Annotated in this window: 125 protein-coding genes, 1 tRNA gene, 2 other RNA genes and 3 pseudogenes (2 of these 131 cut by a window edge); 25 read left to right on the forward strand and 106 right to left on the reverse strand. The window is 26.1% G+C overall.

Features of this window, described 5'->3' with window-relative positions:
• From EMELA_RS01165 to EMELA_RS01260, 21 genes are all read right to left on the reverse strand, one after another.
• A protein-coding gene (locus EMELA_RS01165) for an ATP-dependent nuclease (RefSeq protein ID WP_028124580.1) crosses the window boundary here: on the reverse strand, positions 1 to 1,426 show its 5' portion. Its footprint begins 8 nt before the window's first position; 1,426 of the gene's 1,434 nt are visible here — the first part of the coding sequence; the start codon lies at positions 1,424 to 1,426; its stop codon lies off the left edge, out of view.
• A gap of 45 nt (positions 1,427 to 1,471) precedes the next feature.
• A complete protein-coding gene (locus EMELA_RS01170; RefSeq protein WP_028124581.1) occupies positions 1,472 to 2,365 on the reverse strand; it encodes a hypothetical protein in 894 nt (297 codons plus the stop codon).
• Positions 2,366 to 2,409: 44 nt separating this feature from the next.
• A complete protein-coding gene (locus tag EMELA_RS01175; protein ID WP_028124582.1) occupies positions 2,410 to 4,161 on the reverse strand; it encodes an Mbov_0396 family ICE element transmembrane protein in 1,752 nt (583 codons plus the stop codon).
• Positions 4,162 to 4,208: 47 nt separating this feature from the next.
• The gene (locus EMELA_RS01180; RefSeq protein WP_028124583.1) at positions 4,209 to 4,529 is read right to left on the reverse strand and encodes a hypothetical protein; all 321 of its coding nucleotides are present in this window, start codon (positions 4,527 to 4,529) and stop codon (positions 4,209 to 4,211) included.
• A 156-nt stretch (positions 4,530 to 4,685) separates the two neighbouring features.
• Positions 4,686 to 4,949 (reverse strand): HNH endonuclease, encoded by a 264-nt coding sequence (locus tag EMELA_RS01185; protein WP_028124584.1) that lies wholly within the window; start codon positions 4,947 to 4,949, stop codon positions 4,686 to 4,688.
• Entirely contained in the window at positions 4,931 to 7,399 is a 2,469-nt protein-coding gene (locus EMELA_RS01190) for a type IV secretory system conjugative DNA transfer family protein (RefSeq protein WP_028124585.1), read from the reverse strand. Before EMELA_RS01190 ends, EMELA_RS01185 begins: the two co-directional genes overlap by 19 nt.
• Positions 7,381 to 7,629 carry a hypothetical protein gene (locus EMELA_RS04440; RefSeq protein WP_156932146.1) on the reverse strand — a complete coding sequence of 83 codons (249 nt, stop codon included), beginning with the start codon at positions 7,627 to 7,629 and terminating at the stop codon, positions 7,381 to 7,383. The genes EMELA_RS01190 and EMELA_RS04440 overlap by 19 nt, the downstream gene beginning before the upstream one ends.
• Positions 7,630 to 7,784: 155 nt before the next feature.
• Entirely contained in the window at positions 7,785 to 10,526 is a 2,742-nt protein-coding gene (locus EMELA_RS01200; protein WP_028124587.1) for an Mbov_0397 family ICE element conjugal transfer ATPase, read from the reverse strand.
• A 259-nt stretch (positions 10,527 to 10,785) separates the two neighbouring features.
• Positions 10,786 to 11,259, reverse strand: coding sequence for a hypothetical protein (locus EMELA_RS01205; protein ID WP_028124588.1), 474 nt, complete (start codon positions 11,257 to 11,259; stop codon positions 10,786 to 10,788).
• A 100-nt stretch (positions 11,260 to 11,359) separates the two neighbouring features.
• A complete protein-coding gene (locus EMELA_RS01210; RefSeq protein WP_028124589.1) occupies positions 11,360 to 13,693 on the reverse strand; it encodes a restriction endonuclease subunit M in 2,334 nt (777 codons plus the stop codon).
• A 92-nt stretch (positions 13,694 to 13,785) separates the two neighbouring features.
• Positions 13,786 to 14,295 carry a DNA methyltransferase family protein gene (locus tag EMELA_RS01215; protein WP_051584627.1) on the reverse strand — a complete coding sequence of 170 codons (510 nt, stop codon included), beginning with the start codon at positions 14,293 to 14,295 and terminating at the stop codon, positions 13,786 to 13,788.
• A 1-nt stretch (position 14,296) separates the two neighbouring features.
• Positions 14,297 to 15,109, reverse strand: a complete 813-nt coding sequence (locus EMELA_RS01220) for a DNA adenine methylase (RefSeq protein ID WP_028124590.1) — start codon at positions 15,107 to 15,109, stop codon at positions 14,297 to 14,299.
• Positions 15,102 to 15,326 carry a hypothetical protein gene (locus tag EMELA_RS01225; RefSeq protein ID WP_028124591.1) on the reverse strand — a complete coding sequence of 75 codons (225 nt, stop codon included), beginning with the start codon at positions 15,324 to 15,326 and terminating at the stop codon, positions 15,102 to 15,104. Before EMELA_RS01225 ends, EMELA_RS01220 begins: the two co-directional genes overlap by 8 nt.
• Complete coding sequence (locus EMELA_RS01230; protein ID WP_028124592.1) at positions 15,326 to 15,520, reverse strand: hypothetical protein; 195 nt, start codon at positions 15,518 to 15,520, stop codon at positions 15,326 to 15,328. The genes EMELA_RS01225 and EMELA_RS01230 overlap by 1 nt, the downstream gene beginning before the upstream one ends.
• A 38-nt stretch (positions 15,521 to 15,558) precedes the next feature.
• Positions 15,559 to 15,975, reverse strand: coding sequence for a hypothetical protein (locus tag EMELA_RS01235; protein ID WP_028124593.1), 417 nt, complete (start codon positions 15,973 to 15,975; stop codon positions 15,559 to 15,561).
• Positions 15,975 to 16,115, reverse strand: coding sequence for a hypothetical protein (locus EMELA_RS04445; protein WP_156932149.1), 141 nt, complete (start codon positions 16,113 to 16,115; stop codon positions 15,975 to 15,977). The genes EMELA_RS01235 and EMELA_RS04445 overlap by 1 nt, the downstream gene beginning before the upstream one ends.
• A gap of 14 nt (positions 16,116 to 16,129) precedes the next feature.
• Positions 16,130 to 16,357 (reverse strand): hypothetical protein, encoded by a 228-nt coding sequence (locus EMELA_RS01240; RefSeq protein ID WP_028124594.1) that lies wholly within the window; start codon positions 16,355 to 16,357, stop codon positions 16,130 to 16,132.
• Position 16,358: 1 nt separating this feature from the next.
• On the reverse strand, positions 16,359 to 16,820 hold the full coding sequence (locus tag EMELA_RS01245; protein ID WP_100608943.1) for an ASCH domain-containing protein: 462 nt from the start codon (positions 16,818 to 16,820) through the stop codon (positions 16,359 to 16,361).
• Positions 16,821 to 16,849: 29 nt separating this feature from the next.
• Positions 16,850 to 17,422 (reverse strand): ATP-binding protein, encoded by a 573-nt coding sequence (locus tag EMELA_RS01250; RefSeq protein WP_100608944.1) that lies wholly within the window; start codon positions 17,420 to 17,422, stop codon positions 16,850 to 16,852.
• A 1-nt stretch (position 17,423) separates the two neighbouring features.
• Positions 17,424 to 17,612: a hypothetical protein gene (locus EMELA_RS01255; protein WP_100608945.1), complete on the reverse strand. Its 189-nt coding sequence runs from the start codon at positions 17,610 to 17,612 to the stop codon at positions 17,424 to 17,426.
• Positions 17,587 to 17,859, reverse strand: coding sequence for a hypothetical protein (locus EMELA_RS01260; protein WP_100608946.1), 273 nt, complete (start codon positions 17,857 to 17,859; stop codon positions 17,587 to 17,589). The genes EMELA_RS01255 and EMELA_RS01260 overlap by 26 nt, the downstream gene beginning before the upstream one ends.
• A 49-nt stretch (positions 17,860 to 17,908) precedes the next feature.
• Between EMELA_RS01260 and EMELA_RS01265 the strand changes: the two genes are divergently transcribed.
• On the forward strand, positions 17,909 to 18,313 hold the full coding sequence (locus EMELA_RS01265) for a hypothetical protein (protein ID WP_100608947.1): 405 nt from the start codon (positions 17,909 to 17,911) through the stop codon (positions 18,311 to 18,313).
• Here EMELA_RS01265 and EMELA_RS01270 read toward each other — a convergent pair.
• From EMELA_RS01270 to EMELA_RS01340, 14 genes are all read right to left on the reverse strand, one after another.
• Positions 18,285 to 18,551, reverse strand: a complete 267-nt coding sequence (locus tag EMELA_RS01270; RefSeq protein WP_100608948.1) for a hypothetical protein — start codon at positions 18,549 to 18,551, stop codon at positions 18,285 to 18,287. The genes EMELA_RS01265 and EMELA_RS01270 overlap by 29 nt on opposite strands.
• 15 nt (positions 18,552 to 18,566) lie before the next feature.
• A complete protein-coding gene (locus EMELA_RS01275; protein ID WP_100608949.1) occupies positions 18,567 to 18,980 on the reverse strand; it encodes a hypothetical protein in 414 nt (137 codons plus the stop codon).
• 8 nt (positions 18,981 to 18,988) lie between these two features.
• On the reverse strand, positions 18,989 to 20,533 hold the full coding sequence (gene mobL / locus EMELA_RS01280) for a relaxase MobL (protein ID WP_100608950.1): 1,545 nt from the start codon (positions 20,531 to 20,533) through the stop codon (positions 18,989 to 18,991).
• Between the two features lie 344 nt (positions 20,534 to 20,877).
• Positions 20,878 to 21,213, reverse strand: a complete 336-nt coding sequence (locus EMELA_RS01290; RefSeq protein WP_100608952.1) for a hypothetical protein — start codon at positions 21,211 to 21,213, stop codon at positions 20,878 to 20,880.
• A complete protein-coding gene (locus tag EMELA_RS01295) occupies positions 21,206 to 21,526 on the reverse strand; it encodes a hypothetical protein (protein WP_100608953.1) in 321 nt (106 codons plus the stop codon). Before EMELA_RS01295 ends, EMELA_RS01290 begins: the two co-directional genes overlap by 8 nt.
• Before the next feature lie 337 nt (positions 21,527 to 21,863).
• A complete protein-coding gene (locus EMELA_RS01300) occupies positions 21,864 to 26,969 on the reverse strand; it encodes an ABC transporter permease (RefSeq protein WP_028124395.1) in 5,106 nt (1,701 codons plus the stop codon).
• Between the two features lie 18 nt (positions 26,970 to 26,987).
• Positions 26,988 to 29,465: an MOLPALP family lipoprotein gene (locus EMELA_RS01305; protein ID WP_028124396.1), complete on the reverse strand. Its 2,478-nt coding sequence runs from the start codon at positions 29,463 to 29,465 to the stop codon at positions 26,988 to 26,990.
• Between the two features lie 144 nt (positions 29,466 to 29,609).
• Positions 29,610 to 31,028 carry an NADP-dependent glyceraldehyde-3-phosphate dehydrogenase gene (locus tag EMELA_RS01310; RefSeq protein ID WP_028124397.1) on the reverse strand — a complete coding sequence of 473 codons (1,419 nt, stop codon included), beginning with the start codon at positions 31,026 to 31,028 and terminating at the stop codon, positions 29,610 to 29,612.
• A gap of 80 nt (positions 31,029 to 31,108) precedes the next feature.
• Entirely contained in the window at positions 31,109 to 31,858 is a 750-nt protein-coding gene (locus tag EMELA_RS01315; protein ID WP_028124398.1) for a TrmH family RNA methyltransferase, read from the reverse strand.
• A gap of 1 nt (position 31,859) precedes the next feature.
• On the reverse strand, positions 31,860 to 32,363 hold the full coding sequence (locus tag EMELA_RS01320; RefSeq protein WP_028124399.1) for a dUTP diphosphatase: 504 nt from the start codon (positions 32,361 to 32,363) through the stop codon (positions 31,860 to 31,862).
• A gap of 140 nt (positions 32,364 to 32,503) precedes the next feature.
• A complete protein-coding gene (locus EMELA_RS01325) occupies positions 32,504 to 33,784 on the reverse strand; it encodes a glucose-6-phosphate isomerase (protein WP_028124400.1) in 1,281 nt (426 codons plus the stop codon).
• Positions 33,785 to 33,960: 176 nt separating this feature from the next.
• On the reverse strand, positions 33,961 to 34,545 hold the full coding sequence (locus tag EMELA_RS01330) for a 5-formyltetrahydrofolate cyclo-ligase (RefSeq protein WP_034971209.1): 585 nt from the start codon (positions 34,543 to 34,545) through the stop codon (positions 33,961 to 33,963).
• Between the two features lie 54 nt (positions 34,546 to 34,599).
• On the reverse strand, positions 34,600 to 35,028 hold the full coding sequence (locus EMELA_RS01335; RefSeq protein ID WP_028124402.1) for an iron-sulfur cluster assembly scaffold protein: 429 nt from the start codon (positions 35,026 to 35,028) through the stop codon (positions 34,600 to 34,602).
• A gap of 9 nt (positions 35,029 to 35,037) precedes the next feature.
• Positions 35,038 to 36,264, reverse strand: coding sequence for an aminotransferase class V-fold PLP-dependent enzyme (locus tag EMELA_RS01340; protein ID WP_028124403.1), 1,227 nt, complete (start codon positions 36,262 to 36,264; stop codon positions 35,038 to 35,040).
• Between the two features lie 156 nt (positions 36,265 to 36,420).
• On the opposite strand from EMELA_RS01340, the gene EMELA_RS01345 reads away from it, so the two are divergent.
• From EMELA_RS01345 to EMELA_RS01355, 3 genes are read left to right on the forward strand one after another with little or no spacing between them, the layout of a single operon-like run.
• Positions 36,421 to 39,261: a lipoprotein gene (locus tag EMELA_RS01345; RefSeq protein WP_028124404.1), complete on the forward strand. Its 2,841-nt coding sequence runs from the start codon at positions 36,421 to 36,423 to the stop codon at positions 39,259 to 39,261.
• A complete protein-coding gene (locus EMELA_RS01350; protein WP_028124405.1) occupies positions 39,261 to 41,318 on the forward strand; it encodes a lipoprotein in 2,058 nt (685 codons plus the stop codon). Before EMELA_RS01345 ends, EMELA_RS01350 begins: the two co-directional genes overlap by 1 nt.
• Entirely contained in the window at positions 41,318 to 41,725 is a 408-nt protein-coding gene (locus EMELA_RS01355; RefSeq protein WP_028124406.1) for an HIT family protein, read from the forward strand. The genes EMELA_RS01350 and EMELA_RS01355 overlap by 1 nt, the downstream gene beginning before the upstream one ends.
• Before the next feature lie 71 nt (positions 41,726 to 41,796).
• On the opposite strand, the gene EMELA_RS01360 is transcribed toward EMELA_RS01355, so the two are convergent.
• The 17 genes from EMELA_RS01360 to EMELA_RS01440 all read right to left on the reverse strand — a co-directional run bounded on the left by EMELA_RS01360 (position 41,797) and on the right by EMELA_RS01440 (position 62,173).
• On the reverse strand, positions 41,797 to 42,777 hold the full coding sequence (locus EMELA_RS01360) for a 3'-5' exoribonuclease YhaM family protein (RefSeq protein ID WP_028124407.1): 981 nt from the start codon (positions 42,775 to 42,777) through the stop codon (positions 41,797 to 41,799).
• Between the two features lie 27 nt (positions 42,778 to 42,804).
• Positions 42,805 to 43,455, reverse strand: a complete 651-nt coding sequence (locus EMELA_RS01365) for a uracil-DNA glycosylase (RefSeq protein WP_034971212.1) — start codon at positions 43,453 to 43,455, stop codon at positions 42,805 to 42,807.
• Positions 43,448 to 44,776, reverse strand: coding sequence for a methylenetetrahydrofolate--tRNA-(uracil(54)-C(5))-methyltransferase (FADH(2)-oxidizing) TrmFO (gene trmFO, locus EMELA_RS01370; RefSeq protein WP_028124409.1), 1,329 nt, complete (start codon positions 44,774 to 44,776; stop codon positions 43,448 to 43,450). Before trmFO ends, EMELA_RS01365 begins: the two co-directional genes overlap by 8 nt.
• Before the next feature lie 80 nt (positions 44,777 to 44,856).
• Positions 44,857 to 46,755 carry a M13 family metallopeptidase gene (locus EMELA_RS01375; protein ID WP_028124410.1) on the reverse strand — a complete coding sequence of 633 codons (1,899 nt, stop codon included), beginning with the start codon at positions 46,753 to 46,755 and terminating at the stop codon, positions 44,857 to 44,859.
• 71 nt (positions 46,756 to 46,826) lie between these two features.
• A complete protein-coding gene (gene metK / locus EMELA_RS01380; protein WP_028124411.1) occupies positions 46,827 to 47,960 on the reverse strand; it encodes a methionine adenosyltransferase in 1,134 nt (377 codons plus the stop codon).
• Positions 47,961 to 48,045: 85 nt separating this feature from the next.
• Entirely contained in the window at positions 48,046 to 48,810 is a 765-nt protein-coding gene (locus EMELA_RS01385) for a TIGR00282 family metallophosphoesterase (protein WP_028124412.1), read from the reverse strand.
• Entirely contained in the window at positions 48,810 to 49,136 is a 327-nt protein-coding gene (ylxM, locus tag EMELA_RS01390; protein ID WP_028124413.1) for a YlxM family DNA-binding protein, read from the reverse strand. Before ylxM ends, EMELA_RS01385 begins: the two co-directional genes overlap by 1 nt.
• The gene (ftsY, locus tag EMELA_RS01395) at positions 49,129 to 50,232 is read right to left on the reverse strand and encodes a signal recognition particle-docking protein FtsY (protein ID WP_028124414.1); all 1,104 of its coding nucleotides are present in this window, start codon (positions 50,230 to 50,232) and stop codon (positions 49,129 to 49,131) included. Before ftsY ends, ylxM begins: the two co-directional genes overlap by 8 nt.
• 78 nt (positions 50,233 to 50,310) lie before the next feature.
• A complete protein-coding gene (gene phoU, locus EMELA_RS01400; RefSeq protein ID WP_028124415.1) occupies positions 50,311 to 50,997 on the reverse strand; it encodes a phosphate signaling complex protein PhoU in 687 nt (228 codons plus the stop codon).
• Positions 50,998 to 51,000: 3 nt separating this feature from the next.
• Complete coding sequence (pstB, locus tag EMELA_RS01405; protein WP_100608954.1) at positions 51,001 to 51,861, reverse strand: phosphate ABC transporter ATP-binding protein PstB; 861 nt, start codon at positions 51,859 to 51,861, stop codon at positions 51,001 to 51,003.
• Entirely contained in the window at positions 51,854 to 54,007 is a 2,154-nt protein-coding gene (gene pstA, locus EMELA_RS01410) for a phosphate ABC transporter permease PstA (protein ID WP_028124417.1), read from the reverse strand. The genes pstB and pstA overlap by 8 nt, the downstream gene beginning before the upstream one ends.
• Positions 54,008 to 54,049: 42 nt before the next feature.
• Entirely contained in the window at positions 54,050 to 55,177 is a 1,128-nt protein-coding gene (gene ptsS / locus EMELA_RS01415) for a phosphate ABC transporter substrate-binding protein (RefSeq protein ID WP_028124418.1), read from the reverse strand.
• A gap of 99 nt (positions 55,178 to 55,276) precedes the next feature.
• On the reverse strand, positions 55,277 to 58,264 hold the full coding sequence (locus EMELA_RS01420; protein WP_028124419.1) for an AAA family ATPase: 2,988 nt from the start codon (positions 58,262 to 58,264) through the stop codon (positions 55,277 to 55,279).
• Positions 58,265 to 58,409: 145 nt separating this feature from the next.
• On the reverse strand, positions 58,410 to 59,111 hold the full coding sequence (gene rnc / locus EMELA_RS01425; RefSeq protein ID WP_028124420.1) for a ribonuclease III: 702 nt from the start codon (positions 59,109 to 59,111) through the stop codon (positions 58,410 to 58,412).
• A gap of 11 nt (positions 59,112 to 59,122) precedes the next feature.
• Entirely contained in the window at positions 59,123 to 60,118 is a 996-nt protein-coding gene (gene plsX / locus EMELA_RS01430; RefSeq protein ID WP_028124421.1) for a phosphate acyltransferase PlsX, read from the reverse strand.
• A 63-nt stretch (positions 60,119 to 60,181) separates the two neighbouring features.
• Positions 60,182 to 61,828, reverse strand: a complete 1,647-nt coding sequence (locus EMELA_RS01435) for a DAK2 domain-containing protein (protein WP_028124422.1) — start codon at positions 61,826 to 61,828, stop codon at positions 60,182 to 60,184.
• A 33-nt stretch (positions 61,829 to 61,861) separates the two neighbouring features.
• Positions 61,862 to 62,173 carry an Asp23/Gls24 family envelope stress response protein gene (locus EMELA_RS01440; protein WP_028124423.1) on the reverse strand — a complete coding sequence of 104 codons (312 nt, stop codon included), beginning with the start codon at positions 62,171 to 62,173 and terminating at the stop codon, positions 61,862 to 61,864.
• Between the two features lie 156 nt (positions 62,174 to 62,329).
• Here EMELA_RS01440 and rpmB point away from each other — a divergent pair, with 156 nt between their 5' ends.
• Positions 62,330 to 62,530 (forward strand): 50S ribosomal protein L28, encoded by a 201-nt coding sequence (gene rpmB, locus EMELA_RS01445; protein WP_011183124.1) that lies wholly within the window; start codon positions 62,330 to 62,332, stop codon positions 62,528 to 62,530.
• 37 nt (positions 62,531 to 62,567) lie between these two features.
• Here rpmB and EMELA_RS01450 read toward each other — a convergent pair whose 3' ends face one another.
• Positions 62,568 to 63,314 (reverse strand): hypothetical protein, encoded by a 747-nt coding sequence (locus EMELA_RS01450; RefSeq protein WP_028124424.1) that lies wholly within the window; start codon positions 63,312 to 63,314, stop codon positions 62,568 to 62,570.
• A gap of 54 nt (positions 63,315 to 63,368) precedes the next feature.
• On the opposite strand from EMELA_RS01450, the gene EMELA_RS01455 reads away from it, so the two are divergent.
• A tRNA-Leu gene (locus EMELA_RS01455) sits at positions 63,369 to 63,453 on the forward strand.
• Between the two features lie 107 nt (positions 63,454 to 63,560).
• Entirely contained in the window at positions 63,561 to 63,998 is a 438-nt protein-coding gene (locus EMELA_RS01460; RefSeq protein WP_028124425.1) for a hypothetical protein, read from the forward strand.
• Between the two features lie 12 nt (positions 63,999 to 64,010).
• Here the strand turns inward: EMELA_RS01460 and EMELA_RS01465 are convergent, their stop codons facing one another.
• The 9 genes from EMELA_RS01465 to mgtE all read right to left on the reverse strand — a co-directional run bounded on the left by EMELA_RS01465 (position 64,011) and on the right by mgtE (position 71,672).
• On the reverse strand, positions 64,011 to 64,634 hold the full coding sequence (locus tag EMELA_RS01465) for a thiamine diphosphokinase (RefSeq protein WP_028124426.1): 624 nt from the start codon (positions 64,632 to 64,634) through the stop codon (positions 64,011 to 64,013).
• Entirely contained in the window at positions 64,627 to 65,298 is a 672-nt protein-coding gene (gene rpe / locus EMELA_RS01470; protein ID WP_028124427.1) for a ribulose-phosphate 3-epimerase, read from the reverse strand. The genes EMELA_RS01465 and rpe overlap by 8 nt, the downstream gene beginning before the upstream one ends.
• Complete coding sequence (rsgA, locus tag EMELA_RS01475; protein ID WP_028124428.1) at positions 65,298 to 66,194, reverse strand: ribosome small subunit-dependent GTPase A; 897 nt, start codon at positions 66,192 to 66,194, stop codon at positions 65,298 to 65,300. The genes rpe and rsgA overlap by 1 nt, the downstream gene beginning before the upstream one ends.
• Before the next feature lie 14 nt (positions 66,195 to 66,208).
• A complete protein-coding gene (locus tag EMELA_RS01480) occupies positions 66,209 to 67,372 on the reverse strand; it encodes a serine/threonine-protein kinase (protein WP_028124429.1) in 1,164 nt (387 codons plus the stop codon).
• A 2-nt stretch (positions 67,373 to 67,374) separates the two neighbouring features.
• Complete coding sequence (locus tag EMELA_RS01485; protein ID WP_028124430.1) at positions 67,375 to 68,139, reverse strand: PP2C family protein-serine/threonine phosphatase; 765 nt, start codon at positions 68,137 to 68,139, stop codon at positions 67,375 to 67,377.
• A gap of 492 nt (positions 68,140 to 68,631) precedes the next feature.
• Positions 68,632 to 69,195, reverse strand: coding sequence for a hypothetical protein (locus EMELA_RS01490; RefSeq protein ID WP_028124431.1), 564 nt, complete (start codon positions 69,193 to 69,195; stop codon positions 68,632 to 68,634).
• A 13-nt stretch (positions 69,196 to 69,208) separates the two neighbouring features.
• Positions 69,209 to 69,532: a hypothetical protein gene (locus EMELA_RS01495; RefSeq protein WP_028124432.1), complete on the reverse strand. Its 324-nt coding sequence runs from the start codon at positions 69,530 to 69,532 to the stop codon at positions 69,209 to 69,211.
• A gap of 53 nt (positions 69,533 to 69,585) precedes the next feature.
• A complete protein-coding gene (gene trmB / locus EMELA_RS01500; protein ID WP_028124433.1) occupies positions 69,586 to 70,257 on the reverse strand; it encodes a tRNA (guanosine(46)-N7)-methyltransferase TrmB in 672 nt (223 codons plus the stop codon).
• An 8-nt stretch (positions 70,258 to 70,265) separates the two neighbouring features.
• A complete protein-coding gene (gene mgtE / locus EMELA_RS01505) occupies positions 70,266 to 71,672 on the reverse strand; it encodes a magnesium transporter (RefSeq protein WP_028124434.1) in 1,407 nt (468 codons plus the stop codon).
• 50 nt (positions 71,673 to 71,722) lie between these two features.
• Between mgtE and ssrA the strand changes: the two genes are divergently transcribed.
• Positions 71,723 to 72,132: a transfer-messenger RNA gene (gene ssrA, locus EMELA_RS01510) on the forward strand.
• A 41-nt stretch (positions 72,133 to 72,173) separates the two neighbouring features.
• On the opposite strand, the gene EMELA_RS01515 is transcribed toward ssrA, so the two are convergent.
• From EMELA_RS01515 to EMELA_RS01570, 11 genes are all read right to left on the reverse strand, one after another.
• Entirely contained in the window at positions 72,174 to 73,292 is a 1,119-nt protein-coding gene (locus EMELA_RS01515; RefSeq protein ID WP_028124435.1) for a serine hydrolase domain-containing protein, read from the reverse strand.
• A gap of 138 nt (positions 73,293 to 73,430) precedes the next feature.
• A complete protein-coding gene (locus EMELA_RS01520; RefSeq protein WP_100608956.1) occupies positions 73,431 to 75,533 on the reverse strand; it encodes a PTS transporter subunit EIIC in 2,103 nt (700 codons plus the stop codon).
• 357 nt (positions 75,534 to 75,890) lie between these two features.
• Entirely contained in the window at positions 75,891 to 76,388 is a 498-nt protein-coding gene (locus tag EMELA_RS01530; RefSeq protein ID WP_028124438.1) for a hypothetical protein, read from the reverse strand.
• 8 nt (positions 76,389 to 76,396) lie between these two features.
• A complete protein-coding gene (gene smpB, locus EMELA_RS01535; protein ID WP_028124439.1) occupies positions 76,397 to 76,846 on the reverse strand; it encodes an SsrA-binding protein SmpB in 450 nt (149 codons plus the stop codon).
• A gap of 20 nt (positions 76,847 to 76,866) precedes the next feature.
• Positions 76,867 to 78,981 (reverse strand): ribonuclease R, encoded by a 2,115-nt coding sequence (gene rnr / locus EMELA_RS01540; RefSeq protein ID WP_028124440.1) that lies wholly within the window; start codon positions 78,979 to 78,981, stop codon positions 76,867 to 76,869.
• Between the two features lie 55 nt (positions 78,982 to 79,036).
• Positions 79,037 to 79,999 carry a Gfo/Idh/MocA family protein gene (locus EMELA_RS01545; protein ID WP_051584613.1) on the reverse strand — a complete coding sequence of 321 codons (963 nt, stop codon included), beginning with the start codon at positions 79,997 to 79,999 and terminating at the stop codon, positions 79,037 to 79,039.
• Between the two features lie 74 nt (positions 80,000 to 80,073).
• Complete coding sequence (gene rny / locus EMELA_RS01550; RefSeq protein ID WP_028124442.1) at positions 80,074 to 81,585, reverse strand: ribonuclease Y; 1,512 nt, start codon at positions 81,583 to 81,585, stop codon at positions 80,074 to 80,076.
• Between the two features lie 89 nt (positions 81,586 to 81,674).
• The gene (gene recA / locus EMELA_RS01555) at positions 81,675 to 82,721 is read right to left on the reverse strand and encodes a recombinase RecA (RefSeq protein ID WP_028124443.1); all 1,047 of its coding nucleotides are present in this window, start codon (positions 82,719 to 82,721) and stop codon (positions 81,675 to 81,677) included.
• A 35-nt stretch (positions 82,722 to 82,756) separates the two neighbouring features.
• Positions 82,757 to 83,224: a CinA family protein gene (locus EMELA_RS01560; protein ID WP_169733551.1), complete on the reverse strand. Its 468-nt coding sequence runs from the start codon at positions 83,222 to 83,224 to the stop codon at positions 82,757 to 82,759.
• A 34-nt stretch (positions 83,225 to 83,258) separates the two neighbouring features.
• Positions 83,259 to 83,591, reverse strand: an RNA gene (gene rnpB / locus EMELA_RS01565) — RNase P RNA component class B.
• Positions 83,592 to 83,635: 44 nt separating this feature from the next.
• Positions 83,636 to 84,001, reverse strand: a complete 366-nt coding sequence (locus tag EMELA_RS01570) for a DivIVA domain-containing protein (RefSeq protein ID WP_028124445.1) — start codon at positions 83,999 to 84,001, stop codon at positions 83,636 to 83,638.
• Positions 84,002 to 84,084: 83 nt separating this feature from the next.
• Between EMELA_RS01570 and EMELA_RS04730 the strand changes: the two genes are divergently transcribed.
• Both EMELA_RS04730 and EMELA_RS05295 read left to right on the forward strand, forming a co-directional pair.
• Positions 84,085 to 84,252: a hypothetical protein gene (locus tag EMELA_RS04730; protein WP_198407633.1), complete on the forward strand. Its 168-nt coding sequence runs from the start codon at positions 84,085 to 84,087 to the stop codon at positions 84,250 to 84,252.
• 17 nt (positions 84,253 to 84,269) lie between these two features.
• Positions 84,270 to 84,506 (forward strand): Holliday junction resolvase RecU, encoded by a 237-nt coding sequence (locus tag EMELA_RS05295; protein WP_408630941.1) that lies wholly within the window; start codon positions 84,270 to 84,272, stop codon positions 84,504 to 84,506.
• A gap of 57 nt (positions 84,507 to 84,563) precedes the next feature.
• On the opposite strand, the gene EMELA_RS01580 is transcribed toward EMELA_RS05295, so the two are convergent.
• The 10 genes from EMELA_RS01580 to EMELA_RS01625 form a co-directional block, all read right to left on the reverse strand.
• Positions 84,564 to 85,103, reverse strand: a complete 540-nt coding sequence (locus EMELA_RS01580; protein WP_028124446.1) for a DnaD family protein — start codon at positions 85,101 to 85,103, stop codon at positions 84,564 to 84,566.
• A 73-nt stretch (positions 85,104 to 85,176) separates the two neighbouring features.
• Positions 85,177 to 85,449, reverse strand: a complete 273-nt coding sequence (locus tag EMELA_RS01585; RefSeq protein ID WP_028124447.1) for an HU family DNA-binding protein — start codon at positions 85,447 to 85,449, stop codon at positions 85,177 to 85,179.
• Positions 85,450 to 85,467: 18 nt separating this feature from the next.
• Complete coding sequence (locus tag EMELA_RS01590; RefSeq protein WP_028124448.1) at positions 85,468 to 86,472, reverse strand: NAD(P)H-dependent glycerol-3-phosphate dehydrogenase; 1,005 nt, start codon at positions 86,470 to 86,472, stop codon at positions 85,468 to 85,470.
• Between the two features lie 4 nt (positions 86,473 to 86,476).
• Positions 86,477 to 87,784, reverse strand: a complete 1,308-nt coding sequence (der, locus tag EMELA_RS01595; RefSeq protein WP_028124449.1) for a ribosome biogenesis GTPase Der — start codon at positions 87,782 to 87,784, stop codon at positions 86,477 to 86,479.
• A gap of 1 nt (position 87,785) precedes the next feature.
• Positions 87,786 to 88,445 (reverse strand): (d)CMP kinase, encoded by a 660-nt coding sequence (gene cmk, locus EMELA_RS01600; protein ID WP_028124450.1) that lies wholly within the window; start codon positions 88,443 to 88,445, stop codon positions 87,786 to 87,788.
• Between the two features lie 12 nt (positions 88,446 to 88,457).
• Positions 88,458 to 89,165, reverse strand: a complete 708-nt coding sequence (locus EMELA_RS01605; protein WP_028124451.1) for a hypothetical protein — start codon at positions 89,163 to 89,165, stop codon at positions 88,458 to 88,460.
• A gap of 82 nt (positions 89,166 to 89,247) precedes the next feature.
• Positions 89,248 to 90,525, reverse strand: a complete 1,278-nt coding sequence (gene rsmB, locus EMELA_RS01610) for a 16S rRNA (cytosine(967)-C(5))-methyltransferase RsmB (RefSeq protein ID WP_028124452.1) — start codon at positions 90,523 to 90,525, stop codon at positions 89,248 to 89,250.
• Entirely contained in the window at positions 90,506 to 91,399 is an 894-nt protein-coding gene (gene gmk, locus EMELA_RS01615; RefSeq protein WP_028124453.1) for a guanylate kinase, read from the reverse strand. Before gmk ends, rsmB begins: the two co-directional genes overlap by 20 nt.
• Positions 91,389 to 91,958, reverse strand: coding sequence for a 16S rRNA (guanine(966)-N(2))-methyltransferase RsmD (gene rsmD / locus EMELA_RS01620; RefSeq protein WP_028124454.1), 570 nt, complete (start codon positions 91,956 to 91,958; stop codon positions 91,389 to 91,391). Before rsmD ends, gmk begins: the two co-directional genes overlap by 11 nt.
• A gap of 60 nt (positions 91,959 to 92,018) precedes the next feature.
• Positions 92,019 to 92,798, reverse strand: a complete 780-nt coding sequence (locus tag EMELA_RS01625) for an NAD(+)/NADH kinase (protein ID WP_028124455.1) — start codon at positions 92,796 to 92,798, stop codon at positions 92,019 to 92,021.
• Between the two features lie 92 nt (positions 92,799 to 92,890).
• Between EMELA_RS01625 and trpS the strand changes: the two genes are divergently transcribed.
• On the forward strand, positions 92,891 to 93,901 hold the full coding sequence (trpS, locus tag EMELA_RS01630; RefSeq protein ID WP_028124456.1) for a tryptophan--tRNA ligase: 1,011 nt from the start codon (positions 92,891 to 92,893) through the stop codon (positions 93,899 to 93,901).
• Positions 93,902 to 93,958: 57 nt separating this feature from the next.
• Here trpS and EMELA_RS01635 read toward each other — a convergent pair whose 3' ends face one another.
• From EMELA_RS01635 to EMELA_RS01655, 5 genes are all read right to left on the reverse strand, one after another.
• Entirely contained in the window at positions 93,959 to 94,291 is a 333-nt protein-coding gene (locus EMELA_RS01635) for a hypothetical protein (protein ID WP_028124457.1), read from the reverse strand.
• Positions 94,292 to 94,298: 7 nt separating this feature from the next.
• A complete protein-coding gene (gene rplT, locus EMELA_RS01640; RefSeq protein WP_028124458.1) occupies positions 94,299 to 94,661 on the reverse strand; it encodes a 50S ribosomal protein L20 in 363 nt (120 codons plus the stop codon).
• Between the two features lie 23 nt (positions 94,662 to 94,684).
• A complete protein-coding gene (rpmI, locus tag EMELA_RS01645) occupies positions 94,685 to 94,879 on the reverse strand; it encodes a 50S ribosomal protein L35 (RefSeq protein ID WP_028124459.1) in 195 nt (64 codons plus the stop codon).
• 31 nt (positions 94,880 to 94,910) lie between these two features.
• Complete coding sequence (infC, locus tag EMELA_RS01650; protein WP_028124460.1) at positions 94,911 to 95,453, reverse strand: translation initiation factor IF-3; 543 nt, start codon at positions 95,451 to 95,453, stop codon at positions 94,911 to 94,913.
• 172 nt (positions 95,454 to 95,625) lie between these two features.
• Positions 95,626 to 96,099, reverse strand: a complete 474-nt coding sequence (locus tag EMELA_RS01655; protein ID WP_028124461.1) for a PTS sugar transporter subunit IIA — start codon at positions 96,097 to 96,099, stop codon at positions 95,626 to 95,628.
• Between the two features lie 182 nt (positions 96,100 to 96,281).
• On the opposite strand from EMELA_RS01655, the gene EMELA_RS04740 reads away from it, so the two are divergent.
• The 3 genes from EMELA_RS04740 to EMELA_RS04750 all read left to right on the forward strand — a co-directional run bounded on the left by EMELA_RS04740 (position 96,282) and on the right by EMELA_RS04750 (position 97,336).
• Positions 96,282 to 96,563 (forward strand): hypothetical protein, encoded by a 282-nt coding sequence (locus EMELA_RS04740; protein ID WP_028124462.1) that lies wholly within the window; start codon positions 96,282 to 96,284, stop codon positions 96,561 to 96,563.
• A gap of 45 nt (positions 96,564 to 96,608) precedes the next feature.
• Complete coding sequence (locus tag EMELA_RS04745) at positions 96,609 to 96,767, forward strand: hypothetical protein (RefSeq protein ID WP_169733552.1); 159 nt, start codon at positions 96,609 to 96,611, stop codon at positions 96,765 to 96,767.
• A 227-nt stretch (positions 96,768 to 96,994) separates the two neighbouring features.
• Positions 96,995 to 97,336, forward strand: a complete 342-nt coding sequence (locus EMELA_RS04750; RefSeq protein ID WP_169733553.1) for a formate/nitrite transporter family protein — start codon at positions 96,995 to 96,997, stop codon at positions 97,334 to 97,336.
• A gap of 168 nt (positions 97,337 to 97,504) precedes the next feature.
• Here EMELA_RS04750 and EMELA_RS01670 read toward each other — a convergent pair whose 3' ends face one another.
• Positions 97,505 to 98,452 carry an ABC transporter permease gene (locus EMELA_RS01670; RefSeq protein WP_028124464.1) on the reverse strand — a complete coding sequence of 316 codons (948 nt, stop codon included), beginning with the start codon at positions 98,450 to 98,452 and terminating at the stop codon, positions 97,505 to 97,507.
• The gene (locus tag EMELA_RS05300; protein WP_157844543.1) at positions 98,439 to 99,014 is read right to left on the reverse strand and encodes a hypothetical protein; all 576 of its coding nucleotides are present in this window, start codon (positions 99,012 to 99,014) and stop codon (positions 98,439 to 98,441) included. Before EMELA_RS05300 ends, EMELA_RS01670 begins: the two co-directional genes overlap by 14 nt.
• Between EMELA_RS05300 and EMELA_RS05305 the strand changes: the two genes are divergently transcribed.
• Positions 98,980 to 99,426 carry a KGK domain-containing protein gene (locus EMELA_RS05305; protein ID WP_157844544.1) on the forward strand — a complete coding sequence of 149 codons (447 nt, stop codon included), beginning with the start codon at positions 98,980 to 98,982 and terminating at the stop codon, positions 99,424 to 99,426. The two genes, EMELA_RS05300 and EMELA_RS05305, sit on opposite strands and share 35 nt — an antisense overlap.
• Positions 99,427 to 99,474: 48 nt before the next feature.
• Here EMELA_RS05305 and EMELA_RS01680 read toward each other — a convergent pair whose 3' ends face one another.
• From EMELA_RS01680 to EMELA_RS01715, 11 genes and pseudogenes are all read right to left on the reverse strand, one after another.
• On the reverse strand, positions 99,475 to 100,767 hold the full coding sequence (locus EMELA_RS01680) for an ATP-binding cassette domain-containing protein (protein ID WP_028124466.1): 1,293 nt from the start codon (positions 100,765 to 100,767) through the stop codon (positions 99,475 to 99,477).
• Positions 100,768 to 100,895: 128 nt separating this feature from the next.
• Complete coding sequence (locus EMELA_RS01685) at positions 100,896 to 102,953, reverse strand: PTS fructose transporter subunit IIABC (protein ID WP_028124467.1); 2,058 nt, start codon at positions 102,951 to 102,953, stop codon at positions 100,896 to 100,898.
• Positions 102,944 to 103,897 carry a 1-phosphofructokinase gene (pfkB, locus tag EMELA_RS01690; RefSeq protein ID WP_028124468.1) on the reverse strand — a complete coding sequence of 318 codons (954 nt, stop codon included), beginning with the start codon at positions 103,895 to 103,897 and terminating at the stop codon, positions 102,944 to 102,946. Before pfkB ends, EMELA_RS01685 begins: the two co-directional genes overlap by 10 nt.
• Positions 103,898 to 104,051: 154 nt before the next feature.
• A complete protein-coding gene (locus EMELA_RS04755) occupies positions 104,052 to 104,261 on the reverse strand; it encodes a sugar phosphate isomerase family (protein ID WP_028124469.1) in 210 nt (69 codons plus the stop codon).
• The gene (locus EMELA_RS04760; RefSeq protein ID WP_198407634.1) at positions 104,236 to 104,394 is read right to left on the reverse strand and encodes a hypothetical protein; all 159 of its coding nucleotides are present in this window, start codon (positions 104,392 to 104,394) and stop codon (positions 104,236 to 104,238) included. The genes EMELA_RS04755 and EMELA_RS04760 overlap by 26 nt, the downstream gene beginning before the upstream one ends.
• Positions 104,366 to 104,620, reverse strand: a complete 255-nt coding sequence (locus EMELA_RS04765) for a DeoR family transcriptional regulator (RefSeq protein WP_028124470.1) — start codon at positions 104,618 to 104,620, stop codon at positions 104,366 to 104,368. Before EMELA_RS04765 ends, EMELA_RS04760 begins: the two co-directional genes overlap by 29 nt.
• Before the next feature lie 130 nt (positions 104,621 to 104,750).
• The gene (gene trxA / locus EMELA_RS01700; RefSeq protein ID WP_028124471.1) at positions 104,751 to 105,059 is read right to left on the reverse strand and encodes a thioredoxin; all 309 of its coding nucleotides are present in this window, start codon (positions 105,057 to 105,059) and stop codon (positions 104,751 to 104,753) included.
• Positions 105,060 to 105,096: 37 nt separating this feature from the next.
• Positions 105,097 to 107,031 (reverse strand): threonine--tRNA ligase, encoded by a 1,935-nt coding sequence (thrS, locus tag EMELA_RS01705; RefSeq protein ID WP_028124472.1) that lies wholly within the window; start codon positions 107,029 to 107,031, stop codon positions 105,097 to 105,099.
• Between the two features lie 299 nt (positions 107,032 to 107,330).
• A complete protein-coding gene (locus EMELA_RS05105) occupies positions 107,331 to 107,600 on the reverse strand; it encodes a hypothetical protein (protein ID WP_028124473.1) in 270 nt (89 codons plus the stop codon).
• 171 nt (positions 107,601 to 107,771) lie between these two features.
• A pseudogene (locus tag EMELA_RS05310) lies at positions 107,772 to 107,888 on the reverse strand (ATP-binding cassette domain-containing protein); the annotation flags it as partial.
• A 10-nt stretch (positions 107,889 to 107,898) separates the two neighbouring features.
• Entirely contained in the window at positions 107,899 to 108,108 is a 210-nt protein-coding gene (locus EMELA_RS01715; RefSeq protein ID WP_028124474.1) for a hypothetical protein, read from the reverse strand.
• Here EMELA_RS01715 and EMELA_RS01720 point away from each other — a divergent pair, their 5' ends adjacent.
• Positions 108,109 to 108,441 carry a hypothetical protein gene (locus tag EMELA_RS01720; protein WP_028124475.1) on the forward strand — a complete coding sequence of 111 codons (333 nt, stop codon included), beginning with the start codon at positions 108,109 to 108,111 and terminating at the stop codon, positions 108,439 to 108,441.
• A 1-nt stretch (position 108,442) separates the two neighbouring features.
• Here EMELA_RS01720 and EMELA_RS04460 read toward each other — a convergent pair whose 3' ends face one another.
• The 4 genes and pseudogenes from EMELA_RS04460 to EMELA_RS05315 form a co-directional block, all read right to left on the reverse strand.
• The gene (locus EMELA_RS04460) at positions 108,443 to 108,592 is read right to left on the reverse strand and encodes a hypothetical protein (protein ID WP_156932130.1); all 150 of its coding nucleotides are present in this window, start codon (positions 108,590 to 108,592) and stop codon (positions 108,443 to 108,445) included.
• 498 nt (positions 108,593 to 109,090) lie between these two features.
• Entirely contained in the window at positions 109,091 to 109,306 is a 216-nt protein-coding gene (locus tag EMELA_RS01725; protein ID WP_034971218.1) for a hypothetical protein, read from the reverse strand.
• 3 nt (positions 109,307 to 109,309) lie between these two features.
• Positions 109,310 to 110,053: pseudogene (locus EMELA_RS01730) on the reverse strand (ABC transporter ATP-binding protein); the annotation flags it as partial.
• A gap of 772 nt (positions 110,054 to 110,825) precedes the next feature.
• Positions 110,826 to 111,017, reverse strand: a pseudogene (locus EMELA_RS05315) (ATP-binding cassette domain-containing protein); the annotation flags it as partial.
• A 352-nt stretch (positions 111,018 to 111,369) separates the two neighbouring features.
• Between EMELA_RS05315 and EMELA_RS01740 the strand changes: the two are divergent.
• The 7 genes from EMELA_RS01740 (at position 111,370) to EMELA_RS01775 (ending at position 114,610) form a co-directional block, all read left to right on the forward strand.
• On the forward strand, positions 111,370 to 111,690 hold the full coding sequence (locus EMELA_RS01740) for a hypothetical protein (protein WP_100608958.1): 321 nt from the start codon (positions 111,370 to 111,372) through the stop codon (positions 111,688 to 111,690).
• Positions 111,683 to 112,018, forward strand: a complete 336-nt coding sequence (locus EMELA_RS01745) for a hypothetical protein (RefSeq protein WP_100608952.1) — start codon at positions 111,683 to 111,685, stop codon at positions 112,016 to 112,018. Before EMELA_RS01740 ends, EMELA_RS01745 begins: the two co-directional genes overlap by 8 nt.
• 344 nt (positions 112,019 to 112,362) lie before the next feature.
• Positions 112,363 to 112,917, forward strand: coding sequence for a relaxase MobL (mobL, locus tag EMELA_RS01755; protein ID WP_100608960.1), 555 nt, complete (start codon positions 112,363 to 112,365; stop codon positions 112,915 to 112,917).
• Between the two features lie 38 nt (positions 112,918 to 112,955).
• Positions 112,956 to 113,612: a hypothetical protein gene (locus EMELA_RS01760; RefSeq protein WP_100608961.1), complete on the forward strand. Its 657-nt coding sequence runs from the start codon at positions 112,956 to 112,958 to the stop codon at positions 113,610 to 113,612.
• Positions 113,613 to 113,915: 303 nt separating this feature from the next.
• Positions 113,916 to 114,065 (forward strand): hypothetical protein, encoded by a 150-nt coding sequence (locus EMELA_RS04465; RefSeq protein WP_157844545.1) that lies wholly within the window; start codon positions 113,916 to 113,918, stop codon positions 114,063 to 114,065.
• A 5-nt stretch (positions 114,066 to 114,070) separates the two neighbouring features.
• Positions 114,071 to 114,328, forward strand: a complete 258-nt coding sequence (locus tag EMELA_RS01770; protein ID WP_157844546.1) for a hypothetical protein — start codon at positions 114,071 to 114,073, stop codon at positions 114,326 to 114,328.
• 15 nt (positions 114,329 to 114,343) lie between these two features.
• A complete protein-coding gene (locus EMELA_RS01775; protein ID WP_100608964.1) occupies positions 114,344 to 114,610 on the forward strand; it encodes a hypothetical protein in 267 nt (88 codons plus the stop codon).
• Here the strand turns inward: EMELA_RS01775 and EMELA_RS01780 are convergent.
• Positions 114,582 to 114,986, reverse strand: coding sequence for a hypothetical protein (locus EMELA_RS01780; protein WP_157844547.1), 405 nt, complete (start codon positions 114,984 to 114,986; stop codon positions 114,582 to 114,584). The two genes, EMELA_RS01775 and EMELA_RS01780, sit on opposite strands and share 29 nt — an antisense overlap.
• 49 nt (positions 114,987 to 115,035) lie before the next feature.
• Here EMELA_RS01780 and EMELA_RS01785 point away from each other — a divergent pair, with 49 nt between their 5' ends.
• Both EMELA_RS01785 and EMELA_RS01790 read left to right on the forward strand, forming a co-directional pair.
• Complete coding sequence (locus EMELA_RS01785) at positions 115,036 to 115,308, forward strand: hypothetical protein (protein ID WP_100608966.1); 273 nt, start codon at positions 115,036 to 115,038, stop codon at positions 115,306 to 115,308.
• A protein-coding gene (locus EMELA_RS01790; protein ID WP_100608967.1) for a hypothetical protein crosses the window boundary here: on the forward strand, positions 115,283 to 115,343 show its start. The gene runs 128 nt beyond the window's last position; only the first 61 of its 189 coding nucleotides appear in the window; it begins with the start codon at positions 115,283 to 115,285; its stop codon lies off the right edge, out of view. The genes EMELA_RS01785 and EMELA_RS01790 overlap by 26 nt, the downstream gene beginning before the upstream one ends.

The following is a 115,343-nucleotide window of genomic DNA, read 5'->3' on the forward strand; positions in this document are numbered from 1 at the left end:
AAAAATTAAAAAATATTTCTTCTATTTCATTTACTAATTGGTTATTTCTATCGTTTAGAATTTCATCCAATAATATATTAGAACATGCTTTTTTATCAATTATAGAATTTGTGGCTTCTTGTGTTTGATTTAATATTGCTTTTTGTAATTTTAATTTATTTTTTATAAGTTTTTCAATTTCAGGTTTAGAAAAATCTAAATAGAATTCAATACATTTTCTTTTTAAACAATAAACTGTTTCGTTTATTTCAGGTTTAGTATATTTTTTATGACTTTTATCTCCATCTAAAATCTTTAAAATTGGTATTTTTGATGTTAGTAATTCTTGATTTCTTTTTAATACACGTTCAAAATTATCCGCACCATTTAATGGAATGAAAAAAACTTTTTTCTTTTTATTTTCATCAATGTTTTCACAAAAAATATTAAGTATATGTTTATAAATATTCATGTCTTCATTACCTTCTACAAAAACAAAATATTTGGGTCCAAAACTTGAAGCTAAACTAAACGAATCTAAAAGTATCGAATTTATTAATTCTTGATTTTTTGAGTCTGATTTATCATTTAAAAATATAAGTTCAGTTTCATCAAACTTTAAATTTATAATTATATTCATTACTATTGGAGAATGAGAAGAAATGAATATTTGTTCGTACTTACTTGCAAAAATTTTTGTAATTATACTTTCAACTTTATTTAAAGATAGATTATTTTCAATTTCATCAACTATTAATGTTGTTTTATGCAAATTTTCTTGCATACATAAAAGTGAATAAACAATACTTTTTTTTGTTCCTGAACCCATTTGGTCAATAGATTCATGATCTGGAATTTTTGGTTTAACTACTTTATAAGATTTTGAAATATCAGATGATGAGCTTAAATTTAAATTCTTTAAAATAACATCTTTATTGTCAAATAAAAAAATATCTTCTTTTAAAAAATTAGTTGAAACATCAAAAATACTATTTTGATATGCCTTATTAAGTTTTTCATAGGCTTCATTTAGTTCTTTATCTTCATCAATTTTTTTATAAAAATAACTACCAACAATTTTGCTAACAACGTTGGTATAATCAATATTTTCTGAATCAATAAAAATAACGTTATTAGATTCCAAAATCTTTTTAATTTTTAAATATTCTAAATCACTTTCGTAATTAATTAAAACACCTTTCTCATTAAATTCTAAATTTAGTTCTTCTTGTTCTTTAAATTTAACTTTGAATCTTGTTTTTTTCTCTTTGTCTTTAGAAAAGTAATTTAATTTTCCATTTTCGAAATAATTAAACATATCATTAATTAATTGCAGTAAAGTTGATTTACCTGAATTATTTTCACCTATAAGTAAATTTGTTCTTTTAAAATTAAAATTTTTTTCTTGTATTTTCTTATAGTTATAAACTGTTATGCTTTCTATCATTATTAATTGCCTCTTTATTCTTATATAAAATTATACAAGAAAAAACTAGATTAATTCATCTAGTAATTTTTTTGTATTTTGAGTTTCATCTTGTCGTTTTTTCATTTCTGGAAGAATTTTATGAATTGCTTCATCCATTGGAGCAAATTTTAAATTTAATCAAACATCTTTTAATGAAGCATTATATAAAGGATGTTTTTCCTTATAGTTACTTAAATTAATATTGTTATTTTTACATCAAACTTGTTCTCTAGCAATTCATTGCGGTGTTCAAGTTTCTTTTTCTCAACCAAATTGCTCAGGATTCTCAACAAGTTCTTGTATCAATGGATCTTCAAGATTACCAGTTATTAATGCTTTAACCAAAGCGTCAGCTCTTTTAACAATTAATTCAGACTCAATTTGAGCCATTAAAGCAGCTTTGTCATAAAGTTCTGGGTTTGCATCTAAATAGTCTACAATAGGCTTAATATTTGCTTTTCATCATTTATCTTCAGTTCTAGGCAAATCATTAACTAATATCTGGTGTCCAAAAGAAAGTAATTCTAAAGGTCAAATATAAGGATCTTTTCTTGGTTCTTTTCATCGCTTTTCATCAGGATAACCTCTATTGTAATCATACGCATAACTTTCTCATATTGGGGTTTTTGTATACTCACATAATCAATGCTTTTCACATTTTTTATCATATTCATTTTTCCCTGTACAATATTTCTTAAACGCTTTTAAATAAATGTCCAAATTTATATCTTCAGTTCAGAGATTTTCATTTTTAGCAAGTGCTAAATAAACAATCCAAGTTTTTGTTCTATTGTATCGTCATAAAGTACCATAACCATATTTTTCTTCATTTAATCAAAATTTCTTTTCGTTCTCTTTAAAAGATTGATGAAATGCTTTATCTTCCCTCTTGTTTTCCAATCACTTACCTAGTCCCATATTTTTCACATCCTTTTATATAAATATCATATCATACAAGAGTTTTAATAACCTTTTTTAGCTTGTTTAGATTCTTGTTTAGCAACTTTTTCTTTTTCCTTTTTATTTTTTGATCTTTGAACATTTCTTTCATGAAGTTCCATTCTTCTTTGACGATATTTATCAGTTTCAATAATTTTTTTAAGTTTTGGTTGATCGTTTAATCTTTGTTCTGCAACTTGTTTTTGCTGTTTAAGTTGTCTATTTTCTTTCAACCTCATATCAATATTTTGAGTTTTAGGATTTTTATCATATTTTCTTTCTAAAGTGGCATTCAAGTTCATTGCTGCTTGTCGCTTTGTTTCAAACAATGGTTTAGCATTAATTATGTTACCATCAGCATCAATTTGTCTAACACCAGATAGAACGTTACTTGCTTTTTGAATAGCACCAGTTTTAAGATTTTCTCAACCTTTTCTAATTTTTCCTCTAGCAGCAACAGATTTATAAGATTTGTTTTTAAATTTACTTGCTGCGTATAAAGTACCAGCACCAATTCCAACTCCAGCAGCTATTTTAGCACCAATTTTAAATCTATTTTTTCAGTGTCCCAATGCATTTGTTGAAATACTTCCTTCACCAGTTGATACATCGCTTAATCCTTTACCACCCATGCCTGGAACATTTCTACTAAGATTGCTTTTTCTTTTTATTCTATTTGCTGTATTATACATTCCTGCAGCTTTTAAACCAATGTTTGTTGCTGCCATCATTCCAACTCCTGATGCTGTTACAACTCCTTTTGCAGCTGACATTACATCTTTATCAATTGAACGCTCACCACCTGCAAATTGTGATGCTAAACTTGGGCCAATAATTAAGAAACTTGCACCAGCTCAAATTATAACTAATAAGAATGCAATATCTACCATTGCACCAGCTCCGCTTATAACATCACTTGGGCGAATTTTAATTAGTGTATTTAATAAAATACCAAATACTAAAAATATTGAAACTCCAATTGCCATAGATACAAATTTGTTAATAATTTGTTCTTTTCATAATTTTAAGCGTGCACCGTCATCATTTACCATTGTAGCAGCAGCTAATGGTCCTTTAATGAATAATCAAAAGATTTCAAATGATTTAACAGCCATTGAAATAATCGAAATAGACATCCCATAAAATAATCCACACACAGCAGCAATTTCAATAAAAATATTATAATCTCCACTTAACATTTTTGATGGTGGTGCTCATAATGCAGACCCAGATCCAACTGTTACAACACCATCTCAATCCATATCTCCGATATGATATAAAATTCTAGCTATAGATGTTACTTCATTACCACCAGACAAGATAACAAACAATGCTTGAATCATTATCATTGTAAATCCTGCAGCAATAAATATTCCAACAGGCATTAATAATGAAACAACTACACCAGTTAATGAAGCTTTTATAGCTTTAATAAGTCTTGCTTTTACTTCTAAATCATCACTTACAGAAATTGTACAATAATTTATCATAAAAAATATTACTGTAAGAGTTATTGATAAAATTCAGAAGCCAATAAATGCTGGAGGGATATTTTGCAATGAAAAGAAATTAATTTCTTTTCCATTAGCATCAACACCAAATCCAAATAATAATTGTAAAACTAAGTTTCCTGCTAAATATACAAATAATTGTTCGAATGCTTCAATGATCATCAAAGCAGGACCAATTAAAATTAATCAGATAGCAGAATATATAAATCCAAATAAACCAGATTGTAGTGCTGAGTTTATGAGATCAAATAATCAATCTAACATCTTCTTGTTTCCTTTCTATACTTTCTAACTAAAGCATTTTATTTATTTTAGGGTATTGGAATTTCTGGTGGTTGGAATAATTGCATTCCTGTAGCCACAATAACTGTTCCAAAAAGGCCTGCTCCAAGTGATATTATTAACCCAAATACAATTCAACCCAATTGAACAAGCATTTTCTTTTTAGCGCTTGAATCAGCATCTTCATCATTTGACAGTGCAATTATTTTTGCTCCAACACGCACAATAGCTCAAATTGAAAATGCAGCAACAGCAAAACCAACAATCATTAAGAATGATCCAAATAAATTATTAATTAGACCCATAAGTTGTGTTCAGTCAATAGTACCATCACTAGCGTATAATGTCATAATTAGTTTCTCCCTTCTTTCAAGGAAAAAAGTCTTGTCAAACACAACACTTATATACAATTATGAATTAACGCAAAAAAGAGCATGTGTTTAACATGCTCTCTTCTCTTGTTAATCTAATTATATAACATAATAGTAATAATTGTTAATAATTTTTTATTTGTTACACATTTTGTGTACTGCTATTAAATTTTTTGATTTATTTGTTCCACCTTGTGATTTTGGATTAATATGTTCTACGTTTCATGAACTAGGATTATTTGGTTGTCATCCTTCATAAGCTCCATATTCCAGAATCCCGTTACATCTAAAACATTCTTTGTGGCCTCAATTACTTTCATCTTGTTGTGCTCCACAATTACATTTAGGTGCATTATTTCATGCTTGTTTAGGATTTGAATTTAAATCTTTTTTTGCCATAAATTACCTCCTAATTCATCATATCATCCTACTATTCCTTTTGCAATTTGTTCTTCTTCTAAAACTTTATATTTCTTAATTTCTTTTTTAATTTCATTAATTTTTTTAGCATCTGGTTCATCTGCTTTTCTTAAAATGTTTAATTCTTTTTCTAATTTATTTATTGTAGATTTTAATTTACTAATTGAAAGTATTTTATTAACTTCATTTTCGTTTTCAAATTTAAGCTTTAAACCATTATAAATTTGTTTATCAACTTTGTCTAATTTATCATTGTATTTTAATTCAGTTTTAAAACTGTCACTAAATTCTACATTTTGTTTAGTTATTGTATTTTTTTGTTTCTTAAATACATAGTTTGCTAGATTAAAAAAATATGTTTCATCATAAATTATTGGATCAGGAATAGAACTATAACTTAATCCAGATTTAAAATTCATTAAGTTTTCTTTTTTTAATTTGTAATAATGTTTTAATCTAGAAATTGAAGGTTGATCACCAACAAGAAGTATTACAGCTAACTCATCATCATTGCTTGTTAATTTAAACAAGTCTGAAGCTGATATTAAATCTTTTCCGGTCATTGAAGTTGCTGCCTTTTCTAAGACTTCTTTATTCTTTGAAATCGATTGCGTTAAGATAGTTTCTTTACCACATTTTTTGGCAATCATTTCATTAATTTCTTCATTATCAGACTTTAAATAAACAGTTAATAAACAGTTAGATTTAATTGTTGTTGATGAATTGCTATATTCTTTATTAATTTGATCCAAATCTTGAACTATTAAAGTAAAGAATATTCTTCTTGATCTAGAAACACTTAAAATATTATCAAAATTAGGTATAGCAGGCATATTACCAAATTCTTCTAATAAGAATAATAAATCCCTATCTAATTCTTCTTTTCCACGTTCAATTCTATTTTTATCTGCCACAAAAGAACAAGCTAAATATAATTGACTAACAAATAATGAAGCTAAGGGATGTTTATCTTTTCTTTGGTCAGGAATAATTAAGAACAAAGCTGTTGGTTTTTCTTTGCTACAGATATTAAATAAATCAATATCGTTCTTGCATAAAACGTCTTGTAAAGAATCATCTGCAAATATTCTTGTCCCATTAGAAACTGCACTAAAAAATGAAGAATTTGTTGCTTCTGAACAATCTATTTGTGATGAGCAAGTTGTTCATGCTGAACTTGTAGGAAACTCTTTTCCATACTTTTTGAATCACTCGTTTAAACTTGCTCTATTAGCCAAGATTTTTTGTACTGTAACCATATTAAAGTTTTTTTCATTTACTGCATTAAAATCTTTTTCTTTAATTTCAAGCATAGCCAATAAAACTCCTTTAATCAAATTTTTAGCACCATTAGGTCATGTTATTTCTTTAACATCATTAGACTTAATTAAAATTTCAGTTAAATCAGTAATTTCTTGATTTGACAATGATTTAAACTTTTTTATTTGAGAAATTAAATGTTTTTTAAAAATATCAGCATCATAAATAATATATTTTTCAAATTTGTCTATTCAAAATCATTTATTTTTTGATTTATTAAAATTTTCTAAACATACTAAACAGTTTTTCTTTGTGTGATTTAAACATGAATTATTTTTAATGTAATTTTTTGTTTCTTCACTAGAACTGTTTTTAATTTTAACTTTATGAATATTTTCCTTTTCATAGGTTATAGCAATTTCAAAATATTTTAAAGCTTGAGTTAGTGGATTTCAGCCCATAGATTGAGAAGGGTCTTTAAAATTTAATACTTTAACATCATATCCTTGTTTTTCCAAATCCATTTTTGTTGTTGCAAAAATTTCACCTTTAGGATCTGTAATTACAAAACTAGGCTTATTATTTTCATATTCTCCATTATCAAGTTTTTTGTCTTTTAATCGCGAATTCAACCAAATTGTTGGTAATATAATTTTTTGTGTTTTACCTGAACCTGTAGATCCTATAATAATTTGATGCACAACCTTTATAACACTAATCCCATGATAAACTAACTTTTTTCCCATTATTGAAATTCTAGTTAAATAACTAGGTGTTTTAAAATCTTTGCAATAATATTTTTCAAATTCTTTTAAATCAACATTATTTGGCTTTCTTTCATCGATTATTCATTTCCCACAACCATATTCACTACTGTCTGTTTTAATAACATGCTTGTTCTTATTTTTGCTTGTTTTTAAAAAGAAGCAGATAAATGAATAAAGTTCAAAAGCCAGTGAAATGACTAAAGACATATAAAATGAAAATGAAATTTTAATTTTATATATTACACTAAAATTTAAAGTAAAGTTATTTGTAAATAAGTAAATAATTGAAGATATAATTATGTAACAAAAGTAATTTAAAATAATCAAAATTATTAATGAAACAAAAATAAATAGTATTCATTTCTTTTTATTTTTTAAGTTTTCTAAAATATTTTTGAACATAAAAATGTACTTAATTCTTTCTGTGGACCTGATTGATCATTAATACTTGAAAAGAAGCCTGAAGATATTCCTAAAATTATCATAATTGTTCAACATAAAATTGTGATTCCAAAAAATACTCAAAATTCAATTTTCAATTTTCTGTGCAATATTTTGTAATTGTTATCCAGTGAAATATTCTCTTCAATTTCAGTACTTAAACCATTATTAATATTTTTTTGTTTTTTCAAATAATTTCTTAAATTTATTTTAGTTTTTTTCATACTTCTTGTACTTTTTTTAAGTCTGCATCTTTGATATAGAAAGTATAATGTGATACATAGTGAGCCCATGCTTATAAAAGCAACAATTTGCATAATTTCTGTCATATCATTTTTCTCCTTTTTTAAAATTCTACTTTTGCATCAATAACTGATTCTAAATCTTTTGTTACTACAAAATTAATATTGTGTGTTTCATCTGAACCAATTCTTAAAATAAATTGACCACTTTCAGCTTTTAATAAAAATTCACGTTGACTTATTGTTAATCCACCAATTGATTTATACATTTCTTCAACTGTTTCAATATTTTGTGGCGGAGTTTTACCAACAAATACGTAAAGTGAGTTTGTTACAATTGCCATTGTTTTTTTACTATTTTCTTTTGTTGAAAAAAAGTCTTCAAGATTTTGAGTAGCTAGCACAACTCCACCATTTCTTTTTCTAATTCTTTTAACTAATTGGAAAATAAAATCTAAAGCTGCAGTATTTCTTTCATCAATAAGTAAATGCGCCTCATCAATTAATACCATGATTCTTTTATCGCTTAATAAAGAATTAATTTTAACTTCATTTTGGATAACAGCAGTAATTAAAGTCATTTGAGCTTGTTGTAGATTCTTACTTTTCTCTAATAATGATTGAATGTTATATACAATTAAGTCATTTTTATTTTTAATACTTATTACAGAAGGTCCATTATATAATTCTGAATATTTTCCAAAATCTACAAATGAATTTTCTAGCAAGTTTACTGATTCTTCATATCCATCAGTTTGATATTTTTTATTTGCTTTTTGCTCAGTTCGAATAAATTTTATTAGATCTGTAAAAGTTGGGTATCATTCAGCTTTTTGGTCTAAAATATTTTCTACTTTTTTATATTTTGGTTGTTGATATAAATCACCTAAAGCAAAAGAAATTAAAGGTGCCATTTCATTGATGTTTCTTCTATCTCCAAATAAAATTTTTAATCAAGTTTCAAAAAATTCGATATGATACTGAATTATTTGATTTGAAGTCAAGTTATGATTTTCATCATCTATCAATTGAATTAAAGGTTGTAAAGGATTGATTCTTCCTTCTCTTCCTGTTCCTGCATCAATTACTATGCCGCCATATTTTCTTGCCATGCTTGAGTATTCATTTTCAGGATCAATAGCTCTAACTATTCCCCCTTTAGCTAAATGACCGTTCATTAAAACCTTAAGTGCTGTAGTTTTACCTGCACCTGAAAATCCGGTTAAAAATGCATTATGATTCATTCTACTTCTTGTTTTAACAAAAGTATCTAAAACTACAACATCTTGTAATTCATTATTACCTAATGGTGTTCCTTCTTCATCTCTTAAATCTGATGATAAAAATGGAAAAGATTCAGCAAGGGCAAGCGTTGGTGTATAAGTTGCATATTTAGCCCCATATTCATCAGTTGGCTTGATAATAGCACCTGAAAATCCTTCTAGTTGATTAAAAGTCATATCATCAATAAGTATTCTTTCATTCTTTAATGTTTTTCTTAACATTTGATTATATTCTTGGAGTTGTTTTAAATTATTAGAATAAGAAATGATGTATGTATTAATTTTTTTTATCTTTTCATTTCCGCTTGCTAAATCATCGATTAATTCTCAAATAAGTTCTGCATCTTTTTCTTGAGAAGACTTACCAATCAAGTCTTTTTTAGAATGAGTTACAATGTTTGAATTTAAAACTTGCAATTGATTAGATAATTTCTTTGAAATATCTTCTTTGAATATGTCATTGATATTTATAACAAAATTTGAATTTGAATATACTAGACTTGCTAGTCAACTTCTTGTTGGAAAATTTGGATATTGCTTAATATTTGAAATATTCAAATAAAGTTTGTTTAAATCTTTATCATTATTTGCACATAAATATTTTCCATTAACTTTTAAATCATTAAATGCTAAAAGTTTATCTAGGTCATTTCTATGATCCATTATTTCTTGATCAGTTAATTTTGGGTGCATTGGATTTACTAAGCCAAGATATACATTTACAAGTTCACATGCATTTATGTGCTCTGCTTTTAACTTAACAGTTGAAGCTGCTTGCATAAGTTCATAAATGTTTTTCATCAATTTCTTTTTGATAGTTGAATAAATAACAAAATAAAATTCTTTATCTAAGTTATCACTTGATAAGTAACTTCCTTCTTTTTCATGTAAATTTATAAATCCCTGAATTTGTTCTTTACGAGTTTGGTATTGAATATCAGTGTATTCTTTTTTGTTTTTTTCTAATAACTCAAGTTTTCTTTTTCAAAACTTTTTATTAGCTTGTAAATCTAATGGTCTATCAACTTTAATTAATGACATATTGCTTTCAATATTCATAAATAAGTTTTGCATGTTATTTATCAATAAATTTTGTTCTTCTTCTGAAAATCTAAATAAATCATACCCAACTATTTTTACAGCTGATGCCATAAATGGTTTTCCACCAACACTAGATTTTGTTAAAACAAATTTAGAAATGTCATTTCCATCATCGATAATTTTTTTAAATGAAACTAAATTTTTTGTGTCATTACTAGTATTAATTTTAAACTTCTTAATTTCAGAACTGAATTTAAATGTCTTTCAAATAACTTGATAAACTCTTAAATTTCTTCCAACTTTAGTTGGTAACAACATACTAAATAATCCAAAAAATACAATTATTCCAACAAATATTTGTCCTATTATTCCTAAAATAGATAATGTAAATACAAATATTAAAGCAACTATTAAAAATACAAAGCAAAATAATAGATCGTACATTGTAAATCAATTATTATTTTTACTCATTTTAATAACGTTATTTAATGTTTTTGGTATATAAGCTCTTTTTCTACTCATGTTTTCTCTCCTTTTCTTAAAATCAAGCAGAAAAACATTGTTAAACTTTAAACACATTCAAAACAAAATAAAAAGAACATGTGTTTAACATGCTCTTCTCTTGTTAATATTATTATAACACTCTTTTTACAGTTACATATAATTTATTGTTTATTCATTTCATTATAAATTCCTTGAACAACTTCAGTTCTTGAAGTTTCATTATTTAAATCAATAAAACTTTTTTGATTTTTAAAATCTTTTAATGCCATGATTTCTCCTATTCTAATCCAAGTGGATTACTTGGATTTATATATTTTTTTTCTTTTTTACCGCCAAAATCTTGTTCATCAACTATTTCGACTTGTTTGCCAATTAATTCTTTTACAGATTTAACAATTTCTTCAGTATTTGCAAATGTAAAATTTTGAACCATTTGTTTAATAAATTCTAATTGTGTATCTGTAATATCTAAATTTTGTGATAATAATTCTTTTTGAATTAATTGATTATTTAAAGATTGAATTTGAAAATCTTTATCTTTTAACGAATCTTGTAATGCTAAAATTTCTGTATTTTTATTATTAATATTTTCTTTAATAATTTCATTAATTTTAGACTTTTGTTCATCACTAAATTGTACTTCTTCAGTTTTAATTTCTTCTTCGTTAGAAGGTTCTGATTTATCTAATTCATCAGAAGTTTCAGGCGCAGTTTCCTGATTAATTTCATCTACTTTTGTTTCTTCTGTCATATTTGTTTCTCCTTTGACATTTGGCGAGTACCAATAAGTTAAGTATAAAAAAACCTCTTTATTTTTAAAGAGGTTTGGTTTTTTAGAAGAGATTAGTTTATTAATCTAAAATAGTTGAATATATTTGTTTATATTTTTTATGAATTTCTATCATTTCTTTAACTTTAGATATTTCATCTTTTTCTAATAATTTAAATCTAAATTCTCATACTTTATTTAATGAAATATTTGTTTGAATATGTCCGGTTGATAATGCATTGAATTGAAGTGAAAATGAATTAGTGAATAAAAAATTATAAAATGATAGTCTAACAATTTCATCACTTATTATTATTCTGTACATTCCATTTGTGACAACTATATTATCTGTATTTTTTTCTAACATCAAAAAGAATTTATCTTTACTTCCTAATAAATAACTTAAAAATATATCGTTTGTTTCTGCAGCTTGAGATGCTCTACCAATGTTTTTTATTTCTCAATGATGTAATTTATTGTCTAATGAATAATCACCTTTTTTAGCCTCAGAAATATCAATATAGCTATACATTTTTCCTTCTACTAGTTTAATTGTTTCATTCTTTTGAATTTCAATATCGCAATAACCAGAATCTTTTAATTCTCGTAAAGAAACTGTATTCTTTCCAATTTCCGTCATATGATTTCTATAAGAATTCAAATATAATTCCGGCTTTAAAGTTAGCATTGGATCATTAACTAATTCTGATTTTAAAAGAAAATTGTATTTTATATTAATATTTTCTTGTTCAAATTCTGTTAAATTACTATCATATGCAAATTTTTTAAATTCTGATATAACATTTTCTAAATCAGAATCTAATATTTCCTTATTATATTCATCTAAAATATATTTTCCAGTTTTTATATCACGTTTATATATTGAAGGTAATTTTTTTGATTTAAAATCAAATCCTAATTTTTGAGGAGCTGAAACAAAAATTCTATAATCATCTTTTATTTTTTGCTTTTTAATTATTAAAATATCTGTTTTAACCCCTGTTTCAGCTCCTTTGAATGAACCTTCGGGAAGAGAAATATCAGCAACAATTCTATAATTAATACAAAATTCTCTAATATATTTTAAAGAAGAATTATTTAAATAACCTGAAGGTAATATAATAACCAATATTCCATTTGCCTTTAATAAATTTATTGATCTTTCTAAAAATAAAATACCTAATTGTTGATTTTCTTTTTCAGAAGCAAGTTCATAATGCTTCATGATTTTGGGGTCTTTCTCTCATTTGGTTTTTGAACCAAATGGCGGATTAGTTATTACAAAGTCAAATTGCTCATTTTTATAATTTCATTTCTCAATTGAGTCCAGTTGTTCTATATTTGTTCTTCCATCACCATGCAAAACCATATTTATAAATGCGACTTTAAGTGCATCTTCACTAATGTCTCAATAATGGAGATTTTCCTTGATTAAATTTTTTATCTTACTATTCTTATATTTTTCCAATATTCCTACCAAAAAGTCAGCACTACCACCAGCGGGGTCAATAATTCTATCACTATTTGTAACCTTTAAAAGAGAAGATATAAACTTAACTATTGGTATAGGGGTATAATATTGTGCAAGATCTTTTTTTAAAAAAATAGCACCAAATTTCATAAAAAACGATTGAATTATCCCCATGTCAGATTTAATAAAAGAATATTCCTCTAAAAACGCAATAATAGCAATAACTATATTTTCTGGTAAAACAATTTCTTTTTTTAACTTTATCTGAGAGTTAATATTATAGTATTTTAAAGATTGATCATAAAGCTTTTTAAATTCTGAGAATGTATTATTATTAATTAAAAACTTTAAATTAGATTCATTATACTTTTCATCATAATATTTAGATAATAAAATTTGAAATATTCCTTCATATCTTTTTTCCTTACTTATTCCGTTATTATGAGTTAATTGGTCTAATTTATTATAAATATAATCAATATTTGTAATTGTTCTTAAGTCATTAATGGAAATGCTTTTAGCATTAAATTCAAAACCATAAGTAGGTAATTTATTTAAAGAGTACTTATTGTTACTATAAATTAAGTAATTATCAGCATTATCAAAATAAATTCCATATTTTGAATTAGTTAATTTTATTGCTGGTTCTAATTGGTAATCATAGGCATCAATTTTATGTTTACTGTCTCTTTTTACTTCACATACAATATTAATATTTTGTTTTGATTCATTTTCTCAAATTATTAAATCAGCTCTTAAATATTTTTTAGATGAACCAAATTTAATGTTATATTCAAATTCAAAAAGTTCTTTTGTATAACCTTTAGTTAATAAAAATCTAACCAATTCTATTCTCTGTCTCTCTTCAGTAAAAGATAATCCATCTTTGGATTTTTCATTAATATTTAATGGTCCTCTAATAGGACAAATCAATTTTATGTTCATTAAGATTGCCTCTTTTCTACTTTAAATATACTTAAAAATACTTTTTAATTATACCATTGACAAATAAATATTTATTTTTTTGCAATAAAAAATTAAGTATACTTCAATTCTTTAAAAATAATCTGTTTAGGTAGAATATTTTTACATATATACGCAGTTTCACTTGGTGGATTTTTACAAATCATTCCTTCTTCAGATTTAAATTTAATTCTTTTATCAAAAAGTAATAATTGTTTATCTTGTAATTTTTCCCTTATTGGTTTTAAAGCAATTGAAACTAAAGGAACCAACATCGCAAATGGTTTATTCAATTCTTCTAATTTATTAAAAACCTGCTTTCTCAAGCTATATGGTGGATTTGAAATAATATAATCAAATAATAAAACATCCTTATCTTCTAAATCAAAAAAATCAGACCCTTCTTTAATGTGTCTATAAGTTACATTATGTCCTGCGTTCATTAATACATTTACATACTCACTATCTTTAGTATCAAAAGGACATAATATATTTGAATTTGGCTTTAAAAATTCTAAAATAGGTTCAACTGCATAAGGCAATGTATATCATTCATCATTTTTATTAGGAAAATAAATTGTCATTTTAAAACTCCTTTTTATAATTTGTGATTATAAGTTCTTTTCCCATTCTTACTTTGCTTTTTTTAGTATTAGATGAGGTATATTTTCATTCCGCTTCATATATGTAATAATCTTTAAACATGTATCTAGTTTCAGGACAATCATTTATACTGATTAAAAATCTTACTCCTCTTTCATTTAGTTCACCAATAACTCTTATTAAGTCTTTTCAATCTTGTTCTACAAAATTATATTTATAGACGTTTTTTTGGTAATAAGGAGGATCTAAATAAACAAACATTTTTTTATATTTGTCACTTCATCTATATGAGCATAAAAGTCCAAAATCATTTATTGAAAAATGAATTTTATTATTATTTTCTTCAAGAAGTTTTTTACAAACTATAATTCTTTTATATTTGTTTAAATTTCAATTTTGTTGTAATCGTTGTTGAGTTCAAGTTCCTTTACTTTGTCCATTAAAATTTAAGTTATTCTTTAACAAGAAGATTAATCCGTCAAAGGCATCATTCTTATTATTTTTTAATCATTCTAGAGATGAATTAGGATAAAATCATTTTTCTAAATTTAGATTATTTCATTGTTCAGAGTTAGATAAAGATTTTCAAAAAAATATTAAATTTTCATCCAAATCACTAAAATAATATTTATTAAACATATCCTCTCTTAAAGCATTAAGACCAACAGATCCTCCGCCAAAAAATGGTTCTATGTAGATAAGGTTTTTAGTTTCTTTTGGAAAATAAGATTTTATTAAGTTTCATTGTTTAGATTTGCCTCCAGGTCAAGTTAATGGACTTATAAATTTATTCATTTTGTATACCTGCACAAGTTAAACATTTTAATTCTTTGTGAGCTCTATGATCACTATGCTCAACTCATTCTTCTTTTTCTAGAAGTGTTATGTTACCAACAAGATTAGTTTTAAAAAATTTCTTTTTAGTTTTTTCAGATAAGCAATATTGAATGCATACTCATTTGCTATTTTCTCTTGCTAAAGGTAATACTTTTTTACATATTTCACATTGCATTATTCTATTCTCCTTTTTTCATTTAAAATATATGGTAAATAAATTGCTACTTTATAAAATTCACAATGTTTAGCATTTGCTGTTGTTATATATCCAGGACAACAATGTTCAGCTCATTCACATAATGCACATTTATTCATTTTTAATTCAATAATTTCTTTACACTCTAAACATTTCATAAATAATAAAGGCATATTACCTTTTCAAATAATTTCTTAAGTTGGCATTCTCATTATTCTAAAGCCTCCAAAACATATATAACAATATAATCTTCATTTTTATAGTAATCTTCTGCTCATTGAATAAAATCCACATCTAATTTACTATCTTGATCATAAACTCACCCCATGAACTCAGAAGCAAAAGTTCAATTACATCTTTTTTTAATTGAAGTTCTGCAATAGTAATCTTCCATTGTTGTTTCAAAATTGTATCTTTTTGGTAATAACACAACCTTTGTAATATCAACTTCAATATAATGTCTGTCATCATCAATATTTGTTAATATCATTTTACTAATTTCATTGTCTTTAAGTTCTTGTAATATTTTTAATGTTTTTTCATCAAACTTTCTAAGTTCAATAGTTTTTATTCCATTTTCTATTTTTTCTAAGTATTTTGGTAATACTTTATATTTAACTAATTCCATTATTCTTCATCCTCATCATCAATACAAATGCAGTCTTCTGCTGGTTCATCACATTCAGAACATAAATCTACATCTTCGTTGTCATAAATACTAATGTTTAGTTGCTTATCCATGTTAAATTCTTTAATTTGTTCTTTCATTTCTTTTTCTTTCTTTAGCTATAATCTTTTGAATCATGTTCACATTGTTTTGAACAATATTCTTCATTTTTATCTGCATCATTTTCGCATTGTGGACATATCTGATTACCACATAATTTACAAGTGTCAATATGAGTTGTATCTATCTGTTCTCATCCTTCACTTTTACCTAAACCATACTCGCTTCATAAAGTTGTATGTCCGCTGTCACATTCAGTTATAATTGCTTCAAATTCTTTCATATTACTCCTTTATAATTTCAACATCATATCAATAAAAAGGTTTATTATCTTTTGTATATTCTATTAAAAACTTATCAACATTAATTAACATTAACATTTCTTTATTTTCTTCAATAGAAAGTTTAGCATAACCTACAAGATTTAAAATTCAATTTAATCTTTGGTTTATTTTTCTTACTATCTCATAAACACTTAAATCTTTTTTAGTCATTTTAACTGTTAATCTATCACTTATGCAGTCATCAGTGATTATAGGACAATTTGCATAATCACAATTATCTCTATTTGTAATATCATTTGAGCATATATGCTCTATAACTACTAATTCATTTATTCCTTCAAGATTTGGGTCTTTTCTTAATTCAAAAGTTTTAATTCCACTTCTTATTTGGTCTAAAAAATCTTGTTTGATTTTAATTAAGTTTGCTTGTGCTAAACACAATTCTTTATATTCTTTTTCCATTATTCTATTCTTCTTTTCTTTATTTTTTATTAGACTCTTAAACTTTCATTGTCAAAATTAACATGTGTAAAGGTTTTTAGCCTATCAGCAATTCTTTGATTTTGAGTTAAATCAATTTTTTTCATTTTATTTTGTAAATCATTTAATGATAAATTTGTAGTTATAATTGTTTTTAATTTTTTATCCATTCGCATATCAATTATTTCCAACAATATTTCTAATTGAATTGGAGTTAGAGCACTTGAACCTATATCATCAATAATCAAAAGTGGAGTTAAAATTGTTTTACTTTTTTCAAACATAAAAGTTTGTTCATTAAATTGTCTTCAAAAATATGATCATTTAACAAACATTCCTAGTTCTTCAAGTTTTCTTGAATTAAATGTTTTTCCAGCACCAACATTTCCATAAACATAAAAGTTTGGCATTGTTTTTAAGTTTTTATAACCATTTTGTATAGCTACTTCGTACTCTCTGCCGTTTTTAACAATTTTTGTAAAGTCTGGATTTGTTTTATCCTTTTTAAGTTGTTTTACTAAATTATCAATATGACTTATGTATTTTTCTTTAGATAAGACATACAGTGGTTTTATATTTTCCATTTTATTTCACCATTAAAGTTATTTCAGCACTCTTATAAGATTTACAAGGAACTATTTTAATAACTTCTTTTTCTAATAATTTTTTATCTATTTTATTTGTATGATTTAAAATTGATTCTTGTTTTTTAACATCGAAAAAATCAATTTTTACATTATCTATTGTTTTATCTTTTTTGATTTCTTTTGACATCAACTTTCTCCTTTTGTTCGATCATTTTGATTTCTATTTTTGTAATGTTCTGATACGTTGAGCATTCTTCTTTTTTAACCACCATAGTTTTACCTAGTGGTGTAAATACACAATCATATTCATTCATGGATTTTAATAAGTGTGCGTACACTGTATTTATTAAGCCTTTAGCTTTGCGTTGGCTTATATTGTGTTTAGTTGCAAAGTCTTTTATATATTCTGTTTTGGTTAATTTTGTGATAAACATCATCTCCTATTTGTATTGGTATAATGATTATGGAAAGGAGAATATTATTATGTATTGAATTTTTTTAGAGAAAATACTTTCAATGATGTACATACCAATTCTTATATCTATTGGTTTCATTATTTTAATAGGATTGATTTACTGGCTAAGTAATAAATATGATTGACCAATAGAGATCTGATCTTTGGAATTATTTAAAAAACAAATTATAGTATTTTTCACTGTTTGAGGAATAAATATTTTCATTATTTTAGCAATCGGTTTCTTAGGTTTATATACCCTTGCTTGAAATGATGATTTCCTTGTTAAGCTTTATAATTTTTCATTAAAACTTTTAACCGAAGTTATGACCACAATAATAATTGCAATTGGATATATTCAACTAACTGTTTTTGGTGGTTGAAATATGTATTTATCTTTCAAAATTAAATCTGAGTTAAAAAACCAATCATAACTAAGACATTAACCAGAAGAACGTTTGCAGAAAATATAATTAAATATATTTCGAAGAGTTTTTTAAACTCTTTTTTATTTTTAGTTTTGATGTCATTCCTATCTGTTGAAAAATCTTTTTCTTTTGACTCTTTCTTAAAAAATCTATATTTATTGATAGCTAATATTCCAAGAATTATTGAAAACACAAACGAAAGAACAATTAAACAAATTATTGATATCGTCATTGATCCGCTCATTCTTTTCTCCTTTCATTAATCATTTTTTATATAAAATTTTGACGTATAAATTTTTCTTTCTTGTTCTTGTTCAATAAAATATTTAATGATTGATTCGCCACTTAACTGATATATTTCCTTAACATCGCCTTGAATATTTTTATATACACTATATTTTTTAAGTGGATCAATAGTTAATTTTCATGATTTATTATTTGTCTTAGCTTCTCATTCAAGTTCTTGCATTTGACAATAATACTCACTAACATTTATTCAACAAAAATTTTCAGACATGGGTATTAATGATGAAGGGATTTTAACTAAAAAAACTTTAATTTCTTTTTCCTTACCTGTTTCATTATCAAATGTTTTTGTAATTTTAAAAGTGTTTTTTAAATGCACTGTTTTGATGTTTAATATCACTTGACCGTTAGTTTTAATAAATGCCATAGATCTCCTTAATTAAAAAGTTTGTTATTTGTTGATTTATTGTAATCAATTGTTCTTTGTAATAAATTTGCGTTTCTTTTTGCCTGTAAATAATATTTATTAATCACATTATTAACTTGAAAATTTATTTTGTTTTGCTTTCACTTTTCCTCAGAATAATCTTTTTTAGTAAAATCAAGTTTATTTTTTTTATTATTGAAATTCCTTTGTTTTGCTTTTGCATTATCGTATTCTTTCAATTCTTGAATTAATATGTTTGCTAAATTAGGTATTATTCCTTGAAAATTATTATTTTCATCTTTGCTTAAAATATTTTTATTAAAAAACTGATTTTTTTTAAATTTTAAAAATTCCTTTTCGTCATCTAAATTGAAATTATAATCTCAACCTTTTTCTTCATTTGTTAAATCAAAATTCTTAATATTATCAATTTCACTATACTCATTTTTATAAGTTTTCAAAAAACGCTTAAACTCTTGTTCAGCATAAACTGTATTTTCTTTTTGAAATTCATCAAACGATGATTTTAATTCTGGTACTGAATCAATAAATGTATAAGTTAAATTAACTATTTCTTTTCTTGTTTTATGACTAAGTTTTTTAGAACCAAAAGTTAAATTAAAATTCTCTGAAGAAATTTTTTTAATTTTATTACTCAGTTTATTAATCACTTTATTAGGTAATTGAGTAGAATTTACTAAATCATCAAAAACTTTTTTGTAATCAAGTAAATTTAAATTATATTGTTCTCTGACATTGTCTTTACTTTTAAATAAATCATCAAATGTTTGTTTTCTTGTTTTTATAGAATGAGTTATATTTAGTTCTAAATCTCTTATTGAATTTTTGTCCAGTTTTCCCATTTTTCTAAATTCCTTTTTATTTCCATTTCATTTTGTTGGAACTTTTTCAAAGAAAGAAAAATGAAAATGTGTATTGTCTGTATTTTTATGAAAAGCCAAAACAGTTTCCATTTGTTTAATGTTAAAATCATTAAATTTTAAAAATTCTTTTAAGTTATTTGAAACAATTTTATGAAATTCATGTCCATTGTAAATTTGTTGCTTCTCCATAAAATCATTAGAAAAAGAAATAACACCTGATCAAACAATTTGATTTTCAGCGTCAATTTTTTTAAACGCCTGTTTTTTTCAATATAAAGCTTTCTTACTTATTTCACCATTTAGATCATAAAGACCAGTTTTATATTCCTTTTGTGCAGTAATTTCACTTAATGCTAAATAATAATCTTTAAAACTTTTTTTCCTTGTTGTTTTAATTAAATCTTTTTTATCATCTAAATCTAGAGTACCCAATAAACTGTTTAATTCATTAATTTGTTCTTTGAATTTAATTTCAGCTTGTTTCTTTTTTTCACTTAACAAAGCAATTTCTTCTTTTGTGAAATCAATTTTCATTACAGCTTCGTCTCTGGAAATATAATTTAAATATTCACCTGACTTATATCAATTTGCTTTTTTACTTATTTTTGGTATTCCATTTGAAACATATTTTATATCAACTAACGTAGGATAATTTTTAATAATGATCACCTCACGTGATTTGGGAAATATCCTTAATACCTTTAACTTTATATACAAACTTATTATTTTCTAATATATTTCCACTTGTTAAATTTTTGTAAAATGTATTTGACTTGAAATAAATATGTTTAAAAGTTTTGGGAAAGAATAAATTTTTTGTAAATGAGCATTCAATAAATCTTATCTTTCTTCATTCAGAATCAAACTCAAATATGCAACTTTGAAATTTACAATTTTTAAATTTGACTTTTGAAAATTCAGCAGAAAAAGTAATATTTCTAAATACACAATTTATAAAAATAGAATTATATATTTTCTTGTCGTGTAAATAAGCATTTTTAAATAGTTTATTTTTAACTATCAAATTGCCTTTTATTGATTTCATTACTTTTCCTTTCTTTAGTTTTGACATTTTTATTTTTAATATAACGAAGAACAAATTTAGTTTCATCGTTACCATTTGCAGAAATAATTTGTTTTAAAATTCAGTAGTGATCATGTTCAAGAACAGTTAAATTTTTTATGGGTTTTTCAATATTATATTTTTTATAGTAAATACTTGAACTAATAATTTCCTTATTCAATTGATCACAAATTCTATAAATAGTTTCAAAAGTATATTTTCTAATTAAAGTTTCTAGGCTATGATAATCTTTTGTACTTAAAGGATATAAATATTTTTTACTCATCAGCATCCTTTATATCAACCAAGTAAAATTTATAGGATATATCCGATTCTTGTAAATATTTGTTTTTTTTATTTGGTCAAAAATTTATTGAAATAGATATATCATCTCTTTTTCCATCATTTCATAGCTTTCAAGCCTTATCTATTGTTTCTTTATCTTTTGTAAAACTTCAGAAGTAGTCCATTTTTATATTTACTTCTTTCTTTCTAAATTTAATTTTTATTCACTTACTATTTTTATTAAATGTAGAATCTGAAAATATTATTTCTTCAATCTTAATATTTGTAAGAAATATTGTTGAATCTATATTCATAAATTATTTAAATATCCTTTCTTAAACTTAATTTAGTTAACATAGATAATAAATTTATATAAATATATAAGATATAGAGAGAGAGATATATAGATATATAGATATATATAGTAAAAACCTAATTTAACAGAAATATTAAATCAGGCTCTCAAGAGTATTTTGCATGTATACAAAAATAGAAAACACTAATTATCTATGTCAATTAACAAATAAAAAAGTGGGGAATGCCCACTTTTTATAGACCCCCCAACTTTGTTTTACTCCCAAAAAAAAAAAAAAAAACTGTATAATTATCTTCGAACTTTTTCAAAAATAATTAATAAGTTTTTTTAACGTTTTATTCGTTTGTTTCCATTAATAAACTAGCTGGATCACCTTTTCTTAATTTTTTAGAAATTAAGATTAAACTTCCAAAATAAGAAATAGCTACAACTGCTAAACTTGCTACAAACGGTCACCATGAAATTATAAATGGCACAGCCAATCCTGCAAATTTTAGTAATACAATTATCAATCCAAGAATACCACAAGCTAGTAGAGTCGCTAATATTCATCCTAGTACTGATAATATTGTTACAGTTCCAAATGAGTATTTTTGAACTTTTCAGTTTGAGTATCCAAATGATTTCATTAAAATCATAAATCTTTGATAATGGGTTATATAAATATCACCAATTAAAATAATCAATAATGATGAGGTTATAATAACACTTACAATAATTAACATTGCAATTGAAATAGCTAATTGAGATATTTGTGCAATTAAGTCTTTTTCAATACTTAATAATTTTTGATTAGCTACTCCCATTACTATTTCATTAAATGATATATTACCAATTGGTTCATGTGCTAGAAGTAATAATCCATTATTTTCATATGTTGTTTGTAAGAATCCAGTTGTTAAATCAACAGGTTCACTAATATTTGAGAACTTCGCATTGTTTCACATCATTTGTGTGTAATTCAATGAATTAGCTCCGTTATTTAACATTTTTGTATAATCAGAGACATATAAATCATTCTGATCATTATGCATTAGATATTTATCATAATTAGAGACAATTGAACCATTAGGAGTTTTAATTTTTTCTCCAGCTTTATATTCAACTTCTGGTTCAAAGAAATTATAGTTTACATCATATTTTTTAGCCACTGCATAATTAGCAATTAAGTTTGCTAATCCTTGATCAACAAGAGTAGTAGTTCCATTGTATGAATCTAAGTTTCCAACTGCTTCTAAATTAATTTTTAAAACTCTGTTTGCATACTTAACTTGTGTTGTTTCTTGTTTTAATAATCCAGCTCTAACTGAGTCTAAATATCATGAGCCTGTTGAAGAATCAACAATATTTCCTAATCCATAATTTTTTGCTTGTTCTTTTGTAATACTGTACTCATATGAATAAGGTTTTATTCTGATATATCCACTTTCACTAACATTAGCACCGTACATTGTCTCTCATGCTTTTTTAGCTGTTTCAGGAATATCTGTAGCACTAACATTATTGTTATAATAACCATCAGGGTTTTTATTTTTATTATCTTTACTATAGTTTGCTCATTTATCATAACCATTAATTTGATCTTGACTTAATAAAGCTTTTGGTAAATATAATTCAATATTTGAGTATTGATAGTATGGTCTAATATATGAAGAACCCTGATTATCTTTTACTGCAAAATCATTAAATAAATATGCATCATTAACAAGTGAATTGTCATCATTGTAAAGGTATTTGTAAGTGAATTTGTTATTGTCTAAATTATATAAGTTTAAATAATTTGAATCTGTATTATAAATTCCTGTTCGAGATTCTTTAATTTGATTTTTTTGTTGTTGATCTTTTCATGAATTAGCAAAGTAATCAGAATTTATAAAATCATTATCATTATAAACTCAAGCATCTTTTGGTAAAACATCATAACTTGTTTGGCCTTTTTGTTTCGCCTCAAACAATAGTTGTTGTTGAGCTGTTGTTATATCTGAAATTGTTTTTTCTTTACTTAATTTATATGTGTTTAATGATTGTTTATTAGGTAAGATCGGCACATTTAAAGTATTTGTTGCTTTATCATAATATTTAAAATCATTATATTCAATATCATGGTCAATTTCTTGACCATTAAATACCTTGTTTATTTCTTCTAATAAATCACTTGAAACAAACAATTTATCAGATATTTTATCTTCTAGATTAAATGCTTTTTGATTTTGTTGTAAACCAGTTAACTTAATTTTGTATTTATCATTTGAAACTGCGATATTAGTTGCAAAAGTTTCACTGTCTTTAAAGATTTTTTTAACTCCAAATCCAAATGAATATTGTTGAATTCTTGAAGGGTCTTGAATATAACTTTGAACAAATGCAGGAGCTGAGTTAACAATAACAGATAGTATCTGTGCTTTTCAATCTCCATTACTTGAACCGCTTGAACCTAAAATACTTGATAAAATTAATGGAATTGCTTGAGTAAGGTTTTTAGTAATAACATCATATTTTTGTTGTGATTGTGCATCAGTTAAATATGTTTTAGACATTTCTCCTGTTAAAGGATCTAAACTAGTTGCATCATATAAAGAGTTTGAGATTAAACCAAGAACTTGTTCAATTGTTCCAATTGAAAATTGAGATCCAATTCCGTTAGCAAAGTTATTACCAAATTGTTCTACAATTAATTGGAATAGTCCAGTTTTGCCTTCTTCACTTCCTAATGAACTTTTATTGTTAGCAGAATCTGATACAAGATATTTAAATGTGTTTGTGTAAAGTGGTTTATCATCTCTAATACCTTTATAAATGTATTTTGAAATCGGTGATGTATCATAAGTTGATTCAAAATAATTTGAAGCATTTGAATATGAAAGTGTATTACCATGCAATACATAATCTTTATCAATTTCACTTGGGCTTTTTGAATAACTAATTGCACCTTTTGATAATGGTGAGTTTGAAACAGGTTCTAAATAATTATAACTATTTGAATAATCGACATTTTTATAATATGCATTTCCACCTGTTCTTACAATTGCTGGAATTGAGAATCCAATTGAAACTAAGAATGAAGTTATGAAAATAATAACAGTCATTAAATAAATATTTCTTCTGTTAGCAGAAGCTAAAGTAATACTGAATTTTAATGTAAATTTAGATTTATTAAATACTGTGTTTTTAAGTTTATTTAATAATCAAGAATGTTTTTTTCTTGATTCTTCAACTCATAAAATTTCCATTACAGGTTTGTTAGTTAATCTTCAAGCTGTAAAGAATGAAATTAAGATTGATAAAACTCCAAACAATACAAATCCTAAAATTAATGGTAAGACAGAAACTTGAATTTGATATAGTTGAATACTGAAATAAGGAATAAATAAGTGAATAAATCCTGATTGAACCAATAGTCCAATAAATCAACTTAAAGGAATAATAAATATAGCAATAATAACTGATTGTGCTATATATGAAAGAGCAATATTATGAGGTTCTACTCCTAATGCTTTTAAAATCCCAATTTGTTTTGTGTTCGCTTTAATTGATTTTTTCAATGAAATAATTAATCCAACCAGTGCAATAATACCTATGATCATTGACACAATAATAGTAAATAAACTATAAACTAATACAACTTGTGGTTGTAAGATTCATGAATATCTATAAACTGACTCATCAAAACCTTTAGCTTTTTGTGATGGTGTAAATAATATATTAAATTTATCAAAATTTGAATCTTTATTTAGTCAAATGAATCTTCTTGAAAAAGTTTTTGTAATTGATCCAGCTTGTCCAGATGGTGCGTTATCTTTTATAACACTTAAACTATCTCTAGAACCATAAACAATCACTGAGTTTTTTGGTTGTGGTACAGGAAGATCATCATTAACTACTGGATAATATGAAAATGTATCTGTTGCATAACCTGTTACAATAAAGTTTTGTGATTTAATCTTGATTTCAGAAAATAATTTAATGTTTCTTGCTCTTGCAAATTGTTCAGAAATTAAAACTTCTCCTTTATTTAAAGGTAATCTTCCTCCTTTATCAGGATTTAGAATTTTTAAATTAGATTGTTTCATATCATCTAGCATTACTAATTTATATTCAATTTGTGAAACATTATCAAAAACTGAAAGATCTTTTCTTAACTCATATTTAACATTAGATGCACTGGCAGCTATTTCTAATTGCATTTGATATGAAAATATTAAAACTTGAGATATTCTGACGTATTCATCCCAATAAGCTGAATGATTTTTCCCTTCTAAAATTCAATTTAATGAAGAATTATTATAAATATTGTCAAAATCTCAAGAAGGCATGCTTGGATTATCAAATACTGTCATTCTTGAAGATCAATCATCATTTGTAGCATTTGATTCTAAACTAAAATTTGAAATGCTAATCATTTTATTAGATAAAGTATCTATATCTTTTATTTTAAAAGTAGGTGTGGAAATCCCTTTTAGACCATTTTCTTTAATTGCTGCAATAATACTATTTGCATCACTTGAAGGAATTTCAATAATATTGTTTGGTTCATTACTAATAACATTTAATGAGTATTTATTTTTTTCATTAACGATATATTTACCTTCATTTGTAGATTGGTGGCCTTGTTGGTTTCCTGTTATAATTTCATATAACTCTGGGGTAACTGCACTTTTAATAGCAGTTTCAGTAATAGATGAGTTTTCATTTTGTGCTTGGTTAAGTAGAATGTTTACATTAGCAATATAAGCTACTACCCCTGTAAATGCTGTATAACTAAAAGTAAATAAGTTTTTACTATTTATTTTTGTGATATCCAGACCTTTATCAATAGTTGTTGATTCAGCTTGAATATACTCATTATCTTTAAATATTTCTTCAGTATTTAAAGTTTTAGCATATGCATAAATTGGAGTATTTAATAAATTCTTAATTGATTCTGAATTAGTATCTTCACCTTTTAGTGCTTTTATTAATGCTTCATAAAAGTGTCCCATCAATATGTTTCTAACATTGATTGTGAATTCTTTAGATTGAGGTTCAACGTTTGAATCAGCTTTAAATAAATCTTTGATTCTTTGATCTTCAAATGCTTTTGTAATAAATGTTTCTCCACTATAAACTTTATTAAAAGCTAAGTTAAATCTTTGTTCTTTATTGTTAATCAATGAGTAAGAATTATCATTTGTATACATCAACATTAAATTTTGTGATACTTTATTAGCATTTGATTCTGGGTTATTAGTAAAAAGTTCATCATCATACTGATAATCAAATTTATCTACATTTTTAACAACCTGATTATATGTATTATTCAGTCTGTCTCTTAAAGAAATAGATGTAGTTAAAATAAAAATTGATAAAAAAGAAAGTATTAAAATAATGATAAACTGAATTTTAAATTTAAAGATACCTTTTAAACCTTGTTTAAAAAGCAATCAATTGCTTGGTTTTTTCATAATTCCCTCCTTCTATTTTTATTTTCTGATTATACTTGAAACAGCAAAATATTTGTTTCCTAGTCATTCGTTTTCTGGTGTTTTTTCTCTAATTAAAGTTACTTGATATACTTCTTTAATTTTGTATTTTTTATTTTGATAAATTAAATTATATTTAATATTTGCTTCTTCATGAATTTTATCAAAATTGGTATAACTTAAAATATTTGATGTTCAATTATTTTGATCCACAAAATGCCCAAATTGATCGTCATAATATTTTTTTTCTGATACGTTTGTCATTCATAAAATTCCTTTAAACAACAATGATATTAATCTAATTGTATTTTCACCTTTTTCAGGCATTTCAACTCTTGTTTCATTTTTTTCAGCATCTTTAAGAATAACACCATGACCATATGCCTGTGCAATTGCATCAAAAATACTTCCATCAATAAATTTACTTGAGTTTTTAGGATCTAGTCCTAAAACATTAACTATTGACTTTGAATCTTTAACTTCAACATCATTAAATTTAACAGTTTTATTACGCACTGCTGCAGCGACAACTTTTAACGTTGCAAATAAGTTATTAGGTTCTTCTAAAACTTCTTCTTTATTTTCTTCATCAATAATAGTTATTTGTTCAAAACTTTTATTTAATAGCGATAATAAAATTGTTCTAACTGCTCCTAAATCAAAGAAGTATTCATTACTTTCATATTTGGCTTCATTAAATTGATTTCCAATTGCTTTAAAAATACTTGCAATTGTTCAATCTTTTAATCCATATAAGAATTGTAAGTTATTATCATAATCAACATTTAACATTTGTGTAAATATAATATCCATTTTAGTATTAAATATTGAGCTTAAATCTTTAAAGTTTTGAATTACAGCTTCTCCAATAATGTCTTTTTTTGTAAAGTAATTAACTGATTGGAATATACTTTTTAATAATCCACCATTATTTAACGCCCCAAAAGGATTTGGAACTGATGCTATACTTCCAATTAATTTAAATGGTTCAGCATCAATCACTACTTTCCCAGCTTTTTTATTGATTGAATCAGCTACAAAATATAAAACATCTCCAATTAATAAAATTGATTTGCCATCTTCTGTTAATGGTTTAAACAATACTTCATTTAATAATACTTTAAGTATTGTATAAATACTTTTATCTTCATCTGCTAGTATTTCTTTTAAAACATCAATTAATCTATAAATTTCTTTAATGACTTCTTTTGGTAATGTGTTATTTGAATTTATTAAGCCCATTAAGAATTTAATGATTTGTTCAATATTAAGACCAAAAATGTTAGTTGATCTTGAACTTGCCGATAATGTGTTTCCTGTAGTTTCTTTGCCAGCTAAAACATTAAATAATGAATCAAAAATAATGTTAGTTTTTGGTTTAAAATCTCCTCTTTCAGCAGGAATTCCTAAAAGAATAATAACAAAGTTTTTAGCTTTTTGAATATCTCTTCCTGGATCTAAGAAGTTGTTTAAAACTTTAAATAACTTATTAATATTAATTTGATCATAATTTTTAACATCATCTGTTGTTACTTTTTCTGTTAATACATCTGTTAAATCTTCACTTGTTATTGTTTTATCAGTTAAATCAGCAAATTCTTGTACATATCACACAAGTGTAAATACATATTGAAGCGCAGAACCTACTGTTGAAATAGTTTTACCTACTTCACCGTCTGCTTTAGTTTCAGTTCCATTTTTGTTTAAAATAGCTTTTCAGAATGTATCACTAATCTTAGTAAATGCTTCATAACGTGTGCTTCCAACATATGCATTTAATGGATTAACTAAAACACGACTTAAATCAGGTAAAGTTTTAATTTTATCAGCAATACCATCAATAGTTGTAGCAATACTTTCTTTTGTTGCATCTGGAACTTGGTTTAATAATGTAGCAATATTATCATTTAAGAATCCAGCTTCAGCAGTACTAAAGTCACTACCAAAAACCATTCCTAATAATGACGAAGCTATACCAGCTGTTTTAGTTATACTACTTGAACCTGTTTTAGTTCCTTTATAAATTTCATCATTTTTAATAGCTGAAGAAGTTATGTTGTTAACTCAATTTTTTCCATAATTTTTAAATAAGTAACGATCCATTTTAACATTATCATCAATACCTTCATTTACTGTTGAGTTGACTAAATCACTTTTTGGTAAAAATGCACTAGCTTTTAAACCACTAAAATTATTGATTAAATAAGAATAATCTACATTTGCATTTGATGAAGAATATTCAACACCATTAATTTTTCTACTATTATTTTTGTAGTCTTGAACAACTATTTTATCTTGTTCTGCTTTATTACTAGAAGTTAATATTTGAGCTTCTGCTGAAACATTAGCAACATTAATAATTTTTTGAATACTTTTAGCAAATTCACTTCTTGCTTTTGCAGTATATGTACATCCTAGTGTTACAGTTGTTGAAGCAATCATACTAACTGCAGTAAGACTTAAAAGCATTTTTTTCATATTAACTCCCTTTCCGTTTATTGATTTAATATAATTAAAAATATTTATTTAATTATACCATTTTTAGAGTTTCAAAATTAAAAATTAAGAAAAAATAATTGTTTTAAAAATAAAAAATAAGGGCTAATAAAACCTTATAGTTTGTTATTTTTTAATTATGATTCCACGATATCTTGTTGTTGATAAAATAGTTTCTTTAATTCCTTGAACTCCAAATCCAGAATCCTTAACTCCTAAAAATGGTAAGACATCAGGACCTCTTTGAGTACGACGGTTAATATTAACTGTTCCTACTTCAAGTTGTTCAGCAATTTTATAAGCTAAATCAACATCTTTTGAATAAATTGATGTTTGCAATCCAAAATTAGATTTGTTTGCTACTCTAATCATTTCATCGATTTCTTCAATTCTAATAATTGGTAAAACAGGTCCAAATGGTTCTTCTCAAGCTACATTCATATCAACTGTTACATAATCTAGTAAAGTTGGTTCTAATAAGTTTTGTTTTCTTGTACCACCATGTAACACTTTAGCACCTTTACTTGTTGCATCATTAATTAAATCCATTACAAAATCAGCACTTTTTATATCAATCATTGGTGTAATAACTGGATTATCAATTGGTAAACCAACAGATAATTTAATTACTTCATTTTTAATTAATCCAACAATTTTATCAGCGATTGCATTTTTTGTAATAACTCTTTTAATTGCAGTACATCTTTGTCCAGAATAACTATAAGCTCCAGCAACAATATCTTTTGCAATATGCTCTAAGTTATGATCATCTAACAAGATAGCAGCATCTTTCCCACCAAGTTCTAATACTAAATCTTTTGAACTTGAAATTTGCATTAATCTTTTTCCAACTTGCACACTTCCTGTAAATGAAATGAAATTGATTAATGGGTTAGTCACAATCACATCTCCAATATCTCTTCCACGTCCAGTTACTACGTTTAAAACACCAGCTGGTATTCCTGCTTTAACTGCTAATTGAATGATTTTTATTCCCACAACACTACCTTGAGTAGCTGGTTTATAAACAAATGTATTTCCAGTTAATAATCCTGGTGCTAATTTTGAAACACTTAAATTAATAGGGTAGTTAAATGGTGAAATAGCGACACCAACACCTTTTGCAATACGTTTGTATTTAGCAATAATATCTTCTGTAATTCCTTTTGAATCTTTATTGTAAGTTAAAACATCCATATCTTTGTATTCTGAAATTGTTAAATAAATGTATTCAGCAGTTCTGCGAACTTCAGTTAAACAATCATTATAAGATTTTGCAATTTCATGCATCATTGTTGTAGCTAAATCTTGTTCATTAGCTAATAACAATTCTTTTCATTTTATTAAAAATTCAATTCTTTTTTCTACACCTAATGCTTCTCATTTTTTTTGAGCTGCTTTAGCTGCTTTGAAAGCCTCATCAATTTCTTCTGCTACTAAAGCGCTTACTTGAGCATAAACTTCTCCAGTTGCTGGATCCATAATGTCTAAATAAGTTTTTGTTTCGATTTCTTTGTTATTAATTATTGCTTTAAATTTTTTCATATTGTCCTCCTTTGGACTTAATTAAATTGTAAAACATTAAACCTACTATAAAGCAACATAAAAATTAAATTCATTTAATTTTAGATATTATACATAATAATAGAACCAGCAATTGCTGCGTTTAATGATTTAACATCATTATTCATTTCAATGTTTAAATTAATATCAATTAGGTCATGTAACTCAAGACTAATTCCATTTGCTTCGTTTCCTATTATTAATGCATATTTTTGTTTTTTATCAAAAGTTATGCTACTTAATGATTTACAATTTGTGTTTAAAACAGTCCCAATGATTATGTAATCATTTTCTTTTAGTTCATTAATTGTTGTTAATAAATCAGCATTGACTAAGTTAACTGAAAATAAATTTCCTTGTGTTGATCTTAATACTTTAGGATTATAAAAACTTACTGAATGGTTAGATGCAACCACTGTTTGAAAGTTAAATGAAGCTGCACTTCTAATTAATGTTCCCATATTACCAGGATCTTGTATTTGATCAAGTAATAAAATATTTTGATCTAAATTAAGCTTTTGTGTTGCTAATTCACAAACTGCAAAAATTCCTTGGTTTGTTTTTGTTGAAGCAATTTTATTAGATACATTATCTGTGATTAACACGCATTCATAATTCATTGATGCATCAATCTTATCTAACATTCTTTCTTCTAAAAAGATGCTTCTAACAAGGTTTCTTTTAATTGCTTCATCAACCATATGAAGTCCTTCAATAAAAAATGCTTGTTCTTCAATTTGAAATTTCTTTTCATCTCTTAACTTAACAATATCTTTAATTCTATTATTTGTTACTGATGTTATCTTTTCCATATTAGTAATTATCCACTTGTCTTTGTTGATTCTTTTCATGCTTTGCTTTGTATGTTTCGATTAGCTCAGCTTCTGAGTAATTTTGCACTTTAGCAATTTGTAAAAATGCATTGAACACATTTGCAAATGTTTGATTATTTGGTGTATTAACTAAACTTGTTAAATCTTTAATCAATTCAAAGTAACAATGAATATTATTTTTGTAACCTAAATCATTAAAATCAAATTGCTCAAAATCGAAGTTAATTTGATTACCAATACTAATAATAAAATGTAACCCATCAATATATTCTTCTAATTGAACATTGCGAGCACCAGGCGCACCTTGTTTTCAATATTTAAAACTTTTTTCTTCATTGGCATATTCACCTAATTCAACTCAGAACGCAATTATCTTTTTTCTAAACATATCATGGTCTAATGCTAACTTATGCTTTTCTAATATTTTATTATCTAAAAACTCTTGTTGCTCGCTTAATCACTTAAGTGTTGCTTTTTTAATCATAATGACTCCTTTAACCTTTTTAATATTCTATATTACTGATTTTAACTTAATATTTTTTTTAATTTTAAAATAAAGTATTGAAAATAAAAAAAAACAGAGTTTAAATTATTGACTAATTTAACTTCTGTATAGTTTTTTTATTATTTAACTCCTGGTTTACCAAGTAATTTAAACATATTGTATTTATAAACTTCAACTCCTGGTTGATCAAATGGATTAACTTCTAATAAGTATCCACTCATTGCAACTGCAATTTCAAAGAAGTAAACTAAGTAACCAAATTGAATATCATCCATTTTATCAAATTCCAATACAATGTTTGGCATTTTACCTGTGTTAACGTGTGCATCAATTACACCTTCAATAGCAGTTGAATTAATTTCATGGAATGTTTTTCCTGCTAAGTAGTTTAACCCATCATAGTTATCAGCATTAGCTTCAACTAACATGTTTGCAACTGGTTCTTTAATTTTAATAATTGTTTCAAATAAAACATTTTTTGCACCTTCTTGAACTCATTGTCCTAATGAGTGTAAGTCAGTTGAGAAGATCATTGAAGTTGGATACAAACCTTTATTATCTTTTCCTTCTGATTCTCCAAATAATTGTTTTCATCATTCTGCTGTATATTGCATTTGTAATTCATAAGCAACTAAAGCTTCTGCTTTGTATCCTTGATTGTACAATGCATTACGTGCTGCAGCATATTTATATGCTTCGTTTGTTAAATCGCCTTGAATTAATTCATCCATTGCTTTATTTGCACCAGCAAAAATATTATCTGTATTTATTCCAGCAACTAATAATGGGAAGATTCCTACAGGTGTTAAAACTGAGAAACGTCCACCAATGTCATCTGGAATTACAAATGTAGGATAACCTTTGTTATTAGCAAGAGTTTTTAATGCTCCTTTTGCTTTGTCAGTTACAGCAACAATTAATTCTTTTGAAGCTTCAACCCCAACTTGTTCAATTAATTGTTTTTCTAATGTTCTAAATGCAATTCCTGGTTCTGTTGTTGTTCCTGATTTAGAAATAACACAAATTCCAAATTTTTTACCTTTTAAGTATTCTGATAATTGAGCAACATATGTTGAACTCATTGTGTGTCCTGCATAAATTACTTGAACTTTATCTGAATGATTAATTCCTCTAATCATTTCATCAGCAGCTCTAATTCCTAAATATGAACCACCAATTCCAACAGTTACTAAAACATCAATTTTATTTCTTAACGAAGCAGCAATTTTTTTCATTTCTTCATATTCTTTTTTGTCAAATGTTTTTGGTCATTCAATTCAACCTAAAAAATCATTACCTTTTCCAGATTTATTAACGATCATCTCATGAACTTTTTTAACTTTTGCTTCATTTAAATTAGCAACGTTTAGTCCTGAATGTTGTAAATCAACTTTAATCATACATTTTCTCCTTAAATTTTTTACTTTACAAAACTAATTATACTCTTATGAATATAAAAAAATAGCAATTTGATCGGCAAAGAAAAATAAAAAAATAGGCTTAAACCCATTTATTACCCAACTATTGTTTTGTCATTAAATACTGAGTATGTTACATCATAATCAAAGTCTTTGTCTTATTCAAAAAATGGTACATATATTTCTTTTTCAGTAATAACATTATCTAATCTAACATCAAATTCTTCAGCATCAATTGTTTCATTTGATAATTGCGAAGATGCTGATAATCCAATTTTATATCCTAAATAATCATTTTCATTTATTCAACGATCATAAAAACCTCTACCCATACCAATTCTGTTTAATCTTAGATCAAAAGCCACTAATGGAATAAACATTGTATTAATGTAGTTATTTTCTGGTAATAATTCACAAGTTTTTTTAGGTTGTAAAATATTTAATATTTTATTTTTTTCTAAATCAGTTTCTAAATTAGTAATTCTTCTGAATTCCATTGTATTATTTTCAAGAATTAAAGGAACATAAACTTCAATACCCTTTTTTAAACTTGTTTGAATAATGTTTAGAGTGTTTGGTTCGTTTTCTGTTGCAAGATAAATAGCTATTTTATTTAAATTATATCTTTCAATATAATGATTAACTTTTCGTTCAATTATTTTATTAACTTCTTCTTTGTATGCTTTTGATAAAAAAGATCTAGTTTTTAAAAATTTGTCTCTGATTTGACTCTTGTTACTCATAGTTTTTTCCTTTCAAATAATTATTTATTGCATATATAATTATAAATAAACAAATTATTCAATAATCTCATTTATAACATCAATAGCTAAATTGGCGCATAATATACGATTTTTTTGCTTATTTATGTTTTTAAATACAACTAAATCGCCTAAAATTGCCAAATTATTTGAGATTCCTGTATTTAAAAACGCTTGATATTCACTAATTATTGTTTTTATTTCGTCTAGTTTTTTATCTTTAATTAAATTAAAGAATATATCAGCACTTGAGGTTGCTACAGAACATGCTGTTCCTTCAAAATTAATTGCTTTAAAAGTCTGATTTTCAATTAAAATTTCAATTTGCATTTCATCAGCACAAGTTTGTGATTTTGCATCTTTTAAAATAGCATTTTCAAGCTGTTTAATTCCTTTATTATCAGGGTTTGTAAAATGTTCCATTAATATTTTTCTTAATAAAATATCATCATTTATATCTATCATTTTATCTCCTTAAAATAAGACATCTAAAAAATTATTTACAGTCTTTAATGCTTCAACTAATTTGTCTATTTCTACTTTATTATTATGAATTCCAAAACTTGCTCTAACTGCAATTTTTGTATTAATTACACCTTCAATTCTTCTAGCACAACTTGCTCCACCACGTACTGAAATATTGAATTTATCATCTAAGTAATTAGTAATATCTTGTGGATTTACACCATTAACATTAAATAAAATAATTGGTGATTTAACGTCTAAATTATAAAAAGTTATAAAGTCTTCGAGATTAGTTTCTTTAACTCTTTTTACAAAGTATTCTTTTAGTTCTAATTCATGTTTTTCAATTTCATGTAAATCAATTTTATTAATAAAATTTAACGCTGCTATGTAACCAACAATTCCACTAATATTTGGTGTACCAGCTTCTAATTTTTCAGGTATACTTGCAAGTGTATAATCAACTAAGTTTTCTTCAATTTTTAAACTCATTCTACCACCATAAAAGATTGGTTCTAGAGTATTAAGTAAGTCATATTTTCCATATAAACACCCAACCCCAAATGGGCCATACATTTTATGTGCTGATCATGACATAAAATCAATGTTTCAAGCTTGAACATCTGTTTTAATATGGCCAATTGCTTGAGCAGCATCTACATGAACAATAATATCATTATTAAACTCTTTAATTACTTCAGTAATTAATTTAATATCATTTAATGCTCCAATAGTGTTAGAAACACTAGCAAAGGTTACAATTTTTGTTTTATTGTTTAACATTTGTTTTAATGATTCAATATTAATTGTGAAATCATGATTTAATGCTATTTTTTTAATTTTAGCTCCCGTTTTATTAGCTATTGCAATTCATGGTAATAAGTTAGCTGAATGTTCTAATTCAGTTAATAATATTTCATCATTTTTTTTAAGATTATTTCTTAATCCGTTTGCTAATAAATTAATTGAATGTGTCGCACCACTAGTAAATACAATTTCTTCGATTTTATTTGCGTTAATAAATGTTTTTGATAAGCTTCTTGCTTGTTTGATTAATTCAAATGCTTCAAAACCTTTTTTATAGTCAATGGCATATGGATTTGATCCATTTTCGCTTAAAAATTTCATTTCAGCATCAATAACTTCTTGAACTTTAAGACTAGTTGCTGAACTGTCAAAATATATTAAATTACTTGCTTTATTACTAAATGGAAAAAAATGCTTTAAGTCCTTCATTTCACAAACCTACGTTTCTATCTAAATAATTATACTATTTAAGAAACAAAAGTTTGGCAATTTTAATGCCTTTTGGGTTATAATATTACCAATGCTTATATAAAAATATAAATAATAAGTGTTAAATAAACAATTTTTAAACAGGAGGAAAGAAAAATGAAGAAACTACTATCACTAATTGGTGCTCTTTCATTAACAGCAAGTGCAACAAGTGTTTTAATATCTTGTTCAAACAATAATGATGATAAATATGGAGATACGTTTATTAATGATAGCGGTGGTTTAACAATCACCACTAAAGACTTATTGAATTGATACAACGATACTTATGGACGTTTAGGTAAGGATCCACACAAGACCTTAGTTGAATTCTATAATATTTTTGCTGTGGCAATTTATGAAGAAGCAAGCAAGGACAACAACATATTTAAAGGTATCGCAGCAGATTCAAGTGAATATTTAAATGAAAGTGGAGAAAAACTAGCTGAAACTCTTAAAACAGATTATGGGAAAGATTCAAAAGCACCTAACACAATTTATGGACGTGCAAATAATGCAATGATCAGTGCTAGAAAAACTTATTTAGATGGTAAAAAACAAAGCACAAAAGCTTGAATTAAATATTTAAGAGGGCAATATCCTTGAGTTAATAATGATCAAAAATTATTAGAAAATGCTTGAATTTCAAACTACATCTTAACTAATTCATCTAATTCAGCATATGCAAACCTTTCAAAAACACTTGGTTTTGGTACAACAGATTCAACTTGAGCAAAAGGTTATTTATCAATAAAAGTTAATGATACTGAAATCTCAAGATTACTATCAGAATTCTTAACAGCTAATGCTGATACAGTAATAAATGGAAAATTAGATGAAAAAGTTACAGCGCAAGCAACAGTAGATAATAAAAAAATTACTTCAATCATTAATTTAATAAATGCACTAGGTGGTAAAAATGCTTTTGGTCAAACTACAAGTAAATTTACAATCGAATTTATTGAAAATACAAATGATGCTTTTTTAGATACTTTAACTTGAAGAACTTTCTTATCAGGAATTAGTGCAACTTTTGCTAATAACCCAGAATCAAATGCAGCTAAAGGGACAGTTTCACAAATTAGTGTAGCTAATAACAACATTTTTAAAATTACTGATGTTCAAGGTATTAAATTATCAAGTGAAATATACAAAGACTTTTATAACTATAATGCTAGACCAGCAAGTGAATTAAATAAAACACAACTTGTTTCTATTGCTCCAACTTTAAATGAAAACAAAGAAACTCAAAAAACTAATATTCTTTCAAATTATCAAAGATTTTTAGTTGATAAATACTTTGATACTAAAAAACCAGTTGCTACTTCTGAAATTGTTTTAGAGTTTTCAAAAATTAATGCAAATGCAACTCCTGATATTAATAAAGAAATAAGTCCTGCACAATTTGTAGATACTTCTAAAGTTACAAATGATCTAATTAGATATTTTGAAGGTTTCTCACAATTCTATAATTTATACGTATTAAATAACGATAATGCGAGTGGTGGAGGAAGTACAAAAGCTAAAGCTGAAACAAGTACTACAACTGGACTTACTGATTTTGAAACTTTTTATCGTGGATCAAATGCTCCAAATGGAACAAATGGAATTTCATCTGATGGAAGACTATGAAAAATGGGAGCAAACTCAAGTTATATTACTCCTTACTTAACAGCTAAAAAGAATGATAAATTATTGACATTAGATTATGACACAGCAAGTGGAACATATTCAAACTTAGCTAAATACTCAGTTTATGACTTTTTAACAACAACTCCTGAAGAATATAAACCTTCAACAGAATCAACTTGAACTTCAGAAAACACAAACATTGTTTCTGGATGACATAACTTTGATCAAACAGTTCAAAGATTCACTGTTGAAGCTAAAATAGGTATGAATGAATTATTTAACCTTGTAACTGATTTAGGAAGACTTGCAGAAGCAGAACAAAAAAATGGAGAAGCTGCTGCAGTTAAAAAACCTTATAAAGTATTAAACGCTAAAGATGGAATTATTGCTTTCATTGATACTGATGGTTTACACTTTATGAAAATTGATGGATACAGTTTATTACAAAGTCAATCAACTGAAAAAGCAACAGTTCAAACAGCTGAACAAGATAAACAACAATCAATTGCTTATGATCTACTTTCAAATACTAATAAAGAATTAATTCCTTATTTATTAAATCCTAAACTTACAGTTGAAAGTGGTGGAAAAACAAGTAATTATTTAGCAGAAGGAGAAAGTACTCCATCAACACCAGAAGAATCAATTAATAATGATATTTCTAAATCAAATATTATTAATAATCTTGGAACAACATTTGGAAACGATTACAGTAAAATATTAAACTACTCAGTTACAAATGATTATGAAAGATTTTTAGTTAACAATACAATTGCTAAAGGATTATTAACATCTGATACAGATAAATCTTACTTATTCTATAACTATGATATTTTAGCTGACGCTAAAGCTGCTGTTTCAACAACTGAAAGCTTTGGAATGTTAGGACAATGATTATGAACTTACCTAGATGAAATTTTTGGTACAAATGGTAACTACACTCAACTATTTGAAAAATTCTTTGCAACAGATAATTCAGTAGATGCTAAAGCAACAGCTGAATTAATAAGTGTTATTAAAAACCAACAACAAAAAATTACTGACCTTAGAACTAACTATGAAATCAAAAACAATGATTGAGTTACTTCAACTGAACGTAATTATAAAAAACAAATGAAAGATCTTGAAAAAACACCAAATGCGCAAAAATTCATTCCAAATTATGCTTTAAAAGCTGACATTGACAGTTTAGACAAAAGTGCAATTTGAAAAACATTAGTTTCTAAAGCTAAAGAAACAATATTTGTTTACAACCTGCCAAGTTCATATTTAACTTATGAAATCATCGTTAACAACTTAAATAAACATGAAGGAGGAGTAAAATAATGAAAAAAATATTAGCTATATTAGCTGCTGTTGGTTTAACAGCTACAACTTCTTCTTTAGTAGTTTCTTGTTCAAAACCTGTTGACAGATTTAACAAATTAAACTTTAAAGATAAAGCAGTATATGAAACATTTATTATAAAAATGAAAGATCAAGGCTTAATTAGTGTTTCAGAAGCAGAAAAATTCTTAAGAATTAGTGATACAGAAATTATTGCTGATGTACTTAAAATTTTAGATAAAAGAATATCAGAAGAAGAATATAAAGCAACTAATGCTTCACTTGCTTCAACACTTAAACTAAAAGAAAAATCATCTGATGAAAATATTACTTCTAACTTATTAGATAGTTTAGCAACTAATAAATTCTATAGTGAATATACATCAAAAATTATTACAAATAATGGTATTGTTAATGATTGAGATTACATGAACGAACATTCATTAAATGCATTTAACTTATTTGAAGATGATGCAAAAGTTAATTATTCAATTTATTATAAAGCTGATGGTTCAGATACATTAACTAGATGACAAGCTAGAAATGAATTTAATCAAACTATTAGAAATACACCAACTTTAGAAATATTAAATAGTAATACTAATAATTTCTTCTTAGTAGGTGCATTCAATGATACAGCAGTAACTGCATTACCAACAACAACTAAAATTATTAATAAAGATACATCTATTGGTGGCATAAGTGCTCCATTCTTAATTAAAAAATCTGAAACTGTTGAAGGATTCAATGGAAATGAAATCATGAAATATAGATTCCAAAGTTATATTAATGCTAAAATTATTCCTGATTTATACACACAATTAATCAGTTTAGCTTACTTAGATAGTAATTTATATTCAACAAACTATACTTCAAAAAATTATACAAATGCGTTTGCTAGATTAAATACTTCAAACAAATTAGTATCTTCATTCCAAAACTCATTAATCTCAGATACAAAAACTTCAAATGTAAAATTAATTTGATCATTTAAATCAGATGTATCAACAGACACTACTGAATGAGTTAAAGCATATAAAAAAGCTTTAGGAATTCCTGATGCTAGTGGTAACATTATTTTAAACTCAGGAAACATTGCAACTTTAATTGAAAAATTTAAAGAAGGCAGTGTTGATAAATTAGAAAATGTTACAAAACTAGGAACAGACCCATTCTTAGGATTAATTGGATACAATGGTATTGTTAAAAATAGTGAAAGTGGTATTGAAGCAATCAGTGGATCATTAAGTATTTCAACTGATGCACAAACAGCCGCTAAAGCAATTAATGCTCCAACTATATTAACTGGTGCTAATGACCAAGGATTCTCAGTTGGTGATGCTGGTGAACATGAAATAGTACTTGTTTTACCATTATACTTAAATGATATTTTTGATAGTTCAAATGTAACATTATTATCAAGCAATGGACAAGCAGAATTTACTATTCCTGAAAATACTTGAATTCCACTTGGAGATAAATATAGTCCTTACATTGACAATGTAAATGCATATAAAGATGAAACAGGATTAGATGTTATTAAAGACAAAACAAGAAACATTTACATTAAAGCACAAAGCGATGCTGGTGGATCAATTACTTTAGGTGATACTTCTACATTAAAAGTAACTGTTAAAGTTGAAAAAGAAACTTCAACAATGTTAGGTATTCATGAAGTAATTAACAAAGAAGATTCTACTTTTAAAAATGCATTTAGCGCTGATGATCAAGCTAAAGTTAAAGATACTGATAAAATCTTACACTCAGTATTATTATCAAGAAACGCTGATCCAAAAGGTGTTTATGAATTAACTCAAAGATGAGAAATGTCTTCTCAAACTAGTCAAGATGTTAAAAACTTGAGTTCAACTAAAAAAGAATTATTATTATCTGAAATCGAAAATGGTTTAGTAACAGGTGATACTGACTATACTACAGAAGCTAAAGAAGAACTTTATACTAAATACATTATGGATGGAGATAATGTTCTATACCAAGCATTATACGATGAGATTTCTAAATATATTAAAGAAGACGATTCAGGAAGTTCAGATTAATGCAAGATTGTTTATTTTGTAAAATCATCAAACAAGAAATCCCTTCATATAAAATATATGAAAATGAATATGTATATGCTTTCTTAGATATTCACCCTGTTACTGATGGACATGCTTTAGTAATTCCAAAAGTACATGCTGAAAATCTTACTAAAACTCCAGATATCTATTTAGCTGAAGTAGGTAAAGCAAAAAAAATAGTTGCTGAAATACTACAAGAAAAGTTAGACGGTGTTAAAGGATTTAACTATGTGTCTAATCAAGAAGCAATTGCCAGACAAGTAGTTTTTCATTATCATGAACACATCTTACCTAAATTTAAAGAAGATGAAGGATTCTTACATGCTAAAAATGTTAATCTAAAATATGCAAGTTTAGAAGATGTATTTAATGAAATATCAAAATAAAAGATGACATATGTCATCTTTTATTTATTATTAATTTAAATATAAAAAAATGTAACCTAAGTTACATTACATTACTTTTTATGTTTATAAAACATTTTTCCATCAACACTAATAATTCTTGGTGTTCATGATTTATGTTCAACTTTATTTAGTTCATGATTGATTTTAAATACTTTTGCATCTAAGTCATCAAAGATTGATAACATAATTGCTTCGATAATTACAGGCTCTGTTGGTGAACCATATTCTTTTTTACCATGACTAGCAATAATCATATGTTGTAATAAAGTTAATGATTCATTAATATTTCCTTGATCATCTTTGTAGATATTTAATTCTTCAGCTAATTTATTTAGTTCTGTGTTTCCAATACTAATGTGCCCAATAATTTTACCTTGTAAACTATAATCAGTTCCTGTTGGACCAATAATTTCAATTACTTTTCCAATATCGTGTAGAATCGCTCCACAAATTAATAGTTCTCAATCAATTGATGCATATGCATAACTTGGTTTTAATGCTAATGCGTTTTTAACTAATGTAAAACTATGTCAGAATAAACCACCTTTAACATTATGATGAATTGTCATTGCAGCTGGATATGATAAAAATTCTTTTTCATATTTTTTAATCAATCCAATTGTTAATGTTCGATAAGTGTCATTTGTGACACCTTCAAGAATACTCATTAATTTTGCATAATTCTTTTCAACGTTAATTGGTGCTTCAATAATAAAGTCTTTTGCTTCTAATCCAAGGTTATTTAATTCAGTTTCGCTAAGAATACTATAATCATTAACTTTAAGCTGTAATACACCTCTAAATTCGTTTACAGCAGCATTCTTAAATAAAACAAAACTATTTGGTTGTAACATTTGTTTATCTTCTTCAGTTACTGTTCATTTTCTAGCTTCAACTCTACCAGTTTTATCTGATAAATTTAAAATTAAATATGATGAACCATTTGTTGCTGTTGAAACAATCACTTTTTCAAGTCTAACCACTAAATCAGTTGATGAAAATGTGCTATTTAATTCATTAATTTTTTTCATTTGTAACTCCTTATTTAATATTTTACATTATTTAGACCAATCAATTGGTGATAATTTATTATTAAGCAAAATTGCATTTATTTTTGAAAAAGGTTTTGTATCTTTAAAACTTTTTAAATAGCTAAAAGGTGATGGATGAGCTGAACTAATTACATTATTAGTTTTATACTCTAAGTTTTCATAAATACCTTTTGCATAGTTTCCTCATAAACAGTAAACAATATTTGGATTAGATTTATTTAAAGTATTTAGAATGTCACTCACAATTGCTTGTCATCCTAATTTGGCATGACTACCTGGGTTGTTTTCAATTACTGTTCAACAAGTATTGATTAATAGTACACCTTGTTTTACTCAACCACTTAAATCATTATTTTGATAATGATTAATATTTAAATCACTATCTAATTCTTTAAAAATATTAATTAAGCTTTTAGGTGTTTTAATTTCATTACTTGCACTAAATGCAATTCCATTTGCTTGTTTTGGATTATGATAAGGATCTTGACCAATAATAACTACTTTTACATCCTGTGGATTAATCAAATCAAATAAACGCAAACAATCTTCTTTTTTTGGATATACTACATCAGTTTGTGTATAAGCTAAATTAATTGTTTGATCAATTTTTTCGTTTAAAGCGTTATTGCTTAAAAATTCTTTTCATTGTTTATTCATTAATTTCACCTAATTTCACAAAGTTATTAATTCTTTTAATAAATGCTTGCATTTCTTTTGCTGATTCTTCAAATGAATAAAATTCAGATTTAGCATTTTTATTTTGTTGATCTAAAATTCCTAAATTGCATTTCATTGGTTTTAATGTTTCATGTTTGGGATTTGTTATATAAAAGTTTAAAGCTCCTAACATTGTTTTTCTTGATGGTTGTTCTATTTTTATATTATTTAAATAAGCCAAAAGATTTATCCCTGCCAGAATTCCACTACTTGCTGATTCAATATATCCTTCAACACCAGTGATTTGACCTGCAAAAAAGATATTTTTATTTCTCTTTACTTGCTGTGCTCTATTTAATAATTTTGGTGAATTAATATAATAGTTTTTATGCATAACTCCATATCTAACAATATTTAAATTTACTAAACCTGGTAAAGTTTGTAGAATTCTTTTTTGTTCTGGTCATTTAATATTTGTTTGAAAACCAACAAAATTATAAAGTGAATCAATTGCATCATCTTGGCGTAGTTGCACCACAGCATATGGTGTTTGATTATTTTCATTGATTAAATTATTTGGTGATAACGGACCATTTAGTAAAACCTTTTTACTTGTTTTAGCAATTTGTTCGATTGGTTGGCAACCTCTAAAATAAATTTCCTTTTCAAATGATTTTAATTTAACAGTTTCTGCATTTCTTAATTCTTCAACAAATGTATTAAATTGCTCTTCATTAAGCGGAATGCAAATATATTTACCATCTTTACCATCATTATGTCTACTTGCTCAATAAACATGCTTAAAATCAATACTATCCTTAGTAATTATTGGGGCAGATGCATCTAAAAAGAATAATTTTTCATTTCCTGTAATATATTCAATGTTTTGTCCAAGCTTTTCGGTTGTTAAAGGACCAGAAGCTATGATTGTAACTTTTGTGTAATCAATTTCTGTTACTTCTTTATCAACCAAAGTAATGTTTTTATGTTGTTTAATTTTTTCAGTAATAGATTTACTAAATCCAAAGCGATCAACACTTAATGCATCATCTCCTGGAATTTGATTTTCATATGCTGCTTGAATGACTAATGAATTCAACATTTGCATTTCATTTTTTAAAATACCAGCGGCATTCTTTTTTGATTTACTTCTTAATGTATTTGAACAAACTAATTCAGCTAAATCGTTTGTTTTTTGAATATCGTTTTTAATTAAACTTTTAACTTCATATAAATTAACTTTTACTCCATTGTTTGCTAATAAATAAGCTGCTTCACATCCAGCAAGTCCAGCTCCAATAATATTTACTTCTTTTTGCATGTTCTCACCTTTTACTACTATATAAAATTATAAGTTAAAACAATAAAAAAACCATCTTTAAGGATGGTTTAAGTAATTTATTATCAAACTTTAGTTCTTTCTTCTTTTGGTTTATACATTCCATCACCAGGTTTAGTTTCATAAACTTCATGGAATTCATTTATGTTAACTAAAACTCCATTACATCTAAATTCTTCAGGTGAATGTGGATCAATTAATAATCTTGTATTTTTTTGTTCATCAGTTGCTTTTCTTCTTCAAACTAAAGCATAGTTAGTAAAGAAGTCTTTTAATCCTTCAGGGCTTTGTGCTTTACATATATCTAATGCAGCAGCAACTCCACTTAAGTCTCCAATGTTTTCTCCAAGTGTTAATTTACCATTAACATGTGAACCATTAATTTGATATTCATTATATTGATCAACAACTTTTTGAGTTCTTAGTTTATATTGTTCATTATCTTTTTCAGTTCATCAATTTTCAAAGTTTCCGTTTTTATCAAACTTACTTCCTTCATCATCAAACCCGTGACTTACTTCATGACCAATAACAGCTCCAATTCCACCAAGGTTTGCAGCATGTGATTGATTTACATCATAGAATGGTTTTTGTAAAATCCCTGCAGGGAAACAAATTTCATTTGATGTTGGATTATAATATGCATTAACTGTTTGCGCATCCATGTATCATTTTGATTTATCAACTGGTAAGTTAATTTCTTTTAATTCTTTATTAATGTAGTGTTTTGATAAACTTAACATATTATCAAATAGACTTCCGTCTTCTTCATAACTTAAGATTTCAACATCATCTAAATTTTCTCATTTATCTGGATAACCAATTTTGATTGTAAATGAATTTAATTTTTCAATTGCTTTTGTTTTAGTTGTTTCTGACATTCAATCTAATGCTTTAATTCTTGTTTCATAAACTTTTAATAAATCATGCACCATTTTAAGTACATCTTCTTTTGCATTAGGTGAGAAATGACGTTTAACATACTCTTTTGAAATTAGTTCACCAAGTGTTCCATCAACAAATTCAACAACTCTATCTTCGATAGGTTTCATTTTTTTAACACCGCTAAATACTGATGCGTATTTAAATCCATTTTCATATAAAGAAATTGAAAGAATTTTTGAATAAGAACTTGCAACCTTAAATAACATAATGTCTTTTAAGTCTTCAAGACTAATTTCATTAAGCATTTCATTTAATTTTTCAAAGAATTTTGGTTCAGTTAAAATAATTTTAGCTGCTTTATCATAACCAGTTTTGTTTAAATATATTTTTCAATCAATGATTGGGCAAATTTTATTTAATTCTTCAATTGTTACAATGTTGTAAATGTTTTCTGGTTCACGTAATTCTTCTTTTTTTAACATTGATTTTGAAATCTTTTCTTCAAAATCATAAATTAAGGCAAATACTTCACTTGTTGATAATGCTAATTCTGAAAGTTTAATAACATTTTCAATATATTCTTTATATGCTTTTTTGATTTCTTCATGTCTTGGATGAGATGTTTCATAAAAATCTCTATCTGACATTCCTAAACTCATTGAATCAATCACCAATGCTCTTAAATTACTCTCTTTAAAATCTGAATCAACACCTTTTGAGTGGAAGAATGAAATACCTCATTCTTTGTATAATTCAACAAATAAGTTTGTTAAGTCTGCTTTACTGTTTAAGCCTTTGATTTTAGCTAAAATTGGTAAGATTGGTTTAATACCTTGTTCATTTCTTGCATTGTCATTTAAATAGTTTGCACGTAAGTTAACAATCATTTTACTATATTTATCTAAATCACTTGATGCAACAACATCATTAATAATTGCTTTAATATCATCTGTTGATTTTTTTTGTAGCATTTCAAAATTGCCTCATGATGCATATCCATCAGGCAATTCATTTGTGTTTATTCATTCTTTATTAACTGATTCATAGAAATTATCTTGTGGTTTAATTTTTGTCATAGTATTTCTCCTTTTTAAATTATTAGTTATTATTTTACAATAAAAAAACACTTCAATGAAAGTGTTTGATTTTATTTTTTAATTATTTCAGCTTTGTCTAATTGTTCTCAAGTGAATTCATCTTTTCCAAAGTGTCCATAAGTTGCTGTTTTTAAAAAGACTGGTTTTCTTAAATCTAGTTTTTTAATGATTTTATTTACTGAGAAATCAAAATTATCATTTAAAGCTTTTTCAATAACTTGTTTATCAACTTTTTCAGTTCCAAATGTTTCAATAAATATTGAAACTGGTTCTGGTTTAGCTATGGCATATGATACTTGAATTTCAATTTTATCAGCTAAACCAGCTGCTACTAAATTTTTAGCAGCATATCTAGCCATGTAAGCAGCACTTCGATCAACTTTTGTTGCATCTTTACCTGAAAAGGCTCCTCCACCATGACGTGAGTATCCTCCATATGTATCAACAATAATTTTTCTTCCTGTTAATCCAGTATCACCTTGTGGTCCACCAATAACAAATCTGCCTGTTGGATTAATTAATACTTTGAAATCAGTATTAAGTCCAAACTCTTTAGCTACAACATCCATAATTTCAATTTTAATGAATTTTTTAAATTCTGCTTCAACCATTTCATCATCGTGTTGAATTGACATCAATATTGTGTCAATTTTTGGATTAGCTTCATCTGTGTAATCAATTGTTACTTGAGATTTCATATCAGGTCTTGCTCATTTGAATTTTCCTTCTTTTTTTAACTTTGAAGCTAAATAAACTAATTCATGTGAAACAGTAATAGCTAAAGGCAAGAAAGTTTTTGATTCGTTTGTAGCATAACCAAACATAATTCCTTGATCACCAGCACCAATTACTTCAGTATCTAAATCAATTCCTAAAGCAATATCAGCTGATTGTTGTTCAATTTTAATATCAATTTGACATGTATCAGCATTGATACCATATGCATCATTGTTATATCCAATTTTTCTTAATATATCACGTGCAATTTTTTCATAATCAACAGTAGCAGTTGTAGTTATCTGCCCTCCGATTAGCAAATAGTTTGTGGTAACAAATGTTTCGCAGGCTACCTTAGCGTTTGAGTCTTGTTTCAAAACTTCATCCAATATCGCATCAGATATCTGATCACATATTTTGTCTGGATGACCTTCTGAAACACTTTCGCTAGTAAATAATTTTCTCATTTTTGTATTTCTCCTTCTGCTATATCAATATAAATTATACAAAATCTATTGTGAAATCTGAATTAAAAAAACAAATAATTTGCTTTTAAATACTTATTCTTTTAATGCTTATTGCTTTATTAGTTTTTTCATCAATTTCAATAATAACAGCGTTTAATTGCGCTTTACCAGTTGCTGGTTGAAAACGTCTTACTAATCCTGTTTTTTGTTTATAAATTGCATCTGCTGGTTCAATTCCAATTACAGAACTAATTACTCCAGTCATACCTAAATCAGTGATAAATGCTGTCCCATTAGGTAAAAGTCTTTCATCAGCTGTTGGTACATGAGTATGAGTTCCAACAAAACCTGTAATGATTCCATCGTAGTTTAAAGCAAATGCTATTTTTTCAGCTGTTGTTTCAGCATGAAAATCAATTAATAGAATGTCATATTTCAGTTTTAATGATAAAAAATCATCCATTGTTTCATAAACACTATTTGATGGATCCATAAAAGTATTTCCGATCAAGTTTAAAACACATATTTTTTTATTATTCTTTTCAGTAATTACATATCCATTTCCAGGTGACTTGTACATATTTAAAGGTTTTAACAAATCAGGTGTTTTATCAATATATTGAAGTACTTCAGGATTTTTAAAAATATGATTACCACTAGTAATTACATCAACATAATTATCTTTATAAAAATCATAATGATCTTTTGAAATAGATTTTCCATGTGTTGTATTTTCACCATTAACCACAACAAAATCAATTTCATTATCTTTAATTAAATATTCAATATTTTTTTTAAATATTTCTCTACCTGGTTTGGCAAAGATATCACCAATCATAAGTACTTTCATTAGATAACCTCTTTCAATTGTTCTATAAGTTCTAAAACCTCTTCATTTTTTGAGTCAGCATGTGATTCCACAACTTTTGTTATTTGTGCTTTATGTTTATTCAAACCTAATTTTTCTTCTAAATGATTTAATAATTTAATAATTTTATTAATTGCATCATGCGCAGCAGCTTTTGAAATTTCTAATTGATCAGCAATTTCTTGAAAGCTTAAATCTTCTTCAAAATATAATTCAAAATATTCTACTTGTTTTTGTGTTAATAAATTTTTGTATAAATAAAATAATGAAGATAATTCTAATGTTTTTTCTAATGTTATTTTACTCATTATCTTGATCCTGATCTTCCATGAAACCAACAACTAAACTATAAACATATTGATCAACATCAAATTTTTCAATGTCATCAACCTTTTCTCCAACCCCAACTAATTTAACAGGGATATTTAATTGATCTTTAATTGATAAAGCAATTCCACCTTTGCTAGTTCCATCCATTTTAGTTAAAACAATTCCAGTTACATTTGCTACTTCATTAAATTCTTGCGCTTGCATAACTCCATTTTGACCAGTTGTTGCATCAATAACTAATAAAAGTTCATGTGGTGCTTTTTTATCAAATTTATGAACTATTTGATGCATTTTTTCTAACTCTTTCATTAAGTTAACTTTATTTTGAAGTCTTCCTGCTGTATCAATTAATAATAAATCATAGTTTTCTGCTTTTGCTTTTTCTAAAGCATCAAAAACAACACTTGCAGGATCTTGATTTTGTTTTTTACCTTTAACTAAATCAACTTTGTTATCAAGTCTTTTATCAACCCATTCTTCTAATTGTTCAATTGCTCCTGCTCTAAAAGTATCAGCTGCTGCAATTAAAACTTTTTTATTTTGTTCAGCATAGTAATTTGCTATTTTTGATAAAGATGTCGTTTTACCAGTTCCATTAACACCAATAACCATAAAAACGTTTAATCTTCCATCTTCAAAATTTAATTCTTCAACTTTTTTAGAACCATCTGTGTAGATGTCATAAATTTCTTCTGCAAGAATTTCTCTAAATTCAGTAGCGTCAGTAGTATTTTTAACTTTTCTTCTAATGTTATTTGAAATTTTTAAAACCATTTTCATTCCCATGTCAGTTTTAATTAATACTTCTTCTAATTCATCAAAAAAGTCATCATCCATTTTTTTATATTTTTTTGAAAGTTTTTTAATATCTTTTGAAAAATCTAAAGCTGATTTAGCAATTGCTTTTTCAGCTTTTTCTTTTTTAACTTTTTGCTTTTGTTTTTTAGCAATTTCTTTATCAGATAATTGTTTTTTTTCTTGAACAGCTTCTGATTTAATATCTTGTTGTACATTTGTTTCTTTTACTCATGTATTTCCTGATATTTTTTCTTTTAACTTATTTCAAAAACCCATGATGTACCTCTTATCTACAATTATTATTTTATCAAATTATACAAATAAAAAAATTCCGCATGAGCAGAATTTAATTTATTACATTAATGTTTTTAAATTTTCGTAAATTTCAGAAGTTTCTTCAAATCTACCAGTTCTAATAAATGAAACAATTTCTTGAACTGTTAATAAATGATCTCCAGCTCTTTCAAGATTTTTTGCTTGTTTCATTGCTTCTGATATTTCTATCATTTCTTCATTTGTTTCAGACTTTTTTAATGCTTTAACTAAGTATGCATATAAATCTTCAAATTCTTTATTAATTTGTGATTCAAGTTCTATAACTTTAACTACTAAGTTAGTATCAAAGTTTAAGAATAATTCTGAGAAACTATCTAACATATCAATTACTAATTGAAATAAATTTAAGATTGATGTTGTATATTTTTTTGTTGGTTTAAACTTTGAGAAAAAGATACATAATCTTTTAGAATAATCAGCAATAATCTCAATTTCTCTTGCTAACAAGATTCCACCAACAGCAAGTCTTAAATCGCGTGACACTAATTGTTGTTTTGCAATTTTTCAGAGTGCTGTTGAGGTAAATTCATTTAACTTATCGTTAATGATTTTGTCATGTTCAACAATCATTGCTGCACCTTCAACATTATTATTAGTAATAACTTCAAATGCTTCAGCAAATTGAACTTTGGTTTCAGAAATCATATTTTCAAGCATGTTTCTTAGCTGTCTAATATCGTTATCTAAAATTTTATTTACTGCCATATTCTAATCACCATACCTTCCTGAAATGTAATCCTCTGTTCTTGAATCTTTTGGATTAATAAATATTTTCTTAGTTGTATTATACTCTATTAATTCACCTTTTAAAAAATAAGCAGTCATATCACTAATTCTTGTTGCTTGTTGTAGTGAATGAGTAACCATAATAATTGTATATTCTTTTTTAAGTTCTAAAACTAATTCTTCAACTTTTAATGTAGCAATTGGGTCTAATGCAGATGTTGGTTCATCCATCAATAAAATTTTTGGATGCATTGCAATTGCTCTTGCGATACATAATCTTTGTTGTTGACCACCAGAAAGCCCAAGTGCTGCAGTTTCTAATTTGTCTTTAACTTCATCTCATAATGCAGCTTTTCTTAATGAATCCTCACAAATTTGATTTAAGATTTTTTTATTTCTGACACCTTGAGTTTTTGGACCATATACAACATTATCATAAATTGATAATGGGAATGGGTTAGCTTTTTGGAATACCATTCCAACTTCTGTTCTTAATTTTGAAACATCTGTTCCTGACTTGTATATCTCTTCATCAAATACTTTAATTGATCCTTCAATACTTGAACCACTAATTAAATCATTCATTCTATTAATTGATTTCAATAATGTTGATTTACCACAACCTGATGGTCCAATAAATGTTGTAATAGAATTTTCTTTAATATCTATGTTGATATCAAATAATACTTGTTTTTTGCCTTTATAAAAGAAGTTAAAATCAGATATTTTAATTACATCAGCTCTTTTTGATAACGCTGGTAATTTATTTGGTTTATCTTCTTTAATATTTTTATTTAAATCTAAACCTTTAATGGTTTCATCTTTTTTGATTGTGTTACTCATGATCTACCACTCCTTTTTTTAACTTTCTATATTCTTTTTTACGTTTTTTTCAAGCTACATAAGATACTTTTGTATTTTTAAAATAAGTTATTTCATTATTTCTCATTTTACTCTTTAATTTCATAATTCTAAATCTAAATGAAGGTTTAAGTTTTTTAACTCTCGCTTTATATTTTTCTTTTGCTGTTTTAGCTTTAAATTTTGTTCTTGCTTTAATTTCTTTTGCTTTTGTTACCAATAATGAAGATATGGTACCTGATGTGAAGTTCAACACAATAATTAAAATAATAGTAATTAAAGCCATTAAATATATTGTATTTTCACCAAGACCAGGAATTCCTTCAGCAACCATCATATAAATTCCTGTTGTTAATGTTGTTCCTTGTGATAGGAATATTTGACTTGGCATTTGAATATCAGTTCCTAATGTTAAGTAGATTGGGGCTGATTCTCCAATAATTTTTGCCATGGCTAAGATTACTCCAGTAATAATTCCTTCCATTGCGTTTGGTAAAATGATTTTAAATAAAGTTTGAATTTTTGATAAACCTAAACCTGATCCAGCTTCTCGGTATTGATGAGGCACTTGTTGTAACGCGTCTTCAAAGTTTGTGATTAACATTGGTAAGACAACCACAGTCATCGTTAATGCGGCTGCAAGAATACTAAATGGTAATCCTAGTAAAACAATAAATATTGATAAACCAAAGATTCCAAATACAATTGATGGAGTTGAAGCAAGTAAACTGATTCCAAATCTAAATGATTTAGTAAAAATTGAATTTGGATTTGCATATTCATTTAAATAAACTGCTGCTGCAAGTGCAAATGGAATTGCAAAGATTAATGTACATATAACTAATAATATGGTTGTAAGTAAGGCAGCAAATATTCCTCCACCAGTTTTATTTTCAGTGTCAATATGAATAAAGGCAATCGGATCAGCTAAACCAATTAATCCTCTAATTACAACATCACCTAAAATTCAAAATGTAAATGAAATTACAATTGCTGTTGATAATCACATTAAAACTAACATCATTCATGAATAAAGTTTTTTAAATAACTTATTTTCTGTTCTATTATGAACCATCATTCCTAATACATTATTATCATATACATACTTAGAAACATTATTTTTTTGTTCTATATTACTATGTTTATTTCTTTTTTCTTCTCTTTTGATTCGTCTTGAGTATTTTATGTTGTCAACCTTAGACATGAATAAAATTATAATATTAATGATAAATACTAACATGAATAAAATTAAACCAATAGCGAAAAGTGCTGATTGATGAGTTGAACCACTATTTTCAGTCATTTCAAGACCAATTGTAGCTGCTAATGTTCTGATTGATGAGAATAAGATACCACTGATCCCACTATTTTTTATAAAACCACCAGTCGAGTTCCCAGCAATCATCATAATTGCCATTGTTTCTCCAATAACTCTAGCCATACCTAGAATAACAGCTGAAATAATTTTAGCATTTGCAGATTTTCTAATAATTTTAAATGTTGTTTGTTCTTTTGAAATTCCTAAACCTAAACTTCCCAGTCTATAACTGTCAGGAACTGATTGAACAGCATTATAACTTAAAATTATCATTGTTGGTGCAGCCATAAAAGTCATAGTTATTGCTGCAACCATTAGGTTATCATTATTTGGCGCTCCCATTAACTGAAATAAGGCTCCTATTTGATCTCTTGCAAATAAACCAAACACAACAGAAGGAACACTGGCTAAAAGTTTAAAAACAGTTAAGACTTTTTTTTGCATACTTACTGAAAGATATTCTGATATAAATAAAGTTGAAAAGATAGTTAATGGAATTGCAAATAACATAGCAATTGCTAATAATACGATTGTCATTATAATGATTAATCCAATTCCATAATGAGCTGTTTCAGCACCATTTTTCCCTGGTTTTCAACTAGTTCCTGTTAAGAAGCTTCAAAATCCCACCTCTTTAAAAACACGATTTGATTTTAAAATAACAAAAGCTACCAAGATTACTAAAATAGCTAAAACAGCCAAAGTTAATGAATAAACAATTGATTTAAATAATTTTGCATTGAAGTTTTGCTTGGGTTTAAAAGTTTTTGTTTTAAATGAACTTTCATTATTACTTTTTCTAAGAAACATAACTATGCCCCTTTCTAACTTATATAGAGATTAAGTTTGGATTTATTTTATTTCATTTACAACATATTGGGTTAGTCCAACAGATTTATAAAAATCTTTGACATCTTCACTTGTTGCCATTCAAAATAAAAAGTTAGCTATTTGGTGCATTAATTTTTCATTAGCACTGCTATATTTGTAAATTCCTATAAATGGTCTTGTTAAAGGATATGTACTTAAATTTGAACTACCACTACTTGGATCTCAAATTACTTTATCTTGTTCTATTTTTACAGATTTGACTGTTTTAGACTCAGCTGAACCATATAACATTGAAACAAAACCTATAGAACCTGGTGATTTTTCAATTTGACCATAAATTGTTCCATTTGCTCCGTATTCTTTAACAGCGCTTCCTGGCTCAATACCTGTTAAATTGAAAAATGATGATCTAGTACCTGATCCACTTGTTGATGAGTAAGGTGTAATTTTAGTTTTACTTGAAACTAATTGATTAGCTAATTTTATATTAGCTTCTTTTTGTTGATCATTATCTGAATAATTTTCTGCAAGCATAATAGCCAATTTATTTCATGATATTAAATTATTTTGAGAATCTGGTGAATATATTGCGTTAAGAATCTTATAACTTGTTTGATCTTTAACAAATTTTCCATTATCAATTTCAAATTTGAATGTTAAATTTGATTGTTCTAAGAATTGATCAAATCCTGTGCCTTTATCATTGTATACAAATACAATTGAATCCTTTGCAAACTCTATGTATCTATATGTATCCTCAATTGCACCATTTTGATTAGTTTCTTTTAGCTGATTTCAATATCATTCTGAATTCTTGATGTCTTCAGTTTTTAAATTATTAAATATAGTTGTGTTTTCTTTTATTAGATTTGATTTTCAATCAGACGGTTTAACATCTTTTGATATAAAACCTATTTCGTATACACCTTCTTGAACGTTAGTTATTCCAGCTCCAGAACCTGTTGCAGAATAAACAAATTTTTTACCATCCTCAGTTTTGTACTTATCAGTAAGTTTTTTTAATAATGGTTGAACACTGGCGCTACCACCAATACTTATAGAATTGTTTGGTGCAACTAAAGTTCATGATCATAAACCGATAATAGCACCAACGACTATAACCATTACTAAAAAGAATTTCTTGCTCATGGTTTTTCTCCTATTTTAGAAATAATTAATATTATTATAACAACATTAGCATTATTTTTAAAAAAATAAAAAAAACCATGATTTACATGACTTTTTTACTTATTTTTTATTTTTGTTGATTAATTTCTTGATTTTATCAATATCTAAAGCTAATTGAACAATTTTTGTAATTCCTTTTGTTTCCATAGTTACACCATATAAGATGTCACAGTTTTCCATTGTTCCTTCACGGTGAGTAACAATAATGAATTGTGTGTTTTCAACAAAGTCTCTTACATAACGAGCAAATCTTGTAACGTTTGCTGGATCTAATGGCGCTTCTGCTTCATCAAGAATAACTAGTGGTAATGGTCTCACTTTTAAGATTGAGAATAGTACTGATAATGCAACCAATGATTTTTCTCCCCCACTCAATAGGTTCAAGTTAGTAATTTTCTTACCTGGTGGATTAACTTCAATATCAATTCCAGTTTCTAAAATATCATCTGGGTTTGTGTAAATTAAACGAGCTGTACCACCATTGAATAATTTTTGGAACGCTTCTGGTAATGCAGCATTTACATCATCAACAATACGTTTGAATTGAGTTTTCATTTCAATATCAATATTTAAAATGATTTCATTCAATTTATCTGCTGATTCTTGAACTTCGTTTAAGTTAGTAACATAGTAATCGAATTCTTTTTTAGTTTCTTCATATTCTTGAATTGCATCCATAGAAACTTCACCAATTGATTTTAATTCAATTGTTAATTCTTGAATTCTTGTTCTTGTTTCTTCTGGGTTTTCAATTTCATCAAAATGTATTTCTCTAATTGAATCTAATGATAAGTTGTAGCCTTCAGATAATCTTTTTAGAATTTGAATGTTTGTTGATTCTAAAATATTTAAATCTGATTTAACGTTTGCTAATTCATCTTTTCAATTATTTAGAATTTCACGTTTTTCTTTATTTTCTTTATTTAACTCATGTTGACGATCAGTTGTTTTAGTTTTTGATTCTGATAAACCGTTAACTTTAATTGAAATTTCATTTCTTTCAGTTTCAAGTTTAGCAATTTCTCTTGCTAATCTAATTGATTCTGATTCATCAAATGATGAAGATGCTTGATTATTTAATAGATCTTTACCAGTAATAATTTTATAGTTATCTGATAAATCTATTAATGATGAATCAAGAATGTTAATTGAGTTTTTACTAATTCTAATATTTGAAGCTATTTGGTTAATATCATCAATTAATTTTTCTCTTACTTCTTTTAAATCATTAAATGTTTTTTGTTTTTCAACAAAGATTTTATCCAAAGTAGTAATTTTTGTTTTAATTGCTTCTGAGTCAAATGATTCATCAACTTTTTTAGCAGCAAAAATATTTGATGCTTTGTTTACAGAACCCCCACTCATAGCTCCTCTTGGAAGAACTCTTTGTCCATCCAATGAAACTATTCCATAACGGAAGTTAATACTTTTTCCAAGTCTAGTTGCATCATCAAAGTTTCTAGTTATAATTGTTGTTCCATAAATGTAATCTAGAACTACTTGACAATTTTCTTCAATTTCAACTAATTCATTTGCAAATCCAACGAACCCTGGCGCTCTTTTAATTAAGTCTCTTTGTGATCCAGCAATTGGTGAAGGATTTAATGTATCAATTGGTAAAGCATTTACTCTACCTAATCTTTGATTTTTTAAGAATTCAATTCCTTTTTTAGCATCTTCACTTGTTTTGAAAACAACTGATTGTAAATGATTTCCGGTAATTAATGAAATCGCAATTTGGTGCTCTTCTTTTACATCAATTAATGATCCAACAGTACCAACAATTCCTGATAATCTTTTTTCATTATCAATAATTGCTTTAGCACCAGACATTGGGTTTAAGTTATTAGTATTTTGTTTATGTTCAAGTTCTTCTAAGCGATATTGTAATTTATTTTTTTCTGATTCAATTTCTTGTGATTGCATATGGAAAGTTTTAAATTGGTCATTAACTTCGTCATATCTTCTTTTTAAATCAATTTCTTGTCTTTCAAAACTTGATACTAAATCCTTTTCACTATTTAATGAAATTGATTTTTCATCAAATTCCTTTTTAATAGCTCTTGCTTTAATATCATCAACATTCTCATTAACGTTTTGTGAGTTTTCTCTTGCTTCAACTTGTTGTTTTTGAGCTTTTAAGTTTGCAATTCTTTCAACAATTTTTTGGAAGTTTAAGTTCAATTGAGTTATTTCTTTATCAGCATCACCAGTTTTAAATAAAATTACATCAAGTTCATCTTGTGATAAGTTAATGTCATTTGCTAATTTTTGTACTTCAATATCTAATTGACGTCTTTTATCTCTTAATGATGATAATTCTGTTTCAAATCTTAAAGCATCACTTGCTAAAATTGTTAACTCAATTTTTTGTAGTTCTTCAATCTTATCTTTGTACTTAGCAGCTTTTTCAGCTTTTTCTTTTTCTCTTGGTAGTCTTTTTTCTAGTGTTGTTTTAATATCACTAATTCTTGTTAAGTTTTCAGTTGTTTTTGCCAATTGTTTTAAAGCTTCTAATTTTCTTTTTTTGTATTTAGCTAATCCTGCTGCTTCATCAAATATTTCTCTTCTTGCATCTGGTTTAGCTTCTGCAAATGTTGAAATAGTTCCTTGAGAAATAATCGCAATACTTGATTTAGTTAATCCTGTTTCTAAAGCAACATCTTGAATATCTCTTAATTTACATTTTTCACCGTTAATAAAGAAATCACTATTACGAGTTTTTTTATTAAATCTTCTTGTAATTTCAACAATATCTGTTTTGATTGTTGAAAAAATATCTCTTTGGTTATCAAAAACTAAAGTAACTTCTGCAAAATCAGCTGCTGGTTTATCTACACTTCCTGAAAAAACAATATCATCCATATTTGAACCACGTAATGATTTAGTTGATTGTTCTCCTAAAGCTCATCTGATTGAATCTGTAATGTTTGATTTACCTGATCCATTAGGTCCAACAACTCCAATCATTTCTTTTGTAAAGTTTAAAGTTGTAGGTTCTGCAAATGATTTAAATCCAACGGCTCTAATTTGTCTTAAAAATAACATAGATTAATGGCTCCTTTATAAAATATAATAACTAATAATATTATATCAAAAATCAACCTAAATTGTTTATTTTTAAACCATTTTATACTATGTATAATGGATTAGATTTTGGTATTAAAAAAGCAGACTTTTAGGTTGCTTTTTCTTAGTTTACTTTAGTTGGTTTTTTTAATTTATTTAAACAATCTTTAGCTGCATTTTGAGATGCTTCTTGTTTTGAATATCCTTTACCAACTCCATATTTTTTTCCGTCTAAATTAACACTAACAGTGTATTTAATTTTATTTTCTTTTTCGATATGAATTTGGCTTTCAACTTTATATTCTAAATCACTTCTTACTTCTGCTTGAATAATTTCTTGTAATTCTGATTTAAAATCATGATTTAATTCTTTATAGTCATTTTTATCAAGGTATTTAAGAATTGTTGCTTTAATTCACTCAATTAAAACTTCTTCTGTTTGGTCTAAATAAATTGCTGCAGTTACTGCTTCATACACATCAGATAAAATTGAAGGTTTTTCATAACCTTTTGATTTAATTTCGCCTTCCCCCAGTCTTATTATTGGTCCTAAATTAATCATTTTAGCAACTTCACTTAATGTTTCTTGGCGAACAACATCAGATCTTGTTTTAGTTAATTTACCTTCGTTTGCTTTTGTAAAGTTTAGATAAAGAAATTTAGAAACATACATTTGTAAAACAGCATCACCTAAGAACTCTAATCTTTGATATGTTTCATTTATCTTATTTTCATTTGCATATGAATTATGAGTTACGGCTATATCAAAAATTTTTGAATCATTAATTTTAATTCCAAATTGTTTAAAAAACTCATGCATTGTCATATTTGTCATATTTAATTAATTCCTTTTTTAATTTTGTTTAATACATCGTTTTCAATTGCATTACAAGTCATTCTTAATGTTGCTTCAAATGATTTAACATCACTAGATCCGTGTGCTTTAAATGCAATACCATCTACACCTAAAAGAATTGCTCCTGAATGATTTTTGTAATCAAATTTTTTTGAAACATTATTAAATGATTTTTTTAGTGTTAAAGCTTTAAGTTTTGTAAAAATTGTTTTATACAATTGTGCTTTAATTTCATTCATTAAGATTTTTGAAGCACCTTCAAATGCTTTTAAAGACATGTTACCTGTATAACCATCAGTTACGATGATATCAACCTTACCTGCTAAGATATCTCTTGCTTCAAGGTTTCCAAAGAAGTTGATTTCTTCATTTGCTTCTAATTCTTTGTAAATTTCTTTTTGTAATAATGTTCCTTTAGATTTTTCTTCTCCAATGTTTAATTGTGCAATAACTGGATTTTTAACTTTTAAAACACTTTTTGAGTATATATTAGCCATTTTTGCATAACCAATGATATCTTCAATATCAGCTTCTAAATTTGCTCCTACATCAAGTAATAAAGTTAATTTATTATCTACAGCTGTTGGAAGTGTTGGCATAAATCCAGGTCTTGCTATACCTGGCAACTCACCTAAAATAAAGTGTGAACCTGCAATAAAGGCAGCAGAGTTACCACCAGTTATCATTGCATCAACTTTTTTGTCTTTTAATAATTCTAAAGATCTTACCATTGAAGAATCTCTTTTTCTTCTAATGTCCATGATTGAACCATTCATATCAATAAACTCAGATGTTTCTAAAATTTCATATCTTGACTCATCAATTGAAAATTTTTTTAGGCCTGATTCAATTTCATTTTTGTTACCAACAAAAACAAGATATAAATCTTTTCTTGTTTTAATGAATTTGCTTGCTGCTTCTACTGCAACTAAACTTCCATTGTCAGCTCCCATTACATCAAACGCTACTTTATACATTTCTAAATACCTACCTTGTTTTAATTTTATAAAATTAAAACACCAAAATGGTGTTTTAACAAATTATTCTACTGCAATTATGAAACTGTAAACTTTTTGCCCACCTTCAATAATTTCATATTCAACGTCAAAATTTTCGTCTAAAAACTTTCTTAATTGACTAACACTTTTTGCTGATGCATCTTGCCCAATGAAAATAGTGATAATTTCTGTTTTATTTGTAATAAATCTTGATAATTGTTTTTCAAATAAAATACCTATATCATTTGCTGTTCCAACAATTTTTCCATCAACAATAGCCATTTGTTGGTCTTTTTTAATTTTAATTTGATTAACAACAGAATCTTTTGCAGCTTGTGAAACTTGGAATGAAACCACGTTTTTAATAGCTGATGTAATTGCTTTTGTATTTTTTACTGTTGTTGCAGATGGATCAAAAGATAATGCTGCGGTCATACCTTGTTGAATTGTTTTTGTTGGTATTACAATAATTTTTGATTTAGTTTCTTCTTTTTCAGCTTGTTTAGCTGCCAATAGCACGTTTCCATTGTTTGGCATTAAGTAAACTGTTTTAGCATCAACATCTTCGATTGCTTTTAAGAAATCATTTGTTGATGGGTTCATTTTTGAACCTCCATCAATTGCAATATCAATTCCAAGTTCTTTTTCAAAGTATTTTTTCATTTCAGGTGAAGAAACAACTGCAATAGTTGCATATTCATTATTAAGTCTTCTTTCAAGTTTAATAGTTGTTGTTTCTTGTCATGATGAACCTTCAGTTCCTTTAACTTGTTTATCAGCTTGTAAATTCATGTTATCAACTTTAATAGTTTTAAAATCACCATATTGTTGTAAGAACATTAAAACTTGTCCTGGACTTAAAGCATGAGTATGAACTTTTAAAATATCTTCATCAATAACAACAACGATTGAAGTATTACCATAAATTTGTAATTGATCTTTAATCGCACTAGTTTGTAATTTATCAATTCATTCTTGATTTAACATTACAATTCCTTCAGTACAGTAACCAAATTCAGCCTCAATTTCCATTTCTATGTTTCCACCTTCGTTAATTTCAAGCTTATCTGTTTTTGCAATAATTTCGTTTAATTGTATTACTGAGTTCATTCCTTCTAGGAATTTAACTAGTCCATATGCTCCTGAGTCAACAACCCCTACATCTTTTAAGGCTTGTAGCAAGTTAGGAGTATTTTCAAGTGTTTGATTAGCAATAGAAATTATCTTATTTCAAAATTCTTTAATATCCATATCATCAGGTAATAAATCAGATTGCTCTGCTACTTCTCTGATCACTGTTAAAATAGTTCCTTCAACAGGTTTCATAACAGCTCTATATGCAATAATTTTAGATTCTGCAAATCCTTTTTTTCATTCTGCTGCACTTAATTCAGTTGCATCATTCATTCCTTTTGCTAAACCTTTAACAATTTGAGAAAAAATAACACCAGAGTTACCTCTAGCTCCCATGATTAAACCTCTAGCAAATACATTTAAAAATTCACCTATAGTTTTAAATTCTATATCTTTAACATCGTTATATCCATTTGTTGCAGTTAAGTTCATGTTTGTACCTGTGTCACCATCTGGAACAGGAAAAACGTTTAGCTTATCAATATGTGGATAATTGTTGTATAAATTGTTTACTGCACTCGTCATTGCATCTTTAATTAATATTAATTTTTCCATTGTATTCCTTCACCTATTACTTTATTTACTTTATTAAGCTAAATCGTCAACTACGACATCTACCATATATTTCATTGTAAATTTTGAAATTTTTTCTAGCTCATATTTTACTCTAATTTGAATTTCTTTAATAACATCTTTAATGTTAACACCAGATAAGATTATAACATGTATTCTAAAACGAGTAATGTTATCAGTGTTTGTAAATTCAATAGCATTATTGATATCACTTGTTGCAATTTCATCAGCAGAATCTGCATTGAAATTAGAGAATGAAACTACACCAGGAACAGTTACTATAGCGTCCTTAATAACTTTAATAACAGATTTGTCTATTGTATTCACAAAATCACCTTACTTTCACTTATATTATTTTAACAATATTATATAAAAGTTGGGTAAAAAAGCAAAACTTTCTTTATATATGTTGTAATATCTTTTAAATTTTAGTATTATTTTTTTAGTGTTATTAATCTTAACTATAGACAGAGGTGAAATGAGATGGCAAGAAAAGATATGTTAACTGGTAAAAGTGCGTTATCTGGAAATTCAAGATCACATGCTTTAAATGCAACAAAAAGAAAATGAAATCTAAACTTACAAAAAGTTAAAGTTATGGACGAAAACGGTAATGTATTTACTATCAAAGTTTCAGCTAGAACTTTAAGAACATTAAAAAAACAAAACGTTGTTGTAGCTTAATAAATAAAAACACATGCTGATATCGCATGTGTTTTTTTTAAAAATCTTTTCTATTTTCTTTAAAAGTTGTAATTATTTGATCAATGTCATTTTGATTCAATATTTCTTTAATTTCTTCTTTATTTCAATTAAATGCTTTAAGCTCATTAATTAATTTTGTTTGCTTTAAATATTTTTCTAAATATTCAGCAGACTTTAAAAATTCAACAGTTAAAGTAATTAATTTAAATGTATTTTTTTCATTTGAATTATTAATAAGTATATTTCCATATACAAATTTCGAATAACTTTTATATATTTCTCTTTTTCTTTCTTCATTCTTTTGTTGAACTTCTTTTTTAGTTAATCTTTTGGGTGAATCTTCAACTTTTAATTTTGATAATTTTTTATTTAGCTTTTCTTTTTCTAATTCAATTTCTCAACTTGCCATTAAATTAGTTTTTTCAACAATTGCTTTATCTATTTCTTTGTCTTTTTTTAACATATCTAATGTTTGTTTTTCAGTAATTAATTTAAAAGATACTAATAATGAAAAGATATTTAAAGAACACATGAATAATAGTAAGTTTGTAATACCCATTTTTTCTTTTTTGTACGAGATTAAATAAAACACTATTAATGAAACTATTGATAGAATTGGAAGCAATGCTAACACTGCTACAAAAGTTTGTTTTAATGAAATACATACATACATTATGATTGCTACTATCGCTAAACTAAATACTATAGTAAAAATAATATTTAGTATGTTTAATAACAAAATTCTATTAGCTTGTTTTTTCATATTACCTCCGTCATTAAAAATATTTTACCAAAAAAAGTATTATAATTGTTATATGCCTCCTTGGCGGAATTGGCAGACGCATCAGACTCAAAATCTGACGAGGAAACTCGTATCGGTTCGACCCCGATAGGAGGCACCAAAATAAATAAGCAAAGGACTTAGTGTCTTTTTTTATTTAGCTTTAAATTATAAATTGTTTTTATATTAAGTACTTAATATAATTAATGTAAGAAATAGGTGAATATTATGCCATGAAAAATAGTTAAAAATGAAAAAGAAGTTATAGTTTCTCAAGATGAATTAGGTTCTTTTAAAGAAAAAGAAGAAGCAATTATTGAAGCAAAAAAATTAGCAAGAGAACATAAATTAGTTGCTAAAATTTATGATAAAAATGAAAATACTCATTCAACAGATGAAATGACAATTGATTATACAAGTTTTTTCAGCTCACATGAAATTCACGAAAGATCACTTAGTGAATTAAAACTAGCTAAAGCAGAAGTTAACGTTGCTAAATTAGAACTTGAGCAACGAAAAAAAGAATTAAGAAATAATAAAAACGATTATGAAAGAATAACTTTTAAAACAAAAGTTAGAAATGCAAAAATTAGATTAAAGAAAGCAAAATTGAATTTAAAAGCTGCAGAAAAACGAATTAAATTACAAGAAAAAAAGGAAGTTTAACCTTCCTTTTTTTTATTTTGTTGCAATACATATGATTTCTTTGTTATTTTTAATTAACGGGTTTTTGTTTAAAATAAGTGAATTTGAAATGCATGTATTTTCTCATGGTTTTAATAACAAGTTTTTACATTCATATTTAAGATTTTCTAAAGATATATTTGTTTGTTCTTTTGAGAAAAAGCTTAAATATGTGTAAACTTGAAAATTACTGAAATATAATTCAGTTTCACCTGGTTCAAGTTTAAAAATAACAGTATCATCATTAATCATTTTTATTCCATATTTAAACACTAGATTAATAATTGATAAGTTCATATCGTTTCTTCTTGTAGGATTTGCAATAAATAAAATATTAGCTGTTTTAGAAATCTTTTTAGCTTCTATAATTGCCATTTCACCATCTAAATAATCTTTTTCAGACGATAGTTTTTTAATTGTCTTTGCCTTTGATTCAATAAGTGCTAACTCTTCTTGTAAAACATGATCAAAATCTGAGATAGCAAGATCTATTTTTATATTCTTTTCAATTAAATCTAAACAACCTCTTTCAACACCAATAATAAAGTTTTGGTCATTATTAAAGACATTTAAATCAATATTGCTTTTTGAAGTTACTATTAAAATGTTCTTAACCATGTTTTAATGTCTCAACCTTTTTAGTGAAATTATCGCTTTCGAATAAGTAACTTCCTGCAACCATCATTTCAACACCAGCTTTTAATGCTTGTTTGCTTGTTTCTCCATTGATCCCACCATCAATTTCAATCATGAATTTATAATGATTATTTTTTCTTTTTTCAACTAAGTATTCAACTTTAGTTAAAACCTCTGGTATAAATGATTGGCCTCCAAATCCGGGCTCAACACTCATTATTAAGATGTTGTCTAATTTGTCTAATCAAGTATCTAGTACTTTGACTTCTGTTTTTGGTGATACTGCTAAACTAAATTCAATATTGTTTTGTTTACATAACTCATAAAATTTATTTGATTCATCGGTACTCATTGATTCTATATGCATTGTCATCATTGCTGGATTACATTTTATGTAATCAGTAAAGAAATCTTCAAAGCTTTGAGTTTTAACTTTAACCATAAAGTGAATATCAATTTTAAAATTACTTGAATTGGCAATATCTTTTAAAATTTTTGAACCAAAAGTTAAATTTGGGACAAAATCATAATCCATTACATCATAATGAATTCATTCAATTTTAGCCTCCTCACATCTTTTAATTTCAGATTTCAAATCTGCAAAGTTGGCTGATAAAAAACTAGGTGCAATAATTATATTTTTCATTAGTACTTAACCTTTCTGCTAGCAATCTCGTCATAGATTTTTTTATAATCTTCATAAATAAAAGCAGGTAATTGATTGTTTTCAACAGCATTTTTTACACCACATTTATTTTCATGTATATGAATACAATCAATAAATTTACAATCAGAATTAAATTTATTTAAAATTTTTGATGATCTTAAAATATCTTCAATTTCAAGATTCACTAGTTCGAAACTTGAAAATCCTGGTGTATCAGCAATCAATATATTTTCTGGTAAGTTATATATTTTTACATTTGTTGTTGTATGTTTACCTCTATTTAATTTAAGAGATATTTCGTTTGTTCTAATTTGATGGTCTACTAAATAATTATTAAGTGTTGTTGATTTACCAGCACCTGTTTGTCCTGTAAAAAAAGAAACCTTACTAATCAACTTTAATTTTAACTCATTTATTTCATTTTGATAATTCTCATTTTCAATATTATCTAAGATAACAATTTCATAACCTAAATCTTTATACGCATTTACTTTCTCTGTTACTTCTTGAAAATGTTTTGTTTTAACAAGTAATTCATTTTTTGTGAAAAGTAATATTGGTTTAATTTTTTTTGTTTCAATCATGAAAATATACTTATTTAAAATATATGAAGCAAATAATGGTTCGTTTAATGAAGTTACTATAACTACTTGATCGACATTAGCAATTTTGGGTCTGTATATTTCGTTTTTTCTTTCTTCAATTTTTGTGATGTTCCCTTTTAAGTTTTCAATCAATTCAAATTCCACATTATCACCAACTAATGGTTTTATTTGTTTTTTTACATTGCCTTTGATGAAAACTTCATAAATTTCTTGTTCTTTAGTTAAAACATAGCTAACATTGCTATCAATTTGAATTATTTTACCATTCATTTAATATTGACCCCTTACCATAATAATACGAACATCAACATAACAATAATTACAAAAATGGCTACTATAATTGGAACAACTTTTTTGTTAAGAAAATTTTTAAGAAATGCAGTGTATTTTTTGTCATCATTTTCAATTTTCTTTATGTTGTCATTTTTATAAGGTTGATTTTTAATTTTCTTAATTGTATATTTTCCACCACTACCAATTGTTTTAAGAATTTCAGCAACTTCATTAGCTGTCTTATATCTATCAGCAGCATTTTTTTCTAAACATTTCATTATTATATTTTCTAAATTCTTATCAATGGTTGGATTTAATGTACTTGGTTTAATAATTTCTGAAACAAGTGTTTGATTTAATAAATATGCATTACGATCTTTGCGATCTTTATCGTCAGATGGTTCAAATAATTTAGGATCATTAATTTTTATTACTTGTGAGCCTGTAGTGGCCTCATATAGCATAACACCTAACGAATAGATATCTGATTGAAATGAAATTTTATCTTCGTTTGAATTTTCTGATTCAATATATTGCTCAGGTGAAGCAAATCTAGGTGTTCCTGGTGATGTAGGTCTTCTTGTTCTTTGTGCACTACCACCTTCATAAACAAATCCCTTGATGTGTGATATTCCAAAATCTGTGATTTTTATTTTTTTATCTTGAGTTAATAAAATATTTCCTGGTTTAATATCACGATGCACCATGTTCATATCGTGCACTCCTTGTAAACCTAAGGCTATTTCACTAAAATAATAAATAATTTCTTCAAATGTTAAAATACCATCTTTTCCATTTAATAATGATTGAAGTGATTGCCCATCAACATATTCCATTACAATTAGTAAAAAATTATCTCATTGTAAATAATCTTGAATCTTAACAACTCTTGGATTAAAGATTTGAGTTGAATATTTTTTAATTTCATCTTTTATTTCTTGTTCACGAAGTTTATCACTTTCACTTTTGACGTTTGGGACAATCATCATTTTGATTGCATAAAAGTTATCTTTTCCTGATAATGGATTATTTATATCTTTTGCTTTATAAACAAGCCCAAAAGTTCCTCTTCCAATTTGTTCAATTAATAAGTAGTTTCCATTAATTTTTTGATTTGCAAAATAATTATCTGGGATATCATCAATTCTTGAATATTTTTTTGTACTTTCAGTCATATTTATTCCCCCATCATATCAACTATTATTAACGATAAGTTATCAGTTGAAAAATTATTTAATGCGAATTCAATTATTTCTTTAGCTTTTGCTTTTAATCGTTTTTTAGAAGCTAATATTTCAGTAAATGTTTCAGAGTCAATATAATCATGAACACCGTCTGTTGTTAAAGCAAAAGTTCCTACGTTGTCATTGATTAAATATATATCAATTTTAGTATTTTTGTTTGGACCTAAAGCACTTGTTAAAACTTTTCAATATGTCATCTCATTAAATCTAGGTCCTAAAAAGTTTTTAATTTCTTCTTTTCTTTTCTCCCTATTTTCTTTATCATTTCATAAGTTCTGATCAACTGTTACTTGATAAAGTTTTTTGTCTTTCATTTGATATGTTCTTGAATCACCAATGTTAACAACAAAAGCCTTTTTACCAACAAATAAAACAGCTGTTAATGTTGTTCCCATATCATGTGTTTCATAAAATACTTCAACATGATCTTTCATTTGTTGAATAATAGCTTTAATTGAATCTCTTAACCATTGATTAATTTTTGCATCTGATTTATTTAAGAATAATTCTTTTTCAAATAGTTTAATGAATGTATCAACAGCAAGTTTAGACGCTAATTCACCATGAGCATGACCACCCATACCATCACAAATAATAGCAAAAAGACAACCTTCGTTGTTTTCAGCATATCCTAAAGAATCTTGATTTGATTTTCTAATCCTACCAATGTCTGTTAATGATTGAATTTTATATCTCATAAAACTACACGTCCTCAACTTTTTTCTTTTTATATTTTATCATTTTTTCTATATTTCTTTTTTAGTTTTCTTAATAATTCAGGTAACAAAATCAAACTAAAGCATAATATACTTACAGAAAATAAAATTATAGATTTTAAATACTTATTACTACTCTTTTTATTTACCTTAGCATCTCCATTATCTTTTTCACCTTCTATGTTTATAACATAATCATCTTTAGTCGCGTCATCATTACTTTCTTTTAATTATCTTTTATTATAAAAATATTGTTTTTATAATTCCTGAAATATTTCTTTGATGCTTTTCATTAATAAATACTGTTCATTGAGTTTCGGTGTCTTTTTTAAGATCTAAAATAGTATTAAATAAAAATGAATACCATTAAATCGGTTTATAATATATCTTTTATCAACTAATTATAAATCAATAGTATAAATATTTGTTTTCAAGCCTAAATTATTTAGCTTAAATTTTTGAACAAATTTAATTTTAATTGATGGAGTTAACATATTTTTCAAAAAAAGCATCATTTTTAATAACATATGACTTACCACAAGAAACATTCATTTTATATTCTAAATTAAGATTAATTGAAGATAAATCTGAAATATCTTCTTGTAAAAAGTTTATTCCATCAAATAAATAAAAGAAGATATTTGAATTGATACCTTTTATGTCTATTATTTGAACTAGTTGTTCATTAACTATTTTATTTATTTCTTCTAATTGTATACCTGTTCTAGTTGACTCATGCTCTAAAGCTATAGTATCATCTTTCAAAATATCATAATTAATTTTTGGAATTATTGAAATTTTAATTTTATTAATACTTACTGGTCTTTTTTTAAAATACTTTTTATTCATTAAAGTTTTATCTTGTGCTTTGCTATTAGACAATTCTACTGAAAAAATATAATCATCAATTTTGTCTAATCTTGCTGTAACTAACGATTGGCATTTTATAACTTCATTTGAATTTAACTCTTGTATTGATTGTTCATTAATAATTGTTTTAGCGGTCATTTTAAAGTCATAATCAAATTTTAAAGTCATAATCAAGTTGAATTTAGTTTTTATTAGTTATAGCTATATCATTTTTATCAATAATTTGTTCAAGCAATTCAAATTCAATTTTAAAACTAAAATAATAAAAAGAATAATTATTAAAATCTTTTAAATTTATTGAAAAATTATAATTGTAATTGCCTTTTCACAAGTGCACTTGGTTATTTATGTTTTGACTATTTGAAATGTTTACTGAGTACTCCTTGTTAGGGTATTCTACACTCTTATTTTCAATCACTGAATTAAACTGGGAATTTAAATGATTATTTTCAAAAAAGAAAGCGTTAGTAAAAAGTGAAAATATCATAATAATTATTTTAAACATGTAATCACCTCAAGTAATTATTAATAAAAAAAACTTGGATTTTTCCAAGTTAATTAAAAAGTTTTTTTAATTATTAGTTTATTTATGTTTTTTCCTAAATTATGAAACTTAGTTTCATACTCTGTTTGAATATTATTTTTTAAAGCTTCTGCATCTGCATATAAGTCTGTAGTTTGATAAATTAATTCTCAATTTTTATTATCAGCAATCTCTTCTAATGAAAAGGCAAATAAACCATCGTTATCAGTTTTAAACTCTAACAAACCATGTGATTTAATAATATTTGCATAAATATCTAAGAAAGTTCTATATGTTAAACGTTTCTTAGTGTGGCTAGCTTTTGGTCATGGATCTGAAAAGTTTAAATAAGTCTTATCGATTGATTCTTTTGTAAAAATATCAGATAAATCTTCTGCAAAATCATTAAAGTATTTTAAGTTTGATATTTCACGATTTTGTTGTTGAAATTCAGTAATAGTTTTTTTCAATGCGACACCAACAACTGTTTCTTCTTTTTCCATTCCAATGAAATTTATATTGTGTTCTTGCAGCGCATGTTTAGTAATAAAATTACCTTTACCACATCCAATTTCAAGATGCACTGGTTGATTTTTATTTTCAAATAAATCACCTAAATTAATTTTTGAGGTTTTATCTCATTTAATTAAATACTTTTCATTATTTGCTAAATATTCCTTTACTCAAGGTTTATTTCTTAGTCTCATATATTCTCCTAAACTATAATTAATGCAAATCCAATAAATACTAATACACACATGATATCAACAAGACTTGTAATTAATGGTGATGATGCAATAGTTGGGTCCTTTTTAAGTTTTTTTAATACTAATGGCAATAGAATTCCTAATAAGTTTGCTAATATAGCAACAACAAGAATTCCTAGTGTTGAAAATAAAATGATCATTCATGATGTTGAACTAATTGACCCATTATCTTGAACAGCGTAGATGATTAAAAGTCTTATAACATTAATAAATGCTAGTGTAATACCTAATAAAGCTCCAACAACAAGTTCTTTTCCTAAAATATTTTTGATTTCTTTTTTATGAACTTGGTTTAAAGCAAGTGATCTAATCATCATTAATGATGATTGGTTTGCAATGTTTCCAGAAATCCCTGCTACCACAATTAAAATTGGTAACATCATGATAATTTCTTTTCCTTTTTCTAAATCATTTAGTCCTGGCACTAAGTTGAACATTAAAATCATGATTACATGAGTGATAATTCCAATTAATAATAAAATTGATAATCAAATAACTCTTGATTTATACATTTTGTAAATATTAGTTTCAAAATAATCTGAATCAACATCATCTGCATCAATTCCTGCAAAATTTTGAATATCTTCTGTTGATTCTTCAACTAAAACGTCAATCACATCATCAACTGTAATGATTCCTACTAATTCTTGATTTTTATTTACTACTGGTAAAGTGTTGATATCATATCGTTTAAAGTAGTTTGCTACTTCTTCTTGATCCATTTCAACATTAACATTAATTAACTTAGTATTCATAATATCACCAAGTTTAGTTGATTGTTCATTGATTAGCAATTGTTTTAATTCAATTCACCCTAACAATTTGTTTTGTTCATCAATAATAAATAAGTCATCAATCTCATCATATTCATCATGACGACGTTTAATAGCTTTAATTGCCATTTCTACGGTGTTATCTGCTTTTAATTCAGTAAAATTGATACTCATTATGGCACCAGCTGTATGTTCTTTATATTTAAGAATATTGTTTAATTCTTTACGCACATCTTTTGTAGTTGCTTTTAAAATCTTTTTAACAACTTCAATTCGCATTTCATCAATTAAATCAATAATGTCATCAGTATAAAGTTCATCTAAGATTTCTTGAATTTCAGTATTAGTAAAAGCTTCAATAATATATTCTTGATCTTCTGAATTTAAATATGTGAAAATTTCAGCTGCTTCTTCAATTTCAAGCAGTCTAAAAATTTTTAACACTTTTTTACTTTCAAATTGTTCCATTGCTTCAGCAAAGTCAACAAATTGAGTTTCCTTCGAAATATTTCTTAGTTTTTTTACATCTTTTTCAGCTAATGCATTTTCTATCTGTTCTTCAATATGGTCTAGTTTTATCATAAAATCCTTTCATGAACTTATTTTATTAATATATTGTATAATAAATTTATGGGGATGTCTTGGTTTCGACAGGATACTCTGGTCATATAATAGCAGTGGTGTGGTAGACCATAAGACTTCTAGGTTTGATAAAATGCAAACAAAAACGAAGAAAACACAAACGAAGTTCCAGCATTTATTTTAGCAGGACAAGCAAATTACGCTTTTGCTTAATTTGACTTTAAATATAAAAATATAAACGTTTGGCAATTTTTAGTAGTCTTGGAATCTATTAATTATTGTGTATACCAATTCCAATAGAAGTTATGATCGTAATAAATAATTTTGAAACTCAATTACGGATGTTATATTAGTCTTTTGATAATTTTATTTAGTATAGCAAATTAGAAAATTATCTAAACTGTAGAAATTATATGATTATGTATTTTGGACGTGGGTTCGATTCCCACCATCTCCACCATTATTAAATAAAAAAACAGCCTAGTTAAAATAACTAGGCTTTTAATTTATTATTTTTAATTCTCTTAAATCTTTGTATACTGCATCAAATAGTTCAGTTTGCACTATTTTATTATTACCAGGATAACTTGAACTTAAAAATGTCATAGTAATTTTATTTTTAGGATCAACAAGCCCTGCACTACCTAAGGCTCCATCTCAACCAAACTCTCCGATTTCAGTTAATGGTGTATGTTCATTTTTTAATCTTACTCTAACACCATAACCATATGAATAGTCTTTATTAAAAGTTCATCTAAAAGTTGCTTTTTTATCATTTAATTGATCTTTTCTCATTTCATTTAGTAATTCTTCTTCAATAAATTGAATATCACTAATCTTACCATCAATTAAAAAGTTTAAAAATCTTGTATAGTCATTAGCTGTTGAAAACAAACCACTTCCGCCAAGACAAGCATGCGGTTCTTTGTTAGTAAAAGGCATTAAAAAGTGAAAATTTTTATTTAAAGTTAATTTATTTCCTTGCATAGTTTTAGCAAATTCATAGACTTCTGTTTTACGAGTTAAATCTTTTACATAAAAACCTGTATCTTTCATATTAAGCGGTTCAAAGATATTATCTTGTAGAAATTCACTAAAATTTTGCTTTGCAACCTTTTCAATAATTCCACTAATAACGTCTAATGAAATACCATAATGTCATTCTTCTCCAGGTTTTGAAATTACCTCAGCATTACTTACTATTTCACAAAAGTCTTGTAATGAAATGTTTTCATTTTCAACTTTATCAAAAGCATGTTTTATTTCTTTTCCACTTTCTGAGTTATTTCAAAAGTATGTTAAACCAGAAGTCATATTTAATAAGTGTTTAATTTTAATTTCTTGATTAAAATTAGGATAAAACTTATTAATTTGATCTTCAAGACTTAATAAACCTCTTTGAATTAATAACAAACAAGCAGCAGCAGTAATAGGCTTTGTCATTGAATAAAGCGCAAAGATATTATCCTTTTTGAGCTTTAATTTTTTTTCAATATTTGAATATCCAAAATTATTAAAATAAATTTCTTGGTTATCTTTTGTTATTTTTATTACCATTCCATTGAATAATTTATTATTTATAAAATCTTTAATTTTTAATTCTGTGTTCTTTCAATTCATAATTTTGTCCTATACTATGTTTTTATTATATGCTTTATAAAAATAAAAAATACTTCATTTTAAATATTAAAATAAATATTAAAAAGTGCAATCTATGATAGATAGCACTTTTTTATTGAACTTTAATTATATTAATAATTATTTTTTAACTTTTCTTTGTTCATCTAAGATTTTAATCATACGAGGTTTAATAGCTTCTTGTTCTCCACCATAAACAACTTGTACGTTTGTTCCTCTAATTAGAGCTCCTGTAGCTCCTCCTAAAGAAATAATTCCATCTTTATCAACTAAAGAACCGTCTTTAACAGTTAAACGTAAACGACTAGCACATGCATCAACGTCAACAATGTTAGATTCTCCTCCTAAGAATTCAATAATTTTTGTAGCTTTTTGAACTCTTGCTTCTTCAGCTGCATCAGCTTTGTTTGCAGTTGATTTGCTTCCTTCAATTTTGCTTCCATCAACATTTAATCCTTTTGATGCTTTATAATCAGCTTTTGTTGCTAATGCAACGCTTGCACTACCATCACGCCCTGGTACCATAACTTTTCCATATTTTACTGCGAAGTAGAATGAGAAGAAGTATGCTGGTGCCATTGCGGCTGAAACCCCTAAAATTGCGAATGCTGATTTAGCAGTCATAGCTTTTGATCCGAAGAATGGAATTACTCCGAATACGATGTAATCGATAAATCCTCCAGATACTGTCATTGATACGTGAGTTTTGAATAACCCAGCAAATAAGAATGAGATAGCTGCTAATGGCATATGTACACCATAGAATAATCATGGTGCTAAGAATAAGAATGTATATTCGATTGGTTCTGTAATTCCTGTTAAGAAACAAGTAAAGGCTGCTGAGAAGTAAATTCCCATAACTTCTTTTCTGTTTTCTTTAGGTACATTTAATCACATAGCTAATCCAGCCATTGGTAATCCTAATAACATAAATCCGAATTTACCTGATTGGAATCTACCAATATTTAATCCTAAGTGTTCTAAGTCAGTAAAGTTTAATACTTTAATATTAGCAATAACTTTATATGCCATAGTTTGGTCACCCATTGATTGTCATAAATCAGTGTATTGTGTTGAAATATTTGTTTTAATGATGTTAAATGCTGCTTCTGTAGCTTCAGTAATTCCTCAAGCTTGTGCTATATCAACATGATTTTTCATTCAAATTTCAACGAATGCTTTTTGTGCTTCAGGAGTTGTTGTTGAATTAAATGCTTCAGCAATTGATCCTCCAGCATTTGTTCATCATAATGGTGCGTAGAATACGTGGTGTAATCCAAATGGAACTAATGAACGTTCTGCAACTTCATAAATGAATGAATCTAATCCACCAGGTAATTTACCTGATGCTTGTCCAAATGCTGCTAATCCCATACCAACGTATGGTCAAATAAACATAAAGATAAACGATAAAGGTATAACAGCAACGAAAGTTACGATTGGAACTAATTTTGTTCCACTAAAGAAACTAATTGCTGAAGGTAATTGTGTTTGGTGGAATTTATTGTAACATTTAGCTGCAATAGCACCAACGAAAATACCAGCAAATACTCCTGTGTTTAATGAAGTAACACCAATGTTTGATGTAATTAATCCATTAGGAATTTTATTAATTCATAATAATGAGTAATAAACTGATCCTGCTCCATCAATCAATTCACGGTTAGCATTAACAACTAATCCTTTTCCTGATTCTGCTACTTCTAAGCTTGAAGCAGATACGTATGAAATAACATCTTGCATGTTAATTCCTGAAGCAGCTCAATCAACTCCTCCATTTGCATAAACTAATTGATGTCATCCATCTTTTGTTTTTGCGAAAATAGTTGCTGTATCCATTACTTGTGTGTGTAATAGAGCTGCTTGCATACCATTCATAACTAGGAATCCTACAACAGCTGTAATAGCTGCAATTCCTGAGTCTTTAGTATATGCAAGTGCAACTGAGATACAGAATAACACTGGTAAGTTTCCAAAACATACATCACCCATTTTGTTTAGTAATGTACCAAAGAAATATCCAAAGCTATCTGCACCTGAATTTGAAGATATAGCCGCTCCTACTCCTAAGAAAACTCCTGCGATTGGAAGTAATGCAATAGGAAGAAGGAAGGCTTTACTTAATTTTGAAAGTGTAGGCATAATATTTCCACAACCATTTTTGAACATGTCTCAAGAGCGTTTAGCACTACCTTTTCATTCAATAGAAGAAAAACTTTTCATCTTTTTTTCCTTTCATAATTTAATTTTTTAATCAGTATAAAACTTAGACTAACATCATTAGTCCTGAAAACGCAATTACAAATCCGAATAGAGCTAGAAAAATAGGAAAATTCTTTTTGGTAAATTCTCAAATTGTCTGACTCTCTTTATTGTGTCTATAAAAGTCATCGTGTATCTTTGATCTGTTCTTAACCCAAAAAGCTAACACACCAAAAATCACCATAACTAGTAGACCAATAATCATTATAATTAACCCAATTACTTGTTCTGTTTTCATTTTTATACCTCAAGTATAAGTTTACTTGAAAATTACAAAAAAAAGGTTTTATTTGGGAAAAAATTCCAAATAAAACCACTTTAAGTGTTAAATCCTCTACTTTTGCTATTTATTAATTTAATTCATTCCTCTTTTTTATCATCTGTTGGATCATTTTCTAATAGAACAAAGAACATATCATTTATTGTTTTACTATTTTCACTCATATACTCATTAATAATTTCAAATTTACCTTCAACTATTTTTAAAATAATTTCATTACTATCTTTTTCAAAATCTTCTGATTTAAAAATATAAATTGGTAAGAAAAAATCTTTTTTATCAACATTAGCAAATGTTAATGCAAATACACCTTTATTTGTTTCAAACTTTTGACCTGCTTTAACAGCTTTCTTATCTTTAAATAACTTATTTCATACAACAAATGATGAAGTAGTGTTATCTTTTCTTTTAAGTTTAAAACCAGATAGAAATCCTCAACAACCAATAATTAAACCAACAATAAATAGAATTATTAATATAGCAATTGCTCAAGAAGGGAAGTTTTGAGCAATACCACTATTTGTATTATTACTCATAAAACCCCCTAATATTTAAACTTGCGTAGTTCTTTTCTTTCAGTATCTCTTTTTTTAATAGTTTCTCTTTTATCATGTAGTTTTTTACCACGGCCAAGTCCTATTTCAAGCTTAGCGTAGTTACCTTTTAAATAAAGTTTTAAAGGAACTATTGTTAATTTTTCAAGCATTACTCTTTTTAAAATTTTATTAATTTCTTTTTTATTTAATAGTAGTTTTCTAGTTCTTAAAGGATCAATTCCTTTAACAAAATTTGCATAATCATATTTTTTAATATTTGCATTAATTAAAAAAGCTTCTTTTTTTCTAATTAATATAAAAGCTTCTGAAATATTAGCTTCATGATTTCTGATTGCTTTAATTTCAGGTCCATACAACTCGATTCCTGCTTCTCAAGTTTCAAGTATTTCGTAATTAAATCTGGCTTTTTTGTTTAATGCTATAACATGCTCACCCATAAACAAGAACCTCCTTACTTTTATTTAACTAAAATAAAATCAATTTTTCTTTTTCTAATATCAGCACTTATTACTTTAATTTTAACTTTTTGTCCCATTCTATAAAATGTATTGTCATGTTTAATTAAAATTTTATTTGTTTCATCATAAACAATATTTGGTTCAAGATTTGAAATATGAACTAGTCCTTCAACCATATTATCTAACTGAACAAAAATTCCGAATTTTAAAGCAACTGAAATTGTTCCTTCATATATATTACCAATTTTATCACTCATATATTCAACTGTACAAGCCTTAACAACTTCACGTTCACAATCAACACTTGCAGTTTCAGTTTCATTAATTATAACTGATGCCTTTTTAACAAATGCTTCATTTAATTCTAGTGTCTTTTCATCATAGTTCTTATTAATAACATATTGTTTTAAAAATCTATGCACAATTAAGTCACTGTATCTTCGGATTGGAGAAGTAAAGTGGGTATAACATGGACTTGATAATCCAAAGTGTCCAATATTTTCTAATTCATATTTTGCTTTTGCCATATATCTTAAAAGTGATAAGTTTAACAGCTCTTCTTCAATTGGATCTTTTGTTTGCTGACTAATTTGTTTTAATGTTTTATTAATGTTTAAAGGATCAATCATTTCAGCTGGTGTTAATTTAGGATCAATTCCAAATGATTTTAAAGATTGGTATCAAGTTATCAAATCTTCTTCATCAGGTTTATCGTGATTTCTATAAATAAATGGTAGTTCCATTTCATTAACTATTTCAGCAATAGCTTCATTAGCACTAATCATGAACTGTTCAATTAATTTTTCTGATTCACCAGTTTGTCTTGCTTTAATTTCAATAACATTACTGTTTTCGTCCATTACAACTTTTGGTTCACGAACGTCAAAAGTAATTGTTCCACGCTTAATTTTTACTTGCTCAATTAATTTAAATAATTCAATTGCTTGATCAATCATATTTTTAGATTCATCACAATGATTTCATATTTTGTTTTCAATGTATTTATTAACTTCAGTATAGTTTAATCTCACTTTTGAAATCATAATTGTTTCATAAACTTTTTTGCTTAACATTTTTCCAGTTTTATCAAACTTCATTTCACATGCTAAAGCAAATTTTTTAGTGTTTGGATTTAATGAACATAAATCATCACTTAAAATTTTTGGTAACATTGGTAAAACTCTATTTGCTAAGTAAGTTGAATTTCCTCTAGTTAATGCTTCATTATCTAATGGTGTTTTAGGTTTAACATAATGACTAACATCAGCAATTGCTACATATAATTTAAATTCACCGTTCGCTTGTTTTTCAACACAAATTGCATCATCTAAATCTTTTGAATCAATTCCATCAATTGTCACAACCATTTTATCTAATAAAGGGTTATTCATTCTTTTATTAATTTCATCAGTTTCATTATCAACTGGAATATTAACTTTTTCAGCTTCTTTCAAAGTTGCTTTTTCAAATTCTGTTCTAATTTCAAATTCCTCTGCAATTGATAAAATTCGATCACTAGCTTTTCTTGGATCACCAATAACTTTTTTTAATCTAACAAACATTAAGCGATCTTTAATTGAAACAATTTTTGCTTTAACAATTTGATATTCTTGAATTGGGAATTCTTGTTTATTTAAGATTCTTATTCTAAAACCTGTAAAAGATTGATCGCTTGGAATGAAGTCTAAAAACTTACCATCAAAACTTCTGACAATTTCACCAATTAAAAATTCTTTTACTCTTAAAGCTAACTCAACTATTTCAGCTCTTGTTTTGTCTTCTTCTTTTACAACTTTATAAACAACTTCATCACTATCAAAACAACCATTTAAATTAGTTGGGGCCACAAAGTATGATTCTTCTTCAGGGTGTAAAACATTATTAACAAATCCAAAACCCTTTGGGTTCAACCTTAAACTACCTTTTTTGTATTGGTTATCTATTAAATAAATATTTTTTTCAGTAGTAAATGCAATATCATTTTCTTCGTTTAGTTCATTTAATATTTTTTCTAATTCAGGTAAATCAAAATAGTTTAGTTTTGATGCTAAACTGTTTATTGATATTTTTTCATTATTATTTCTAATTTTTTGTATTATTATTTCTTTATTCATATTAATAATTATAAAGGATTATGACTGATTTACTTATTTCTTTTTACATTTATTTCTAGTTGTTATTTTCAATTATGCCAAGAACTCTTATTGTTTCGATTGTAATATCTAATCATTCATTCATTTTTACAAAGTCTTTGTTTTTAATTAAACTTATAAAGTCATTAAGTTGATATCACATTGCGTTTTTCTTTTTGTTTTTGATTACAAGTGGTGCAACCCTTAAAATTGAGTTGTTAATTGCAAACTCATCAATTGATGTAATGTTTTTAATTTCAATATTTTTATCTTCAGCAAATATTTGTGAGTTAATTGTTTGATAATTATTTTTAGAACATGTAATAGAGGTCACTATATTATTTTCATGCACTAAAATTGAATAATTTAATATTGCAACTTTATTTTCTAATCTAACATTAGCAGCTTTTACTTCTTTAACTTTCCCAAATAATTTAACTGCTAGTTCAACAGGGTAAACATTTAAATCAAAAGATGACCCTTTTCCCAATTCGAAATCAAAAACTGAATTATAAATTCCTTGTTTAACATTAGGCATTCTGATTGAATATTGGTTTAAATTAAATACGGCTGAATTAACATTTTCTTGTTTGATAAAATCTTCAATAATTTTTAATTCTTCAACATGAATTGATTTAGTTGCTTCTAATAAAATAACTTTATTTTGATTTGCAAGATTTTTAAGTTCTATAATTTCTTCTACTTTAAAAGTTGCTGGCTTTTCTAAAATAACATTTTTAGAATTTTCTAATAATAATTTTGCATGTTGATAATGTAAGCCATTTGGTGAAGCTACATAAATAAAATCACAATCAGATTTTGCTAATTGTTCTAAATCTGTTATTACTGCTGTTTCAACATTATTCAATTCGTTTAAAAATTTTTGTGCTGTTTCTGTTTTTCTACTATAACAAACACTATATTCAAGTTCTTTAAAATTTTTTGCAGCATCTAAGAATTTTTTTACTATTCATCCTGTCCCAATTGTTCCAAATTTCATAATATTTACCTTTTGTTCCTATTTAATTTAAAATTAAACTTTTAAGCAAACAAAAAAAAGGTTATTAAACCTTTTTAATTAAATACTAAGATTTCTCTTTTTTCTCTTATTGCTGTAATTGTTATTTCACCTGGAATAATAACACTATTTTTTAAGTCATTTTTTAGAGTTTCTAATATTCTAACTAAATCATTGTCATCAGTTGTTACTGGATCAACAATAACTCTGATTTGTCTTCCTGCTTGGAATGCATAAGTTTTAGCTATACCTGGTATATTATTTCCAATTTTTTCAATTTCTTTCATTCTGACAATGAAATCTTCAATTGAATTATTTCTAGCACCTGGTTTTGAAGCACTAATACCATCTGCTATTGCGACAATAACTGCTATTTCACTTTTTTTTGCTACATCTTCATGATGGGCTTCAATAGAATTTATGATTACTTCGTCTTCACCATATTTTCTAGCAGCCTCAACTCCCAAGAAAACGTGACTACCAGTTTTTTCAAAATCAAGCGCTTTACCAATATCATGTAATAGACCAGCACGTAAAGCTTGTTTATCATTTAAACCAAGTTCTGATGCAATAGTTGAAGCAATTTTTGCGACTTCAACAGAATGTAATAATACATTTTGACCATAACTTGTTCTGTATTTTAGTTTTCCAACTAATTTAACTAGTTCTTTATCCATATCATGAATTGCTAATTCATCCATTACTTGATAACCAATTTCTAATATTGTTTCTTCAATTAAAGCTTCTTGATTCTTTAATTCTTTTTCAATTTTAATTGGTTGAATTCTTTTGTCAATCAAAAGTTTTTCTAAAGTTTTTGTAGCAATTTCTCTTCTAATTGGATTAAAAGATGAAATTGTAACAATTTCAGGCGTGTCATCAATAATTATTTCAACTCCAGCTAACTGTTCAAAAGTTTTAAGGTTTCTACCATCTTTACCAATAATTCAACCTTTAATTTCATCATTTGGAAGTTTAACAATATTAGTTGTTTTTTCATTAACTATATCAGTTTTAAATCTTTCCATTGCAGATAAAATAATTGCATTTGATATTTCCTTTGCTCTTGAATGTGCTAGGTTTTCTGCTTGTTTAATTTGACTAACAATTTCATATTGAATTTTTGATTCAACATTTTTCATTAGTTCAGCTTTTGCTTCAAAACTTGTCATATTACTAATAACTTCTAATCGTTTAATTAACTCTTCTCTTTTATTAGAATAAGCGCTAATTCTTTTATCTAAATCATTATTTTTAACATCAAGTGTTTCTTGTTGTTTTTGGATGATCATTTTTTCTTTTACAAGTAAGTTATTTTCATTTTCAATGTTTTGTTTTGAAACCTCTAATTTATTTTTTTCAAATTGAAGATTATCTTCAAATGACTTTTTTTGTTCATTAATTTCTCTATATGTTTCTGAGAGAATTTTTTTTCTTTCAATTTTAGCTTCTTTAATCTTTTTTGCATTTAAGATTTTTTGAGATTTAGAAGTTAATATATAAACCAATGAGCATAGTGATATTACTAAGGCTACTGATACAATAATCAGTCCTATAATAATTCCCATTTAAACTCCTTATATGTGTGTACTTTTTAAATACACATGTTTATTATACTTTAAAATTTAGAAATTATATAATGTTTGATCCGTATAGCTTATTCGCTCTTAATGTATTTAGCTAAATCGTTTTCTATTTGTGCAGCTTTTTCAAGATTATTAATCATTCATTCTTTAACTGCATTTTTACCTTGACCAATTTTTTCATTTTTATATGAATATGAAACACCTGATTTATCTAGGATATTGTAAAGTGTAGATAATTCAATAATTTCATTTATTCTTTCAATCCCTTTATCATAACCAATTGTAATTAGTGTTTGTTTGAAAGGTGCTGCAACTTTGTTTTTAACTATTTTAACTTTTACTTTGTTAGCAACAACAATTCCACCATCAAGGATTGACTCACCTTTTCTAACTTCTATTCTAATAGTTGAAAAGAATTTTAATGCTCTTCCACCTGTTGTTGTTTCAGGATTTCCAAACATAACTCCAATTTTTTCTCTTAATTGATTAATAAAGATTACTGTTGTTTTTGATTTTGAAATTGCACCATTTAATTTTCTTAATGCTTTTGACATCATACGCGCTTGTAAACCAATTGCTTGATCAGACATTTCACCTTTTAATTCAATTTTAGGTACTAATGCTGCAACAGAATCAATTACAACTATACTAACTGAGTTTGATTTAACTAGTGTTTCTAAAATATCTAAAGCCTCTTCACCATATGAAGGTTGGCTAACAAGTAAATTATTAATATCTACTCCAATTTTTCTAGCATAATTTAAATCAAGTGAATGTTCAGCATCAATAAAAGCAGCAATGCCTTCTTGCTTTTGTGCTTCTGCAATAGCATGCAATGCTAATGTTGTTTTACCTGATGATTCAGGTCCAAAAATTTCTATAACTCTTCCTTTAGGATATCCACCAATCCCAATTGCTTGATCAATCAGAAAAGATCCTGATGAGATTACTTCATGCTCAATGTTTTCATTTTCATTGTAAACAGTTAAAGCTTCTTTACCATAATTTTTTTCAATTGTTTTTAAAGCAGATATTAAAGCTTCATTTTTTCAAATGTCATTTTTATTAGTCATTGTTTTTAAAGTACTCCCTTCTACTTTTGTATTATTCATGTTCATTTACCTCCTATTAAATTATTAAGGTAAAATATTTTTTATTTTACAAAATCTAAAAAAAGATTTAATGCATTAACTAAACCTTCATTTTTAAATTGAATGCGATCAAGATTAGGTTTTTGAATTTTAATTGTTTGATAATTAGTTTTAGAACACACACAAATATAAGCTAATCCTACTTGTTTGTTTTCTAGTGCTAAAGGTCCTGCATTACCTGTAAAGCTAATTGCATAATCAGAATTAGTTAACTGCAATGTTTTTTGTGCCATTTCAATCGCACATTCTTCTGATACAACTCCATATTTTTTAATAATTTGTTCATCAACACCAACAATGTTTTGTTTAAATGAATTTTGATAACTTATAAAAGCGCCAACAAAAACAGTACTTGCTCCTGAAATGTTTGTTATTTCGTTTGCAAACATTCCACCAGTGTATGATTCACAAGTAGAAATAGTTTTATTATTTGTTTTTAAGTAATCTACAAGTTTTTTCATTGTTTCCATAATTCACCACAAACTATTAAAAAATATGAGATTTTAATATAACCCACGTTTTGTACCTTTCGGTGTCAATCATCTATCTAGGACATAGTCCTCTTGATTTGCATTCATTTCTGCTCACCTAGTTCCTTTACCAAAATTTAAGTTTCTTACTTATGGGGTTTACCGCGTTCCATATCAAGGTTTCCCTATACTCGTCTCTGTGGCACTTCATAACATTACCATAGCAAAGCCTTAGGTTCGTTATGCCGTCAATACTTACGTATTGCCTAGACTTATTTTTTCGTCTAGCATAATCACTACAACCATCGCAGATTGTGCAAGCGTGGAGTTTCCTCTACATTTTTCAATGCAGCGATTGACCTTAAAATCTCATATATTATTTTATCTTATATTAATTTAATAAAAAGGTTTTTATTTATTTTCCAATTTTTCAAGTGTTTGTTTAATTTCTTTAAGTGATTTTTGAATTACGTCAATTCCTTTTGTTTGTTTAACAAAATCAGAATTTGATAATTGTTTTTTTTTAAATTCCATCAATTGTTTTTCTGCTTCTGCTGAACGAGATTGATAATGATTATTTTTTGACTCTAACTCAGCTATTCTGATTTTATTTTCTTCAAGTATTCCATTTAAAATAATTACTTCTTCTTCATATGCTTTCATTTCAATATAAACTTTATCTAAAAAATTATTAACACTTTCCATTTTGTAACCCGGAAATTCTGTAGGAAATTTTTCATGCAAAATTTGTTCTGCTAAAATATCTGGTTTTTTCACAAAAATACCTCCATTGTTTTTTATTTATTTTATCATAATAATATAAATAAAAAAATCCTTAATTACTAATAAGAGGTGATTAAATGAATCTAATTAAAAATCAAGAAATGTTTCTTGAAACACTATTAAAAATAACTCATCAAAAATATATTGATAATAATGAATGTGTTGTTTTCAAGATTCTTACAAATATTATTCCAATTAGTACAAAAAATAATCAAATACAAATGCTAAATTTTATAACAGTATAAACTGTGATTACATTAGTATTTATAAAGGACTATATTTTGAATTTGAAGCAAAAGAAACATATAAGGAATACTTTTATTTTCACTTAATTAGAAAAAATCAGAATACAAAGTTAAAACTAGTTGCAGATTATAAAGGAATTGCTTTTTTAATTATTTATTTTGGCAACTATGAAGAATTCTTTTTGGTTGATTATCTAACACTACTTAATTGAGTAAACAAAAATAAAAAACCATTCCATACGAATGATTTTTAGACAATGCTTATCAAATTTATTTGGATAATGAATTTAAATTAAACTACTTACCTAAACTTAATTTTCTAATCAATTAAATTTAAGTGATTTTTCAATTTTGTTTGAATACTTTCCAATTAATTTTAAAAAGTTATCATAATCTGCAATTTGATGTTTATATAAAATATCTAAAACTTGTTGTTTTGAAATTGAAGTTTGTAATAGATCTTTGATTTCTTCAATTTGAGGAACTGTAAATTTTCAGCCAATTTCTTTTTCGATTGTTTGAATGAAATATGTTTCACCCTTTTTAATTGAGTCATTTTCAATCATTAAAACTATTTTTAAAAACAGCTGACTGAAATCAATTTCTTTTGGCTTAATTTTCACAAGTCTTTTATCTACTAAATCTTGTAACTCAACTTCAATAGTATCAATTGAAATATTCATAAATTTAGATAATTTTAAAGGCGTGATCATTTTCTTATTCTCATCACTAAACTGCATTGTTAGTAAAACTATCATTACTTGATTTTCATTCATAGAAATCTTTTTATAGTTTTCTAATAATAATTTATGTTTTGAAAACAATCCCTTAGCTAATAATTCTATAAGCATAACTACACATCCTTTTTAATATACTTATTTTATTGTAATTTAAAAATAAAAAAAAGTAAGCATAAACTTACTTTTAGTTTAATTTTTCTTTTAATTGTTTAGCTGCTTTAAATTTAGCTGATTTTGAAGCTGCAATGGTAATTTTATCACCTGTTGATGGGTTGATTCCTTCTCTTGCTGCTCTTTCGCTAATTGTGAATTTTCCAAATCCTGCGATTGAAACTTCTTTTCCTGAAGATAATTCTTCAATCATTAAATCGAATAATGAATTAACTACTGATTCACATTCAACTTTTGATATATTTTCATTAGCAATAATTTCATTGATTAAATCTTTTTTTGTCATATTTTCTCCTTTAATATTTTAAACTAATTTCACGTCTCTAAAGACATTATTTAAAAGTGAAATAGGCTTAACATTATTATAAAGAATATTATATATTATTTCAAAAAAATTCATGTCTATTTGGTATTTTTTTCCAATTTCATATGCTATTCTAGCTGTTTCTACCCCTTCAACAGTTAAATTAAAGGCTTCAAGAGCTTTTTTAGCGTCATTATTTTCAACTATTTTCTCTCCAAGTCTAAAGTTTCTTGACTTTTTACTTGATGCTGTAAGGATTAAGTCACCCAACCCAGCAAAGTTTAAAAATGTCTCTAATTTAGCTCCAAAATGCTTACCAAATTCATACATTTCATTTAGTCCAAGTGTTAGTAAGGTAGCATGCGCATTATCTCCAGCATCATATGCTTTAAGAATCCCTCCACCAATTGCAATTGCATTTTTTAATGCAGCTGATATTTCACAACCAGCGATATCTGTTGTTGGGTACATATAGAAGTATTCATTTGAAAATACTTCACATAATTCTTTTGCTTTTTCGATTGTCTCAGATGCAATCATAATAGCTGTTGGTTGACGATCAACAACTTCAACTGCAATCGAAGGCCCATATAAAGCTGAGTAAGTTTTTATTACACTTGATCCCTCAAAATATTTTTTAATTTTAGTTGAAAGTAATCCTAAACTTTCTTCATCTAAACCTTTAGCTGTGTTAATAACATCCATTGGCTTTTTAGCATATTTGATAATATCATTAACCACATGCTTGATTGCTACTGTTGGTACTCCTAAAATTAAAATATCAGTATTTTCTAAAGCAGCTGGCATTGAGTTTGTTGCTTTAATTTTTTTGTTAATTTTCTTGCTATCAAGGAAAACTGAGTTTTGATGATAAATATTAATGTCATCGATTTGTTGTTCTACAATCCCATACATGATAACGTTGTTATCATTATCTGCTAAAACATTTGCTAATGCTGTTCCATAAGCTCCTGTTCCAATAATTGTTATATTTTTTTTGTTCATATGCTTATTTCCTTTCTCTGAAAATAATTGACATTGGTACGCCTTCAAAACCAAATTGAAGTCTTATTTGATTCTCTAAAAATCTTTTGTATGAAAAGTGAACATAATCAGGATTATTTACAAATAGTACAAATGTTGGTAAATATGCTTCAACTTGTGCACCATAATATATTTTTAATCTACCACCATTAAAGTTTGGTGCTGGATTAATTAATTGAGCTTTGTTTAAAACTTCATTAAATACAGAAGTCTTAATTTTTTTATCAAGCGCTATTCCAATATCTTCAACTGTTGTAAAAATTTTAGTAATTCTTGTTTTATCATGTGCTGAAACAAATAGAATTTTTGCATAAGCTAGATATTTAAAGTAAGTTCTAATTTCTTCTTCTTTTCTTAATATTTCTTTTTCTTTGTTTTCAACTAAATCTCATTTATTTGCAATAATGATAATTGGTTTTTTTTCTTCAAAAGCCAATCCACCAATATTTGTATCTAAATCTGTAATTGGTACTGATGCATCTAACATTAGCAATACAACATTACTACCATTGATTGTTGATAAAGATCTTAAGTAACTATATTTTTCAACATTTTGAAAAATCTTTGATTTTTTTCTAATCCCTGCTGTATCAATTAATATATATTCAATATTATTAACTTTAACGACTGAATCAACAGCATCTAGTGTTGTACCTGGAATATCACTAACAATCATTCTGTCTTCACCAATTAATGAGTTAACCAATGAAGATTTACCAACATTTGGTCTTCCAATAATTGAAACTCTTGTTTTATCATCTTTATTAATTTCTTCATGTAAAGGCATTTGATGAATGATGCTATCTAATAAATCTCCAGTTCCAATTCCGTGTGTTGCACTAATAAGTACTGGTTCACCAAGTCCTAGACTCATATATTCATATTGATCAAAATCAGAAGTTTTTTTATCATATTTATTAACTGCTAAAATAATTGGTTTTCTTGTTTTATACAAAATTTTTGCAATCATTTTGTCTTCATCAGATAGCCCTTCTTGATGGTTTAACAAGAATACAATTACATCTGCTTCTTCCATTGCTATTTCTGCTTGAACTTTTATTTCTTTTGCAAATGGCTGATCTTCTAAAGTAATTCCACCTGTATCAATTACAATGAATTCTCTAGTTAATCATTCTGCTGTTCCATAAATCCGGTCTCTTGTAACTCCTGAAGTATCTTCAACAATCGATTTCTTCTCTCTAATGATTCGATTAAACAATGATGACTTACCAACGTTAGGTCTTCCAACAATTGCGACTATTCCTTTTTTCATATTACTTACCTTCCAATTCTTTTATTTTATCAATAACCATATTAACAACATCTTGAACTGGTATATTTGAATTATCAATTAATCAAGCATCATCTACTTTTCTTAATCCATTTTTAAAGTCTTGCTCATCTCTTTTAATTATCAAATCTTTTATTTCTTCTAGATTATTATTTTTAATCTTTAATTTTTCATTTTGTATAAATCTTCTTTGTGCTCTAGCTTCAACACTTGAATCTAAATAAATCTTTAAATCAGCATCTGGTAATACAACAGTTGTGATATCTCTTCCAATTTCAATATAACCTCCGCCTTTTACCATTACACGTTGTGCACTTACCATGTATTTTCTTACTTCGGGAATTGGAGTTACATAATTAATAAATTTAACAATGTCATTTTCTTGAATTCTTTTTGAAACTTCTTTTTTATTTAAATGAGGTTTACTATTTTTGACTGAAAAATTAAATTTGTTCAATGCTTCAATAATCTCTGCTTTATCATTAAAATTAATTTTTAATTCAATACATAATAAAGTAAATGCTCGATACATTAAACCTGTATCAATAAAATGATAGCCAATTTTTTTAGCAACTTTATTAAAAGTAACAGTTTTTCCACTTCCTGCTGTTCCATCAACAGCTACAACAATTTTCTTTCTCATTTTAACCTCCTTTTAAATTACAAATATAATAATTAATCCAATTATTCCTAAAACCATAAATGTTATAAATGCAATTGAAAATAATTTTGTGTTTATTTTAAATCGTTTTTTACTTTGAGAAAGATCATGCATTTTTTCTCTTTGTTTTGCTTTGATTTTAAAAGACAATTCATTAAATTTATATTTTTTTGTTTCATTATGAATTGCAATTTTTTCATCTTTACTTAAAAAACTTTTAGCTAATGTTTCACCATGTTCACCTGCATAATCAGTTTTGTATGCTTCGCTATTATTAACCTTATTTAAGTAGTTACGATTTTTTTCTACCAATTCATTTAATAAATCTTCTAATTCTTTTCGGTAATATTCTTTTTCATTAAAGACAATTTCATTATTTTTATTTTGTTGACCATTATTAGTTAGTTCATAATCTTGAATTTTTTTCAATTCTAATAGTGAATCATTTAACTGACTTAGAATTTCATAATTAAAGTGTCTTATTTCAGGATCATGTTCTAAGTGAAAATTAACATTATCATTTTCTTGATTTAATATTTTTTCAACTTTTGAAAAAAAATCATTATCAATTCTTTTTAATGATTCTAAAGATGAAATAACAAAAGCATTTAGAGATAAATTTGCTTTATTATTAGAAAACTTTTTATTTATTTCTTCAACGTGTTCTTTATGTATTTCACTACGTGATAACTGTTTATCCATGTTAAACTCCTCCTTTTTATATATATTTTATAACAAATACATGTTTTTAACTTAAACAACAAAAAATAAAAGGGTATACCTTCTATTTTTTCATCATTTTACAAATGTAAAATCCATCTGTGTTCATTTCATAACCAAATAACTGATTTTCTTCAACTATTTCGATGTTTTTATATTTTGATATAAACTTCTTAATTTGATTTTGATTTTCATCTGGATTAATTGTACAAGTTGAATAAACGATAGTACCGTTTGTTTTAAGATTAAAATAAGCAGTATCTAATAGTTTTTCTTGAATATCAACAATTGCTTTAATGCTATTAACTTCAATATTATTAATTTTAATTTCAGGTTTTCTTTTTAAAACACCAAACCCTGAACAAGGAGCATCTAAAAGAATATGATCAAAGAATTCTTTTTGATTGATTAAAGTAGCATCACCGCATTTTAAATCAATATTTGTACAACCTAATCTTTCAATATTTTCTTTTATAAGCTTTATTTTATTTTCACTTATTTCATAAGCAGTAATGTGACCAGTATTTTCCATTAGCATACTTAAATGAGTTAACTTTCCACCTGGAGCACTACACATATCTAAAACATTAGTATCTTTTGATGGATTTAAAACATTACTTACTAGAATTGACGCTGGATCTTGAATTGTTATTTCACCGTTTACATAACTTGGGCTTTTAACAATTGCTTTTTTTGAAATTAAGCAATCTTTAATTGTAGTTTTTTCTAATTCATAAGTTTCTTGATTATTTATATAAAAATCTTCTGCGTTAGTTTTTAGAGTATTTACTCTAAAACTGATAACTGGCTTTTCATTTGAATCAATAGCAACTTTTTTTGCTATTCCAATTCCGTATCCTTTTTTAATTAAATTAAATAAACTTTTTGGAAATGAGTTTTCAATACAAATTCTTCTTTCTTCATCAAACATAGAAAAATCAAATAGCTCTTCTTCGCTATTAATTACTTTTTTTAAACATGCATTCATTAGTCCAGAAAATTTATGATTGATTGATTTAGCAATTATAACTGATTCATTAACAATTGCATATTGAGGAATTGTTTTTAAAAAACGAATTTGATAAATACTCATTCATAATAAAATTTGTACATTGATATTTGTTTTTTTAACATCAATTAATTTTCTTGAAACTTGATCAAGTAAGATTTGATTTGTAATAGTACCATGTACTATTGCAAAAATTAAGTTCTTAAATTTTTCAGTGATTTGCATTTTTGAAACATCATTTAAAAGAATATTTGAAAAAGATTTATTTTTAAAAACTTTTTTCAATATTTCAAATGCAATTTTTCTTGAGTTATTAGTCTCCACTAAAATCACTTCTTTGTTGAATACTAAAAAAGTTAATTTTGAACATTAATTTTTGAATTTTAAAGTCTACATATTCTTTTTCATTTATCTTAGCAAAATCTCCATGAGCTAAAGTTTTTCTGTAAACTTCTGATGATAATATTTTGATTAATTGATCTCTTGCAACAAAGTTTTTAGCTTTTTCTTTATCTTCACGATTGTTAGCTAATAATTTAACGTTTGCTTCTCAGTTATTAACAAAATAAATATATTTTTCATCAACAATTTCTTCTACAATTTTAACTAGTTTTTTAAATTTAGATTCTGTATTTTTTGCAGCACATTTTTCTCTAATTAAAATGTCTGTTATTTTTGCTACAGCATTTTGAACTGAATCGTTTTCAACAATATAGTCATAGTTATGCTTTAATGGAATTTCTAATAAAGCTTTATCTAATCTTGATTTAATTTTGTCATCAGATTCAGTTGCTCTACCTTTAATTCTTGCTTCTAATTCATTTAAAGTTGGTGGCATTAAAAAAATAGATAAAACATTTTCTTCATTTCTAAGCACTTGTGTTGCTCCATCAACTTCAATTTCTAAAATTACATTTTTGCCTTCGTTTAATTTTTCTTCAACATATTTTCTTGGAGTTCCATATGAATTACCAACAAAATTTGCATACTCGATTAATTCATTGTTAACAATTGCTTTAACAAATTCTTCTTTTGTAACAAAGAAGTAGTTAACACCATCAACTTCACCTTCACGTGGTGCTCTTGTTGTCATTGATACTGAGTATTCTAATTTTAAGTCTTTATTAGTAAGAAGTTGACCATTAACACTTCCCTTACCAACTCCACTTGGTCCTGATATAATAATCATTTTTCCTTTATTCTTCATCTTTGTTTTCCAATCTTATAATGTATAAATGTTTCTTATTGTAATCTTTATGTTTTAATAGTTTAAATTTTGAAATAACTGCTTTATTTAATGGTAGTTCTGATTCAATCATTAGTATTGATCAATTATTTAATAAGTTTAATTCAAATAGTTTTTTAAAAACTTTATTATATGATTCAATTTTTGCAAATGGTGGATCCATGTAAATCAAATCAAATTTTTCTTTTTTAAATCCTAAATATTCAAGCAATTCCAAATAGTCTTTATTGTAAATTTCTCAGTTTGAAGATTTTGTTTTAGCTAAATTACTTTTTATTACATTTAAAGCATTTCTAGAGAAATCATTTGTAACTGCAAAATCAATCCCACGACTTAATCCTTCAATTGACAAAGCACCGCTGCCTCCAAAAATGTCAAGACTTCTTTTACCATCAAAAATAAAGTAATTATCAATGATATTAAATGCATCTTCTTTAATTCTTGTTAAGGTTGGTCTTGTATTCATACCTTCAAGAGTATTTAATTTTAATCCTTTATATTTGCCTGAAATTACATTCATATAACTCCTTGTTTAATTTCATATATTATATAGTAATACACCTTTAATTACATTAAAAATTTACTTGTAGGGTTTATTTGTTGTAAAAATATAATTTAATAGTTTAGTCTTAGTTAACTTTTCACTATTTTTAGAAATTAACTTAACATTCTTTTTGCTTAGTTGAATTTTTATAGTATTGTTCGGTGGTAATTGACATCTTCGACTATCAACAATGATTTCGACATCGTTAATTTTTTTAATTAAAACTTCTACTTTATGTTTTCTTGAAAAAATAATTGGTGCATTTAATGTTGTAAAATTTTTATTTGAAACAGGCGCTATTTCTAACATTTGAAAAATATTATTTTCATCAATGATAACTGCGCCATTATGTGATTTTGAAAATCCTGTACTTCCACCTGAAGTTGTAAATACTAATCCCGTTCCTTTAAACGTTTCTAGTAATTCTCCATCAATTAAAACATCTGCTTCTAATGGTCTCAAATTATTTATAATTTTAATTTCGTTAATTACTTTGTATTTATTCGCTTCAAGGACTGAAATTTCAATTGGTGTTTGTTCTTCAATATTATTTAAAATTTCTTTAATATCAGAAATTCGATTATGGTTTGTGTAAAACCCAATTCCTCCAGATTTAATTGGAACAAAAATTACATCACTTAAAATATTATTAAATATTTCAGCAGCCTTTAAAAATGTTCCATCTCCTCCAATTACAAAAATATAATTTGAATTTTGTTCATCTTCAACCCATTCTTTTTCAGTTAAAATTTTTAAAAGATCTTCTGCAACTTTTTTTGATTCATCATAATCATTTTTTACAATACTATATTTCATTTTGCACCTCAAGTTAATGTAAAATAATTATATCAATTATTAGGTTGTATATGTTTGATATAATATTATAAGTAAAGTGAGGAATATAAGAAATGCAAAAAGATAGAATGATTACTGGGATTACACCTAGTGGTTCAATGAGTTTAGGAAATTATTTAGGAGTTGTAAAAAATTTAATTGAATATCAAGATCAATATGATTTATTTGTTTTTGTTGCCAATTTACATGCAATTACAATTCCACAAGATCCTACAATGTTAAAAGCTAAAACAAAAGAAATGACAGCATTATATATAGCTTGTGGTTTAGATCCAGAAAAAATGACTCTTTTCTTACAATCAGATGTTGTTGAACATTCTCAACTAGGTTGAATCCTTACTACTCAATCAACAATGGGTGAATTATCAAGAATGACCCAATTTAAAGATAAATCTGCAAAACAAGGTGAAAGTGAAAATATTTCTATTCCTACTGGTTTATTTACTTATCCTTGTTTAATGGCTGCTGACATTTTATTATACGATCCAAAATATGTACCTGTTGGAGTTGATCAAAAACAACACTTAGAATTATCAAGAGATATTGCAATCAGAATGAATAATAAATATGGTGAAATGCATATCGTTCCTGAACCAATCTTAACAAAGGGTAATATTAAAATTATGGACTTACAAGATCCAACTAAAAAAATGAGTAAATCTAGTAATAATCCAAAAGCAGTTATCAAAATGTTAGATACTCCTGCTGAAATAACTAATAAAATCAAATCTGCTATAACAGATAGTGAAAATTTAATTAAATATGATCCTGTTAATAAACCAGGTGTTTCAAACTTGATGAACATATATGCAATTATCAAAAATTTCTCAATCGATGATTGCCATAAAAGATGAGCAGGAAAAAATTATAAAGATTTAAAAGATGATGTTACTGAAGCATTATTAGAATTAATTATTCCTATTCACGAAAAATATAATGAAATCATTAAAGGTGACTATTTAAAAGATGTGCTTGAAAATGGTGCTTTAAAAGCTAAAAAAATAGCAATTAAAAAAGTTAATAAAGTTCAAAATAAATTAGGAATTAACTGATATCGAAAATAAACTTTTGGTTTATTTTTTTTATGCAATAAAAAAAGATGCATATGCATCTTAATTAATTTATTCAGGTGCCATTCAACCAACCATTTTAATTCGCTTGATTAGTTTTGTAGCATCTCTTTTAGTTCTGTTTTTAACACAATTAGCATGCACACCAATATAGTTTTGGATTTCTAAAACTGGTTTTTTGGTGTTAATTAAATCAATTACTCAAGCACTTTCATCTTCACTGTTGTTTTCGTTAAGTTTAAATTCCATTGGATACTTACATATATAACAAAGTCTAAAGTCTTTACGATCACGATTTTGAATAATCGGACAATTTTCTCAAGTCTTTGCATATTCTTCATTAGTGAAAATTGCTTTATTTGATTTTTTATCTATTTTTGCCATGAGCTTATTAGTTTGCAGTTAATGCTTTATTTGCTGCATCAACTAACAATTTAAATTGTTCTGGATTTGAAATAGCTAATTCTGATAACATTTTACGGTTAACATCAATATTTGCTAATTTTAATCCATTCATAAATCTTGAGTATGATAAACCATAAGGTCTAACAGCTGCATTGATACGTACGATTCATAATTTTCTAAAATCACGTTTCTTTTGTTTACGCCCGATAAAAGCGTAAGCCATTGAACGAACTACTTGTTCGTGTGCTTTTTTGTATGAAGAATGTTTAGTTCCATAGTAACCTTTTGCACGTTTGATTCAACGTTTTCTTCTTGCTCTAGTTACTTTTCCAAATTTAACTCTTGCCATAACTTATTTACCTTTTACCTTTCTTATTTTTGTAATAAACCTTTAATACGTTTCATGTCTGTTACATGAACGATTGTTGATTTTTCTAAGTGACGTTTTTGTTTTGTAGTTTTACCTGTAGCACGGTGAGATCTGTAAGCTTTACCTCTTTTTAAAGTACCGTTTTTTTTAGCAATAACTCTTTTTGCTAATGATTTTTTTGATTTCATTTTTGGCATAATACATAATTTCCTTTCAATACTTTTCTAATTATTTCTTTGGCACAACGTACATGTCTAAGAATCTTGAATTTAATTTAGCTTCTTTTTCAATTTTAGCTACATCTTCAATTTCTTTGTAGAATCTGTTCATTGTCTCTTTACCTAAATCCATGTATGCGATTTCTCTACCTTTAAATTTCAAAGAAATTTTAACTCTATCACCAGCTTCTAAAAACTCTCTAGCTTTTTTAGCTTTTGTTACTAAATCATGTTGACCAATATTTACTGTTAATCTAATTTCTTTGTTTTCAACCTTCACTTGGTTCTTCTTAGCTTCTTTGTTTTTCTTTTGTTGTTGGTATTTAAATTTACCATAATCTAAGATTTTACAAATTGCTAAACCATCAGGTTGTTGACCTACTTGCATTAAATCTAAACCTTTTTCTTCTGCTAATTTAATAGCATCGTTTCTTTTTAAAGGTCCTAGTTTTTCTCCATTGTTTCCAATGATTAAAACTTCTCTAGCTTTAATGAAAGTGTTTATTGGGTCTTGATTTTTAATAGGTTTTGAATTGTTTCTTTTTTGATCCATCTAATACTCCTTCGGATAAATAAAATGTGCGCCGTCAAAAATTAGATAGCACACATTATAATATTTATTTATATTATTTATTCAACCACTTCACTTTAGTTGGTGGTGAGCTTGTGCTTCTTTTTCTTTAACATTTAAATTATAACAAATATATTACTAATTTGTAAAGTAATTAATCAACAGTTGCGATTAATTCACCTTTTTTAACTTTTCCCATTTTTACAATTTTAATTTCTTTACCATTTGGGTTAGTTACGATGATTGGTGTTGTAATTGAAGGTACTTTTGGTTTAACGAATTTTAAATCAACATTAACCATTGGATCTCCTTGACTTACTTTATCTCCTTGTTTAACAAAAGATTCAAATCCTTCTCCATCAAGGTTAACAGTATCTAATCCAATGTGAACTAAAACTTCAACTCCTGATTTTTCTCTGAATCCGTAGGCATGTTTTGTTGGGAATACACTTGCTAATTCACCTGTAATTGGTGAAACAAATTCACCATTTGCAGGAACAATTGCTAAACCGTCTCCCATCATTTTACCATTGAAAACTTCGTCTTCAACTTTGTCTAATCCTACAACTTCTCCATCAACTGGTGCATAGATTTCAACAAGTTTGCTTTTTTTTCTAAATAATCCCATGTTTATATTTCTCCTTTTTTAAACTAAATAGGTTAATAAAATTATATCACTTAAAGTAATAAATGATAAATATCAATATTCAAAATATTTGGAAAAGAAAAAATAATACTAATATATACTTCAATAATTTATTATTAAGGTAGAAATATAATAAAATTATAGGAGAAATTGGCATATGAGAAATGGAAAAAAGTGTCCATTTAACTAATGAACAAAAAATTGAAAACTATAAAGAAGAAATAAGTAAATTAGAAGAAATTGATTATTTTCCTCTTTATAGTCAAGACGTTGCATATCACAACTATGGATATATACATACTTTTAGAGTTATATCTGATGGTTTAAGATTATCGAATATGAAACAGTTTATGGCTGGGGTTTTAGCTGGTATTTGAATTAGTTTAGTTTATGTTGCTGTTGCAATGGTTACATATTCTTTTGCAGGAAAACCAGGGTTAGAATAACTTGTAAAAATATTAACAGAAACAATTTTTGCTAGTGTTATTTTATTGATTTCTTTTCTTGGTGGTAGTTTTGTTACAGCACACATGTGATACAACAGAACTATGTTTAGAAAAGTTGAGCGATGATCAGTATTTTTAAAAGCATGTGGTTTAGTATACGCAAGAAATATTATAGGAATTATGATATTTGATATTATCTTTTAATTATCTGGAGTCTTAAATCATAATGATGTTTTAGCAAGTCACATTTATAATGCGTTTGGTAAAAGAAAACTTTATGAAGTTGTAACAGCTATTGATGCTGGTAATCCGTTAACTGCTGGAGCAATTTTTAAACAATTGGTTATATCTTGAAATGCTGTATTATGTAACTTCTTAATCCGTTTAGCTACTCAAGGGTCTAAATCAGCAAAGGGAATACTGTTGCTGCAATGATAATGTATGTTCTAGTATTATTCTACTTTGCAATTGGTGGATACCAACACTGTGTTGCTAACTGATTTGGAGCATGAATGTTAATCTTAAGAGCAATAGCTAATTCAAATATTAAACATGCAAATATGGCATGAGCATTTGTTGTTTTCAACATTATTCTATCATTAATAGGTAACTTTATTGGTGCTCTAATTATTGGAACATTTATGGGTTTATTTAATAAAGAGTTTGATGTTTTACTAGTTCAAGAAGCAAGAATGAAATTCTTAACTGAAGAAATTGAAAGAATTGAAAATAAAAAAATAATCTCATTCGAGATTATTTTTTTGGCCTCTTAAGTTAGCTAATACGTCTTGAATGCAATCATGACAATAGTATAAAGTTATTCTTTTATAAACAGGTTTGTAGTTAATCATTTATTTTGTGTTGAGTTTACATCTAAAACTTTTTCTGCAAATGATAAGCTTCCATCATTTTTACAATTTGTACTATAACATTTCATTGACTTAGTCCTTTTGCCTTCTATCTTCTCTTAGTCGATTTAAAAACTCTATATCATTTGTTTCAATAATGGCTTTGATATATTGTTTTGACTCTGCACGTAATCTTTTAATTTTATTTTTTGATTTGTATTTATAGTTTCAATCAACAACTCTTTTTAATACTAAACAAATTATATACCCAATTGTTGTTAATGTTGCTAATAAGTAAGCTAATCAGCCCTTTCCACCATATCCAAAGTCAACGCTCAGTTTAGTTCCTTCGCTTGTATCGATAAAATTAAAGTCAGGAGCATTAACAAAACCAGCTTGAACAATGTTAATTGAATATCTCATTGGATGTGCATATAATAAGTAGTTTAATCATTTTTGTTGAACAATTCTTGCAAATGGAAATCCCAATCCTAAAAAGTACATTGTTGAAAAATAAATTAATAAACCAATCATTACAGCTCATTTTGAGTTTGAGATAAATGTATATAAGAATAATGCAATTACATAACATGTAATTCAACAAATTGCCAAACCAAATAACATCATTAATCCATTCATATTATCTAAATATGATCATTGCGCTGGAAATAATGCCATTGATATTGAGAATAATAATAAACATATTAAAAATGTTGATACTAAATTAAATGCTAATAATGATAAGTGTTTTGTCTTATTATTAATATCAGTCATATTAATTTTGTCAGTAAAGTTTTTATTTCTTCAATCAATAATAGTTCTTAAGTAAATATACATAGAATTTCTAGTCATCGCTACACATATTCCTGAAACCAATAAGAAAGGATCATTATTTTTAAAAGCTAATCAACAAAGCATTGTATATAACGAAATAAATACACCCAAGAATATATTTAAAGGGTTTTTAAATCAATGTTTTGTTTGAATAACAAACAACATACTAAAAACGCGGTATTCTTTTTTTAACTTACTTAGTTTCATTATTGTTCACCTCGTTTTTTGCTAGGTTTTTTTGTTTTAGTCTTTTTTTTACCTTTTGTTTAGCTTTTTTATGGTCTAAGTTTGCAAATTCTACGACTGCTTTTAATTCATCAATTGAAACTGCTTTTTTAATTAATTCAATATTGTTAATATTTTTTTGAATACCTTTGAATTTTGAATATTTTCTTGTTCCGAATTGATAATTATTTTTTAAACGGTAGTAAAACGCTAATGCAAAAATAATAATAAAGCCACAAGAAACTAATGCTGGCAATCATCAACCATTTCCACCATATCCAAATCCATGTACGTCTAATCATGTCCCTGGATCCACACCTGGGAAACTCATATTTGATACATTTCCTACTCATGCGGCTTGCATTAAGTGAAGTGTATATCTATGTGGTGCAAGATAAGTAGCAATATTAATTGCAGGAATTTGTCCTACAACATTTCAAGGAATACCTAAACCTAATAAGTACATTGGTCCAAAGTATGATAAAGCTGAAACAATAAATACATATTCTTTGTTTTTAAAAGTTGTTGATAAAAATAAAGCCATTACATTTGATAATAAAATATTTAAAATAAATCCTATTAAGAATGGTCCTCATTCAACATTTGTAATAACTTTTCTTTGTGATTCAAATAACATCGCTAAAACAATCAATATTAATGTAACAATAATATTTATAATTCAGTTAAAACATAAAATTGAACCATATAACACTTTTTTTGAAACGGGTGTTGTTAGTAAATTTCTTACAAGTCTTGTTTCTCTTCAATCTGCTAGTGTTAAATTTAAATTATATTGTGAATTTCTAATAGATGAAATACCAATTGCAGAAGCTAAAACAAAACTATCAGCTAAAAGCCCTGATTCAGCATCGTGTGGTTTAAAAGCAACTCAACATAACATTGTAACTGTTGTTAAAACAATTCCTAAAATAATATTAATAGGATCAGTTATATAGTTAAAAGTTTGTGCTTTTATTAATCTAATAAAAATTCTTACATTCTTATTAGATTTCATCGTGAATTTCCTCATTTGCAGAAGTTTGATTTACAGCAGTTTTTAATTTAACTTCATTTTGTTTTTTGAATTGTTGTTTTAAGATTTTTCTTCTAATATTTTTTTGCTCTTCTTTAATGTATTTTTCTTTAAGTTTTTCTAATTGTTTTTTTTCTGATTCAGACATTGTAATGCTTAAAACATCACCATTTACAATAACTTTATCATTTGCAAAAGTTCTTTTTAATTCTTTAGTCAAGAACTTTTCAATAGTATTTAATAACTTGTGATACTTTTTGTATCGATAATTAATAGTTAATTTATTAATAATTTTAATTGTAGTTTTAATTTTTTTAGAAATGATTTTAATTGATGTTTTATTAATGTAAGAAATTGAAAGGTTATCAATGCTTGTTTTTAAATCAAGAATACTGAAATAAACTTCTTTTAATCTGTTTAATACTTTTTCATTATAATTTTCTTGATTTTCTAGCTCTTCGATAATTGTTTGTAAATTATTACAATATGCTTCTGTTTTTGTATTCATTGTTGAAAAAAATTTAGATTTGTTTTTTAATTTCTTTTCAACAATAAGTTCTTCTTTAAAGATTGATTTTGTATATTCCATTACTGATTTATATTCTTTTTTAACTTCTTTAATTGAAAGATCATCAAAAATTTCACCATCGTTAAGGTAAACTACTCTATCTGTTAAATTCTCTAAGAAATAATAACTTGGGTGGTTTAAAATAATAGTGTTTCCTGCAGCTAAATATTCTTTAAAAAAGTTTGTAATTTTTTCTTCATATTTAAAATCAATATCTGATGATAATTCGTCAATTAAAACTAATTCAGGTTTTGAAATAAAAGATAAAAAGATTGCATAAACTTGTAATTTTACGATTGATAATTTTGAAAGATATTTTTCTTCAATCTCATTTACGCCAAAAACATCTTTAAGTTTATTAATTCATTCTAAGTCAGCCATTTCATAAATTCTGATTCATAAATCATTAATATCTTTTACTTTAAAACCATTTGGTCAAGCTTGTTCTCTTTTTTGAATACTAATCGCTTTTAAAATGTTTTCTTCTTCAAAGTTATAATTAATTGTTCCAGTTGTGTTTTTTAAATTGTTTGCAATGATTCTTAATAAAGTTGTTTTACCACTACCATTTGATCCAAGTAAAGATACACATTCACCACGGTATAGTTTCAAGTCGATTTTCTTTAATGCTCAAACTTCTTTGTTATAAATTTTTGAGACATTAGATAATTCAACTATTGGTGTATTTTCTTTCATTACTAAATTACCTTATCTTTCTATTTTTTCGATTTATTATTTATTGTACTCTTTCAAAAAAAATATGTAAGATTTTGCAATAACAAAACCTTAAATAAATAAGGTTTTGTTATATTTTTGGTTAATTATTAATTAGCAATTACAAATTTTCCTTTTTTAATGTCATGTGTTTTTCAGAATCCTAAGATTAATACCATAGTAGTAACACCAACAATAATTGATAAGATGTATAGTCCTACTCCTAAACCAATTGCTGCTCCAGAAGTTAAATCAACTAATCCTGATTTAAGTAATGGGAATACTGCAATTCCTCCATGAGGAGCTCCTAATGTGATTTTAAATCCACCAACCATTAAACCAGTTATTGTTCCACCAACCATTGCTGATGTTGCAATTCTTTTTGGATCAGTAACCATGAATGGAATAGCTCCTTCTGAAATGAAGAATGCACCCATTAATCAGTTAGCTTTTGCTGAATCTTTTTCTTTTGTTGTTCATGCATTTCTAAATAATAATGTACATAGCGCAATTCCAATTGGTGGCACCATTCCTGCTGCCATTGCTGCTGCCATTGTAACTGTAATTAATGGATTATCTCCTAATCCTCCAGATACTGAAAGTGTACCTGTTACGTATGCAATTTTGTTAATTGGTCCACCCATATCAGCACACATCATTAGTCCTAGAATTGCTCCTAATAATATTAATAAGTTATGTTCTGCTAATAATTTTAAGAATTGTTGAATACCGTACATTGCATATCCTAATGGGATATTTAATACGAACATTGTTAATGAAATTCCTAATAATGATAATACTGGAATTAAAACGATATCTCTAATTCCGTGGAATGATTTTTTGAATCTTCTAAATGCTAATGTTAATCCAAAAACGATTAACGCAGCAGCATAAGCTCCAACCATAGCACCAATAAATCCTGATTGCATTGGTATAATAGTTTCACCTTTGTCATTTAAAGGGAAAAGTATTGATCACATTCCTGATCAACCTCCAGGTTTGCTTGAGTAAGCGAATCCACCTAGACCATCAGCGTATACCCCAGCAATAAATCCTGGCATAAGTCCTTGAGGACCAACAATTGTATAAGCAATATATCCAGCAAGAATAGGAACCATTAACATTATTCCTGTTTTACCAATTGCTGAGAATCAACCAGCAACTGGTGAAATAGTTCCAAAATCTCCTCCGGCATTACCATTACCAGCTGCAAAGTCAATTAAGAATCCAATTCCTAAAATAATCCCCCCTGCAACAACGAATGGTAACATTCTTGAAACACCGGCAAGTAAGTTTCCTTTAACTTGAGCAAATTTTTTCAATGAGAAATCATCTGATCCTTCATCGTCATTTGATTTATATGCTTTAGCTATAATAGTTTTATCTGTTTTACCAAATTCTTCAATTAATTTTTTACCATTAAAGATTGCATCTTTTGTTGTAGTATCAATAATTTGTTTTCCACCAAATCTACTCATACCTTGTATGTTTTTGTCATGTGCTAAAATAACTACTTTAGCACTATCAACTTCCTCTTGGGTTAATCTGTTTTCTGTTCCTCTACGTCCTTGAGTTTCAATTTTTACACTTAATCCTAATTCTGTAGAGTACTCAATTAATTTTTCTTCTGCTAAATAAGTATGAGCAATTCCTGTTGGACAAGCTGTAATACCAACAACGTCGTATTTGCCTTGTTTTACTTCAATTTTTTTAATTTCAACTTTATTTTCAAAAGCACTTTGTAAAGCTTTAAATGATTTTGCTTTTCTTAATGCTGTTTGAATTTCAGGTTTCATCAAGTATTTTGACAAATCAGCTAATGCTGCTAAGTGAGCTTCACCTTTTTCATCATTTGTAGCTATCATAAAGATTAAGTCTACTGGTTTATTGTCTAAACTTTGTCAGTCTATTGGTGATTTTAAACTTACAAAAGCGATACATGGTTCTTTAACTACATTGTTAATTGCGTGTGGAATCCCAATTTGATCACCCATCCCTGTTGATGCTTCACTTTCTCTTTTTAAAATCGCATCTTTAAAAGTTTTTTTGTTAGTAATCATTTTTTCAACTGATAATTTATCAACTAAAAAATTAATTACTTCTTCTTTTGTTTTTAAATCTGCTTGAAAGACTGAAACTTTAGATTGAAATAAATCTTTTAATTCCATATTTGTCTCCTATTTATTTTTTTTACTGATATTTGATTTTTTAAATTTAAAATATCATTTTTTAATCCTAGTCATTCTGTAAATGCAGTCGCTCCACCTGCTGCTGCACCATATTGTAAACATTCTTCAACAGCTAAATTTTTATATAATCCATAAGTGAATCCTGCAATCATACTATCACCAGATCCAACTGAATTAACTAATTTACCTTTAGCTATTCCGGCTTCATATATTGAGCCATTTTCAGCAAAGAAATAACTTCCTTTGCTTCCGCTACTTAATAAAATGTTTTGTGCTCCTAATGCTTTTAATTGTTTTACCATTTCACATATTTCATTAAATGAATATTTTTTAAATGGTAAGTTTAATATTTCACATATTTCTTGAACATTTGGTTTTATTAAATAAGGTTTTGATTTTAATCCTTTTAACATACTTACTTTTGAAGTATCTAAAATAAAGATTACATTTTTTTCATTTGCAATATTACCAATTTCTTCATAGATGTTGTTTTCAACACCTGCGGGAATACTTCCTGCAGCAACTAAAATGTCACCGCTTTGTAAATTTTCTTTTAAAAAGTTTTTTAATTCATTTATTATTTCTAAACTAACAGCAGAACCTAAACCATTTAATTCAGTTTCTTCTAGTTTAGCTAAGTTTTTAATTTTCAAATTTGTTCTCGTGGCACCTTTATTAATAAAGAATTTATTTTTTAAATTATTTTCGTCAAATTTTTCTAAAAATGAATCTTTATTGTTTGAGCCTAAGATACCAGTAGATAACACTTCTGCCTCTAAATTATTTAAAACAATAGAAACATTGATACCTTTTCCACCAATTACAACATATTCATTCTTATAGTAATTAGTTTCTCCAATGTTAAATCCATCAGTTTCAATAATATGATCAAGTGCAGGATTTAATGTCACTGTATATATCATTTTATTTCCTCTTTTATATTAGTTTTATTAATTCTTTATCAGCAAATTTATAAAAAGATTTTCGATCCAATTTACTTGAATCAGCTAATCCATAACTTTCTCTTGAATTTTTAATAACTTCAATATTAACTTGAGCATGTTCTGGGCTGGTTGTTTACATATTTCCATCATGATCAACAGCATTAATACCTAGAAATGCTTTTTCAAAGTTATATTTTTTTAAAGCTTCAATAGCCTCAAATCCTAAAATAGCTCCTGTTACGTTTGTAAATTTACCACCTAGTAAATAAACATCTTCATGACCTTGTTTTACAAGTTCTATAACATTATAAATTGAGTTAGTAACAATTTGAGTTAGTAACAATTTGTAAATTAAGATCTGCTTTTAAGTGTTTAGCAATAAAATAACCATTTGATCCAGAATCGATAAAGATTGATTCATTTTTTTCAATTAATTTAATTGCTCTTTTAGCAATTTGCTTCTTTTTCCTTAACATTATCTTGAATTTTCTTTTCAAAAAAATCTTCATAGATAAATGCCGGTTCTTTATATTCAACTCCACCATGCAATTTGATAATTTTATTTAATTCTTCAAGTTCTGTTAAATCTCTTCGCAATGTTGTAAAGGGAATATTTAATACACTTGAAAGGGTATCTATTGCAACAATTTTTTTGCTCTTTAAAAAATTTAGAATTATTGTTTGTCTTTCTTTTTTAATCATACATACTCTTTCTAACTTCATAATACCAAAATAAACCAAAATAAACCAAAATAAACCAAAATAAACCAAAATTTGAAAATTTTTTTCCAAAATAAAAAAGGCAAGTGCCTTTTTGTTATATATTTTTAAATTATTTAATGAAATTATCTAACTTAGTTGGATCCATAAATCCAACATTTTTCTTTAATTCTTTTCCTTCTTCAAATAACATTAAAGTTGGGATTGACATAATTTGGTATTGTTGTGCAACTTCTGGAACTAAATCTACATCTAAGTCAATAAATTTAACTCCTTCTGTTTTTTGAGATAGCATATGCACTAAAGGCATTTGCATTTTACAAGGTCCACATCATGTAGCGTTAAAATCTACAAATGTTTTTCCTTCGCTTATTAATTTATCAAATTCTGCTTTTGTTGAAACTTTAATCATTTCTGCCATAATCATTATCTCCTTATTTCTTATTCTTTATATTAAACTATTTTTTGTTAAAAACTAAATTAACTATCATATTTTTAAATTCTTCTAATTTAACTGTAACTTGTTCTTCACTACCATATTGACGATAAGTTACTGTATTTTCTTTTCTTTCTTGATCACCAATAACTAATTGGTATGGTATTTTGCTTGTTTGAGCATCACGGATCTTATAACTTAATCTTTCATCTCTTAAATCAACATGCACTCTAATGAAATCTTTTTTCAAGTAGTTTCTGATTGTTTGTGCATATTCAATATTTTCTTCACTACCAACTGGAATAATTTGAATTTGGTTTGGTGCTAGTCATAATGGAAGTACACCTTTTGTTTGTTCTAATAAAGTTGCAATGAATCTTTCATATGTTCCAATTAATCCTCTATGAATCATAATTGGTGCTTTAAATTCTTGATTTTGATCAATGTATGTTACATCAAATTTCTTAGGTAATAAGAAGTCTAATTGAATTGTTGAAACTGTAATTTCGTGGTTTTGTGCAGTTTTAATTTGAATATCTAATTTAGGTCCATAGAAAGCTGCTTCACCAATACATTTTTTGTAATCAATATTTAAATCTTGTAACACTTTTTCTAATGCTGCTTCTGCTTCATCTCACATTTTGTCATCTTGATAATATTTAACTTTATCTTCAGGATTTCTTAAACTTAAACTTAAGTAATCAATTTTAATATTAAATGTTTGTAAAACTTCATTAATCATTTTATAAATTGATTTAAATTCCTCTTCAACTTGGTCTGGTCTAACAAAAATGTGACTATCTGTTAATTCCATCGCTCTAACACGTTCTAAACCAGTTAAACTACCGCTTGATTCATATCGATGTTGTAAAGCATGTTCTGCGATTCTTAATGGTAAATCACGATAGCTTCTTTGTTCTTGTTTATAAACAGCCAAGTGGTGAGGACAGTTCATTGGTCTTAAGATAAATTGTTCATCACTACCACTTCCACCATTAAATGGTTGAAACATATCTTCTCCATAGTGATCTCAGTGCCCTGATTTTTTATATAAATCAACTGTTCCAATAACTGAAGTTGTTACATTAATAAAATCGTATTCTCATTCTTTTTCTTTAAGATACTTTTTAATTTCTTCTTTAACTATTGTTCCATTTGGCATTCATAGTGGTAAACCAGGACCAACTAAATGATCAAATCCAAAGATTTTTAAAGTTTTATTAATGATTCTGTGATCTCTGCTTCTTCTATCTTCAAGAATTGCTTTTTTAGCATCTAAAGTTTCAATACTTTCAGCTGCCATACCATGTACTTTTTGTAACATAATATTGTCTGAATCATTTAATCAGTATTCACCAGTTAATTGTTGAACTTCAATTACCTTAATTAGTTTTAAATTTAAAGCTATTGCATGTTTTAAAATAATTGTTGTGTTATTTAATGTGTAAATTGTAACTTCTCCATATGTTTCAAACATTTCTTTTGCTAAGTGTTTTTGATATTCATTATTTTTAAATAATTCTTCAGCTTCTTTTAAATCAATTGTTCTTGAAATTACAGCATCATTCTTAATAATTTGATTTACTTTATTTTGAATGTTTTGTATTTCTTCTAATCCAATTCTTGGTTCTACTTCAAATGTTATTCCATATTCTAATTCATCTTCTTTATATAAAACTTTTGCTAATTTAACATCTTTATATAATTCTGAAATAGCAGCTCCTGTTACAAAGGCAGCAGTATAATTTAATACTTTGTAAAAATCAGAATGTTTGTTTGTAATTAATTCTAAAGTAGAATCTTTTTCAACAACATGATCAACAGACACATATCTTCCGTTAACTTTAGCTGCTACTGTAGCTTTCTTTAAACTTATTGCTATTGCTTCTGCAATTGATCTAATATTCATTGCTTGGTCAAATTCTTTAACTGAACCGTCTAATAATTTAATTTTCATAAATTCCTCCTTAAAAACAAAAACGCCCCTAAAACTTAGGAGCGTTTATAACGCGGTACCATCCTAATTCGTATTTAGCTGACTAAATACCTTAATTATAGGTTTATCGCACCTAACGTAACATTATTTTATTTGGTAGTAATAACTATTTAGCTTTATTGTTTTGCAGCACCAACAATTCTCTTTAAAAGCATCAATAGGATTGTGTCCAAAATGTTAATTAATATTCATTTTTTCAAAAATAATTATACAATATTATTTTAAAAAATGATAAGCATTAATATAAAATACTGTTTATATTATTTTTGTTTACTAACTTTACTTTTACTCTTTTTTAAAGATTTTTTAATATTTTCAAGTTCACGTTTATTTGCTAGTACGAAATGATCTTTTGATACTTCAACAAAATCAGGTGTATCAAAAATGTAATCATAGTGTTCTTCATCTGGTTTATATTCAATTAAGCTTTCACCAAAATTGTATTTTGGATCTGGTACTGGAATTGCTGATAGTAAATTTTTTTTATATGCATGAAGTGAATTTTTAAATAATTCTTCTGCTTCAGCCATTTCAACAATGTTTCCATGATAAATAACAGCAATTCGATCTGCAATAAATTTAACAACAGATAAGTCATGAGTAACAAATAAGTATGTTAAATCATATTTTTCTTTAAACTGTTGAAATAGATTTAAAAATTGAGCCCTAATAGAAACATTAAGTGCTGAAATTGGTTCATCAGCAATAATAATTTTTGGTTTAATTGCTAAACTTCTAGCAATTTCAATACGTTGTTTTTGTCCACCAGAGAATTCATAGGATAACGAGATAAATGTTCAGGAAGTAATCCAGCTGATCTAATTAATTTTAAAATAATGTATTTTTTAACATCATTAATATTTTCAATTTGATCAATAGTAATCTGATTATCTGGATAGTGTCATTATGTGCTTTTACATAATCCATTTTTGCTTCTTCTAATTTATATAATTGGGGGAAGTTGTCAATTCCTTCAGAAATGACTTCTTCGACAGACATTCTTTTATTTAATGATGACCCTTGATCTTGGAAGATCATTTGAACATTTTTTTATTTTCTCATTTTTGTGTTTTACTTGGTGTATCAAATAAATATGAATTATTAGCAAGTTCGTCAATTGATGGTAATTTTAAAGATTCAATTAATACTTTAATAGCTTCAACTTCTCTATCAGTAAGTGCAAACTCTTTGTTTTGTCATTTATATCATTCTAAAATTAAAGTTTGATCAGTTATATATTTATCAATAATTTCTTTTGCGTCTTTAACATTTGAAAGTTCTTTTGCTATTTTATTAACTTCTTTTGATGTCTGAATATTGTTCTTTTTAGCATTTTCATATGCTTTTGCAAATGTTGCTTTTGATACATAGATTAAATCATTATATTTTTTAATATTTTATCTTTATGTTTATGTGGAGCAGATAAGTCAAGATTTTGTTTTGCTAATTTATCTGCAATTTTAATTCTTCGAATAATTCTATCTTCATTAGTTTTAATTAATTCTAGTTTTTTAAAGCTCATTTCAATAACTTTTAAAAAGTTACTTGTATCTTTGATTTAATTAAACCTCTAACTGCTTTTTTAATTTTAGCAATATCGAAAAAGTCTAAACTGATTTTGTCTTTTAATTTTTCAACAATGTTTTTTGTATCTTCACTTTTAAGAATACTTGCTTTTCAAGTTTTGTAGAAATTTCTGGGACAAATTCATGAATACCATATGTAAATTGATTGATTGGATTAAATCCTTTAATGATATCATTAATAAATTTAAGGTTTTCTCTTGTTAATTCACGTCTTAGTGATATTGAAGAATAACCAAATTCTTTAGCTAAATTTACTTCTTTTAATGCTTCTGGATTATCTTTAAATTTTTCATAAACTGCTTTTAAATTTAAGATAGTTTTATTTACATAGTTAGATAAAATTAAGTATTTTAAATCTAATAATTAAAATTTTTTATTAATTTCTTTATTAATTGTATAAATAGAAGTTGGTTTCCCAGCAATGATTTCATCATTTAAGTAAGTTGACCCATCTTTAAGTGGTTGTACACCAGCAATAGCTCTACCAATTGTTGTTTTTTCTGATCCAGATTCAACAACAAGCCCAAAAATTTCTTTTCTGTAAATGTCAAAATAAACACTTTTAACAGCTTAAATTTTTTACCTTTATTTCTAAATTCGATAATTAAGTCTCGAATATTAATTAATGCATTTTTATTATCTTTTAACATTAGTTATCCTTTTTTTGGGTTAATATCTTTATCTGCGTATTCATTTAATAATCAAGTTTTTGCATAATGTGTTTCAGTAACTTTGAACATTCGTGGTTCATACATATAATCAATTTTTAATGCATATTTATTTCTTAGTGCAAATGCATCACCTTTAATTTCATTAAATAAGTTTGGTGGAGTTTCAGGAATAGAATATAATTTTTTACCTTTAACACCAAGTTGTGGAAGTGATAGTAAAAACGCTCATGTATATGGATGTTTAGCATCTTCAAAGATTTCTTCTGTTGTTCCAATTTCAATGATTTGACCAGCATACATAACAGCGACTGTATCAGCAATATTTGCAATAACTCTTAAGTCGTGAGTAATAAAAATAACAAAGAAATTATATTCTTTTTGTAACCTTTTAATCAGTTTTAAGATTTGTGCTTGAATAGTAACATCAAGTGCTGTTGTTGGCTCATCACAAATTAAGATTTTAGTTCTATAAGCTAAAGCAATTGCAACAACAACCCTTTGTCTCATCCCTCTTGAATATTTACCAGTAATATCTTTAAATCTTTGTTCCGCATTTGGAATCCCAACTTGTTCTAATAACTTAATTGCTTCTTTTTTAGATTCTTCTTTACTTAATTTTAATTATCTTTTAAGGACTTCAGTTAATTGGAAACCAACAGTTAATAATGAGTTTAAAGAAATCATAGGATCTTGAAAAATTGTAGCAATAGTTTTTTCTCTAACTTCATGAATGCTTTATTACCAACGTTTTTTGTTTTTATAACAGGAGCTTAAACAATTCTTCAATCTTCTATTAAATTTGAAAAGTGTTCTTCATTTTTAGCACTAATTTTTTTGTCTTTTGCAATTTGATCAAAAATTACTTTTAATTCTTTTTCAAATCTTAAAGTATATATTTTTTCAGCAAAATTAGTGTTAATTTCTTCTATAAGTTCAGAAGAAAAAGTAGTTTAATTTTGAATATTGCTTTCAATAACTGGAATTATTTTTTTAATAATAGCTAACTCTGACATAGACAATGCTTTAACTTTTTTTGTTTCAATATTAATTTGTAATATTACTTTTTCTAATTTTTTTATTCCTTCATTTCTTAAATCATCTTCAAGAATTATGCGTTTTTTAAAGCTTAAATTGTTTAACTCTTTTTCTAATTTAGATAATTTTTGTGCATCTTTTCTTTTTGTAAATTCAATAGATTTTGGTTTTGCAATCTCAATTTTTTTCTACTACCTTATTAATTTTTAAATCAATTTGTTCTAAATTTTGTTTAATAATATCATCAGTTTTTTCTAAAGGATTTAATTTTAAAATTTTTTTTATATCTTTATTTAATTTTTTGATTTTATTTGAATTAGTCTTAGTAATAAACTTAATAACGCTTTTTTCAATAACAGAATTTTAGATTTCAACAATATTAATTGGTTTTTTAAAGAAGGCTTGTGCATCATCCTTTGTTTTTTTGATTTGGTTTATAAATAATTGAACCATCACTAATTTAACCATTACTTTTAATCATTCCAGTAAAAGTCTTAGTAATTACAGATTTACCTAATCCAGATTCACCTACTAAAGCTAAAATCTCACCATCGTATAAATCAAAAGAAACATTTCTAATTGCTGTTAAAACACGACTTCTAACTCTAAATTTAACTTCTAAATTTCTTACTGATAAAATTTTGTTTTTTATAATTTTCTCCTTTTTTTATAGATTTGATAAAATGATTAAATATATTTAGTATGAAACTAACATCGAGGTAGAACATGGATAAAAATAAAAATTTGGGAGTAAAACAAAGTTGGGGGGTCTATAAAAAGTGGGCATTCCCCACTTTTTTATTTGTTAATTGACATAGATAATTAGTGTCCTCTATTTTTGTATACATGCAAAATACTCTTGAGAGCCTGATTTAATATTTCTGTTAAATTAGGTTTTTACTATATATATCTATATATCTATATATATCTCTATATCTTATATATTTATATAAATTTATTATCTATGTTAACTAAATTAAGTTTAAGAAAGGATATTTAAATAATTTATGAATATAGATTCAACAATATTTCTTACAAATATTAAGATTGAAGAAATAATATTTTCAGATTCTACATTTAATAAAAATAGTAAGTGAATAAAAATTAAATTTAGAAAGAAAGAAGTAAATACAAAAATGGACTACTTCTGAAGTTTTACAAAAGATAAAGAAACAATAGATAAGGCTTGAAAGCTATGAAATGATGGAAAAAGAGATAATATATCTATTTCAATAAATTTTTGACCAAATAAAAAAAACAAATATTTACAAGAATCGGATATATCCTATAAATTTTACTTGGTTGATATAAAGGATGCTGATGAGTAAAAAATATTTATATCCTTTAAGTACAAAAGATTATCATAGCCTAGAAACTTTAATTAGAAAATATACTTTTGAAACTATTTATAGAATTTGTGATCAATTGAATAAGGAAATTATTAGTTCAAGTATTTACTATAAAAAATATAATATTGAAAAACCCATAAAAAATTTAACTGTTCTTGAACATGATCACTACTGAATTTTAAAACAAATTATTTCTGCAAATGGTAACGATGAAACTAAATTTGTTCTTCGTTATATTAAAAATAAAAATGTCAAAACTAAAGAAAGGAAAAGTAATGAAATCAATAAAAGGCAATTTGATAGTTAAAAATAAACTATTTAAAAATGCTTATTTACACGACAAGAAAATATATAATTCTATTTTTATAAATTGTGTATTTAGAAATATTACTTTTTCTGCTGAATTTTCAAAAGTCAAATTTAAAAATTGTAAATTTCAAAGTTGCATATTTGAGTTTGATTCTGAATGAAGAAAGATAAGATTTATTGAATGCTCATTTACAAAAAATTTATTCTTTCCCAAAACTTTTAAACATATTTATTTCAAGTCAAATATATTTTACAAAAATTTAACAAGTGGAAATATATTAGAAAATAATAAGTTTGTATATAAAGTTAAAGGTATTAAGGATATTTCCCAAATCACGTGAGGTGATCATTATTAAAAATTATCCTACGTTAGTTGATATAAAATATGTTTCAAATGGAATACCAAAAATAAGTAAAAAAGCAAATTGATATAAGTCAGGTGAATATTTAAATTATATTTCCAGAGACGAAGCTGTAATGAAAATTGATTTCACAAAAGAAGAAATTGCTTTGTTAAGTGAAAAAAAGAAACAAGCTGAAATTAAATTCAAAGAAGAAATTAATGAATTAAACAGTTTATTGGGTACTCTAGATTTAGATGATAAAAAAGATTTAATTAAAACAACAAGGAAAAAAAGTTTTAAAGATTATTATTTAGCATTAAGTGAAATTACTGCACAAAAGAAATATAAAACTGGTCTTTATGATCTAAACGGTGAAATAAGTAAGAAAGCTTTATATTGAAAAAAACAGGCGTTTAAAAAAATTGATGCTGATAACCAAATTGTTTGATCAGGTGTTATTTCTTTTTCTAATGATTTCATGGAGAAGCAACAAATTTACAATGGACATGAATTTCATAAAATTGTTTCAAATAACTTAAAAGAATTTTTTTAAAATTTAATGATTTTAACATTAAACAAATGGAAACTGTTTTGGCTTTTCATAAAAATACAGACAATACACATTTTCATTTTTCTTTCTTTGAAAAAGTTCCAACAAAATGAAATGGAAATGAAAAAGAATTTAGAAAAATGGGAAAACTGGACAAAAATTCAATAAGAGATTTAGAACTAAATATAACTCATTCTATAAAAACAACAAAACAAACATTTGATGATTTATTTAAAAGTAAAGACAATGTCAGAGAACAATATAATTTAAATTTACTTGATTACAAAAAAGTTTTTGATGATTTAGTAAATTCTACTCAATTACCTAATAAAGTGATTAATAAACTGAGTAATAAAATTAAAAAAATTTCTTCAGAGAATTTTAATTTAACTTTTGGTTCTAAAAAACTTAGTCATAAAACAAGAAAAGAAATAGTTAATTTAACTTATACATTTATTGATTCAGTACCAGAATTAAAATCATCGTTTGATGAATTTCAAAAAGAAAATACAGTTTATGCTAAACAAGAGTTTAAGCGTTTTTTGAAAACTTATAAAAATGAGTATAGTGAAATTGATAATATTAAGAATTTTGATTTAACAAATGAAGAAAAAGGTTGAGATTATAATTTCAATTTAGATGACGAAAAGGAATTTTTAAAATTTAAAAAAATCAGTTTTTTAATAAAAATATTTTAAGCAAAGATGAAAATAATAATTTTCAAGGAATAATACCTAATTTAGCAAACATATTAATTCAAGAATTGAAAGAATACGATAATGCAAAAGCAAAACAAAGGAATTTCAATAATATAAAAAATAAACTTGATTTTACTAAAAAAGATTATTCTGAGGAAAAGTGAAAGCAAAACAAAATAAATTATCAAGTTAATAATGTAATTAATAAATATTATTTACAGGCAAAAAAAACGCAAATTTATTACAAAGAACAATTGATTACAATAAATTAACAAATAACAAACTTTTTAATTAAGGAGATCTATGGCATTTATTAAAACTAACGGTCAAGTGATATTAAACATCAAAACAGTGCATTTAAAAAACACTTTTAAAATTACAAAAACATTTGATAATGAAACAGGTAAGGAAAAAAAATTAAAGTTTTTTCAGTTAAAATCCCTTCATCATTAATACCCATGTCTGAAAATTTTTGTTGAATAAATGTTAGTGAGTATTATTGTCAAATGCAAGAACTTGAATGAGAAGCTAAGACAAATAATAAATCATGAAAATTAACTATTGATCCACTTAAAAAATATAGTGTATATAAAAATATTCAAGGCGACGTTAAAGAAATATATCAGTTAAGTGGCGAATCAATCATTAAATATTTTATTGAACAAGAACAAGAAAGAAAAATTTATACGTCAAAATTTTATATAAAAAATGATTAATGAAAGGAGAAAAGAATGAGCGGATCAATGACGATATCAATAATTTGTTTAATTGTTCTTTCGATTGTGTTTTCAATAATTCTTGGAATATTAGCTATCAATAAATATAGATTTTTTAAAAAAGAGTCAAAAGAAAAAGATTTTTCAACAGATAGGAATGACATCAAAACTAAAAATAAAAAAGAGTTTAAAAAACTCTTCGAAATATATTTAATTATATTTTCTGCAAACGTTCTTCTGGTTAATGTCTTAGTTATGATTGGTTTTTTAACTCAGATTTAATTTTGAAAGATAAATACATATTTCAACCACCAAAAACATTTAGTTGAATATATCCAATTGCAATTATTATTGTGGTCATAACTTCGGTTAAAAGTTTTAATGAAAAATTATAAAGCTTAACAAGGAAATCATCATTTCAAGCAAGGGTATATAAACCTAAGAAACCGATTGCTAAAATAATGAAAATATTTATTCCTCAAACAGTGAAAAATACTATAATTTGTTTTTTAAATAATTCCAAAGATCAGGTCTCTATTGGTCAATCATATTTATTACTTAGCCAGTAAATCAATCCTATTAAAATAATGAAACCAATAGATATAAGAATTGGTATGTACATCATTGAAAGTATTTTCTCTAAAAAAATTCAATACATAATAATATTCTCTTTTCCATAATCATTATACCAATACAAATAGGAGATGATGTTTATCACAAAATTAACCAAAACAGAATATATAAAAGACTTTGCAACTAAACACAATATAAGCCAACGCAAAGCTAAAGGCTTAATAAATACAGTGTACGCACACTTATTAAAATCCATGAATGAATATGATTGTGTATTTACACCACTAGGTAAAACTATGGTGGTTAAAAAAGAAGAATGCTCAACGTATCAGAACATTACAAAAATAGAAATCAAAATGATCGAACAAAAGGAGGAAGTTGATGTCAAAAGAAATCAAAAAAGATAAAACAATAGACAATGTAAAAATTGATTTTTTCGATG

Origin of the sequence: Mesoplasma melaleucae (genome assembly GCF_002804105.1) — a bacterium.
GTDB classification, from domain to species: Bacteria; Bacillota_I; Bacilli_A; order Mycoplasmatales; family Mycoplasmataceae; genus Mesoplasma; species Mesoplasma melaleucae.